At 49.2% G+C, this 115,343-nt stretch carries 101 protein-coding genes, 1 tRNA gene and 2 riboswitches (2 of these 104 running past the window's edge); of the genes, 33 read left to right on the forward strand and 69 right to left on the reverse strand.

What is annotated here, in order from left to right:
• The 4 genes from hutU to MKQ68_RS15565 form a co-directional block, all read right to left on the reverse strand.
• Nucleotides 1–294: the 5' portion of a urocanate hydratase gene (gene hutU, locus MKQ68_RS15550; protein ID WP_264279916.1), read on the reverse strand. The gene continues 1,377 nt to the left of window position 1, outside the view; 294 of the gene's 1,671 nt are visible here — the first part of the coding sequence; the start codon lies at nucleotides 292–294; its stop codon lies beyond the left edge, outside the window.
• Nucleotides 272–1,840 (reverse strand): histidine ammonia-lyase, encoded by a 1,569-nt coding sequence (gene hutH, locus MKQ68_RS15555; protein ID WP_264279917.1) that lies wholly within the window; start codon nucleotides 1,838–1,840, stop codon nucleotides 272–274. The genes hutU and hutH overlap by 23 nt, the downstream gene beginning before the upstream one ends.
• A 6-nt stretch (nucleotides 1,841–1,846) precedes the next feature.
• Nucleotides 1,847–2,332: a MarR family winged helix-turn-helix transcriptional regulator gene (locus MKQ68_RS15560; protein WP_264279918.1), complete on the reverse strand. Its 486-nt coding sequence runs from the start codon at nucleotides 2,330–2,332 to the stop codon at nucleotides 1,847–1,849.
• Between the two features lie 348 nt (nucleotides 2,333–2,680).
• The gene (locus MKQ68_RS15565) at nucleotides 2,681–3,073 is read right to left on the reverse strand and encodes an SET domain-containing protein (RefSeq protein ID WP_264279919.1); all 393 of its coding nucleotides are present in this window, start codon (nucleotides 3,071–3,073) and stop codon (nucleotides 2,681–2,683) included.
• A gap of 125 nt (nucleotides 3,074–3,198) precedes the next feature.
• Between MKQ68_RS15565 and MKQ68_RS15570 the strand changes: the two genes are divergently transcribed.
• Entirely contained in the window at nucleotides 3,199–4,065 is an 867-nt protein-coding gene (locus MKQ68_RS15570; protein ID WP_264279920.1) for a bestrophin family protein, read from the forward strand.
• Nucleotides 4,066–4,103: 38 nt separating this feature from the next.
• Nucleotides 4,104–5,480: a magnesium transporter gene (gene mgtE / locus MKQ68_RS15575; RefSeq protein ID WP_264279921.1), complete on the forward strand. Its 1,377-nt coding sequence runs from the start codon at nucleotides 4,104–4,106 to the stop codon at nucleotides 5,478–5,480.
• Here the strand turns inward: mgtE and MKQ68_RS15580 are convergent.
• Entirely contained in the window at nucleotides 5,472–6,014 is a 543-nt protein-coding gene (locus MKQ68_RS15580; protein WP_264279922.1) for a histidine phosphatase family protein, read from the reverse strand. The two genes, mgtE and MKQ68_RS15580, sit on opposite strands and share 9 nt — an antisense overlap.
• Before the next feature lie 65 nt (nucleotides 6,015–6,079).
• On the opposite strand from MKQ68_RS15580, the gene MKQ68_RS15585 reads away from it, so the two are divergent.
• The 5 genes from MKQ68_RS15585 to MKQ68_RS15605 all read left to right on the forward strand — a co-directional run bounded on the left by MKQ68_RS15585 (nucleotide 6,080) and on the right by MKQ68_RS15605 (nucleotide 16,889).
• On the forward strand, nucleotides 6,080–8,425 hold the full coding sequence (locus MKQ68_RS15585; RefSeq protein ID WP_264279923.1) for a S9 family peptidase: 2,346 nt from the start codon (nucleotides 6,080–6,082) through the stop codon (nucleotides 8,423–8,425).
• Between the two features lie 89 nt (nucleotides 8,426–8,514).
• A complete protein-coding gene (locus tag MKQ68_RS15590) occupies nucleotides 8,515–12,168 on the forward strand; it encodes a TraB/GumN family protein (protein ID WP_264279924.1) in 3,654 nt (1,217 codons plus the stop codon).
• A 107-nt stretch (nucleotides 12,169–12,275) separates the two neighbouring features.
• Nucleotides 12,276–14,117, forward strand: a complete 1,842-nt coding sequence (gene glmS / locus MKQ68_RS15595) for a glutamine--fructose-6-phosphate transaminase (isomerizing) (RefSeq protein WP_264279925.1) — start codon at nucleotides 12,276–12,278, stop codon at nucleotides 14,115–14,117.
• A 16-nt stretch (nucleotides 14,118–14,133) separates the two neighbouring features.
• Entirely contained in the window at nucleotides 14,134–16,332 is a 2,199-nt protein-coding gene (locus MKQ68_RS15600; RefSeq protein ID WP_264279926.1) for a DUF4954 family protein, read from the forward strand.
• Entirely contained in the window at nucleotides 16,320–16,889 is a 570-nt protein-coding gene (locus MKQ68_RS15605) for a DNA-3-methyladenine glycosylase I (RefSeq protein ID WP_264279927.1), read from the forward strand. Before MKQ68_RS15600 ends, MKQ68_RS15605 begins: the two co-directional genes overlap by 13 nt.
• Nucleotides 16,890–16,970: 81 nt before the next feature.
• Here MKQ68_RS15605 and MKQ68_RS15610 read toward each other — a convergent pair whose 3' ends face one another.
• The 10 genes from MKQ68_RS15610 to MKQ68_RS15655 all read right to left on the reverse strand — a co-directional run bounded on the left by MKQ68_RS15610 (nucleotide 16,971) and on the right by MKQ68_RS15655 (nucleotide 25,163).
• Nucleotides 16,971–17,378 carry a septal ring lytic transglycosylase RlpA family protein gene (locus MKQ68_RS15610; RefSeq protein WP_244840348.1) on the reverse strand — a complete coding sequence of 136 codons (408 nt, stop codon included), beginning with the start codon at nucleotides 17,376–17,378 and terminating at the stop codon, nucleotides 16,971–16,973.
• A gap of 88 nt (nucleotides 17,379–17,466) precedes the next feature.
• Nucleotides 17,467–18,510 carry a cytochrome-c peroxidase gene (locus MKQ68_RS15615; RefSeq protein WP_264279928.1) on the reverse strand — a complete coding sequence of 348 codons (1,044 nt, stop codon included), beginning with the start codon at nucleotides 18,508–18,510 and terminating at the stop codon, nucleotides 17,467–17,469.
• Nucleotides 18,507–19,262 (reverse strand): MbnP family protein, encoded by a 756-nt coding sequence (locus MKQ68_RS15620; protein ID WP_264279929.1) that lies wholly within the window; start codon nucleotides 19,260–19,262, stop codon nucleotides 18,507–18,509. The genes MKQ68_RS15615 and MKQ68_RS15620 overlap by 4 nt, the downstream gene beginning before the upstream one ends.
• A 122-nt stretch (nucleotides 19,263–19,384) precedes the next feature.
• Nucleotides 19,385–20,683, reverse strand: coding sequence for an L-fucose:H+ symporter permease (fucP, locus tag MKQ68_RS15625; protein ID WP_264279930.1), 1,299 nt, complete (start codon nucleotides 20,681–20,683; stop codon nucleotides 19,385–19,387).
• 50 nt (nucleotides 20,684–20,733) lie between these two features.
• Nucleotides 20,734–21,516: an L-fucose dehydrogenase gene (locus tag MKQ68_RS15630; RefSeq protein ID WP_264279931.1), complete on the reverse strand. Its 783-nt coding sequence runs from the start codon at nucleotides 21,514–21,516 to the stop codon at nucleotides 20,734–20,736.
• Between the two features lie 9 nt (nucleotides 21,517–21,525).
• The gene (locus tag MKQ68_RS15635; protein WP_264279932.1) at nucleotides 21,526–22,344 is read right to left on the reverse strand and encodes an amidohydrolase family protein; all 819 of its coding nucleotides are present in this window, start codon (nucleotides 22,342–22,344) and stop codon (nucleotides 21,526–21,528) included.
• A gap of 63 nt (nucleotides 22,345–22,407) precedes the next feature.
• Nucleotides 22,408–22,743, reverse strand: coding sequence for an L-rhamnose mutarotase (locus MKQ68_RS15640; protein WP_264279933.1), 336 nt, complete (start codon nucleotides 22,741–22,743; stop codon nucleotides 22,408–22,410).
• A gap of 12 nt (nucleotides 22,744–22,755) precedes the next feature.
• Nucleotides 22,756–23,610, reverse strand: a complete 855-nt coding sequence (locus MKQ68_RS15645; protein ID WP_264279934.1) for a fumarylacetoacetate hydrolase family protein — start codon at nucleotides 23,608–23,610, stop codon at nucleotides 22,756–22,758.
• A gap of 5 nt (nucleotides 23,611–23,615) precedes the next feature.
• Nucleotides 23,616–24,362 (reverse strand): hypothetical protein, encoded by a 747-nt coding sequence (locus MKQ68_RS15650; RefSeq protein ID WP_264279935.1) that lies wholly within the window; start codon nucleotides 24,360–24,362, stop codon nucleotides 23,616–23,618.
• An 18-nt stretch (nucleotides 24,363–24,380) separates the two neighbouring features.
• A complete protein-coding gene (locus MKQ68_RS15655; RefSeq protein WP_264279936.1) occupies nucleotides 24,381–25,163 on the reverse strand; it encodes an SDR family NAD(P)-dependent oxidoreductase in 783 nt (260 codons plus the stop codon).
• Nucleotides 25,164–25,276: 113 nt separating this feature from the next.
• Between MKQ68_RS15655 and MKQ68_RS15660 the strand changes: the two genes are divergently transcribed.
• The gene (locus tag MKQ68_RS15660) at nucleotides 25,277–25,969 is read left to right on the forward strand and encodes a M15 family metallopeptidase (protein ID WP_264279937.1); all 693 of its coding nucleotides are present in this window, start codon (nucleotides 25,277–25,279) and stop codon (nucleotides 25,967–25,969) included.
• A 10-nt stretch (nucleotides 25,970–25,979) separates the two neighbouring features.
• Nucleotides 25,980–26,837 carry a prolyl oligopeptidase family serine peptidase gene (locus tag MKQ68_RS15665; RefSeq protein ID WP_264279938.1) on the forward strand — a complete coding sequence of 286 codons (858 nt, stop codon included), beginning with the start codon at nucleotides 25,980–25,982 and terminating at the stop codon, nucleotides 26,835–26,837.
• Between the two features lie 52 nt (nucleotides 26,838–26,889).
• On the opposite strand, the gene MKQ68_RS15670 is transcribed toward MKQ68_RS15665, so the two are convergent.
• From MKQ68_RS15670 to leuC, 5 genes are read right to left on the reverse strand one after another with little or no spacing between them, the layout of a single operon-like run.
• Complete coding sequence (locus MKQ68_RS15670) at nucleotides 26,890–28,395, reverse strand: 2-isopropylmalate synthase (RefSeq protein WP_264279939.1); 1,506 nt, start codon at nucleotides 28,393–28,395, stop codon at nucleotides 26,890–26,892.
• A gap of 32 nt (nucleotides 28,396–28,427) precedes the next feature.
• Nucleotides 28,428–29,507, reverse strand: a complete 1,080-nt coding sequence (gene leuB, locus MKQ68_RS15675) for a 3-isopropylmalate dehydrogenase (protein WP_264279940.1) — start codon at nucleotides 29,505–29,507, stop codon at nucleotides 28,428–28,430.
• Nucleotides 29,508–29,545: 38 nt separating this feature from the next.
• Complete coding sequence (leuD, locus tag MKQ68_RS15680; protein WP_264279941.1) at nucleotides 29,546–30,145, reverse strand: 3-isopropylmalate dehydratase small subunit; 600 nt, start codon at nucleotides 30,143–30,145, stop codon at nucleotides 29,546–29,548.
• A 16-nt stretch (nucleotides 30,146–30,161) separates the two neighbouring features.
• Entirely contained in the window at nucleotides 30,162–30,923 is a 762-nt protein-coding gene (locus tag MKQ68_RS15685) for a class I SAM-dependent methyltransferase (RefSeq protein WP_264279942.1), read from the reverse strand.
• 10 nt (nucleotides 30,924–30,933) lie between these two features.
• Entirely contained in the window at nucleotides 30,934–32,331 is a 1,398-nt protein-coding gene (gene leuC, locus MKQ68_RS15690) for a 3-isopropylmalate dehydratase large subunit (protein WP_264279943.1), read from the reverse strand.
• A 182-nt stretch (nucleotides 32,332–32,513) separates the two neighbouring features.
• Between leuC and MKQ68_RS15695 the strand changes: the two genes are divergently transcribed.
• The 6 genes from MKQ68_RS15695 to MKQ68_RS15720 all read left to right on the forward strand — a co-directional run bounded on the left by MKQ68_RS15695 (nucleotide 32,514) and on the right by MKQ68_RS15720 (nucleotide 42,755).
• Nucleotides 32,514–34,067 carry a hypothetical protein gene (locus tag MKQ68_RS15695; RefSeq protein ID WP_264279944.1) on the forward strand — a complete coding sequence of 518 codons (1,554 nt, stop codon included), beginning with the start codon at nucleotides 32,514–32,516 and terminating at the stop codon, nucleotides 34,065–34,067.
• Nucleotides 34,068–34,290: 223 nt separating this feature from the next.
• Nucleotides 34,291–34,503, forward strand: a riboswitch (cobalamin riboswitch).
• A 120-nt stretch (nucleotides 34,504–34,623) separates the two neighbouring features.
• Nucleotides 34,624–35,595, forward strand: a complete 972-nt coding sequence (locus MKQ68_RS15700) for a ribonucleoside-diphosphate reductase small subunit (RefSeq protein WP_264279945.1) — start codon at nucleotides 34,624–34,626, stop codon at nucleotides 35,593–35,595.
• Between the two features lie 61 nt (nucleotides 35,596–35,656).
• Nucleotides 35,657–38,035, forward strand: coding sequence for a ribonucleoside-diphosphate reductase subunit alpha (locus tag MKQ68_RS15705; RefSeq protein ID WP_264279946.1), 2,379 nt, complete (start codon nucleotides 35,657–35,659; stop codon nucleotides 38,033–38,035).
• A 136-nt stretch (nucleotides 38,036–38,171) separates the two neighbouring features.
• Nucleotides 38,172–39,860 (forward strand): arylsulfatase, encoded by a 1,689-nt coding sequence (locus MKQ68_RS15710; RefSeq protein WP_264279947.1) that lies wholly within the window; start codon nucleotides 38,172–38,174, stop codon nucleotides 39,858–39,860.
• A gap of 305 nt (nucleotides 39,861–40,165) precedes the next feature.
• On the forward strand, nucleotides 40,166–40,642 hold the full coding sequence (locus MKQ68_RS15715; protein WP_264279948.1) for a GNAT family N-acetyltransferase: 477 nt from the start codon (nucleotides 40,166–40,168) through the stop codon (nucleotides 40,640–40,642).
• A 73-nt stretch (nucleotides 40,643–40,715) separates the two neighbouring features.
• Nucleotides 40,716–42,755 carry an ATP-binding protein gene (locus MKQ68_RS15720; protein WP_264279949.1) on the forward strand — a complete coding sequence of 680 codons (2,040 nt, stop codon included), beginning with the start codon at nucleotides 40,716–40,718 and terminating at the stop codon, nucleotides 42,753–42,755.
• On the opposite strand, the gene MKQ68_RS15725 is transcribed toward MKQ68_RS15720, so the two are convergent.
• Nucleotides 42,695–43,084 carry a hypothetical protein gene (locus tag MKQ68_RS15725; RefSeq protein ID WP_244840380.1) on the reverse strand — a complete coding sequence of 130 codons (390 nt, stop codon included), beginning with the start codon at nucleotides 43,082–43,084 and terminating at the stop codon, nucleotides 42,695–42,697. The genes MKQ68_RS15720 and MKQ68_RS15725 overlap by 61 nt on opposite strands.
• 120 nt (nucleotides 43,085–43,204) lie before the next feature.
• Here MKQ68_RS15725 and MKQ68_RS15730 point away from each other — a divergent pair, with 120 nt between their 5' ends.
• Nucleotides 43,205–44,026, forward strand: a complete 822-nt coding sequence (locus MKQ68_RS15730; RefSeq protein ID WP_264279950.1) for a retropepsin-like aspartic protease — start codon at nucleotides 43,205–43,207, stop codon at nucleotides 44,024–44,026.
• Nucleotides 44,027–44,092: 66 nt separating this feature from the next.
• Here the strand turns inward: MKQ68_RS15730 and MKQ68_RS15735 are convergent, their stop codons facing one another.
• Both MKQ68_RS15735 and MKQ68_RS15740 read right to left on the reverse strand, forming a co-directional pair.
• Complete coding sequence (locus tag MKQ68_RS15735) at nucleotides 44,093–45,274, reverse strand: homoserine dehydrogenase (RefSeq protein ID WP_244840382.1); 1,182 nt, start codon at nucleotides 45,272–45,274, stop codon at nucleotides 44,093–44,095.
• Between the two features lie 2 nt (nucleotides 45,275–45,276).
• A complete protein-coding gene (locus MKQ68_RS15740) occupies nucleotides 45,277–46,455 on the reverse strand; it encodes a trans-sulfuration enzyme family protein (protein ID WP_264279951.1) in 1,179 nt (392 codons plus the stop codon).
• A 152-nt stretch (nucleotides 46,456–46,607) separates the two neighbouring features.
• Nucleotides 46,608–46,723, reverse strand: a riboswitch (SAM riboswitch).
• A gap of 116 nt (nucleotides 46,724–46,839) precedes the next feature.
• Between MKQ68_RS15740 and MKQ68_RS15745 the strand changes: the two genes are divergently transcribed.
• On the forward strand, nucleotides 46,840–48,120 hold the full coding sequence (locus MKQ68_RS15745; protein ID WP_264279952.1) for a DUF2851 family protein: 1,281 nt from the start codon (nucleotides 46,840–46,842) through the stop codon (nucleotides 48,118–48,120).
• A gap of 146 nt (nucleotides 48,121–48,266) precedes the next feature.
• Here the strand turns inward: MKQ68_RS15745 and MKQ68_RS15750 are convergent, their stop codons facing one another.
• Entirely contained in the window at nucleotides 48,267–48,674 is a 408-nt protein-coding gene (locus tag MKQ68_RS15750) for an OsmC family protein (protein WP_264279953.1), read from the reverse strand.
• A 137-nt stretch (nucleotides 48,675–48,811) separates the two neighbouring features.
• Here MKQ68_RS15750 and MKQ68_RS15755 point away from each other — a divergent pair, with 137 nt between their 5' ends.
• Both MKQ68_RS15755 and lipA read left to right on the forward strand, forming a co-directional pair.
• The gene (locus MKQ68_RS15755) at nucleotides 48,812–49,639 is read left to right on the forward strand and encodes a hypothetical protein (RefSeq protein ID WP_264279954.1); all 828 of its coding nucleotides are present in this window, start codon (nucleotides 48,812–48,814) and stop codon (nucleotides 49,637–49,639) included.
• Between the two features lie 30 nt (nucleotides 49,640–49,669).
• Nucleotides 49,670–50,563, forward strand: coding sequence for a lipoyl synthase (gene lipA / locus MKQ68_RS15760; RefSeq protein ID WP_264279955.1), 894 nt, complete (start codon nucleotides 49,670–49,672; stop codon nucleotides 50,561–50,563).
• A gap of 62 nt (nucleotides 50,564–50,625) precedes the next feature.
• Here lipA and MKQ68_RS15765 read toward each other — a convergent pair whose 3' ends face one another.
• A complete protein-coding gene (locus MKQ68_RS15765) occupies nucleotides 50,626–51,108 on the reverse strand; it encodes a CPCC family cysteine-rich protein (protein WP_244840388.1) in 483 nt (160 codons plus the stop codon).
• A 90-nt stretch (nucleotides 51,109–51,198) separates the two neighbouring features.
• Here MKQ68_RS15765 and MKQ68_RS15770 point away from each other — a divergent pair, with 90 nt between their 5' ends.
• Nucleotides 51,199–52,122 (forward strand): phosphodiester glycosidase family protein, encoded by a 924-nt coding sequence (locus MKQ68_RS15770; protein ID WP_264279956.1) that lies wholly within the window; start codon nucleotides 51,199–51,201, stop codon nucleotides 52,120–52,122.
• Between the two features lie 206 nt (nucleotides 52,123–52,328).
• Here MKQ68_RS15770 and MKQ68_RS15775 read toward each other — a convergent pair whose 3' ends face one another.
• Entirely contained in the window at nucleotides 52,329–52,709 is a 381-nt protein-coding gene (locus MKQ68_RS15775; protein ID WP_264279957.1) for an SdpI family protein, read from the reverse strand.
• 78 nt (nucleotides 52,710–52,787) lie between these two features.
• Nucleotides 52,788–55,517 carry an AsmA family protein gene (locus tag MKQ68_RS15780; RefSeq protein WP_264279958.1) on the reverse strand — a complete coding sequence of 910 codons (2,730 nt, stop codon included), beginning with the start codon at nucleotides 55,515–55,517 and terminating at the stop codon, nucleotides 52,788–52,790.
• A 122-nt stretch (nucleotides 55,518–55,639) separates the two neighbouring features.
• Between MKQ68_RS15780 and MKQ68_RS15785 the strand changes: the two genes are divergently transcribed.
• Together MKQ68_RS15785 and MKQ68_RS15790 are read left to right on the forward strand one after the other, a co-directional pair.
• Nucleotides 55,640–56,227 (forward strand): TrmH family RNA methyltransferase, encoded by a 588-nt coding sequence (locus MKQ68_RS15785; protein WP_264279959.1) that lies wholly within the window; start codon nucleotides 55,640–55,642, stop codon nucleotides 56,225–56,227.
• 25 nt (nucleotides 56,228–56,252) lie between these two features.
• Nucleotides 56,253–56,735: a TlpA family protein disulfide reductase gene (locus tag MKQ68_RS15790; RefSeq protein WP_264279960.1), complete on the forward strand. Its 483-nt coding sequence runs from the start codon at nucleotides 56,253–56,255 to the stop codon at nucleotides 56,733–56,735.
• Here the strand turns inward: MKQ68_RS15790 and MKQ68_RS15795 are convergent.
• From MKQ68_RS15795 to MKQ68_RS15810, 4 genes are read right to left on the reverse strand one after another with little or no spacing between them, the layout of a single operon-like run.
• Complete coding sequence (locus MKQ68_RS15795; protein WP_264279961.1) at nucleotides 56,730–57,305, reverse strand: Maf family protein; 576 nt, start codon at nucleotides 57,303–57,305, stop codon at nucleotides 56,730–56,732. The two genes, MKQ68_RS15790 and MKQ68_RS15795, sit on opposite strands and share 6 nt — an antisense overlap.
• Nucleotides 57,305–58,246: a geranylgeranylglycerol-phosphate geranylgeranyltransferase gene (locus tag MKQ68_RS15800; protein ID WP_264279962.1), complete on the reverse strand. Its 942-nt coding sequence runs from the start codon at nucleotides 58,244–58,246 to the stop codon at nucleotides 57,305–57,307. Before MKQ68_RS15800 ends, MKQ68_RS15795 begins: the two co-directional genes overlap by 1 nt.
• Nucleotides 58,247–58,283: 37 nt before the next feature.
• The gene (locus MKQ68_RS15805) at nucleotides 58,284–58,805 is read right to left on the reverse strand and encodes a KdsC family phosphatase (protein ID WP_264279963.1); all 522 of its coding nucleotides are present in this window, start codon (nucleotides 58,803–58,805) and stop codon (nucleotides 58,284–58,286) included.
• Nucleotides 58,806–58,835: 30 nt separating this feature from the next.
• Entirely contained in the window at nucleotides 58,836–59,612 is a 777-nt protein-coding gene (locus MKQ68_RS15810; protein ID WP_264279964.1) for a Rossmann-like and DUF2520 domain-containing protein, read from the reverse strand.
• 211 nt (nucleotides 59,613–59,823) lie between these two features.
• On the opposite strand from MKQ68_RS15810, the gene topA reads away from it, so the two are divergent.
• Both topA and MKQ68_RS15820 read left to right on the forward strand, forming a co-directional pair.
• Nucleotides 59,824–62,178 carry a type I DNA topoisomerase gene (gene topA / locus MKQ68_RS15815; protein ID WP_264279965.1) on the forward strand — a complete coding sequence of 785 codons (2,355 nt, stop codon included), beginning with the start codon at nucleotides 59,824–59,826 and terminating at the stop codon, nucleotides 62,176–62,178.
• Nucleotides 62,179–62,213: 35 nt separating this feature from the next.
• On the forward strand, nucleotides 62,214–63,083 hold the full coding sequence (locus MKQ68_RS15820) for a transglutaminase-like domain-containing protein (RefSeq protein WP_264279966.1): 870 nt from the start codon (nucleotides 62,214–62,216) through the stop codon (nucleotides 63,081–63,083).
• A 123-nt stretch (nucleotides 63,084–63,206) separates the two neighbouring features.
• Here the strand turns inward: MKQ68_RS15820 and MKQ68_RS15825 are convergent, their stop codons facing one another.
• The 3 genes from MKQ68_RS15825 to prmA form a co-directional block, all read right to left on the reverse strand.
• Nucleotides 63,207–64,010, reverse strand: a complete 804-nt coding sequence (locus MKQ68_RS15825) for a M48 family metallopeptidase (protein WP_264279967.1) — start codon at nucleotides 64,008–64,010, stop codon at nucleotides 63,207–63,209.
• A 132-nt stretch (nucleotides 64,011–64,142) separates the two neighbouring features.
• Nucleotides 64,143–64,802 carry a glycerol-3-phosphate 1-O-acyltransferase PlsY gene (gene plsY, locus MKQ68_RS15830; RefSeq protein WP_264279968.1) on the reverse strand — a complete coding sequence of 220 codons (660 nt, stop codon included), beginning with the start codon at nucleotides 64,800–64,802 and terminating at the stop codon, nucleotides 64,143–64,145.
• A 118-nt stretch (nucleotides 64,803–64,920) separates the two neighbouring features.
• The gene (gene prmA / locus MKQ68_RS15835) at nucleotides 64,921–65,745 is read right to left on the reverse strand and encodes a 50S ribosomal protein L11 methyltransferase (RefSeq protein ID WP_264279969.1); all 825 of its coding nucleotides are present in this window, start codon (nucleotides 65,743–65,745) and stop codon (nucleotides 64,921–64,923) included.
• 182 nt (nucleotides 65,746–65,927) lie between these two features.
• Between prmA and MKQ68_RS15840 the strand changes: the two genes are divergently transcribed.
• Complete coding sequence (locus MKQ68_RS15840) at nucleotides 65,928–66,497, forward strand: hypothetical protein (protein ID WP_264279970.1); 570 nt, start codon at nucleotides 65,928–65,930, stop codon at nucleotides 66,495–66,497.
• A 283-nt stretch (nucleotides 66,498–66,780) separates the two neighbouring features.
• Here MKQ68_RS15840 and MKQ68_RS15845 read toward each other — a convergent pair whose 3' ends face one another.
• The 3 genes from MKQ68_RS15845 to MKQ68_RS15855 form a co-directional block, all read right to left on the reverse strand.
• Nucleotides 66,781–69,117: a polyribonucleotide nucleotidyltransferase gene (locus tag MKQ68_RS15845; protein ID WP_264279971.1), complete on the reverse strand. Its 2,337-nt coding sequence runs from the start codon at nucleotides 69,115–69,117 to the stop codon at nucleotides 66,781–66,783.
• 86 nt (nucleotides 69,118–69,203) lie between these two features.
• Entirely contained in the window at nucleotides 69,204–69,476 is a 273-nt protein-coding gene (gene rpsO / locus MKQ68_RS15850) for a 30S ribosomal protein S15 (protein ID WP_264279972.1), read from the reverse strand.
• A 156-nt stretch (nucleotides 69,477–69,632) separates the two neighbouring features.
• Complete coding sequence (locus MKQ68_RS15855; RefSeq protein ID WP_244840416.1) at nucleotides 69,633–70,328, reverse strand: cell division ATP-binding protein FtsE; 696 nt, start codon at nucleotides 70,326–70,328, stop codon at nucleotides 69,633–69,635.
• A 153-nt stretch (nucleotides 70,329–70,481) separates the two neighbouring features.
• Here MKQ68_RS15855 and MKQ68_RS15860 point away from each other — a divergent pair, with 153 nt between their 5' ends.
• Nucleotides 70,482–70,844 (forward strand): BlaI/MecI/CopY family transcriptional regulator, encoded by a 363-nt coding sequence (locus tag MKQ68_RS15860; protein ID WP_244840417.1) that lies wholly within the window; start codon nucleotides 70,482–70,484, stop codon nucleotides 70,842–70,844.
• A gap of 6 nt (nucleotides 70,845–70,850) precedes the next feature.
• Complete coding sequence (locus MKQ68_RS15865) at nucleotides 70,851–72,908, forward strand: M56 family metallopeptidase (RefSeq protein ID WP_244840418.1); 2,058 nt, start codon at nucleotides 70,851–70,853, stop codon at nucleotides 72,906–72,908.
• A gap of 432 nt (nucleotides 72,909–73,340) precedes the next feature.
• Here MKQ68_RS15865 and MKQ68_RS15870 read toward each other — a convergent pair whose 3' ends face one another.
• Nucleotides 73,341–74,519: an AIR synthase related protein gene (locus MKQ68_RS15870; RefSeq protein WP_264279973.1), complete on the reverse strand. Its 1,179-nt coding sequence runs from the start codon at nucleotides 74,517–74,519 to the stop codon at nucleotides 73,341–73,343.
• Between the two features lie 121 nt (nucleotides 74,520–74,640).
• On the opposite strand from MKQ68_RS15870, the gene MKQ68_RS15875 reads away from it, so the two are divergent.
• Complete coding sequence (locus tag MKQ68_RS15875) at nucleotides 74,641–75,567, forward strand: bifunctional riboflavin kinase/FAD synthetase (protein WP_264279974.1); 927 nt, start codon at nucleotides 74,641–74,643, stop codon at nucleotides 75,565–75,567.
• Here MKQ68_RS15875 and holA read toward each other — a convergent pair.
• Entirely contained in the window at nucleotides 75,564–76,562 is a 999-nt protein-coding gene (gene holA / locus MKQ68_RS15880) for a DNA polymerase III subunit delta (RefSeq protein ID WP_264279975.1), read from the reverse strand. The genes MKQ68_RS15875 and holA overlap by 4 nt on opposite strands.
• A gap of 2 nt (nucleotides 76,563–76,564) precedes the next feature.
• Complete coding sequence (locus MKQ68_RS15885) at nucleotides 76,565–77,332, reverse strand: ribonuclease H-like domain-containing protein (protein WP_264279976.1); 768 nt, start codon at nucleotides 77,330–77,332, stop codon at nucleotides 76,565–76,567.
• 56 nt (nucleotides 77,333–77,388) lie between these two features.
• Here MKQ68_RS15885 and MKQ68_RS15890 point away from each other — a divergent pair, with 56 nt between their 5' ends.
• Together MKQ68_RS15890 and MKQ68_RS15895 are read left to right on the forward strand one after the other, a co-directional pair.
• On the forward strand, nucleotides 77,389–78,357 hold the full coding sequence (locus tag MKQ68_RS15890) for a DUF8428 domain-containing protein (RefSeq protein WP_264279977.1): 969 nt from the start codon (nucleotides 77,389–77,391) through the stop codon (nucleotides 78,355–78,357).
• Between the two features lie 343 nt (nucleotides 78,358–78,700).
• Nucleotides 78,701–79,093, forward strand: coding sequence for a response regulator (locus tag MKQ68_RS15895; protein WP_244840426.1), 393 nt, complete (start codon nucleotides 78,701–78,703; stop codon nucleotides 79,091–79,093).
• 78 nt (nucleotides 79,094–79,171) lie between these two features.
• On the opposite strand, the gene MKQ68_RS15900 is transcribed toward MKQ68_RS15895, so the two are convergent.
• The 10 genes from MKQ68_RS15900 to MKQ68_RS15945 all read right to left on the reverse strand — a co-directional run bounded on the left by MKQ68_RS15900 (nucleotide 79,172) and on the right by MKQ68_RS15945 (nucleotide 91,242).
• Nucleotides 79,172–80,812 carry an ABC-F family ATP-binding cassette domain-containing protein gene (locus MKQ68_RS15900; protein WP_264279978.1) on the reverse strand — a complete coding sequence of 547 codons (1,641 nt, stop codon included), beginning with the start codon at nucleotides 80,810–80,812 and terminating at the stop codon, nucleotides 79,172–79,174.
• A 127-nt stretch (nucleotides 80,813–80,939) separates the two neighbouring features.
• A complete protein-coding gene (locus MKQ68_RS15905; protein WP_264279979.1) occupies nucleotides 80,940–81,761 on the reverse strand; it encodes a mechanosensitive ion channel family protein in 822 nt (273 codons plus the stop codon).
• A 201-nt stretch (nucleotides 81,762–81,962) separates the two neighbouring features.
• Entirely contained in the window at nucleotides 81,963–82,454 is a 492-nt protein-coding gene (locus MKQ68_RS15910; RefSeq protein ID WP_264279980.1) for a hypothetical protein, read from the reverse strand.
• A gap of 372 nt (nucleotides 82,455–82,826) precedes the next feature.
• Entirely contained in the window at nucleotides 82,827–84,974 is a 2,148-nt protein-coding gene (locus tag MKQ68_RS15915; RefSeq protein WP_264279981.1) for a S9 family peptidase, read from the reverse strand.
• A 111-nt stretch (nucleotides 84,975–85,085) separates the two neighbouring features.
• A complete protein-coding gene (locus MKQ68_RS15920) occupies nucleotides 85,086–85,835 on the reverse strand; it encodes a succinate dehydrogenase/fumarate reductase iron-sulfur subunit (protein ID WP_264279982.1) in 750 nt (249 codons plus the stop codon).
• A gap of 67 nt (nucleotides 85,836–85,902) precedes the next feature.
• Nucleotides 85,903–87,876, reverse strand: a complete 1,974-nt coding sequence (locus MKQ68_RS15925; RefSeq protein WP_264279983.1) for a fumarate reductase/succinate dehydrogenase flavoprotein subunit — start codon at nucleotides 87,874–87,876, stop codon at nucleotides 85,903–85,905.
• 18 nt (nucleotides 87,877–87,894) lie between these two features.
• The gene (locus tag MKQ68_RS15930) at nucleotides 87,895–88,587 is read right to left on the reverse strand and encodes a succinate dehydrogenase cytochrome b subunit (protein WP_264279984.1); all 693 of its coding nucleotides are present in this window, start codon (nucleotides 88,585–88,587) and stop codon (nucleotides 87,895–87,897) included.
• Between the two features lie 180 nt (nucleotides 88,588–88,767).
• The gene (locus MKQ68_RS15935; RefSeq protein ID WP_264279985.1) at nucleotides 88,768–89,331 is read right to left on the reverse strand and encodes a hypothetical protein; all 564 of its coding nucleotides are present in this window, start codon (nucleotides 89,329–89,331) and stop codon (nucleotides 88,768–88,770) included.
• Nucleotides 89,332–89,494: 163 nt separating this feature from the next.
• Nucleotides 89,495–90,307 carry an N-acetylmuramic acid 6-phosphate etherase gene (gene murQ, locus MKQ68_RS15940; RefSeq protein ID WP_264279986.1) on the reverse strand — a complete coding sequence of 271 codons (813 nt, stop codon included), beginning with the start codon at nucleotides 90,305–90,307 and terminating at the stop codon, nucleotides 89,495–89,497.
• An 80-nt stretch (nucleotides 90,308–90,387) separates the two neighbouring features.
• Nucleotides 90,388–91,242: an N-acetylglucosamine kinase gene (locus tag MKQ68_RS15945; RefSeq protein WP_264279987.1), complete on the reverse strand. Its 855-nt coding sequence runs from the start codon at nucleotides 91,240–91,242 to the stop codon at nucleotides 90,388–90,390.
• Between the two features lie 157 nt (nucleotides 91,243–91,399).
• Here MKQ68_RS15945 and MKQ68_RS15950 point away from each other — a divergent pair, with 157 nt between their 5' ends.
• Nucleotides 91,400–93,004, forward strand: a complete 1,605-nt coding sequence (locus MKQ68_RS15950; RefSeq protein WP_264279988.1) for a S41 family peptidase — start codon at nucleotides 91,400–91,402, stop codon at nucleotides 93,002–93,004.
• Between the two features lie 51 nt (nucleotides 93,005–93,055).
• On the opposite strand, the gene MKQ68_RS15955 is transcribed toward MKQ68_RS15950, so the two are convergent.
• The 7 genes from MKQ68_RS15955 to MKQ68_RS15985 form a co-directional block, all read right to left on the reverse strand.
• Nucleotides 93,056–93,487, reverse strand: coding sequence for a M48 family metalloprotease (locus MKQ68_RS15955; protein WP_264279989.1), 432 nt, complete (start codon nucleotides 93,485–93,487; stop codon nucleotides 93,056–93,058).
• 204 nt (nucleotides 93,488–93,691) lie between these two features.
• Nucleotides 93,692–94,096, reverse strand: coding sequence for a hypothetical protein (locus MKQ68_RS15960; protein WP_244840445.1), 405 nt, complete (start codon nucleotides 94,094–94,096; stop codon nucleotides 93,692–93,694).
• Nucleotides 94,097–94,217: 121 nt separating this feature from the next.
• Complete coding sequence (locus MKQ68_RS15965) at nucleotides 94,218–94,415, reverse strand: hypothetical protein (RefSeq protein ID WP_264279990.1); 198 nt, start codon at nucleotides 94,413–94,415, stop codon at nucleotides 94,218–94,220.
• Between the two features lie 90 nt (nucleotides 94,416–94,505).
• Entirely contained in the window at nucleotides 94,506–95,825 is a 1,320-nt protein-coding gene (gene der / locus MKQ68_RS15970; protein WP_244840446.1) for a ribosome biogenesis GTPase Der, read from the reverse strand.
• Nucleotides 95,826–95,857: 32 nt separating this feature from the next.
• On the reverse strand, nucleotides 95,858–96,730 hold the full coding sequence (gene era / locus MKQ68_RS15975; protein WP_264279991.1) for a GTPase Era: 873 nt from the start codon (nucleotides 96,728–96,730) through the stop codon (nucleotides 95,858–95,860).
• Nucleotides 96,731–96,851: 121 nt separating this feature from the next.
• A tRNA-Met gene (locus MKQ68_RS15980) sits at nucleotides 96,852–96,923 on the reverse strand.
• Between the two features lie 627 nt (nucleotides 96,924–97,550).
• A complete protein-coding gene (locus tag MKQ68_RS15985; RefSeq protein ID WP_244840449.1) occupies nucleotides 97,551–97,934 on the reverse strand; it encodes a single-stranded DNA-binding protein in 384 nt (127 codons plus the stop codon).
• 401 nt (nucleotides 97,935–98,335) lie between these two features.
• Here MKQ68_RS15985 and MKQ68_RS15990 point away from each other — a divergent pair, with 401 nt between their 5' ends.
• Entirely contained in the window at nucleotides 98,336–100,708 is a 2,373-nt protein-coding gene (locus MKQ68_RS15990) for a TonB-dependent receptor (protein ID WP_264279992.1), read from the forward strand.
• A gap of 72 nt (nucleotides 100,709–100,780) precedes the next feature.
• Here the strand turns inward: MKQ68_RS15990 and MKQ68_RS15995 are convergent, their stop codons facing one another.
• From MKQ68_RS15995 to MKQ68_RS16040, 10 genes are all read right to left on the reverse strand, one after another.
• A complete protein-coding gene (locus tag MKQ68_RS15995; protein ID WP_244840451.1) occupies nucleotides 100,781–101,191 on the reverse strand; it encodes a hypothetical protein in 411 nt (136 codons plus the stop codon).
• A gap of 47 nt (nucleotides 101,192–101,238) precedes the next feature.
• A complete protein-coding gene (locus MKQ68_RS16000) occupies nucleotides 101,239–102,111 on the reverse strand; it encodes an argininosuccinate lyase (protein WP_264279993.1) in 873 nt (290 codons plus the stop codon).
• Between the two features lie 24 nt (nucleotides 102,112–102,135).
• Nucleotides 102,136–103,203: a M20 family metallo-hydrolase gene (locus MKQ68_RS16005; protein WP_244840452.1), complete on the reverse strand. Its 1,068-nt coding sequence runs from the start codon at nucleotides 103,201–103,203 to the stop codon at nucleotides 102,136–102,138.
• Between the two features lie 2 nt (nucleotides 103,204–103,205).
• Nucleotides 103,206–103,997, reverse strand: coding sequence for an acetylglutamate kinase (argB, locus tag MKQ68_RS16010; protein WP_264279994.1), 792 nt, complete (start codon nucleotides 103,995–103,997; stop codon nucleotides 103,206–103,208).
• Nucleotides 103,998–104,002: 5 nt separating this feature from the next.
• Nucleotides 104,003–104,959 carry an N-acetylornithine carbamoyltransferase gene (locus MKQ68_RS16015; RefSeq protein ID WP_264279995.1) on the reverse strand — a complete coding sequence of 319 codons (957 nt, stop codon included), beginning with the start codon at nucleotides 104,957–104,959 and terminating at the stop codon, nucleotides 104,003–104,005.
• 42 nt (nucleotides 104,960–105,001) lie between these two features.
• Nucleotides 105,002–106,126: an aspartate aminotransferase family protein gene (locus MKQ68_RS16020; RefSeq protein ID WP_264279996.1), complete on the reverse strand. Its 1,125-nt coding sequence runs from the start codon at nucleotides 106,124–106,126 to the stop codon at nucleotides 105,002–105,004.
• 33 nt (nucleotides 106,127–106,159) lie between these two features.
• On the reverse strand, nucleotides 106,160–107,149 hold the full coding sequence (gene argC, locus MKQ68_RS16025; protein WP_264279997.1) for an N-acetyl-gamma-glutamyl-phosphate reductase: 990 nt from the start codon (nucleotides 107,147–107,149) through the stop codon (nucleotides 106,160–106,162).
• 27 nt (nucleotides 107,150–107,176) lie between these two features.
• Nucleotides 107,177–108,379 carry an argininosuccinate synthase gene (locus MKQ68_RS16030; RefSeq protein WP_264279998.1) on the reverse strand — a complete coding sequence of 401 codons (1,203 nt, stop codon included), beginning with the start codon at nucleotides 108,377–108,379 and terminating at the stop codon, nucleotides 107,177–107,179.
• Nucleotides 108,380–108,421: 42 nt separating this feature from the next.
• On the reverse strand, nucleotides 108,422–109,168 hold the full coding sequence (locus tag MKQ68_RS16035) for a GNAT family N-acetyltransferase (protein WP_244840458.1): 747 nt from the start codon (nucleotides 109,166–109,168) through the stop codon (nucleotides 108,422–108,424).
• A gap of 477 nt (nucleotides 109,169–109,645) precedes the next feature.
• The gene (locus MKQ68_RS16040) at nucleotides 109,646–111,664 is read right to left on the reverse strand and encodes an alpha-L-fucosidase (protein ID WP_264279999.1); all 2,019 of its coding nucleotides are present in this window, start codon (nucleotides 111,662–111,664) and stop codon (nucleotides 109,646–109,648) included.
• Nucleotides 111,665–111,884: 220 nt separating this feature from the next.
• Between MKQ68_RS16040 and MKQ68_RS16045 the strand changes: the two genes are divergently transcribed.
• The gene (locus tag MKQ68_RS16045; RefSeq protein WP_264280000.1) at nucleotides 111,885–113,282 is read left to right on the forward strand and encodes a Gfo/Idh/MocA family protein; all 1,398 of its coding nucleotides are present in this window, start codon (nucleotides 111,885–111,887) and stop codon (nucleotides 113,280–113,282) included.
• Nucleotides 113,283–113,394: 112 nt separating this feature from the next.
• On the opposite strand, the gene galK is transcribed toward MKQ68_RS16045, so the two are convergent.
• Nucleotides 113,395–114,558 (reverse strand): galactokinase, encoded by a 1,164-nt coding sequence (galK, locus tag MKQ68_RS16050; protein ID WP_264280001.1) that lies wholly within the window; start codon nucleotides 114,556–114,558, stop codon nucleotides 113,395–113,397.
• A 637-nt stretch (nucleotides 114,559–115,195) separates the two neighbouring features.
• On the reverse strand, nucleotides 115,196–115,343 hold the 3' portion of the coding sequence (locus MKQ68_RS16055; protein ID WP_264280002.1) for a sugar MFS transporter. The gene runs 1,154 nt beyond the window's last position; the window shows 148 of its 1,302 coding nt (coding positions 1,155–1,302); its start codon lies beyond the right edge, outside the window — the gene reads right to left on this strand; it ends in the stop codon at nucleotides 115,196–115,198.

Consider the following 115,343-nt stretch of genomic DNA (forward strand, 5'->3'; position numbering starts at 1 on the left):
CGTACGTACGATGCCTACCGGTTTGCCTGATTGCACGAGCAAGGAATGTTCATTATCCAGCTGTAGCAGGATCTCGATGATCTTTTGTAAGGCCTCGCGGTTGCGGGCAGCCTGGCCTATGCCGCCGTAAACCACCAGTTCATCGGGGTTTTCGGCTACTTCGTGATCGAGGTTGTTGAGCAGCATGCGCAGCGGAGCTTCTGTTTGCCAGGACTGTGCATGCAGTTGCGTGCCCCGGGGGGCTTTATAGTGCGGGTGTGCCGCGTATTGTTTAAGAAAGTCGGAATGATTCATGATAAGGTCCGTTGAGGTCTATGTTTTGTGCATGGGCCACGTGGTTGGCTACCCGCACGATGGAGTGGTCAGATACGATGGTGTGCAGGGCTGCAATATCTTTTGCGAAGATGCGATCTGCAGATGCGAAATCTACCTTCTCCCGCGTGAAGCGATGTACCGCTTCGATCACTGCCGCCGAGCGAAGTGGCCGCCTGAAATCCACGGCCTGCGCGGCGTACAGCAATTCTATTGCAAGTATATATTCCAGGTTGCCCAAGATCATATGCAGTTTACGTCCGCTGATGGAACCCATCGACACATGATCTTCCTGTCCCAGCGAGGTGGGCACACTATCTGCACTGGCAGGGAAACACAGCGTTTTATTTTCTGTAACCAGCGCTGCGGTCGTGTACTGCGGGATCATGAAGCCGGAATTGAGACCGGCATCCTGGATGAGCAGTTTAGGTAGTCCGTACCGGCCTTCGATCATCATATAACAACGGCGGTCGCTGATGTTGCCCAGTTCCGCAGCCGCTACAGCAGCATAGTCTAATGGCAGCGCGAGCGGCTGACCGTGAAAGTTGCCGCCGCTGATAGTATCGTCGGCAGAGAAGATGATCGGGTTATCCGTTACCGCATTCAGTTCGATGGTGGTGAGTTCTTCGAGGTGCTTCCAGGCCGTGCGGGAGGCGCCGTGTACCTGCGGCATACAGCGAAGTGAGTAAGGGTCCTGCACCCGGCCGCAGTCTACATGCGAAGCCATGATCTCCGACGTTTCGAGCATTGTTTTAAGACGATGCGCGACGAGCTGGTTGCCTTTAAACGGACGAATGTCGTGCAGGCGTGGGTCGAAAGGTTTGTGTGTACCCATTAAACCTTCGAGCGACATAGCACCGATAATGTCTGCCGCTTCGAGCAGGTTGTGGAAGCGCTGCACACCTTTTACCGCGTGGGCCAGGATGAACTGTGTACCGTTGATCAGTGCCAGGCCTTCCTTCGGGCCGAGGGCAATGGGTGGTAGCCCCTCTTTTTGCAGCACCGTGCCTGCGGGCAATACTTCACCCTTGTACCATACCTCGCCCAAACCAATGAGCGGCAGGAAGAGGTGCGAGAGTGGTGCGAGGTCGCCGGAAGCACCTACAGAGCCTTTTTCCGGGACGAGCGGTGTTACCTTATGATCGATATGCCACATAATACGTTCGATCGTGGCGAGGCTAGCACCCGAATAACCCTGCGCCAGCGCCTGCACTTTACAGATCAGCATAATGCGCGCGATCTCCTCGGCAATGGGCGCTCCCACCCCTACGCTATGACTTTGCAGGATGTTGTACTGCAGCTTACGCGTATCCTCCTCAGAAATTTTGGTATCGCACAAAGGCCCGAAGCCTGTATTGATACCATACACCGTCGTGTGTTGCTGTACAATTTCCTTTACGTGCGAATGGCTGGCGTTGATGCGGTCCACCGTAGCCGGGGACAATGCGCCCCTGATGTGGCCGGCTGCGATACCGAGTGTTTTGGCGACCGTAAGATGGTCCGAACCATACTGAAAGACCTGGTCCATATGTATCTATTTTTCTAGTTCGTTAAAGATGCGTGCGGAAAGTGATTGTTGATCGAGCGTGGCTTCCAGGCCAGTGAGGGCATCGAGCAGCTGTTTGCTACGGGCGTCTTGCTCAGCCACCTGCTGCATGATCACAGCGATCGCCTGCCATACCGGCTGCACCCTGGCGAGCAGCGCCTTGCCCTTCACCGTAAACGTTACGAGCTGCCGTCGGCCGTCTTCCTCACACTTCGTCGTCTTCACCAGGCCCTTCTTCTTCAATCCCGCAATTAACTGGCTGACCGCCGAATGCGATACTTCCAGCCGTGTGGCAATGTCCATCAAAGTAAGCGAAGGCTCTTGGGACAGCAGGTAGAACAAAGGGAACCAGCTGGCATCAAAAGGGATGCCTTCGTACTCGTACACCTTATTTACCTCGGCGAGAAAGTACTCACTGAGGCGACGGAGGCGTGTACCGAAAATGAGGTAGCCGAGTGATGGGTAGAAGCTCATAGCGTGAATTATATAAGTCCTTATATAATTTACAATATTAGGGGAAATCGGGGAAATAAAAAAAGCTTCGTTTGCAAACGCGAAGACTGGAGCGGAAGGGTGCTTCCTTGCGGTTATTATGACGAGAGAAGACCGCGAAGGGAGGCAATCGGCTTCTTTACACCGTCATTGCGAATGAAATGAAGCAAACTTCCGCTCTAGTCTTCGCGAAGCTACCACACGAAGGTTGCTTCCCTGCGGTTATAGTGACGAGAGGGGGCGGCGAAGGAAGCCGCCCATGACGGCCGGGACAGGCATAACAAAGCCGCCCGTGACTTACACGAGCGGCGTTAAGTATTTTGGAGACCTTTATTTTTTCCTTTTTACATCGAACCAAACGGGGGAAGTGTCTTCCACATCGCCGTTGTAGTTAATGAACAGCTCCTCGCCTTTTTTAATGGTGCGGAGGGTGATGATGCTCATGGTTTCCTCGCTGAAGTCCATTTCGTACTCGCAGTTCGGCTGGTAAGCATGGTTGTATACAGAGCAGAAACCGAGTGCGATGCAGGATTTGGTTTCGCGTTTACCCCAAAGGAAAATGTAATTATGCAGTTTTGTTTTGTCGACCGTTTCGGTATCGTCGTAAGAAAGTACCAAAACAGGAGATGTTTCTATACGCGTGCCCGCGGGGATGGATTCTTTTGTAAAAACACCCCTGCCCATTCCGGGTGATTTGTCGATGTACAAGTATGGCTTGATCATAATAAACAGTAAGTGCTTCGCGCCTTTACGGGCGTAAAGTAACATTAAACAAACAAGTTATCAAAATTTCGATCATTAATTACAAATATCAAAAGCCTTCCTATTTTTGCGCATATAACCCTTATATGATCAATTATAATCCTAAAGAGTGGTTCACATTTATCTTCCGGCTTCACAAGGCGGACACAGTGAGGAAATTGACCCCCATGTTTATCGCGCTTGCGGCATACGCGGCGCTGGTAGCTTACCTCGAGCTGCACGTATTTAAGCTGTCGGACAATAGTCACTTAAAGAACATATCGCTCATGCATGGTTTGCTGGGCTTCGTGATATCGTTGTTGCTGGTGTTTCGCACCAATACTGCCTACGACCGCTGGTGGGAAGGCCGCCGGCAGTGGGGCACGCTTGTGAACATCAGCAGGAGCTTAGCCATCAAACTACAGGCCATTTTACCGGAAGGGCATCCGGCCAGGCATTACTTCCGTACGATGATCCCCAACTTTGCTTTCAGTCTGAAGCAACACTTGCGCAACCAGTATCACCCCGGCGAACTGGAACTGGATACACCGCATGAGTTTACCCAGGAGAAGCATGTACCGAACCAGGTAGCGGCACAGATGATGAGAAAGGTACAGGAATTGTATAAGGAAGGACTGCTTAATGGCGATCACCTCATCATCATTAATGAAGAGATGCGCTCGTTTACGGATGTATGCGGCGCCTGTGAACGGATCAAGAACTCGCCTATCCCTTTTTCATATAGCGTGTTCCTGAAAAAGTTCATCTTCTTTTACGTGATGACGTTACCGTTGGGTTATGTTTTCAGTGTAGGCTACATTATCGTACCGATGATCGTGTTCATCTTTTACGTGCTGGCCAGCCTGGAACTGATCGCCGAAGAGATCGAAGATCCGTTTGGCACCGATGCGAACGACCTGCCTACGGATACGATCTGTAACAACATCCGCCTGCACGTGCAGCAGGTGCTGTAAGATGATTATTATGCTTATTTTCGCGAAGTGTCAGGTTTATGGAAAATGAAGCATTATTAGAGAAATATGAAGAGCTGACTGGACAGAAAGCCCATGCAGAACTAAAAGTGTACCTGGACGACCAGCTGATTACCGACATCGCCGACCTGATATATGAGTTGCCCGAAGAAGGCAGCAACATCATCGAACAGCTCACGATAAGCCGGGCAGCAGCGGCCTTCAGGATATTGGAGTTCCCCGTGCAGGAAGAAATTATCCGGGAAATGCGGCCTTCAAAGATCGCGGAGCTGATGAACGAGCTGCCGCCGGATGACCGTACATCCTTCCTCGGCGAGCTGCCCAGTGCGGCCGTAAAGGAACTCATTAAACTGCTCGACCCCGAAGAACGTAAGATCACCCTGGCCCTGCTGGGCTACCCCGAAACCAGCGTGGGGCGTATCATGACACCAGACTACCTGTCTGTTAAATCCACCTGGACCGTTCAACGCGTACTCGAACATATCCGCCGCCATGGCCGCGATTCAGAAACGATCGACGTGATCTATGTGCTGGACGAACAAGGCAAACTGCTCGACGACTTCCGTATCCGTGAATTCCTGCTGGTATCGCCGGACACGGAAGTGAGCACCCTGATGGACGATCGCTTCGTAGCGCTGAACGTGAACGATGAACAGGAAGAAGCCATCCAGGAGTTTCGTATGGAAAACCGTGTGGCGCTGCCCGTTACCGACGATAACGGTATTATGCTCGGCATCGTAACGATCGACGATATGCTTTGGATCGCAAATGAAGAACATACCGAAGACATACAAAAGATCGGTGGTACCGAGGCGCTGGACGAGCCTTACCTGGACATGCCACTGCTGAAGCTGTTGAAGAAACGTGTAGGCTGGCTGGTGATCCTGTTTATTGGCGAGATGCTTACCGCTACGGCGATGGGCTTTTTTGAAGATGAAATTGCAAAGGCCGTGGTACTGGCACTGTTTGTTCCGTTGATCATTTCGAGTGGCGGCAACAGTGGCTCACAGGCATCTACATTGATTATACAGGCTATGGCGCTGGGCGAGATCAGCATCAATGACTGGTGGCGGGTCATGAGAAGGGAACTGATATCCGGTATTTTACTGGGCAGCATTCTCGGGCTTATCGGCTTCTTACGCATCCTGTTATGGAACCAGTTGTTTCATACTTACGGGGAACACACGACACTCATCGGCTCCGTTGTAGGCATATCATTGGTGGGCGTTGTATTATGGGGAACGTTGTCGGGCTCTATGTTACCATTGATCCTGAAAAGGCTCGGGGCCGACCCGGCGACTTCGTCTGCCCCGTTCGTAGCCACCCTGGTAGATGTTACAGGGCTCATCATCTACTTCTCCGTCGCTTACACCTTTATGAGCGGCATCCTATTGTAACCCGTAGTGGCTTACTTTAACGGTGCCGCCGTCTCTTCTTTTTTCTATCCTGAAAAGATAACTAAACTGCCTGTCCCCGATGGAATCTACCGGCGGCTTTACACCTAAAGCTTCCATCATTGGGATGAGCGTATTGCTATGCCCGATCACCAGTATCCGTTTACCCCAATCGTTGCGGCGGGAAATTTCATAGATAAGCGACTCGCCTGTGGTGTCGGCCTGATAGATGACCGTGTCGATATGTGCCAGCAGGCGGAGTGAGTCGGCGGTTTGTCCGCTTCGGATATATGGCGTACAGTATATTTTAGCGATCGCTGAATCGTGCAGGCGGCGGTATAAATCTCCCGCGCGCTGGTGGCCTGCAGCAGTGAGTGTGGAGTCGACGCCCGGGTGTTTTTCCGCATGACGCACGAGAAAAACAGTAGCGGTCAGGAACGTGCTGTCCTCCGTTACGGGGATCAGCGTTTTAGGCGTTTGCTTCGGCTGGCACGCGGCGAGCAGGCCAACCATTGCTACTAATTTAGCTGCTTTCATACGGGCGGTTCGTTATATTGCGTCAATATTAAAACAATTAAACCAACTTTCAGGACAACCTTTATATGATACGACCAAAATCCATCCTGCCCTTGCTGTTACTGCCGGTTTGCGCGCAGTTAAAAGCGCAACAGCTGACCGTAGAAAAGATCATGCGCGATCCTAAGTGGATAGGCACTTCTCCCTCCGGACTGTTCTGGAGCAGTGATAGTAAAAACCTTTACTTCAGCTGGAACCCGGACAAGGCGCTCAGCGATTCGCTGTACTATATCAGCACTACCGACCGCACGCCGCGTAAAACCCTGGCAGACGCCCGCAGCAACATACAAACCCTGGCAGGCGGCAGCTGGAACAAGGCCCGTACATTGTTTCTTTATAACCAGTCGGGCGACCTGTACCTGCAGGATGTAAAGTCCGGCAAAACCACCCGCATTACCCACACCGCCGCTTACGAAAGTGGTGCGCAATTCGGCTTCAACGATACCCGCATTGTTTACCGCAATGGTAGCGACCTGTTTAGCTGGGATCTGAAATCCGGCGCCACCGAGCAGCTAACGCGTTTTATGCAAGGCAACAAACCGGAGAGCGGAAGTGAGAAAGGCAGCGCGGCCGACAAATGGCTGAAAGTCCAGCAGCTGGAGCTGATCGATGTACTGAAATCGCGTAAAGAAAAACGCGATGCGGCAGAAGCTTTTCAAAAGACCTTAACGAAAGAAGAGACCTTGCGCGCCCTGTACCTGGAAGGCAAATCGCTCGGGCAGGCAAGGATCAGTGAGGACGGGCAGCTGGTGGTGTACACGCTGTATAAATCCGGTTCAAACACCAGTACCAACGTACCTGATTACGTGACCGAAAGCGGCTACACGACAGACATCCCGGCGCGTTCGAAAGTAGGCACCGAAGGCCAGGGCGCTTCTGAATTGTACCTGTACGACCGCAAGCGCGATACCGTGTATACGGTTAAAACAGACGTGATCCCCGGCTTAACCGACAAACCCGATTACCGCCAGAACGATACGGCGAAGAAAGCGGTTAAACGCGACTTCCGCATTGGCGGGCTCCAATGGTCGCCGAACAATAAATACGCGTTGATCGATGTACGTTCCAACGACTCAAAAGACCGCTGGCTGCTGGTACTGGACGCCGCCAACGGACAACTGAAACCGCTGGACAGGCAACGAAACGAAGCCTGGATCAACTACTCCCTCACGGGCGACCAGGGCTGGCTGAACGACCATACCGTGTGGTACCAATCAGAAGCTACGGGCTATGCGCACCTGTACACCCAGGACATACTGACCGGTGCGAAGCGGCAGCTGACGACGGGCAACTATGAAGTACAGCAGATCAGTTTATCCTCCGATAAAAAATACTTTTACCTGCACACCAACGAAACCCATCCGGGTGTAGTTAAATTCTATCGCCTGCCGGTGAACGGCGGTAAAGCGGAAGTACTCACGAGCCTCGAAGGTGGTATAGAAGCGGAACTGTCGCCCGACGAAAAGTGGATCGCGTTCCGGCACTCTGCCTCCAACCAGCCATGGGAGCTGTATCTGCAGGAGAACAAACCAGGTGCGAAGGCCGTACAGATCACCGACCAGGCACAATCCGCTGAGTTTAAAACTTACGCCTGGCGCATGCCGGAGGTGATCACTTTTGCGGCAAGAGATGGCGCTAATGTATATGCACGCATCTACAAACCGGAAGCTGCGAAAAAGAACGGTGCGGCCGTCGTGTTTGTACACGGTGCAGGTTATCTACAGAACGCACATAAATGGTGGAGCTCTTACTTCCGCGAATACATGTTCCACAACCTGCTTACTGATATGGGCTTTACCGTACTGGACATGGATTACCGCGGCAGCGCAGGATACGGGGCGGATTGGCGCACAGGCATCTATCGCCACATGGGCGGTAAAGACCTTACCGATCACGTGGACGGGGCGCATTACCTGGCGAAAGAACATGGCATCGATCCCAAACGTATTGGTATTTACGGCGGCAGTTATGGCGGTTTTATTACCCTGATGGCAATGTTCACCACGCCCGACGAGTTTAAGGCTGGTGCGGCTCTGCGTTCGGTAACCGATTGGGCGCACTACAATCATGGGTATACGAGCAATATTCTCAATACGCCGGTGGAAGACAGTATTGCCTTTACCCGCTCCTCTCCCATCTACTTTGCAGAAGGGTTAAAAGGTCACCTGCTGATGTGCCATGGTGTAGTGGACACGAACGTACATTTCCAGGATATTATCCGCCTGTCGCAGCGACTGATCGAACTGGGTAAGGACAACTGGGAACTGGCCGTTTACCCCGTGGAAGACCACGGGTTTGTAGAACCCTCCAGCTGGACCGACGAGTACAAACGAATTTTGAAGCTGTTTACCAGCACTTTAACTGGCAAATAATGAACGAGGGGCTCCTGAAAAGGGGCCCTTCTTATGCCGTTTACATTCCGTATATTTACTATCCCTAGCCCATTTTTTATTCTTTATTTATGATGAATCTGAGAAGTAGCCTGACCGTCCTGTTCTGTTGCCTGCATTGTGTGGTATGTTCTGCGCAGTCCAAAGCAAAACCAACCTCCGCCCCCAGCCCCAAATACCAGGGATTGTTATGGGAGATCAGCGGTAATGGGCTAAAGAAGCCTTCGTACCTTTTTGGTACCATGCACGTGAGTTCCAAACTTGCTTTTAACCTCAGCGACTCCTTTTACTATTGCATCCGCAACGCCGATATCGTAGCCCTGGAAACCAATCCGGAAGAGCTGCAGGAAGACTTTTCCAAATCGACCCGTCTGAAAGCCGGTGTGGCTGGCATGTTCGGCCGCATGCAACCAGGTACGCCGGACAAATACGCGTTCACCATATCCGGTTATGGCGATGCGATACGGGCGGCTTTCGGGTACAAGCCTGAAATGATCAACCACCTGTTGTACCGTAGTTACGCATCCCGCGAGGATTATGAAGAAGACACCTTCCTGGACATGTACATTTACCAGGTAGGCAAACGATATGGTAAACGCGCCACTGGCGTGGAGAACTTCCAGGAGTCGGAAAAACTGATGATGGAAGCTTACCGCGACGCCGCTAAAGAGCGACGCACCAAAAAGAACGTGACCCGCAGCAACGAAGTAAACGATGGTATGGCCAGCTTAACCGATGCCTACCGCCGTGGTGACCTCGACATGCTGGACTCGCTCGCCAACAATACCAACGACTCCCCCGCCTTCCTGGAAAAATTCATGTACAGGCGTAACGAGATCATGGTGCACTCCATTGATTCCATCTCTCATAAGGAAAGCATTTTCGCCGGTGTGGGCGCAGCGCATCTGCCCGGAGACAGGGGCGTTATCAATCTTTTAAGAAAGAAAGGTTACAAAGTACGCCCGATCGCCGTTACCGGCCGCGATCATGAACAAAAGGACCAGGTGGAAAAAATGACCGCCCCCGTGGTGTTTCAGTCCTATACGTCTGACGACAAACTCATCCAGCTGGACATACCTGGTAAGCTGTATAACTTCACGGGCATTTCTTTACTGAACCAGCTGCAATATGCCGACCTGGCCAATGGCGCCTACTACCTGGTGAGCCGCGTAAAAACCAATGCGCTGGCGCTGGGGCATAAGGAAGAGGATGTGTTGAAGAAAGTAGACAGCCTCCTGTACGAAAACATCCCCGGTAAAATTATTTCTAAAGAAACGATACAGAACAATGGATATACCGGCTACAATATCGTAAACCGTACCCGTCGCGGCGACCTGCAACGTTACCAGTTGTTCGTAACGCCTTTTGAAGTGCTCGTGTTTAAGATCAGTGGTAACAAAGATTATGTGGATGGCGAAGAGGCAAAACGTTTCTTTTCCTCCATCAAGCTTACGCCCCTGCCGGCTACCAACTGGAGCGGCTACACCAATCCGGCCGCGCTGTTCAGCATCCAGTTCCCGCACACACCGCATGCTGGCGATAACACGCCCCGCCGAAGCATTGCCAAACGTAGCGAGTACGAGGCGTTCGACAAACAAACAGGCAACAGCTACATGGTTACCCTGCGCAATGCCCGTAACACCGCGAACCTGGAAGAAGACACCACCGACATCAGCTTTGCAGAAGAAAGCCTGCAATTGTCCGACTTCGTGAAGCAGCAGGTAAGCCGGAAGTTTATAACTTACAGGGGATATCCCTGCCTGGAAGTGATCAACCAAAATAATGACCAAACGTATACGCGCACACGTATTGTGCTGCAGGGGATTCATTACTATGTATTAAGCGCCCGGTATAAGAAAGACAAAAGCCAGACCGACCGCTTTTTCGATTCTTTTATTCCCGGCCAGCCGCAGTATACGACGTACCAGCAGCACCAGGACACGACGCTCTATTTCCATGTTAAAACCGCCGTTAAATCCGAAGACGATGACCTGTCGGAACTAATAGGCATGGAGATGGAAGACAATGGCAACAATGAGTTTACCGGGTACCGGAGAATGACCAAAGCGTTTACCTCCGACAGCACCGGTGAAGAAGTAATTGTAACGCTGAGACGTTTTGGTAAATATTATAGTGTGAAAGACAGTGCTGCTTACTGGAATACACTGGCCGACGAATTTAGCAATGACGGCGACATGGTGATTACCCAACGCAAACACGAACGCCTGCCTGGCTGGGAAAGCCTGTTACTGACCATGCGCGACACCAACAGCTCGCGCATGATCCTGAAAAAAGCGATATTGAAGAACAGTGCCATTTATACTATTACTGCTTTGACAGATACGCTGACTGGTGCATCGGGCTTCATTCGCACCTTCTTCGACACCTTTGCTCCGGCAGATACAACCTTCGGGCAATCCATCTATACGAGCAAAGCTTCGTTGCTGTTCAAAGACTTTTACAGTACGGACAGTACTACCCGCAAACATGCGCGAAACCTGTACGGCAGCGTCATCTACGAAAACAAACATGCCGATACACTGATGGCGATGATCAACCGCTGGAAATCTTCAGAAAAGAATTATCTGGATACGAAAACAGGGTTGATAGATGAACTGGGCATCCTGAAACAGGAGAACATTGTGCCCTACCTGCGCAACGCTTACGAACGGGCTAACGATACCGCCAGCCTGCAACAGGCCATCCTGCGCGGATTACTGCGCCAGCAAACGCCTGCCGCTTACGCCACCTTCAAAGAACTGATCCTGAAAGAGATCCCGATCTTCACTAATGAATCATCTATCTACAGCCTTACCCGCACCATGCTGGATACGATGGCACTCTCCTCTACCTTGTTCCCCGACCTGCTGCAGATGACGGCACTGGCGGATTACAAAGCGCCTGTGTATGGCCTGCTGGCTACGTTGGTGGACAGTGGACGCATCCAACCCAATGTATATGAATCTTACATCGGCCAGATTGCCTTTGAAGGCCGCATTGTACTGCAAAAGGCTATGATTGCCGAGCAGGCGAATAATGCCGACGGAGAAGATGAAGACGACCCGGTGTTACGCCGCAACATACGTACATACTATGTAAACGACGAATTAAACGATTATGCTGTATTGCTGTTGCCGTACCGCGAGCGTAATAAGAACGCCGCCCGTTTCTTTGAGAAATACGAAAGCTTCAAAAATCCGGCGGAACAGATCGCGCTTGCCCGCCTGTACCTGCGTAACAACCAGCCTGTAAAGGACAGTGTACTGAAAAGTATTGCCAAACAGGACAAATACCGCGCGAAGTTATGGAGCGCCTTATCCTCCATCAACCGGCTGGACAGGTTCCCTAAAGGGGAAGCAAAGCAGGAAGATATGGCCCGCAGCCTGTTACACGGCCTGCAGCAATACAACACCCGCTACGACACCATTGCCCTGGTATCGCGCCAGGTGACGACCTATAAGTTTCAGAAACAGGCCGTATACTTCTTCAAATACCGCCAGAAAGACGATACCAACTGGTACATCGCGATTGCCGGTCCGCAGCCGGAAAATGCGGCAACTAACTCCGTGGACACCAGGCTTGCTGTGCTGTCGGGCATCCCGATCAAGGACGATCAGCCTGTATTGGGACAATTCTACAAAGTATTAAAAAGCGTGAAATACCGTAAACGCGCGCAGTACAACGACGACTTCAGTGATATGGCCGCCATCGATTACGAGGATTAGCCGGGGCTGCTAGCCATATTGTCAGATTTTATTAAGATATTGCAGCCACAAAGCAAATTCAAGTAGAAGAAAAAAATCAACAACAACCTCAATCCGTTATTTAATTTATGTGTGGAATCGTTGCCTATGTCGGTCAACGGGAGGCCTATCCCGTTGTATTAAAAGGATTAAAAAGGCTGGAATACCGCGGTTATGACAGTGCCGGCGTGGCGCTTATCAACGACGGGTCGCTCAAAGTGTACAAGAAACAGGGCAAAGTAGCCGAACTGGAAGACTTTGTAACCGGTAAAAACCTGAGCAGCCAGATTGCCATCGGGCATACCCGCTGGGCCACCCACGGTGAACCCTGCGACCGCAATGCACACCCTCACTTGTCCGGCGACGGCAAGCTGGCCATGGTGCACAATGGTATCATTGAAAACTACGCCCAGCTGAAGCAGGAACTGCTGAAAAAAGGGCATACGTTCACCAGCGACACCGATACCGAAGTGCTGATGCACTTTATCGAGGAGATCAAACACTCCAACCAATGCGGCACTGAAGAAGCAATGCGTATTGCCCTGAAACGTGTAGTCGGCGCTTACGTGATCCTCATCGTGGACCAGGACAATCCGGGTACGCTGCTGGCCGCCCGTAAGGGCAGTCCCCTCGTTATTGGCGTGGGTAAAGGCGAACACTTCCTGGCTTCCGACGCCTCGCCGATCGTGGAGTATACGAAAGAAGTCGTGTATGTAAACGACTACGAGATCGCCATCCTGCGGGCCGACGAACTTATACTCAAAAACATTTCCAACGAAGTTCAGACACCTTATATCCAGAAACTGGATATTGAACTGGCGGCCATTGAAAAAGGCGGCTACGATCACTTCATGCTGAAGGAGATATTTGAACAACCGCAAACAATATTCGACAGCCTTCGCGGCCGCCTCGATGCGAAACAGGGTACCCTTACCCTGGGTGGCATCCGCGGTGAGTACGAAGACATGCTGAAAAACGCGAAACGCATCATTATGGTTGCCTGTGGCACCTCCTGGCATGCAGGGCTGATAGCGGAATACGTGATCGAAGAGCTTTGCCGCATCCCTGTAGAAGTGGAGTACGCGTCGGAGTTCCGTTACCGTAATCCTGTAATCGGTGAAGGCGACGTGATCATCGCTATTTCCCAGAGCGGCGAAACGGCCGATACACTGGTAGCGATAGAGGCGGCTAAAAAGAAAGGTGCGATCATCCTCGGCGTTTGTAACGTAGTGGGATCTTCCATCGCCCGTTTGTCGCACGCAGGTGCATACACCCACGCAGGCCCCGAAATCGGCGTAGCCAGCACCAAGGCATTTACCGCGCAACTGGCTGTGCTGAACATGATCGCATTGAAGATCGCGAAAGACAGGGGTACGATTACCGACCAACGTTATCAATACCTGCTGAACGAACTCGACGCCATCTCCGACAAAGTAGCTACCGCATTGAAGCTGAGCGACTCCATCGCAGCAATCGCGGCAAAATATAAAGACGCCCGCGACTTCCTGTACCTGGGCCGTGGCTATAACTTCCCGGTGGCACTCGAAGGCGCCCTGAAGCTGAAAGAGATCTCTTACATTCACGCAGAAGGTTACCCGGCCGCGGAAATGAAACATGGTCCGATCGCGCTGGTAGACGAGCATTTGCCAGTTGTTTTCGTAGCGACAAAAGACAGCTATTACGAGAAGATTGTATCCAACATACAGGAAATTAAAGCAAGGAAGGGTAAAGTGATCGCCGTTGTAACGGAAGGCGACGAAACCATCCGCGGCCTGGCCGACGATGTGATCGTGGTGCCGGAAGCAGACGAGCTCGTAGCACCTATCTTATCCGTGATACCAATGCAATTGCTGGCCTATCATGTAGGCGTGCAAAAAGGTTATGACGTGGACAAACCACGCAACCTGGCAAAATCGGTAACCGTGGAATAAACTTTAATACTGACGAATGAATCATATCCTTAAAAGGCCCCTCACCGATCTTGGCTACAATTTCGTGGATGAGGCCTATCTCCCCGATGGCAAAAACGAATATTTTCTGCGCGATCAGCAACGCTCTTCCGCGATCGTATATCGTAAATTGTCGGCGCAGGAGCTGGAGACCCTTGTGCGGAACGACAATACCTCCGATGACTGGAATAACATCCTGGTATCGGAATATTTTAATCCACAGCTGGTAAAACACTGCCACTTCTTCGGACTGGTGCGCATCGGTAAACTGGAGCCCTACTTCCTGGAGTTCCATAACCTGCGCCTGCCGGTAGGTTTGTATAACAGCACCATTGCTTCCTGCGATTTTGGTGATAACGTGGCCGTGCATAATGTAAACTTCCTCTCGCACTACATTATAGGTAACGATGTGCTGATCGCGAACGTAAGTGAAATGGCGACCACCAGTCATGCTAAATTCGGCAATGGTATTTTAAAAGAAGGCGAGTCCGAAAGCATTCGCATATGGCTGGAACTGTGTAACGAAAACGGCGGCCGCAGCGTACTGCCATTCGACGGCATGTTACCTGGTGATGCGTTCCTCTGGACGCGCAACCGCGACGATAAAGCCTTACAGCAACAGTTCACTGCTTTTACAGAACAAAAATTCAATAAACAGCGGGGTTACTACGGCATGGTAGGCGACCGTTCGGTGATTAAGAACGTAAAGATCATTAAAGATGTAATGATTGGCACCGATGCTTACCTGAAAGGCGCCAACAAACTGAAGAACCTAACCATTAACAGCAGCGCCGAAGCTCATTCGCAGATCGGTGAAGGTTGTGAAATGGTGAATGGCATAGTAGGTTACGGATGCCGTGTATTCTATGGCGTGAAGGCCGTACGTTTCGTGATGGCCTCTCACTCGCAATTGAAATATGGTGCCAGGCTGATCAACTCTTACTTGGGCAACAACGCTACGATTTCCTGCTGCGAAGTACTGAACTCACTGATTTTCCCGGCGCACGAGCAGCACCACAATAACTCGTTTTTGTGTGCGGCACTCATCATGGGCCAAAGTAATATGGCAGCCGGCGCCACCGTCGGATCTAACCACAATTCCCGCGGTGCCGATGGAGAGATCATTGCCGGCAGGGGCTTTTGGCCAGGCCTGTGTGTGAGCCTCAAACACAACTCCATGTTCGCCACGTTCACGCTGATTGCCAAAGGCACTTACATGAACGAACTGAACATCCGCTACCCTTTTAGCCTGGTAAGCAACGAAGAGCATACCAACACGCTGAAGATCATGCCGGGTTACTGGTTCATGTACAATATGTATGCGCTGGCCCGTAACAGCTGGAAGTATGTGGACAGGGACAAACGCACCGAACGTATTCAGCATATCGAATACGATTACCTCGCTCCCGACTCGGTAGAAGAAATGCTGCAGTCGATGGAGCTGATGGAACTGGCGACCGGACGGGCTTTGAAGAACGGTCAGCCTGCTGAAGACAGCGCACTGCGTAAGGCCGGCGGCAAACTGCTGCGCGATAATCCTGCCCAGGCAGAGCAGCTGGAAATACTAGCTACTGAAGCGGAGAACAGCCGTCGTAAAGCTTACCTGTTAAAAGTGCATAAAGCATATCCCCTGTTCCGAGAACTGATAGTGTTATATGCGGCGCGTAATATCGTAGCCCAGGCGGCTAACTTCAAGCTGGATACATTTGCAGGCTTTCAGCAATTCGCTAAAACAGCCAAACGCAGCAGCTGGCAAAACATCGGTGGACAATTGATGAAGGCCGACACGGTAGAAGATCTGAAACAACGCATCAGGAATGGAAAGATCGGCAGCTGGCAACAGGTGCACGATGTATACCAGCAAGCGGGGGAACAGTATGCAAAAGACAAACTGCTGCATGCCATCGCCAGCCTGGTCGACAACCAGCAGCTATCCGTAAAAACACTGGATGGCGCTACGCTTAAAAAACTGCTGGAACAATCGATCAATACGTTAGCCGTGATTACCGATAACATCTACCGCTCGCGCGAAAAGGATTACAATAATCCATACCGACAGATGGTATATGGCAGCAAGGAAGAAATGGACACCGTGATCGGCAAACTGGAGGATAATGGCTTCATCCAGCATACGATTGAGGACCTGAAGTTGTATAAGAAACAAGTGAAAGCGCTAATCAAAAAATGGGAACTGTAACCAAAACCAGGTGCGCCTGGTGCAACAAAGACGAGTTATACCAGGCCTATCACGATGAGGAATGGGGCACGCCCAGTCACGATGATGTGCATCTGTTCGAAATGCTGAACCTGGAAGGCGCACAGGCGGGTTTAAGTTGGTACACCGTGCTCACCAAACGCGAAAATTATCGTAAAGCATTCGATAAATGGGATGCAAAAAAGATCGTTAAGTACGATGATAAAAAGATAGCCACGCTGCTGGAGAACCCGGGCATCATCCGTAATAAACTAAAGGTAAATGCGGTCGTGACTAACGCTAAAGCATATCTGAAAGTGCAGGAAGAGTTTGGCAGCTTCGACAAATACATCTGGTCTTTCGTGGGCGGCAAACCTATCTTAAATAAGTTTACTGGTTTAGGCCAGGTGCCAGCGAAAACAGCTATTTCCGACGCCATGAGTAAAGACTTGTTGAAGCGCGGTTTCAAGTTTGTAGGATCAACGATCTGTTATGCTTTTATGCAGGCTACAGGTATGGTGAACGACCATGTGCAAGGCTGCTGGAAGTTTAAGAAATAAGGGTAATTGACATAACAATGATACGCTATATTCCATAAAAAAGGCGCCCTGGAGCGCCCTTTTTTCTGTGTATATACATGATTAACCCAGGAAGGATTGCATCAAGCTGTTGATAAACGAGTTTGTTACCACATCCACTTTTACACGTGTGAGACCACGCTGGTAGAAGTCCAGCTTTTTAGCGGCAGCCTGGGTAAGGTCAACAACGCGCGAGTTAGCGGCGTGCAGGCGGTCGGTCACTTTTACAATTACCCATTTGTGGTTGCGGAGGTTTGTTACCCTGATGTACGTGCCCATCGGCAGGGTGTTGTGGGCGGCAGTCATTTCACTATTATTAAACACTGCTCCACTGAAGGTTTTACGGCCGTTAAACTTTTGCGCATAAAAGCTGGCAATACCTTCCGTTTTCACGGGTTTGCTTTGCTGGGCCTGAATGGTTTGGGTTAAACCAAACAGGGTGATCAGTACGGTAATGGTCCATTTCTTCATGCCCGCTATTTGGCAAGAACCATTCCATAAACCAGCCTGCTTTCATAAGCTTTTGGTTAATAATTAATTACGAAAAGTCAATTAATTGTCAATCCTGAATTAAGACTTCGCTGGTAGCCGGATTATTAATGAAACGCATATCCGTCAGCGTTTGGAAAAAGAAATAGAGTTCGCGCTGTTCCCTGGCGTTCAGGGGGATGCCGCTCTTCAGTAACGGATCTGGGTTGGACTGTGCGTCTACGCCATGGTCATAATGCTCGAACACCTGGAAAATATCGTAAAAACGGCCGTCGTGCATATACGGCTGACTTCGCAGGATATTGCGGAGAGAGGGTACTTTGAATTTGAGATAATCAGCGGTGTTGTTTGTGATTTTCATTCGTCCAACGTCGTGCAGGGATACATTGTAGGGCAGGCCGTTGCTGCGGGCGCTGCCGTCTGTGAGCAAAGGCTCTTTATGGCAACTGGCACACTTCGCCTGGAAGGTTGCGTATCCTCCCGCCTCTTCTGCCGTGAAGGTTACGCCTGGTTCTTTCCGGAGGATACTATCGTATTTACTTTCGAATGAATTAAGTGTGGCCATGAACTGCGCCAGGGCGCGGAAAGTACGTTGGGTGGTAACCTCTTCGCTGCCGAAGGCGGCCTTGTACATGCTGCGGTACACCGCGTTAGACTGAATTTTGTTGATCACTGTTTGCAGGTCCTCCCCCATTTCGTTAGGGTCAGTGAGCGGTGTAAGTGGCTGGATCTCTAAATTATTCACACCACCGTCCCACATAAAATCGGGCTGGAAGATAAGGTTGAACAGCGTAGGCACAGTGCGCGTACCGGTATTATTAAACACGCCATGACTCAGCGGATGATCGTAGTGCGAAAACGCCGCGAACTGCTGGTGGCAAAAACCACAGGAAACCGTGCTATCTTTTGAGAGGCGCGGATCATAAAACAAACGGCGGCCGAGCGCAATACCTTGTTTGGTAAGCGGATTTTGCGACATATCGTACGTTACCGCCGGGAAGTAATCCGGCAGCTTCAGCACGTAGGGTTCGGGCGCAGGAGCGCCGCGGTCTGTATCGCGACAGGCCCACACGAGAAAAAACAGGATAACGATATAGATACTTCTTTTGATCATTCAGATACGGAAACACTGGTAAACATCTGGCTGTAGTTCTGCGAAAAACGGTACGCATCTACCCCGGGAACGTGTACGGCGCCTATTGTTTTAAAACTGATGGCATGCGGCGTATTGAACCAGGCGGCCACGTTCGCAGATAGTCGCAGCTGGCTGCTGGCGGGTACGTTAAAAGTGCCTGTGGCGAGCGATACGGTTTGCAGCGCATTGTATGTCCCCTTAAAACCACCTACATGATACACCAGCGCACCGTCTGGTGCAGGCGACGCTGTAGACGTGCCTTCGAACTTGGCCATGATATAACCGCTGTTCCAGCTCCAGAACATACCATTTAATACGTCGAGCGCGCCGGTTTGCGCACCGCTTACGTTACGGATGCTATCTACCCCCAAAAGGAAAGAAAAACTCTTGTAATCGCCCTCCGGCACACGTTCAACCTTCAGTATTTTAGATTCGGGCACCGCTTCATTTACCAGGTAGTATTTGCCAGGGAATTTCACAACCGAGCCATCCACTTTCGTGAAGGCCAGGTTACTCATATAATATTTGAAAGTAGTTACCGTAAATGGCTCGCCGAGGGCGTTGACGTAACTTTTGTTTGCCAGCACCAGTGCCTCCTGGTTTACTTTATGGTCGATGTGAATGGTGAGGGTACTACCGGCTGGTTCGTCATCCTTCTGGCAGCCTGCAGCCACACCCAGTGCCAGCAGCACGAGCAGGAACAGGGAGCGTTGGTGTAGAGGCTGTGTCATAAAGCTGGTTTGTGTAATGAAGGTACGATGAATTTGCGGTATTGGCTGCCTGTATCAGCCGATAAAAAAAGCGCGCCTGCCGGTTGAACGGTAGGCGCGCGGGTTATGTGATAGACAAAGCTTTATAAGGCCCTGTCGAGTTTATATCCTTTTAAGGCAAACCAAAGTACTACTCCAAAGCAGAGGAGCGGGATAATGTAAGCCATCTGGATGTTGGAGGCATCGGAAATAAGTCCCATCAATGGCGGACAAATAGCGCCGCCTACGATGGACATAATAATCAAAGAAGAACCGGATTTAGCATCTGCCCCAAGCCCCTCGATGCCGAGTGCGAAAATTGTCGGGAACATGATCGACATGAAGAAGGGAACTGCGAGGATGGTCCAGACGGCGACATCACCGCTGGTCATCATGGCAACAGCAACGAGTAAGATATTGATCGTGGCGTAAATAGCCAACAATTGAACGGGCTTAACTAACTTCATCAAACCTGTACCTACAAAACGGCCGATCATAAAAGCTACACCGGCCACAGAGCCCAACATCCAGGCTGCATCCTGCTCGTTAATGTTAGCCGAAAATTTCGCAAAACGAATAAAAAAGGCATTTACACCTACCTGCGCACCAATATAGAAAAACTGTGCTATTACCGCTGCGATCAGGTGTTTATGACGATATAGGCTACCGTTGTTTCCGATGGCATCGATCGAAGTGTCCTCTTTCTCCTTCACTTCCGGCATTTTGGTGATGATGAACAATACGGCGACCAGCAACACCACACAACCAATAATCAGATAAGGCATTTTCACGGTAGCCGCTTCACTACTGAGGTACTGCTGCAACTCAGTAGGCTGCATACGCGCAAGTTCCTCCTTCGTATGTTCCTTTCCGGAAAGAATAAATTGTGCCCCTATAATGGGCCCAATCACCGCACCAACACCGTTAAACGATTGCGCCAGGTTGAGCCTGAATGTAGCGGTTTCCGGTTTTCCCAACACGGTAACGTATGGGTTGGCAGCGGTTTCCAGGAAGGTGAGGCCAGATGCGATCACAAACAGTGCGACCAGGAAAAATGCGTATTGACCGGAGTTTGCCGCGGGAATGAATAGGAATGCACCTAAGGCATATAACATCAATCCGAAAACGATGCCCGACTTATAACCAAACCGCTTCATAACGTACCCCGCAGGCATTGCCATCACGAAGTAAGCGAAGAAAATCGACGAGTCGATGAATGAAGATTGTGTATCGGTAAGCTGACACGCCTTCTTCAGGTGAGGTATTAGTACGGGGCTTAAATTATGGATAAGCGCCCAGAGAAAAAACAGGCTCGCCACCAGGATAAAAGGAAACAAGTATTTGCCATTGTTATTGCCGCCAGAGGTGGTATATGTGGAATTGCTTACTGCGGTTCCGGCCATAGATCTCGTTTTTTGTGGTGATAGGTATTTTGTATCAGAATAAATAAAAGTTAGCTGATGGAGCGGTCGAGATGTGTATATCCCCCGTCTACATAAATGATCTGGCCGGTGGTGTGTGCAGAACGGTCGCTTAACAGGAACACGGTCATCGCCGCTATCTCGTCCGAGGTGGTCATTCTTTTTTCCAGCGGAATTTTAGATACGATCGATGCCAGTTTTTCTTCCGGGTTTGGTAATGAGTTGATCCAGGTCTCATATAACGGCGTCCATACTTCGGCGGGGATTACCGTGTTTACGCGCACGCTGTGCTGCAATAACTCCACCGCCCACTCGCGGGTAAGCGCGTTAATAGCGCCTTTGGAGGCGGCATAGCCGGATGTATTTCCCTGCCCGGTATCCGCTACTTTGGAACCGATGTTTACAATGTTGCCTTTAGCTGCCTTCAGATGCGGCAGTGCATAATGTGCAAGGTTGTAGTAATGCGAAAGGTTGTTTTGCAAGGACGCCATGAACTTCTCGGGGTTACCGCTCTCCAGCCCTACGCCATCGTTTGCGCCGGCGTTGTTTACCAGGGCATCGATGCGGCCATGAGCAGCCAATGTTTCATCGATCACTTTTTTGCAGTCGCCGGGTTTGCCCAGTTCTGCTACTACACCGGAAGCACGGCCGCCGGCATTGTTGATCGCTGTTACGATTTTGTCATTGTCGGCCTGGTTCCTGCCTGCGATTACCACCACGGCACCTTCTTCGGCTACCAGTCGGGAAATGGCCTCACCAATACCTTTTGCGCCCCCTGTTACAATCACCACTTTGTCCTTCAATCCTAAATTCATATCTGTTGTTTATAACTTATAAAAAGTACGGGCATTACCGCCCATGATCATCCCGACTTCGGAATGAGAAAAACCGGCTATATAACTTTCAAGAATACCTTTCACCTGCGCATACTCCGCCGCCAGTAAACACACGGGCCAGTCAGAACCAAACATCACACGGCTGGAGCCAAAGGCGGTCAGTACCACTTCGATCCCCGGATCAAAGTCCTCCTGTTTCCAGTGCTGCCAGTCTGCTTCCGTTACCATGCCGCTCAGTTTACAGTACACATTACGGTGATGGGCAATTGCGCGCATGTGTTCCGCCCATTCATGGCTAAGCTCTTTCTTAAAATCAGGTTTAGCCAGATGATCTACTACGAAACGTTGCCCGGGGAACATGCCTACAAACTCCACCACAGCTGGCAATTGATGTGGGTACACCAGTATGTCGTACGTGAAATTATATTTAGCCAGCAGGGAAACGCCTTTGCAAAAATCTTCCCTTAAAAGGAAACGATCATCCGCCTCGCCTTGCACGATATGACGGAAGCCTTTCAACTTTGGGTATTGCGCAAAATGCTGCAGGCGTTCCTCCAGGTTATCGGCGCGCAAATCTACCCAGCCTACTACGCCTTTAACGAAGTGATATTTATCTGCAAGGTCGAGCAGGAACTGCGTTTCCTCTTCGGATTGGTCAGCCTGTACGGCCACACATCCATCCATACCATTGGCAGCCAGTACGGGGGCCAGGTCATCTGGCAGGAAATCGCGTCGGATAGGCGCATCCATCCAGGTATCCCTTACAGGATTATAGCGCCAGAAGTGTTGATGTGCATCAATGATCATACGTGAAATACTGTTTGTTTAATGCCAGTCCTGTACCGGCTGCAATGATCGGACCACGTGGTGTTATAGTTCAAATACTTTGTCCATCATCAACCACTTCTCCCCTGGTTTAGCTACGGGCAGGGCCTGCTGGTATTTCCACATCAGCTGTTCCCATTCCTGCACCTTCGGATTAGTAGCGTCCATGGCACTTTTACGTTCGAAAGAAAAAGTTTCGTCCACTTCCATGATCATGAACAAACGGTTCATGATCCGGTATATCTCCATCTTCTCAATGCCTGCACCGGCAATACTGGCTTTAATTTCCGGCCATACTTCGCGGTGGTACTTTTCGTACTCCGCAATCATCGCCGCGTCATCCACCAGATCCAGCGCCATGCAATATCTGTTAACGATCATAACGTTGATGTTTTACTTTTTCCATGCAACCGCCTGCTGGCGCGAAGTACCCAGGCCATCAATCCCCAATTCGATCACATCGCCCGCTTTCAGGTATACCTGCGGATTCATACCTAAACCTACACCTGCAGGTGTGCCGGTAGAAATCACGTCGCCCGGGAGCAAGGTCATAAACTGGCTGAGGTACGATACGATGAAAGGGATTTTAAAGATCAGGTTGGCCGTGGTACCGTCCTGGTATTTGTTACCATTTACGGTGAGCCAGAGGCGCAGGTTATTGATATCGCTGATCTCGTCTTTGGTAGCGAGCCATGGACCGAGCGGTGCGAAGGTGTCGCAGCTTTTACCTTTCACCCATTGTCCGCCTCGTTCGATCTGGAACGCTCTTTCGCTGTAATCGTTATGCAGCGCGTAACCAGCAATGTAATCTTCGGCATCTTTCTCTTCCACATAAGAAGCTTTTTTACCGATCACTACGGCCAGCTCCACTTCCCAGTCAGTTTTCACACTGTCTTTTGGAATTACCAGTTCGTCGTTAGGGCCTACCAGCGCGGTAGTAGATTTAAAGAAAACGATAGGTTCCTTTGGAATGGCGGCGTTAGTTTCCTTTGCATGGTCGGCGTAGTTAAGGCCGATGCAAATGATTTTGGAAGGACGTTGAATGGGCGAACCAAGACGCGTACCTTCGGCCACTTTGGGCGCGGTAGCTCCATTGGCTTTCCACCATTGCTCCAGGCGGGTTAATCCATCTGTCTCAAAAAATTTCTCTCCAAAATCTTCACCGAAGGAAGACACATCAAACATGCCATCGTTGGTAACCACACCCGGTTTTTCTGCGCCGGCTAAACCGAACCTTATCAGTTTCATATCGTTTATTTAAATTTTATTTTTCTGAGTGTTTTTGTTTCGAGTCGGCCATTGCGTACACGCAGTTGTTTGGCTTCTTTAAACTCGCCGTTCATTTTAAGGCCAAAGTATACCAGGTCGTCCTGCGCTACTGTTAACCATGCTTCGGCAACACTGGCCGGAATGTAATACGTATCTACTTCTTCGATGCCGCCGTATTTATAATGCAGCTTTACCGAATCGGCACCCGCCTGTTCCACCTTCACAATAAAATCTTCTACCAGCTGACCGGATCTGAAGTTTTTGTTATGCTCCTTCACCAGCGGCTGGTTTTTCAGGAAGGCACCCAATCCAAGCGGACCTTCCACATACTGCCAGATATCTTTTGGCGGCGCGGCCGACCAACGGATACGAACAAACGGACTGTCGGTCAAAGCATGGTAGTAGCGGGTATCTTTATTACTTTTGATCACCCCTACGTATGCGCTGTTCGGCTTATCCCATACCACCCGGTAAATCGCCGTATCGGCACCTTGTTGTAACAGGTCCACGTCAAACACCTCTTCCACCCTGGCATTGCCGATCTGGAAGTTGATGCGCACCTGGCCCGTGTCCTGGTCGCGGTTTTCGAGTGCTACCGAAATAGTACCTTCTGGTTTGGCGGGTGTAAGCGTCGATACCGCGCTATCCTTCCCGTCCTTTTTGCCGCCCTGGTTACAGGCCGTGCTGATGGTGGCCAAAGCCAATCCTAATAGTATAACGTTGCGTTTCATAGGATGGAAAAGTACGAATTAATTATTCAGCCTGATGAATCCCCCGTCAATTGCATAGTCCGAGCCGGTGATAAAGCCCGCTTCGTCTGAACAAAGGTAGAGGCATTGCCAGGCCACCTCGTCCGGTTTGGCCATGCGACCGATCGGCTGTGTTTTAGACAGTTTCTCGAACATCTCCGCCTCGCGGCCGGGATAGTTCTTGGCGATGAAACCATCTACGAACGGCGTATGCACGCGGGCCGGCGATATGCAGTTGCAACGGATGTTATCGGCCAGGTAGTCTTTTGCTACGGAAAGCGTCATCGTTAACACGGCTCCCTTGCTCATCGAATAGGCAAACCTGTCTGGAATGCCTACACTCGAAGCAATTGACGCCACGTTGAGAATAACCCCGCCGCCTTGCTTTTTCATTTGTGAGACAGTGGTAAACATGCAGTTGTAAGTGCCCTTCACGTTTACATTATATATCCTGTCAAGATCCTGTTCCGTAGTAGATTCCAGCTTGCCTACGTGAGCAATGCCCGCGCAGTTAACAAGGATGTGCAGTCCGCCGGAGATGCTCACGATCTTGTCTATCACCGCCTGTACCGCCTGCTGCTCGCTCACATTCACGCCGTGTACGAAGCCCTCGCCACCGGCAGCTGTAATGCTGTCGAGCGTTTCCTGCCCCGCCGCTTCGTTCAGTTCCAGGATGTGTACCACAGCGCCCTGCCCCGCGAAACACTTCGCTACGGCCTGACCAATACCGCTGCCACCGCCTGTTACCACGGCAATTTTGCCATCTAATCGAAACAAGTTCATCTTTTCTTAATTTAAGGGTTCTAAAGTACCTATTTTACCAAGGCGATTACGATCCTTTTTTACCCGTATTAAATACAATCTTCGCCATTGGAACGTACTTCAAATCAAATCTTGTGAAAAATATATTTATTTTGATCCTGATCCTGGTCGCTTTAAGGGGCACTGCCCAGGATATTCCCGCTAACAAATACGGATTAAAGGTGGTGAGCGACCTGGCACTGTACCAACGAATGGTCGCTAAAGATGCTAACATGCGGATGGTGAACCTGGAAACGCTGATACCCGGTATAAAAAAGGACATCCGGTATGCCACCGCCAACAATTTTACGAAACAGCAGTTATATCGCCAAGCCCTTGTTTTTCTAAGGTTGCCCGTCGCCAAAGCCTTATTGGAAGCCCAGCGCGAGCTTAACCGTTTAGGCTACGGCTTTAAAATATTCGATGGGTATCGCCCTTATGAAGTTACCGAAAAGATGTGGGCTATCGTACCCGACGATCGCTATGCCGCTAATCCCGCCAACGGCTCGGGCCACAATCGAGGTGCCGCGGTAGACCTCACACTTATCTACCTGGAAACAGGAAAAGAAGTTGTTATGCCTACCGATTTCGATGACTTTACCGAAAAAGCCTATCATAATTATCCATTAAAAGACAGTGCTGTTGCGGCCAACAGGGGTTTATTAAAGACAATAATGGAAAAACATGGCTTCACTGCCCTCGAAACGGAATGGTGGCATTATTTTTTCAGGGATCATAAGAAATATCCGTTGATGGATATACGTTTTGAAGAACTGGATAAACGTTAAAACCTGCTATATGAGAAACTACCTGTTGCTGTTTACACTGCTATTCGCCGCCTGTTCGAAAAGCGACAATGATACACCTCCCCGCACTACGTACCCGCTCGAGAAGCTGACCAATGTAGCTTACGGCAGCGACAACCGGCAAAAGATGGACATATACCTGGCAGAAGCGCATGACACCAGCACCCCGTTCATATTATTTATTCACGGTGGCGGCTGGACGGCAGGCAACAAAGAGGATATGCGTAACTTCCAGGACTTCTTCCTGACTAAAGGCATCAGCAGTGCGAGCATGAGTTACCGCTACGTGAGCGGCAGCGTGCATTATGGAGAACTGATGGCCGATGTAAACAAAGCCATCGATCATATCGTCGGCATGAACAACTGGCAATCCCGCAAAACGAAGTTCGTCATCTGCGGTGGCAGTGCCGGTGCACATATGTCGCTGTTATACGGCTACAACTACGACCCGGCAAACCGCATCAGCGCTATTATTTCACTGGCTGGCCCTACAAAGGTCGACGAGCGCTCGTTCCTGGAATACGCGAAAACGATCGGCGTGATCGGCGCCTTAAATAACCTGGCCGGCGCAACGTATGCAACCGGTCAACCTATCAACGCAAAATTCTCCGCTGCCAGCCCGATTAACTATGTAGAAAACGTACCTACGTTATTGATTCACGGTACGACAGACAACATCGTACCTTACCAGCAGGCAACCTTACTGGAAGCGGAATTGAAAGCGAAGAGCGTGCCTCATAAATTGGTCACCCTGACCGGTGCCGGGCATGATTTAGGAGCGGCGAATCCATTGAATGTATTGTTGATTTCGAATGAGATGACGGCCTGGGTGAACAAGTATGGGAAATAAAAAAGGGCCAGGCACCTCGCCCGACCCTTACTATACGTTGGCTGATTATGTCTTAGTAGATTTTGTTCAGCGCATCCACATAAGCATGTACAGAGGCGTTTACAATATCGGTAGAGGTACCGAAACCGTAGTAAGATTTACCTGCGTGCTTTACGTGCATGTTTACTTTGCTTACATCTTCACTACCGCCGTGCATCGACTGGATACTGAACTCATCCAGTAGAATATCATCCTTAATAATTTCGTGAATAGCGTTGATAGTCGCGTTAACCGGACCGTTACCGGCCGCGCTGGCTTCGCGTTCTTCACCATTGATCTTCAACTTAACGGTGGCCATCGGGCGCAGCGGATCACCGCATACTACCTGTAACAAAGTTACTTTAATTGCCTTTTCGTCGTAGTTTTTATCCTGGCCGTCGCCCATCAGCATCTGAAGGTCGTGGTCGCTTATTTCTTTCTGTTTGTCCGCCATTTCCAGGAAACGTTGGTACACCTCATCCAGGTTGATCTTGTCGATCTTGTAACCCAGTCTTTCCAGGTGATGTTTCAACGCGTGGCGGCCGCTGCGGGCGGTAAGAATAATAGAGTTTGGATTGATGCCGAGGTCTTCCGGATCAAGGATCTCGTAGTTTTCGCGGTGCTTCAGAATACCATCCTGGTGAATGCCGGAGCTGTGTGCGAAGGCGTTACGCCCAACGATCGCTTTGTTTGGCTGCACGGGCATACGCATCATCGTAGATACCAGGTTGCTGATATCGTAAATACGTTTTGAATTGATGCCGGTAGTGTAACCTAACGCGTGGTGTGTTTTCATGATCATGGCCACCTCTTCGAGGGATGTGTTACCTGCTCTTTCGCCAATACCATTGATGGTACATTCCACCTGCCTTGCCCCGTTAATTACGCCGGAAATGGAGTTGGCTGTAGCCAGCCCCAGGTCGTTATGGCAATGCACCGAAATGATTGCTTTATCGATGTTAGATACGTTATCTACCAGGTATTTGATCTTGGCACCGTATTGCTCGGGCAAACAGTAACCGTTGGTATCCGGGATGTTCACCACCGTAGCACCGGCAGCGATCACCGCTTCGATCATGCGGGCGAGGAACTCGTTGTCTGCACGGCCGGCATCTTCTGCATAAAACTCTACATCGTCGGTGAATTTACGGGCGTACTTCACCGCTTCCACGCCACGGCGAAGTATCTCGTCGCGGGTGCTGTTGAATTTATATTTGATGTGCATATCGGAAGCGCCGATGCCGGTATGAATACGGCCTCTCTTAGCGAAACGCAGCGCTTCTGCCGCAGCATCTATATCTTTTGTATTCGCGCGGGTAAGGGCGCAAATAACAGGCTCTGAAACTGCTTTGGATATTTCTACCACGCTCTGGAAATCGCCAGGGCTGGAAATAGGAAAACCTGCTTCAATCACATCTACGCCAAGGGCTTCCAGCTCCTTTGCCACTTCGATCTTTTCAACGGTCGTGAGCTGGCAGCCAGGTACCTGTTCGCCATCGCGCAGGGTGGTATCGAAAATATAGACTCGGTTCTTATCCATTGTTAGTATGTTTTTCGAATTTAGATGGGTTGTTAGTTCAGATTGTCCAATACTTTGGCGCCCATAGCATCGGTACCGAGAATAAACTCGTTAGCGGTATGTTTGGTCGCAATATCCATAGTGCGGTAGCCCTGGCGCAGTGTAACGTCCACAGCTTTGATCACACGTTGTGCTTCATCTTTCAAACCGAAAGAGATATCCAGCAGCAGTGCGGCGCTCAGGATAGAGGCCAGCGGGTTAGCCAGGCCTTTACCGGCGATGTCGTGCGCAGAGCCGTGAATAGGTTCGTAGAAGCCGATAGCATCACCTACGGACGCAGAAGCCAGCATACCCATGGAGCCTGCAATCTGCGAAGCCTCATCGGTAAGAATGTCGCCGAACAGGTTGCCCGTCAGCACCACATCAAAACGTTTCGGGTCTTTGATCAGCTGCATCGCGGCGTTGTCGATGAACATGTGTTCTGTTTCCACGTCAGGGTACTCTTTCGCGATTTCCTGTACCACTTCTCTCCACAGGCGGGAAGCTTCCAGTACATTCGCTTTATCTACAGAGCAAAGTTTTTTACGGCGGGTGCGTGCAGCCTCGTAAGCTTTGCGTGCAATGCGTTCCACTTCATATTTGTGATAGATCATCAGGTCGGATGCTGATGTCCTGTCTTCGCTGCGTTTCTTCTCTCCGAAATACACATCGCCTGTTAATTCGCGGAAGAAAAGAATATCGGCGCCTTGCAATATTTCCGGCTTGATGCTGGATGCCTGCAGCAGATCGTCGAACAGTTTGATCGGGCGCAGGTTCGCGTACAATCCCAGTTCCTTGCGGATTTTCAGCAAACCTTGTTCGGGTCTTACTTTCAGGGTTGGATCATTATCGTATTTCGCGTGACCGATTGCGCCGAACAGGATGGCGTCGCTCTTTCGTGCCTTTTCCAGTGTTTCGTCCGGCAGCGGATCGCCCGTAGCTTCGATGGCTACGTGGCCCATGATGCCTTCGTCAAACGTAAACTTGTGTTTAAAGTTTTCAGCAATCGCTTCCAGTACTTTTTTGCCCCAGGAAGTTACTTCCTGTCCGATGCCGTCGCCGGGTATTACCAGTATCTTTTTTTCTACTCCCATTGTTTGTAACAGTGCTTGGTTGTATGTGTAATTTTTATTTAGAAATTGAAAGGTCGTGATGTTTCGTACTCACTGATCTCTGTGCGCAGGCTCAACAGGTAATCGATATCGTCGTAGCCGTTCAGCAAACAGGTTTTTTTGTACGCGTTAATGTCGAACGATTCTTTTTCGCCGGTGCTTTTGATCGCGATATACTGCTCCTGCAGGTTCACTTCCACTTCCGCTTTCGGATCTGCTTCCACTGCCTGGAAAATTTTATGCAGGAACGCTTCACTAACGGTGATCGGCAGTATAAAGTTGTTCAGTGCGTTATTTTTGAAGATATCCGCGAAGAAGCTGCTCACCACCACCTTCAGACCAAAGTCCGCGATGGCCCAGGCGGCGTGCTCGCGGGAAGAGCCGCAACCGAAGTTTTTACCGGCGACCAGTATCTTACCGGAATAGATCGGGTTGTTAAGTACAAAATCCTGTTTCGGCTGGTTGTTTTCGTCGAAACGCCAGTCGCGGAACAGGTTTTCGCCAAAACCATCACGCGTGGTCGCTTTCAGGAAGCGTGCGGGGATGATCTGGTCGGTATCGATGTTTTCTATCGGCAGCGGTATCACGGTTGACACCAGGTTTTTAAATATCTTATCCATAGTTTGATGCAATGTTTTAGTGCGCGGTGGCCGGCTTCACCGCCAGTACCCGCAATCTTTTGTAATCGGCCGTCCACTTGCCGTTGTTGAAATGCGTCGGTTCCATCAGCCGCTGCGTTTCTTCCAGGATGGCGTTGCGCTCAGTCGCTTCAATGCCTTCGAAGAAGTGTGACCCGAACATGTCGAGCCAGCGGATAATGCCATTCTCATTGTCTTTGAGCGTGGTTTCGCGATCGAAATAATGCACCCGGTTCACCCGGAAGCCCGCATTTTCAAGAACAGTGGTGTATTCGGCTACAGAAGGAAAATACCAGAATGGTTTATACACCTTTCCGTATTTGGCCATGGCTTGTTCCAGTGCTTTGAGAATGCCTGACACATTGTCCTTCCCTCCCATTTCCAGCACCAGCCTGCCGCCGGGCTTTAAGTGTTTATATAACTGCCCCGCCGCCTTCTCTTTCTCGCGCACCCAATGCAGGGTGGCGTTAGAAAAAATGGCGTCGAAACGTTCTTCCAGTTCGAAAGTCGCGATATCAGCCGTTTCAAAATCCATCGCAGGATAATGCGCCTTCGCACTTTTGATCATGCTGGCCGACAGGTCGATTCCTTTTACAGAAGCGCCGGAAGCGGCGATTTCGGCCGTCAGTTCGCCCGTGCCGCAGCCGGCATCCAGTATACGTTCGGCTTCGAGGGGCTGCAACCACGAAAGCAGGTCGCTGCCGTATTGGAATACGAAGCTGTGTTGTTCCTTATATAAACCAGCGTCCCAGGTGCTCATGGTAATTGTTTTAGATCATTTCCCTTACATCGGATACAATGCCTGTAATGGCTGCCGCCGCCGCAGTGAGCGGGCTGGCGAGAAAGGTGCGGGCATTCGGGCCCTGCCTGCCTTCAAAGTTCCTGTTGGAAGTGGAGATGCAGTATTTACCGGCAGGTATTTTGTCTTCGTTCATACCCAGACAGGCAGAACAGCCCGGCTGACGAAGATGGAAACCCGCTTCTTCAAATATTTTATCGATCCCCTCTTCGATCGCCTGCGCTTCTACTTGTTTAGAACCCGGTACGATCCATACGGTTACATCGTCGGCTTTCTTTTTTCCTTTTACGAAGTCGGCCACGAGGCGCAGGTCTTCGATGCGGGAGTTGGTGCAGCTGCCGATGAATACGTAGTCCACTTTTTTGCCGAGCAGCCTGCCGCCTGGCTCCAGGCCCATATAGGCCAGTGATTTGGAGAAAGAAGGTTTTTCGCTGTCTTCGATTTCGTTCAGTGCAGGAATGTGCTGGGTAACGCCCATGCCCATACCGGGATTGGTACCGTAGGTCACCTGCGGCTCAATATCTTCTGCTTTAAACGTCAGCACCTCATCGAACTCCGCGTCTACATCGGTAAACAGCGTTTTCCAGTAATCGAGGGCAGCATCCCAGGCAGCGCCTTGCGGAGCGAATTCGCGGCCTTTGATGTAATCGAAAGTAACATGGTCCGGGGCGATCAGACCACCGCGGGCACCCATTTCGATGCTCATGTTACAGATCGTCATACGGCCTTCCATGCTCAGGCTACGGATCGCCTCACCGGCGTATTCCACGAAGTAGCCGGTAGCGCCGGAAGCAGATATCCTGGAAATGATATAAAGGATGATGTCTTTGGAGAGTACGCCGTTCTTCAGCTGACCGGTCACCTCGATCTTCATACGCTTCGGCTTGTACTGCAAAATGCACTGGGTAGCCAATACCTGCTCTACTTCCGAGGTACCAATGCCGAAGGCGATGGCGCCAAAAGCTCCGTGGGTAGACGTGTGGCTGTCGCCGCAAACGATGGTCATGCCTGGGAGGGTAATACCCAGTTCGGGACCAATCACGTGTACGATGCCCTGGTAGCGGTGGCCCAAACCATACAGTTCTACGCCAAACTCCGCTGTATTTTTAGTCAGCATTTCCACCTGGTGGCGGCTCAATGCTTCTTTAATCGGCAAATGCTGATCGATGGTAGGTACGTTGTGGTCGGCGGTAGCCCTGGTTTTGTTCGGACGAAACACCGGGATGTTGCGTTTCCTTAGTCCGTCAAATGCCTGGGGGCTGGTAACTTCATGTATAAAATGGGTGTTGATGTAAACGGCGTCGGGATGCCCTTCCTTGCTCTTCACAACGTGGCTGTCCCAAATCTTGTCAAATAGTGTTTTTCCCATCCGTAATAAACTTTTGTTTTGTTGCGTTCCTTATTTTTGTGTTCGCCTCTGATTTTATACCTTCAAATCTAACGGCTGAACACTAAAAGGCTATGGCTAAATTTGCGTCTTTTACGATCCGCAAAGCAGGTTAAATTCACCTAAATTATTGAAAAACAGTACGATATAACCATAAATCAACGATGCCCAACAGTATTAACGATGCGCTTTTCATATTAATAAAAACCTTAACAAAAGCTGAAAAGCGGAATTTTCAGCTGGCTTTTAATAAAAACAACGATAAAGAGGACGTGCTTTTTATCCAGCTGTTCAACGTAATGGACAGGATGAAGGAGTACGATGAGGAGGTGATCCTGAAAAAAGTACCCGACATCAAGAAACAGCAGCTGTCCAACGTTAAAGCCCATCTGTATAAACACCTGCTCACCACCCTGCGGCTGCTTTACAAGCAAAAGGACCCGCTGATAGAGCTGCGGGAACAGCTGGACTATGCCCGTGTACTGTACAACAAAGGCCTTTACACCCAGAGCCTGAAACTGTTGGCTAAGGCCAAGACTAGTGCCCGGGAGCAGGAGGAAGTGATGCTTTGCTATGAAATTATCGAATTTGAGAAGCTGATCGAATCGCGGCACATCACCCGCAGCCTGGAGAACCGGGCGGAAGAGTTAAGTGTGGAATCGCAGGACATCAATGCCCACCTGAATCATGTGAGTAAGTTATCCACCCTCAGCCTGCGGATGTATGGCCTGTACCTGAAACTGGGTCATGCGCGGGACGAGAAGGATGTGCTGATGATGAAAAGTTTCTTCGAGACGAACCTGCCCGGCAGGCAGTTGCCGAATATGAGTTTTTATGAGAAGATCTACATGTACCAGGCACATTGCTGGTACTACTACATATTACAGGACTTTGCCATGTACTACCGGTATACCCAGAAGTGGGTTGATCTTTTCACCGAGTACCCATCCCTGTTAAAAACCGACCAGGACATGTACGTGAAGGCGATGCACAACCTGCTGACCGCCCACTTTTACACCATGAACCATGGGAAATTTGCAGAGGCGCTGGCAGCATTTGAGTCGTACATCGACGAACACCAGGACAGCTTTAACGAAAACACCCGCACCTCCTCCTTCGTGTACCGCTATACCTCACGGTTGAACCGCCACTTCCTGGAGGGTACCTTCACCGAGGGATTGGCGATGGTGCCCGAGCTGGAAACGCAGATCGCCGAGCATCAGCTGACCGTTGACCAGCACCGCGTGCTCGTTTTTTATTATAAGATCGCCTGTTTGTATTTCGGCAGTGGGGATAACAACAACGCCATTGTTTACCTGAATAAGATCATTCATTTAAGGATAGGCAATTTGCGGGCTGACATCCAGTGTTTCGCGCGTATCCTTCACCTGATCGCCCACTACGAGCTGGAAAATTACAGCCTGGTGGAATACCTCATCAAGTCTGTTTATCACTTCATTGCGAAAAACAAAGACTTAAGCAGTGTGATGGAAGAAATATTAAAGTTTTTGCGCAAGAATATGTATGCGCACCCCAAAGCGTTGAGCGAAGCGTTTAAAGATCTGAAGCAAAAGCTGGTAACCATCTCCCAGAACCCATATGAAAAACGTTCGTTCCTTTACCTGGATATTATTTCCTGGCTGGAGAGTAAAATCGAGGGAATCCCGGTACAGGACATCATCCGCAGGAAATTCATCAACAAGGAAAAAAGAATATAAAAGTGTAAAACGCTGATGATCAGCCACAGATTTGATCACTAATTTTCGTGTATACAACTCCACACTTTTTGATAAAAAAACATGTGTATTGCATGTTAAAAAAAGTGCCAGAAAACGTCTTTCGTTCACCACAGGGAGTCTTATAAAAAGTACGATTGTTTTTCCACACCTGTTAGCAACTTTTGGGATTAACCCATGTAGCACTTCTTACATTTGCAACAGTTCTTGACATTGTTGTTTTGGTTTATGCCGACCACTTCGGCATGATTAATAGGGAATCGTGTGAGATTCACGAGCAGACGCGCTACTGTGATTCCCCGGCCCGTGCAGTAAACGGTTCAGATTTACTTCCACTCCCCCTTGCCACTGTGTAGAACACGGGAAGGCCGGAAGTAAATGGGAAAGCCAGGAAACCTGCCAAACCAACAGATTTGTCAAAGCCTTCGCGTAATAAGGTATTGGCGAAAGTAACCTCCACCGGTGACTGCCGGAAAAGTTATCTGCCGTCGTATCGACTTAGTTATCGCACATTACAGACCATATAAAACACTGATTGATGAACAATGAGAATGAAATCCTTTTAAAGGAGAACAAGGACAGGTTTGTGCTGCTACCAATTAATTATCCCAAAGTGTGGGAAATGTATAAAAGGCATGAAGCCAGCTTTTGGACGGCCGAGGAAATTGACCTCAGCGGCGACCTGAAAGACTGGGCGGCTCTTAACGATGGTGAGCGCCACTTCATCAGCCACGTACTGGCTTTCTTTGCTGCGAGCGACGGGATTGTGAACGAGAACCTGGCAGTAAACTTCATGAGCGAAGTACAAATTCCGGAAGCACGTTGCTTCTACGGTTTCCAGATCATGATGGAAAACATCCACTCTGAAACCTATGCCCTGCTGATCGATACTTATGTAAAGGATCCGGTAGAAAAAGATCGCCTGTTCCACGCTATTGAAACCGTTCCTGCCGTTAAAAAGAAAGCAGAATGGGCATTGCGCTGGATCGAGAATGGCACTTTTGCAGAAAGACTGGTAGCCTTTGCTGCCGTAGAAGGTATCTTCTTCAGCGGTTCCTTCTGCTCTATTTTCTGGTTGAAAAAACGCGGCCTCATGCCAGGCCTGACCTTCTCCAACGAGTTGATCAGCCGCGACGAAGGTCTGCATTGCGAATTTGCCTGCCTGCTCTTTAGCATGCTGGAAGGTAAGATCAGCGAAAAACAGATCCAGGAAATCATTGGCGACGCTGTTGCAATCGAAAAAGAATTTATCACAGAAGCACTGCCGGTTGCACTGATCGGTATGAACGCAGAACTGATGAAACAATATATCGAGTTCGTAGCCGACAGGTGGCTGAGCGAACTGGGCGCCGCTAAAATGTTTAACACCGCGAATCCGTTCGACTTCATGGAAATGATTTCCCTGCAGGGTAAAACGAATTTCTTCGAAAAACGTGTAGGCGATTATCAGAAAGCGGGTGTAATGGGCGGCAAAGATTCCCAGACATTCAGCCTTGACGAAGACTTCTAGGACATATATCACCGGATACATCAAACAAGACTACTATTAACCACCCAATAAATTCGAGCAAATGTTTGTTATAAAAAGAGACGGTAAAAAAGAGACCGTAAAATTTGACAAAATCACTGCACGCGTAGAGAAGCTTTGCTACGGCCTGGCGCCGGAGTACGTTGATTCTATCGACGTGGCAAAGAAAGTGATCCAGGGTTTATACGATGGCGTAACCACCAGTGAACTCGACAACCTTGCTGCTGAAACAGCTGCATCGCTCACCACCAAACACCCAGACTATGCACTGCTGGCTTCCCGCATCGCGGTGAGCAACCTGCATAAAAATACCATCAAGTCATTCTCGAAGACGGTAAAAAATCTTTACGAATACCTTGATCCTAAAACCGGTAAATCTGCCGCACTCATCGCGGACGACGTATACGAAATCATCAGGAAGAATGCGGAGATCCTCGACTCCACGATCATTTATGACCGTGACTTCGGTTTCGATTACTTCGGTTTTAAAACACTGGAGCGCTCTTACCTGTTGAAAATTGATGGCAAGATCGCAGAACGCCCGCAGCACATGTTTATGCGTGTAGCCGTTGGTATTCACAAAGAGGATATCGAATCTGCCATCAAAACTTATCACCTGATGAGCGAGCGCTGGTTCACACACGCCACGCCTACTCTCTTCAACGCAGGTACACCTAAACCACAAATGTCATCCTGCTTCCTGCTCACCATGCAGGGCGACAGCATCGATGGTATTTACGATACGCTGAAACAAACTGCTAAGATCTCCCAGAGCGCTGGCGGTATTGGTCTCAGCATCCACAACATCCGCGCTACCGGTTCCTACATCAGCGGCACTAACGGTACCTCTAACGGAATCATCCCAATGCTGCGTGTATTTAACGATACCGCGCGTTATGTAGACCAGGGCGGTGGCAAACGTAAAGGCGCTTTCGCCATCTACCTCGAGCCATGGCATGCAGACGTATTCGAGTTCCTCGACCTGCGTAAAAACCATGGTAAAGAAGAGATGCGCGCCCGCGACTTGTTCTACGCCCTGTGGGTATCTGACCTGTTCATGAAACGTGTTGAGCAAAATGGCGACTGGAGCCTGTTCTGCCCACACGAAGCACCAGGACTGGCAGAATGCTGGGGTGAAGAGTTTGAAGCACTGTACGAGCAGTACGAAAAAGAAGGCCGTGCCCGCAAAACTGTGAAAGCACAAGACCTCTGGTTCGCTATCCTCGATGCACAGATCGAAACCGGTACACCTTACCTGTTGTATAAAGATTCTGCCAACCGCAAATCAAACCAGCAGAACCTCGGTACCATCAAGAGTTCCAACCTGTGTACAGAGATCATCGAGTACACTGCGCCGGATGAAGTAGCCGTATGCAACCTGGCATCCCTCGCGCTGCCACGCTTCGTGATCGACGGTAAATTCGATCACCAGAAGTTGTACGACGTTACTTACCAGGCTACCCTGAACCTGAACAAGATCATCGACAATAACTACTACCCGGTTGAAGAAGCACGCCGCTCTAACCTCCGCCACCGTCCGATCGGTTTGGGCGTTCAAGGTCTGGCAGATGCGTTCATCCTCATGCGTTATCCGTTTGAAAGCGAAGAAGCGCGTAAGCTGAACAGCGAGATCTTCGAAACCATCTATTTTGCCGCGATGACCGCTTCTAAGGATCTGGCAGCACAGGATGGTCACTACGAAAGCTACCCTGGCTCTCCTATTTCGAAAGGCATTATGCAGTTCGATATGTGGGGTGTAACACCAAGCCCACGTTGGGATTGGAAAGAACTGAAAGCGGAAGTAGCAAAAGTAGGTGTTCGTAACTCGTTGCTGGTAGCGCCGATGCCAACCGCATCTACCTCCCAGATCCTCGGTAACAACGAGTGCTTCGAGCCGTATACTTCTAACATCTACACCCGTCGTGTATTGAGCGGCGAGTTCGTGATCGTGAACAAACACCTGCTGAAAGACCTGGTAGACCTCGGCCTGTGGGATAATGATATGAAAAACCAGATCATTGCACACAACGGTTCTATCCAGAAGATCGAGCAGATCCCTTCACAACTGAAAGAGCTGTACAAAACTGTTTGGGAAATCAAACAACGTACGATCATCGATATGGCGGCCGACCGCGGCGCGTACATCTGCCAGAGCCAGTCACTGAACCTGTTCGTAGATACGCCTTCTGCAGCTAAACTGACCTCCATGCACTTCTACGCCTGGAAACAAGGTCTGAAAACAGGTATGTACTACCTGCGTACACAGGCAGCTACACAAGCGGTACAGTTCACCGTGGAAAAACAAGGCGGCCAGCAAATGCAGCCTGTTATTCAGCAAGGCGGCACCGAAACCGAAGAACTGGAAGTTCCGGTTGGCGCAGTTTGCACTATGGAAGAAGGTTGCGTAACTTGCAGCGCTTAATTTGCGATAACTATTCCCACTATAAAGAAGGCTGCCCGCAAAGGCGGCCTTCTTCTTTTTGTCCGATCATGTAAATAAATCGCATTAATACCCGAAAGCTTTTATATTAGCCAGCGACTACTCTAAACTCATTTACATGAAGTATATTAAACTGGCTATGGCCGCTATCATGGCGGGCGCCGGCGTTACTGCCGTGCTATCCTGGAAAACAGAAAAACCTGCCCCTCGCCCCAATATCATTCTCATTATGGCCGACGACCTCGGCTACTCCGACCTGGGCTGCTATGGTGGCGAAATACAAACACCCAACCTCGATTACCTCGCAAATAACGGCATCCGGTACACGCAGTTTTATAATACCTCGCGCTGCTGCCCTACCCGCGCTTCGTTGCTGACGGGTTTATACAACCACCAGGCAGGCATCGGCAAGATGTCTGAAAACGACAATACGCCTGGTTATAACGGCTACATCACTCCCAACACGGTTACTCTAGCGGAAGTACTTAAAACCGCCGGATACCGCACTGCAATGACCGGCAAATGGCATGTATCCAATACCGTTGTACAACCAACCCCGAAAGCGCAACTCGATTGGCTGAACCACCATACTTCCCACGAGTTGTTTTCTCCCATCGAACAATATCCGACGAGCCGCGGGTTCGACAAATACTTTGGCACCATCTGGGGCGTGATCGACTTCTTTGATCCGTTCGCCATGGTGAGCGGCACAAAACCGATTACTACCGTACCGGCCAATTATTACCATACAGATGCGATCAATGACACAGCTGTGGCGTATATTAAGGAGTACACGACCGCCAAAGAACCTTTCTTCCTATACATTGCCCATAACGCGCCACACTGGCCGTTACAAGCGTTGCCGGAAGACATCGCGAAATATAAAAACACCTATAAAGGCGGATGGGATGCCATTCGCAAAGCACGCTATGAAAAGATGGCGAAACTAGGATTGATCGACACTAACACCACTAAACTCTCTCGCCGCTGGAAAGACGACCTTTCGTGGGAAAACAATCCTGACAAAACCTGGGATGCCGAAGCCATGGCCGTACACGCCGCTATGGTCGATCGTATGGACCAGGGCATTGGTCGAATTATAGAAACCCTGCGGCAATCCGGCCAGCTGGATAACACCGTCATACTATTCCTTTCAGACAATGGCGCCAGTGCCGAAAACTGCGCCGCCTATGGCCCAGGCTTCGACCGCCCCAGCGAAACGCGTGATGGCCGTAAAATCGTGTACGCTACGAAGAAAGAAGCCATGCCCGGTCCGCAAACTACCTACAGCTCACTGGGGCAGCGCTGGTCGAACGTGGTGAACACCCCGTACGAATACTGGAAAGCTGAATCGTATGAAGGTGGCGTGCGTACGCCACTTATCGCCTTCTGGCCCAAAGGCATGAAAGCAAAGAAAGGCAGTTACAGCAACCAGGTAGGACATGTGATGGATTTTATGGCGACGTTCACGGAACTGGCGGGTGCGAAGTACCCGGCGGCCTATGAAGGCAGGACAATTACTCCAACCGAGGGCATAAGCCTCACGCCATCGTTTTACGGGAAGCGCTCTGCAGGGCATAAAACATTGTTTAACGAGCATTTCGGTGCCCGCTTCGCCCGCCAGGGCGACTGGAAGCTGGTGAGCCTGAGCAACGACACCACCTGGCATTTGTACAACCTCTCTGCCGACAAAACCGAAATGCACGACCTCGCCGGGAAACACCCGGAGAAAGTGCAGGAACTAGCCGGGTTATGGCGTGAGTGGGCACTGACGCACCAGGTGCTGCCAAAGCCGGGGCGTAAATAATGTTAAAATAGTATCATTCACCCAATTTATCCATGATATAACACACTTACGGCAAACCGCATCCACCGTAGATCCTACCAGGATCCTTGCTACATCCTTGCTAAGTTGTTGCTAACACCCTGCTGAAACAGGGTGTTTTTAGCAAGGATACAGCAAGGATGTAGCAGGGATGTAGCAAGGATGCGGGCAGCCTCTGGAAGGAAAAATGATACTATTTGCTCAAAAGAGAGACTGGCGCTGAAGGGTGTGACACAACGGCGGCTGCATAGCGGGTTGAAGCTCGTTACAAAATGTATCTTTGTCGCGTGATTTACAGGACTATACGTAAGGAAGACAACGAGCACCTGGCCGTCATCATACGGGCCGGCATTGCGGAATTTGACGTACCCACAGAGGGTACTGCCTACACCGACCCCACCACCGATGATCTTTTTACATTGTTTCAGGCGCCGGGTTCCGCGTATACCGTGGCAGAAGAGCATGGCCTCATTCTGGGCGGATGCGGCGTTTACCCGACCGCTGGTTTGCCAGGTGGCTACGCGGAACTGGTACGTTTCTTTTTAGCGGCTGAAGCGCGCGGAAAAGGCATCGGGCGTTTGTTAATGGAGCGTACTTTTGACATGGCCCGTGAGCTCGGGTATACACACCTTTATATCGAATCGTTTCCTGAAATGAAGAAGGCAGTAGGGATGTACGAAAAAGCGGGCTTTAATTACCTGGATAAGGCGTTGGGTAACTCGGGGCATTATGCGTGTAATGTGTGGATGGTGAAGGCGTTATAGCCGCGAAAGCAAGTGGAGAAATAGATTTTCCCGTTACTAAATAAATTAGTAACTAGCGTTAAATGATTTCCCCATGAAAAAAAAGGTTTCGGTCAGCGATAGTGGAATACAATCGTCAGGATTGCCCAAAGATTATATGGAGGCTGTGGCTGAATATATATGGAATGGGTTCGACGCTGCTGCGACTGAAGTAGCGTTAATTTTTGACACTAATGAAATAGGATCTCTCAATAGCCTTTCTATTCGCGACAACGGTATAGGTATCGATGCCTCCTCACTTGAAGACACCTTCGGTAACTTCAACGATTCCATCAAAAGAAATACCTTTCAGAAATCATCATCAAATGTTAAAGGCAATAAAGGGAGGGGAAGATTTTCCTTCGTAGCTTTTGGCGGTAAAGCTATATGGGAAACCGTATTTTTCGATAAATTATCTGACAAATACCTCGAATACGATATCACGATCTCCCGGCACTCAAAAGACTTCTACGATCCACAGAATCAGAAAATCTCTGCTAGTAAACTAACTGGTACAACCGTTACAATTACCGATTTGTTTGAGGTCACCGGTTTTTCTTTCCAGTCTGAAGAATTTAAAAGTTTTTTGGCCAGGGAATTTGGATGGTTCCTTTTGCTAAATCAGGAAAAACAATACCAGCTTACAATTAATAGTATACCTGTAGATTATTCCGACCTAATCATAGAGAAGGACGTAACAGTTATGTCGATTAAAGGATCCGACGGTCAGGAAAACGTCTTCAAAGTAACATTCGTCAGATGGAAAGAAAAGATTGGTGATAAATTTTATTTTTACTTTCTTAACTCCGGACAGAGAGAAGTTTTCAAAGACCTGACCTCTTTTAATAATAACGCCATCGGTTTCAATCACAGTATATATGTAGAATCACGATACTTCGACAAGTTTAATGCGAATGACGAACAACATTCCCAAAACTTATTTGAAAACAACAGGCAAAATGGTGTTTTCAAAACATTGATGTCTGCATTGCACAATGTTGTTCGCCGCAAACAAAAAGAGTTTGTATATGGCGAAGCAGCGACGAAATTGATTGACACGTACGAGCGAAACGGAGCCCTTCCTACGTTCAAAAACAACAAATACGATCAAGCCAGGAGAATCGATCTGATTAATGTGGTAAAAAGCCTTTACTGTATTGAGCCGAAGATTTTCCAGGGATTGAACAAAGAACAACAAAAGGTCAGTATCGGCCTGATCAATATCCTTCTTGATACCGATGAAAGGGAACATATCATCGAGCTAATTGGCCAGATTATCACACTCAACTCCGACGAACGGCAGCAACTGCTGAGTGTACTCAGGAAAACAACAGTAAGCCGGATAGCGAACACAGTAAACCTTATAGAACAGCGGTTTAAAACAATCGAATTATTGAAAGCGCTGGTGTTCGATATGAAAAAATTTACGACGGAACGCGATCATCTTCAGAAAGCGATAGAAGAAAATTATTGGATACTTGGAGAACAGTATAACATGGTATCGGCGAATGAAGGTTTCAATAAATTACTTTCTGCATATAATACATTCCTCGAACAGGATCTGAAAGGAAGCAAAAACAAAGTATCGTCGCAGGAAGCCAACAGGCGACCCGACATCTTCCTGGCTAGAAAACGGGCTATTGATGACGTAGAAGACAGTCAACATTTAATGGAAGAGAACCTGCTCGTTGAATTAAAACGGCCGGATGTTGTGATCGGAAAGGAACAACTACGACAGATTGAGGACTATCTTGATATTATCCGCCATGACGTGTCCTTCAACTCTCAAAAAAGATGTTGGAAGTTTTTCATCATCGGTAATAAACTGGACAACTATGTTCATGATCAATATTTATCCCAGAAAGAAAAGGGAAAAAAATTCCTGGTGAAGTCCGTTCAAAATTTTGAGATATATGCATATAGTTGGGATGACATATTTATGATGTTCGATTTACGCCATAAATTCCTTGTCGACAACCTTGAATTTGATAAAAATGTTATTAGAAAGGAGTTGATTGAAAAGGGAATTAATATTTACGCTGCCACTACTGAATCAGCTAACATCATAGTACATGAATTGACTGCCGGAAAATAGACTGTTATTTTGCTATAACTTTCGCAGCTGCTCGTAAATAAACGCCGCCTTCCACAGGCAGTATCCCTGTTAAAATGTATCCAAAGCCGGTCTGGCACATGACTGCTCATTAGCGGGCGATTGAAGCCATTGTACTCGCGATTGGTGACTACATGCCAGTTCGTGATGAAGTATGCCTTTTGATTGACTTCCACCACAAAGCCTGTTGCGCTGCCGAGGTAAACGGTATCGGCGAAAATGCGCACCAGCAGGCTGGAGCGGCTTGCGTAACTTACCTGCTGTGCCACTGCGATATGTGCAAACAACATCAGGGCGAAAAATAGCTTCATGGTTTAAAGATACATAACAGCCCTGTACCTGCACACAATGATCTGCCATTTCAGCCGGCGAAAGCGATAGTTCAGGTTTCACACCCGATGTATGGGCTTGTTTTTTGTGCACTGGCAGGAATGAATCTCAAACGTAACATCTCGGGTATACTTTTTTTGCTGCTTATAAGCTTCAACCACGCCCAGGCGCAGGATACGATCCGTTTGTTTAAGTATGCCGGCAACCTGAAGCAGGTGAGAGTGACAATTGCCGGCCGCACCTGCCACCTGCTGTTCGATTCGGGTGGCGGCTTCACCTTACTTTCTCCGGAACTTGCAGCGCAGGCAGGCAAAACGCCGTACGGACAGATGAGTGGCTTTCGCATGTCTGGTGAGAAAATAAATTATCAGCGGATTGACAGTATCACGATAGCGATTGGCAAACTCGATCTGTTTCATCCGGAGATGGGTGTGTGGGACCTTATGAGCATCCTTCCTGACGGCTTACCAAAGATTGATGGCGTACTGTCATTGAAATCGTTTGAAGGGCGCGTAGTGGAATTGGATCTGGGGAAAGACATGTTGATCTTACATGATGAGGCGCCCAGGCCTGGCAACCAATCAGCCTGGCAATCCATCTCCGCACGCTTCGCTACCGGCAATGAGGGTAACGAACTGACAATATTTCTAAACATCCTGCGCAATAATCGTAACTACTGGTTCCTGTTCGATTCGGGCAACATCGGCGCGCCGCTTCTTTCTTCCGCGACGGTGAACGAATGGCGGCTGCCTGCTGATAGTACGGGGTTATACGTTACGGATCTTGCGCCTTTGGCAAAGCAGGTAAGTTGTGAAAAACGGGATATCCTTTACGATGGCGCGCTTAACTTTGGCATTATCAGCCAGCGTCGTTTTTTGCTGGACTTGCGAAAAAGAAAAATATGGATGCACATACGTCATTGATAAAAAAAGCCTGCGTACTAACTCGCAGGCTTTTCTCTATTTATTCATGGCTGAATTGCATATAGCCTACTCCAACACCAGCAGGTTCACCTCTTTATTCTTCAACCAATTGGCTTCTTTCAGTTTCTGCAGGTTGATCACGCCTACTACATAACGGTAAGTAGGTGACTCGTACTTTTCAGAAATGTTATAGAAAGCAGAAAGATCTACCTGGTCCGGCGATTTGTAGCGGAGATACACTTTCAGTTGCACATCATTGGTAAAGATGGGCGAATTGTTCTGGATGATTTTTTTGTATTCGTAACGATAGTTGTACAACAGTGCGGAAATGTCGGACAGCACGGCGCTACCGGTTGCAGTACCACCTGCACCTTTACCTACGAAGAACTGTTTATCGGTAAAAGCGCTTTCCAGCAAAATACCATTGTACTCATTGTACACATCATACAGCAGGTTGTGTTCTTTGATGAGGTGTGGCAATACGTAAGCGTTTACATGGCCGTTAGACCTGCGGCAGGAGCCGATCAGTTTGATCGTACAACCGCGTTGTTTCGCGAACTGGATATCGAAATCGTTCAGGTGGCTGATGCCGAAGTTGTATACTTCTTCCGGCTTCACGAACGTACCAAAAGCGTGCAGTAACAGGATCACGATCTTAAACTTCGGATCATGACCTTCGATATCGAGGGTGGGATCTGTTTCTGCGAAGCCCAGGTCCTGCGCCTGTTGCAGGGCAGTATCGAAGCTCAGGTTATCCTCAAATATTTTTGTGAGGATGTAATTCGTAGAGCCATTACAAATGCCTTCTACTGCATTCAGCAGGTCGTTATCGTAGTATTCTTCCAGGTTACGGATGATGGGAATACTCGCGCAGCTGGATGCTTCGTACAGGAACGGCACCCTATTCTCAACCTGAAGCTGGTAGAGGGCTGGCAGGTTTTCTGCGATCATGCGTTTGCTGGCGCTTACTACTGCTTTGCCGTTGCGTAATGCAGTGCTTACGATCTGGTAAGCATCTTCTGTATTGTTGATCAGCTCAACTACCACATCGATAGTGGGGTCGTTAAGGATGTCGTTAGGATCAGTGGTGAAATAGCTGGCGTCGATAGGACGAGCTTTGTTCGGATCCTTGATACAGATTTTTTTGATGCGGGCATTGATGCCTTTCGTTCTGTTCAATACTTCGTATAATCCCTGGCCTACTACGCCAAATCCGAAAATACCGAGGTTAATGATCTTCTTTTCCATACTTATTGTAATACAGTAATTTGTTTTCCTAATGGTTGATTCAGTTTATCGAGGGCCTGTTTCAGGTCGTTGATGAGGTCTTCCACATCTTCGATACCTACGCTCAGGCGAATGCAGCTATCCTGTAATCCCGCCTTGCGGCGAAAGTCTTCGGGAATGATGCGATGCGTCATCGTTACCGGGTGTGCCAGCATACTTTTTACGCCGCCGAAACTTTCGGCCAGCTTAAACAGTTTGGTGCTGTTCACGATACGGATCGCGTTTTTAATATGATCTTCCTTGAGCGAAAAACTAACGATACCGCCGTAGCCCTTTTGTTGCTTGCGGGCGATATGATGGTTCTTGTGCGTGGCGAGTCCAGGGTAAAACACTTTATCTACCGCGGGATGCTCGTTCAACCATGATGCGATGGCCAGTGCATTGGCACTTTGTTTCTCCAACCGCAACGCCAGCGTTTCTATCCCGCGAATCGTAAGCCAGGCCTCGAACGGACTGAGAATACTTCCGGAAATATTCTGGTTAAAACGCAGCTGATCAGCTAATACTTTTGAGTTTACCACTACGAGGCCGGCAATAACATCTGTATGCCCCGCGAGATACTTGGAGGCGCTGTGCACCACGATATCCGCACCCAGCGGGATGGGCTTTTGCACCAGGGGCGTCGACATCGTATTATCTACCACCAGCAGGATATTATGCTGTTTGGCGATCTTACCGATCGATTTGATATCGGATATCTTCAACGTAGGATTGGTGGGCGATTCGAGCCAGATGATCTTCGTTTTGGGTGTGATCTTTTCCAGCACTTTATCCGTATCCGACATATCAACGAAATTCACCTTGATACCGAAACGTTCGAACATCGAATGGAAGATCTGGAAGATACCGCCGTAAGTATCTTCTACTGCCATGATCTCATCACCGGTTTTTAAAAGCTTCAAAACCGCGTCTATCGCGGCCATACCGCTGGCGAATGCGAAGCCTGCGTAGCCTTCTTCGAGGCTGCAGATCAGCTCTTCAAGCACTTTGCGGGTGGGGTTATTGGCGCGCGAAAACTCGAACCCCTTGTTAATGCCGGGCGACTCCTGCACGAAGGTAGACGTCTGGTAGATCGGCACCGATATAGCGCCGGTCAGCTCGTCTACCGGAATGCTGTGAATCAACTGTGTGGATGGTTTCATAAACGGCTTAAATGATTGGTATGATTTACGAAATCGGGATTCCTGAATATAGATTATCCAAAGTAGGCGGGAACGTAGGGGCACAAAAAAAGCCCTTCCGTGGTTGGAAGAGCTTTATGCTGATATATAGCGATAAATTTAAAATCTCTGCCAACTTATCTTTCCCCGGTATAAAACCAGGGCCGGAATTAGCACCTTTTCCCGAATAAATCCGGAATGGTTGCTAAGGCTTCGCAGGGCCAGTACCCTCTGCCTTTCTGGATAAGTAAATATTTAAGAACTGCGGTGCAAAGTTAACGGACTAGTAAGCATATTTCCAAATATGGGCGGTAGGAATTTTTTAGACCAGGGGAAAAATACTACTTTGATGTAAAGAGATTGAACATGATGAATGCAATTGTTAACCCCGTCCTCACCGAGGCGCTGCTGCAATATATATGGCAGGCAGGCCTTTTCCACCAGGACAACCTCACGACCATTACCGGCGAGCCGGTACGTATTATTCGCACCGGCACGTTGAACCGGGACAGTGGCCCCGATTTCTCGGGAGCGCTGATAAAAGTCGGCAATATCATGTGGGGCGGCAATATTGAGCTGCACCTCCAAGCATCCGGGTGGTATAAACACCGGCATCAGCACGACCTCAACTACCGCAACGTGGTATTACACGTGGTTTTTGAATTGGATGCGCCTCCTGATAAGCTGCCGCCTATCCCCTGTATTGAGCTGCAAAACCGTATCCCTAAAATCCTGCTTGAACGTTATCAGAAGCTGATGCGCGAACAGCGGTTCGTACCCTGCGAGCATCAGGCGGCGCAGGTATCTTCACTGGTATGGAGCAACTGGAAAGAACGGATGCTCGCGGAACGGTGGGAGTCGAGGGCGGCGGTGTTTGGCGGCTGGCTGGAGCAAACCCGCGGCAATTGGGAAGAAGTTTGTTTCCGCGCCGTAGCCCAGGCCCTCGGTATGCCTGTAAACGCCACGCCCTTCCTGCAGCTAGCCAGCATCACGCCCCACCTGATGCTCGTTCGGCATAAGCCCCACTTATTTCAACTGGAGGCCCTGCTATTCGGCCAGGCCGGCTTATTAGAGGGCGACATGCCCGATGCTTATTCGCGAAAACTGGCGCAGGAGTATGCCCATTTGCGACGTAAATACCGGCTACAATCCATGCCAGGTCACCTTTGGAAGTTTCTGCGGATGCGGCCGTCCTCCTTCCCGACGCTACGTATAGCCACGCTGGCAGCACTTATACATCAAACCAGTCATCTGTTTTCAAGGTTACTGGAGACTGACCACCCCGAGGAGCTTTTTCATGTTGAGTTGTCGCCGTACTGGCAGCAACATTACCGGTTCGGCAAAACCATGGACAAGCCGGCGGGAATCGGCACTGTAGCCATCCGGAATTTACTGGTGAACACCGTTTGTCCGTTACTATACCTGTATGCAAAACATAACAAAGTACCGCATCTGCACTTAAAAGCATTAAGGTTGATAGAAGGCCTGGAGCCGGAGGACAATGCCATTACCCGCAACTGGGAGACAATCGGCATCAAAAGCGAAAACGCGGTGGATTCACAGGCGTTGCTGCAGCTAAAGCAGCATTATTGTGAGCAGAAGCGGTGTTTGGAGTGCGCCGTGGGGACGAAGTTGTTAAGGGGGTAGGGTTGCTTCAGGTTGCAGAGGTTTGCGAAGCGCTTACACTGCTTTGCTGTCAGGTTACAAGGGTTTGCCAGCCGCTTACAGCAGTTAGCCTCCCCAAAAGCAAAAGCCGCCCCAATCGGCGGCTTTTGTTAATGCATTGCGTAAAACTACCAGTTAAACTTCACATCCTGCACGATATCCGGGTGGAGGCTTTTGGCCACGGGGCAGGTGAGTGCGGTGCGCTCCAGGATAGCGCGTTCCTTCTCACCCAGGCCATGGCCTGCGGGGAAAGTGATCTCCACGTTCACTCCTGTGATCCTGCGCGGGTCAGTACCCATAATTTTCAGGATGCTGATCTTCGTGCCATCAATATTCCAGTTATGTTGTTTGGCGCTGATGCCCATAAGCGTCATCATACAGGACCCCAATGCGCTCGACACCAGGTCGGTGGGAGAAAAACGTTCGCCCTTACCGTTATTGTCTACCGGTGCGTCCGTTTCTACTACGGTGCCGGAACGTACGTGTGTGGAGGTGGTCCTCAGTTCGCCATTGTATACTATCTCTGCGGTTTGCATTTACTTACGTTTTAAAACGTAAAATAAAGGGAAAAAACGGAGATACGGGCAACGTTTTGGCCCTAATTTATGTATGTTTGTATAGGAATAAAACATAAAACGTAAAGGCGCGTTTATAAAATATAATCCACCCGACTGTGAAAAAAACATACTTAATCTTACTGTTACTGCTCGCAGGTGGTACCTTGCAGGCACAAAGCAGCAAACAGACCAAAAAAGAAGAAAAGGAGCAGAGGAAACTAAAGCGCATTTCACTGTTTAAGGAAATTGAGGAGGGTGAAAATACCTACAACCGCGAATTTTCCATGGGCGGGCGCCTAAATACGGACGGGTGGAGCGGTTTCCTGGAACTGGGTTATAAAAAGACCCGTACCACCACCAACTACTTCCAGTTCGAATTTGCCGAAAAAAAGCACCCTAAACAGGACCGTGCTACCAATACCATCACTACCAACTTCGGCTGGTTCAACACCAACCCATACGTATACGGCAAACAAAACAACTTTTTTCAGGCTAAATTCGGTGCCGGCCAGCGTAAACTGATCGGTGGCAAAGGCAATAAAAACGGCGTGGAAGTGACCGGCGTGTATTACGGCGGCATCTCCTTCGGCCTTATGAAGCCTTATTACCTCGACCTCATGGAAACGCCCAACGACGTTAACAACCGCGAACAAACCAAATACACTTTCGAAGATCGCGACCGGTTCCTTAACCGTGAGCTGATCTACGGCGGCGGTGGCTTCTTCAAAGGTTGGGGTGAACTTAAGTTTGCACCAGGGCTGCACGCTAAATCCGGCCTCCGGTTCGACTGGGCCAGGTTCAATGACGTGATCAGCGCCTTGGAAGTAGGTTTAAATGCCGAAATTTACTCGAAAGAGGTGCCAATCATGGTGGAATATGATCCTAAACGCTTCTTTTTCAATGCTTACTTATCTTTACAGTTCGGAAAGCGCTGGAATAAGTAACTTTGCGTTTTAACAAAGCTAGGAATTGAGATGCAAGAACTACCCGTTATAGCAGCCGAACCAGCTGCACCAAGAGTGAAAAAGCCCGACTGGCTGCGCGTAAAGCTTCCCATCGGAGAAAGTTACAGGCAGGTAAGGAACCTGGTAGATACCCATAAATTACATACCATCTGCGAAAGCGGAAACTGTCCCAATATGGGCGAATGCTGGGGAGCCGGCACCGCCACCTTTATGATATTGGGTAATATCTGTACCCGCAGCTGCGGCTTCTGCGCAGTAGCCACCGGCCGCCCCGAAGCGGTTGATTGGGACGAACCACAGCGTGTTGCCGAAGCGATCATGCTGATGAAGGTGAAACATGCGGTAATTACCTCGGTAGACAGGGACGAATTGAAGGACGGCGGCTCCATCATCTGGGCCAACACCATCAAAGCCGTACGCGCCCTGAACCCGACCACTACCATGGAAACGCTGATCCCCGACTTCCGCGGACAGTGGGAAAACCTTCAGCGCATTATCGAAGTAGCCCCGGATGTGGTAAGCCACAACCTGGAAACGGTAGAGCGCCTGACCAAACAAGTAAGGATCCAGGCTAAATACCACCGCAGCCTGGAAGTGATCCGTCGCCTGAAAGAAGGCGGTATGCGCACGAAGAGCGGCATTATGCTGGGCCTCGGTGAAACCAAAGAAGAAACGCTCCAGAGCATGCAGGACCTCCGCGACAACGGTTGTGATGTAGTAACCCTCGGCCAATACCTGCAACCCACTCCCAAACACCTGCCGGTAGTACGCTTCGTACACCCCGACGAGTTTGCGGAACTGCGCGAAGCCGGTTACGCCATGGGCCTCGACTATGTAGAAGCGGGCCCGCTGGTACGCTCGTCTTACCATGCAGAAAAACACATCTTCAGCGGAAGAAAATAGGTTTAAATGATATAGAGAACGGCCGGTACTGGAGTACCGGCCGTTTTTGTTTTATTAGATCTTTACTTCCTTAAATACTGCTCCGGCTCCTCCGTCACGTTCACCTTATACTTCAAGTCAAACACACCCCATTCCTTGAAATTTCGCATGCCTTCATCAAGGGTCATCGCGTTTTCTTCGGAGAAGCGTTCGGGTTCGCAGCTGCCATCGTCTTCCCAGAAGCATACAGGGCAGATTTCCAGCTGCTCGCGGCGGGATATGGTGCGGTAACCACAGCAGCAGCAAGGTTCGTATAACAGCGGGGCGCCATCGATCTCGATCGGCTGCTGTTGATGTTGTGAGAGTTTTTGTTCGATGTATTCATTCGTTACCGCCAATAACTGCGACCGCAGGTAATGCACGGCATCCAGTTCTTCCGTAATGTTGCTTTCATCTGCCAGTCCGATCGTAGTGGCGATCGCTTTTCGTTCGGCGGCGGACAATTGCGCCAATCTTTGCCTGGCAAGCAGTTCCTCGGCATCTTCTCTTGGTATACGCGTCTTCATGTGCCCTTGGTCTATATATTTCATGGAAAATTAGCTATTAAATTTTACAAGCGGAAAAAATTGCTCCGGCCCCTATCCTATTTTCGCAGCATGAAAACGTCTCGCATCCTCATCATCGCGCTTACCTTTTTCTGCTGTTCCGCTCAGGCGCAATTACGCTGGCAGCCGTCCGAAAAACATAATGCCGGCCTCCCGTCAACCGTACGTGTTTATGAGACGACCGATTCGCTCGATGGCAAGGCTTTTCGGGCGTTTTACCTGGAGGCTGATCTGCACGATGAGCGGCTTCAGTTTTATACGAAAGTAGGTAACGGTAAACGTTACACGCCCACGCAGTACGCCACCCAGGAAGGCAGCGATGTACTGGCAGTAGTCAACACTACTTTCTTTTCCTTTGCTGATAACAGTAACCTGAACCTGGTAATACACGATGGCAAAGTGTTGGCCAACAACCCCAAAGCCCATTACAAAAAACGCTCCGCGACTGACAGTGTGATGGTATACCCCACCCGCGGGGCTTTCGGCATCGATAAACGCCGTAACGCAGATGTAGCCTGGGTTTACAACGTAGGCCGCAAACAACGGGCATATGCATATGACATGCCCAACACGGCCGCAAAGGAACCTGGTAAAAAAGGCGGCCATCGCTGGAAGATGAAAGAGGCCGTAGGCGGAGGACCGGTATTACTGAAAGACGGGCAACCTTTTATCACGTCAAAAGAAGAAGACCGCGCCGGCGGCCTGGAAGCCATGCACCCACGTACCGCCATCGGCTACACGAATACAGGTAAACTCTTCATCCTGGTAGTAGAAGGCAGAAACAAAGGCATTGCAGAAGGCGCCAACTTCCCACAGATGGCAAAGATATTCGCCGACCTGGGCTGCGTGGAAGCCTTGAACCTCGACGGCGGCGGATCCTCCTGCCTGTGGGTCAACAATCAAAACACGATTAAAACAGCCGACAAAGAAGGCCAGCGCCCGGTACCGGCGGTGTTGATCATTAAAAAGAAGTAGTCATTTACCGGACCTCAACGCCAGCACCCCATACCGGCGGTGCTGATCATCAAAAGAAATGGCTATCAGACATCAATACTGATCATTAAAAAAGAACTAATCATTTCCCTGGCCATTCTCATTAAAAGCCAGCGCACCCAACCGGCGCGTTGATCATCGAAAGAAATGGCTATCAGACATCAATACTGATCATTAAAAAGAAATAATCATTTCCCCGGCCTCCTATGCCCTTCCTCATCAAACGTTTCATGCAGGTGCCATTCGGTGTAACCTGCCATCAGCAAGGCGCAGATAATGACCGGACCGATAGTAAGGTACAGGAAGATGTCTGTCTGCGTTTCGAAGATCAACCCCATGGCTAATCCTACGGCCAATAAAATCAATCCGCCGCGTCGTGAGAACCAGGCGGCGTATTGATTGGCACTGTCCCACATCTCTTTGTTTTGGGTAGATAAAAAGGTGCGGTAACCGTACCATGTTTTGGTGGTTTTAGGCGGGAACCTGCGAATCAGGAAACCCATCATGAGGAACAACAAACCGGCCAGTATGCTTGCATTGAACCAGGGGCTGGATACCAACTTTTCCATAGTGGATAGCGTTTAAACAAAAATGTCCCTCGTGCCATAAGCAGCAAGGGACACTTCCATTATCTTAATTTACGGAATTTATTGGTTTTTGGTGCTATCTGTGTTGTTTGATTTCTTTTTTACCAGGCCATTCAACGCCCCTTTCAGCGAATTGGTCGCAGCCTTACCGGCGTTTTGCAGATTGCCACCACTTGTCGTGGAATCTTTTTTGCCGAGCAACTGGTTTTTCACTTCATCCTTCAACGCGTTTACCGCCTGGTTTTTCACGGAATTGAGCGTATCTCTTGCTACTGCTTTAGCGGAATCTACTTTCGCTTTCACGATAGCGGTCGCCTGGTTTTTCAGGTTGGTCGCCACGCCGGAAACGGATTCCTGCAAATCGGTTTTCATAGAAGGCCTGGTGATGCTGCCGCCCATGGCGACCTGCAAGTGAACGCTATCACTCAGTTTCACCGGGATGCCTTTATTGTTCGCCTGCGACACCATGTTATCGATCAGCGAAGTGCCTTTAGCACCGATCACGCTGCGCGGCAGGGCTATCTGCAAGGTATAATCGAGGGTCTGATCGAAGCCATGGGAACCACCTACCAGCATATTCATGTTGCCGAGTTTTACGCGGAACGGATTTACGGTCACACGCCCATTCTGGAAAGCAATATAGTTTTTGATATCTCTCACAGAAATGTCCTGTAAGGCCGCTATGTTCAGCTGATTGGCGAGTTGGTCAAGCGGGGCGAACTTCTTCAGCACACCCTGGATCAGTAACAGGTTGCCTTCACCGTTGAGGCTATTGAGCACCGGCGACATATCTTCTCCCAGTTTACCGTTAACGGTTAACTTCGAACTGATTTTACCCCCCAGGAACTGCGCGATCGGCATCAGTTTTTGTACGGTATTAAAAGCCAGGAAGGTTTGCTGGATGTCTAACTCCTTCACGTCATAAGTAAGCGCGATCTCCGGATTCTTTTTGCTGTTTTTGGTGGAATAGCTACCGCTGATGTCCATCGCACCCTGCAGCGCATTACCTTTTACATGGTCGAGCTGTACGGCCTGGTCGGCAATTCTAAGGTTGCCGCTCAGGTTTGTGAGGTCCAGTTTATCGTAATGTACTTTACCTGCTTTGGCAGTAATGTTAAAGTCGAGGTTACCCGGTACCACGAACGGCTCCGAAGCTGTTTTCACGGTGTCCGCCGCCGCTGGTTTAGCCGCAGTGGGTTCGCCGGTAGCCATCCATTTATCCAGGTTGATGTAATCCGCCGCCAGGTCGAGGTGACCGTTCAACGGATCGTTTTTAAGTACATAGGCCAGCGCGTTATTCACTTCGCCGGTGGCGTTAAAGTTCGTGCCCAGGTACTGACCGGCAAATTGTTTTACGCTGAGGTTCTTCGGCGTAAATTGCATCAGCAGGTCGCTCACTTTCACACCATCGGGATAATCTTTACTGCTATACAACATGTTTTTGAGAATGATGGCTCCCTGTGCGTCGAACTTCTCGTACTGCGATTTCTCAATGGCAGAAAGGTTGCCTTTCGCCGCTATGTCCGCATCGAGCAATCCTGCCAGCTTTGTACCGGGTTCCAGTTTATAGAACTGGTTAACGGTGGAGAGGTCCAGTTTCGCTTTGGCAGCCGCATCCACATACAGATCGGAAACGGGTGTTTTCAGCAGCAGTCGCATATCTACAGGAGCATTATCCATTTCCAGATGCGCCTGCGGCATGTTTACGACGGTATGATCGGGCACGCCATCCGGGTTGGTAACGTCCACGACGAGCTGAATGTTTTTGATCGGTTTAGGTAAGTCGGGGTATTGTACAAAACCATTTTTGATAGACAGGTTGATGCCGAATCCGGGCATCATGGCAGGTGTATATTCCCCTTTCACATAACCGGAAAAGGCGGTGCTGCCGCTGGTTTTTATCTTGGCAAGATCTGCTGCAAATACGCTCGGCACCAGGGAAAGGATGTCTTTGAAATCAGTAGACGGCGCTTTGAATTGGATGTCCATCCCGTAGGTAGAATCGGTCAGCAACCGGAAGAAGCCTTCTGTAGCGAGCTGCAGGTTGTTGATCGCGATCTTATCGGTCTTAAAACTATACGTACTCGTTTTGTTATCGATGTTCACATCCGCATCCATACCCGCTTTTACATTATGCAGGTACGGTATCAGTCCAGACAAAAAGCTGATGCCGCCAATGTTTGTTTTTGTTTTCAGCGTAAACACATCCTGGGTAAAATCACCTTTGCCGGAGTGGTCGAGGTCATCGATCTGCAAGGTCATATTGCCCTGGCGGTCGGCGTAGGTGATGTAGGCATCCTCGATCGCATATTGCTGAAGGCTCAACGCAAATTCTCCCGAGGCAGTATCGGTCTTTTCAGGCTCGGTGGCGGTTGTTGTATCAGGTTTCATGATATCCCAGTTCACGCGGCCGTCTGGATTCACAATAGCGTGAATGCGCGGGTTTTTCACCAGCACACTGTATACTTTAATATTATCCCCTTTGATGGCACTCATCAGGTCCATAGCCGCTTCTACACGGTGTACGGCAATAAGGGTATCTCCTTCGAAAGGCGCCAGGCCCGTTACGTGAAAGTCGACCAACGCCACCGCCAGGCGGGGGAAACGACGGATCAGGCTTATATCCACGTCTTCAAAATCCACCTTGGCGTTCAGTTGTTTATTCAATTCCTCTTTCACCTTAGCCATAATTTTACCCTTAAACAAGTAAGGAATGGCGATGAGTAAGGCTATTAAAACGACGAACGTAATCCCTGTCCACTTAAATATCTTTTTAAGTTTCAGCTTCATAGGTATGCTTGATTTTTGAGATAATGCATGAAGATATAAATTTTCCCTGTAAACGGTAATCGGGCTGCCGTATTGCGAAAGGCCTGCAATTCGTACTTTTGCAAAGGAACAGCTAAATTATCATGACACCAGAACGTACCGAAAGATTAACGACAGCTTTAAATAACAGACAAACAAACCTGACGGTAGTGCTGGAAAACGTGGAGGACCCGCACAACATTTCCGCCGTAATGCGTACGGCCGATTCAGTGGGCATACAGGACATTTACGTGCTTACCACGTTGATACCCAGGCATAAAAACTATGGTCATCGCAGCTCGTCCAGCGCTAAAAGGTGGCTCACGATACATGAATTTGACAATACGGAAGAGTGTATAGCCGCCCTGCGCAAACGGTACGACCGCATCCTCACCACGCACCTAAGTTCAGACGCCATCAGCCTGTATGATATTGATTTTAAGGAATCGATAGCGCTGGTGTTCGGCAGTGAACGTTTTGGCGTGAGTGAAGCCATGCAAAAGGCGGCCGATGGCAACTTCCTGATCCCACAGCTGGGCATCATCCGTTCCCTGAACATTTCGGTGGCCTGTGCGGTAAGCATCTACGAAGCCATGCGCCAGAAAAAACTGGCCGGCCACTACGACCAAAGCTACATGCCGAAAGAACAATACGACTTGCTGGCAACGGATTGGGGACTGAATGAAGCGTAACCTGGTCACCATTAAACGAGCGCACATGAGCAAAATTTGCCTGATCACTACTACTTTACTGCTATGCACCTGCATGGCTTTTAGCCAAAGGCCGATTCCCAGCCTTAAAATAGACGAACTGGAAAAGCTGGTGCAATCCGGCGATACATCGTATGTGCTCAACCTCTGGGCCACCTGGTGTGCACCCTGCATACAGGAAATACCGGACTTTGAACGGCAGGCAAGGGAGCTGAAAGACAAACCCGTAAAGTTCATTTTCGTCAGCCTGGATATGAGCGACGCCTATCCCCGCGATATTGCCGCCTTTGCCAAACGCCGCAGGATACGCTCCTCCATCGTATGGCTGAACGAACCTAACGCCAACTCCTTCGCCGCCCGCATCGACCCGCGGTGGAAAGGCAGTATTCCCTGCACGATTTTCATCAACCCTAAGAAAGGTTATCGCAAATTTGTAGAGGGACAAATCACTAAAGAAGAATTGAAGAAAGAAGTTGATGCGCTGTTATAAAGGCAGCCTGTTCAGCTCCTCCACCACATTGCTGATCGGTAACCCCATCACATTATAAAAACAGCCGTTGATCTTATCGATCCCCACCGCACCGATCCACTCCTGGATGGCGTAGGCGCCTGCTTTATCGTAGGGTTTATAATTATCTACATAGTATTCGATCTGCGAACGCAATAAAGGCTTGAAGTGTACTTCCGTAATTTTGAAAAACTCACGGCTGCCATGTTTGTGTTTGATCACCACGCCGGTAATCACTTCATGCGTTTGCCCTTCCAGCGACATGAGGATGTCGACTGCATCGTCGCGATCTTTGGGCTTGCCAATGACCGTACGGTTTAAGATCACCACGGTATCGGCCGCAATGATGATATCATCTTCGTGGCAGAGCGGTTGTACTGCTTCGGCCTTTTTACGGGCGATATGCACGGGAATAGAAGATATGGGCAGATTGGGAGGATACGTTTCAGCGGTTTCCACAACTTTCACCTCGAACGGTATGCCGGCCTGCTCCAGTAACTGCTTACGACGCGGGGACTGGGAAGCCAGGATAACAGGCTTTCCTGAATACATTACAATAACAATTTAAAGAAGATCATGGATAAGATGCCCGTAAGCATCAATACCTTCACCAGCGAGCTTACGCGGTGATAATGCTCCGGCAGATGCGCCTTACGCAGTAATTGCAGGATGTAAAACGCCGGCGCCTGTACGAATAACAACAGGTAACCGATCGCCCAATACCAGCCTATCACACCAATACGAATTTCCACCAGTATAATTAACCCTTGCAGGGCCAGTAACATTGCATAACACAGACGTTTGGCCGGCTCCACACCCCAAACGATAGGAATGGTGCGGCAACCGTCTTTGCTGTCGCCAATCATATCTTCCAGGTCTTTCACCACTTCGCGCACCATGGATATGATGAAAGCAAAGAAGGCGTACACACTGATGATCTGTATCAGCTTACGACCTGCCGGCGACAGGATGGCCTCGAAGCTCTCATAGATCTGACGTTCGTAAAAGCCTACCACCACCACAGATAACGCCGTGAGGAAGGAGATAACGATGTTGCCGATCAGCACCTGGCGCTTGAACGAGGTGGAATAAAACCAAAGTAACAACGACGAAAGTACCTGCACAAAGCCCAGGTAAATCTGCCCGATGTTCCAGGCAAGGATGAAGCCCATGGATACGCCGGTCATATTTAATATGGTATGCCAGGCCATGGCCCAGCGGCGGCTGATGATCTTATCGACCACCATTTTGTCGGGCTTGTTTACAATATCTATGTTGATATCGAAGTAATCGTTGATGATGTAACCTGCAGCGGCCACGATCACGGTACTTAATACGAGTACGATGAAGTGCGGCAGGGGCAGTGAAGGCTCGCTGCCATTGTAACGCAACACGGGGGCTACTACACAGTATTGCAGCAGGAATTGCGTGAGCGCTATGTAAATGAGGTTCGGATACCTGATCAGTCTTAAAAATGCTGCCAGTAGCTTCATATTGTTTTCGACGGTTGCAGGCAAATGTAAGGGAAAATTATTTGGAGGCGATGGAGTCGTCGATGATCCAGTGGCCGTTGAGTTTCAGCACCTTTTCAATCACGTCACGAACGCAGCCATGGCCGCCGTTGAGCGGGGAAATATAGCGGGATATGCTCTTGATTTCCGGGCAGGCGTCGGCGGGACAGGCGGCCAGTCCGACCAGCTTCATCGGCTTATAGTCCGGAATATCGTCCCCCATGAACATCATTTCCTCCCAGCGAAGGTCGTGCAGCAGGGCATACTCTTCCAGCTGCTCTTTTTTATCGTACACGCCGGTGTAGATATCTTTGATACCCAGCCCCTGTAGCCTGCTGATCACACTTTCTGACTTGCCGCCGGAGATGATCACTACACGGTAGCCCATCTTCACAGCCAGTTGCAGGGCGTAACCATCTTTAATGTTCATTTTACGGGACAGTTCACCGCCGGGCAGCAGTTGCACGGTGCCATCGGTCAGCACGCCATCCACATCAAATACAAAAGTTCTAACAGGCTTGAAAAGTTCCAGTACGTTCATTGCGCTACAGTTCTGAGTGCGCAAAAATAGTTATTTGGCAGAGATTAGCCGGTGAAAGTTATAGATGCTCTCCGACAGCACCGGGTAAATGCGCTGCATTTCCGGGTATCTCGACAGCTGGGCCAGGTGTAAGTCCATCGTAGATTGATCGTTCCGCAGGGCCGGGCCGGTTTGTACCTGCTCTGGCGCAAACTTCTCGAGCCGGGCGAAGGTTTCGGCAATGAGGGGCTGCAGTAACTGGAAATCGAGTTGTTCCTTTTCACAGAAGGACTTCGCCAGGGCCACCAGGTGGTTGGTGAAGTTGTTGGCGAACACGGCGGCCAGGTGCATTTGCAGCCGCTGTTCAGAGTCCATCACGGTGATGTTGCCCGAAATGCTCTGGGCCAGGGATTGCAGGCGGCGCAGTACATCGTCGGCCGCGGCCTCTATTAATAATGGTATAACCGGGTAACTTTTATTTTCCTTGCGGATGGATTGCAGGGGGTAAATCACCCCGGTGGCGGTAGATATCTTATTGATCGCTGCGAGTGGAACAGCGCCGGCAGTATGCGCCACGATGCGCCGGCCGAGGCGTAGCTGATCGTTCAGTTCGGGTAATACGGCATCGCTCACCGCCAGCAGGTACACGTCTGCCTCCATATTTATATCTAGCAGGTCGGCAGCGTGACTGGCACCGAGCACACCGGCCAGTTCGGCGGCATGTTCCTTTTTGCGGCTGATCACCTGTTTTACGGAATGGCCGTGCAGCTTTAGCTGGGTGCCAAAACAGTGCGCTACATTCCCGGAACCGATAATAACTATATCCATCTGGCTTGTATTTTAAAATATTATGCTTGGCTACCCATCCGCCCGGGCGGAGCCATGGAGCGGGCTTAACCACAGATACGCGTCCAATTTACAACCCTTTGGGATTTCGCCCCTATTTTTTATATCAGCCTACTTTTATATACTTGCAAAATCCGGATGTGTATCTTTTTACGATATTTTCCGTATTATATTATAATAAAGCTGGCGTTTCATGGCAAAAAATCTGGTTATAGTAGAGTCCCCGGCGAAGGCTAAGACTATCGAAAAGATACTGGGTAAGGACTTCGAAGTTACCTCCTGCTTCGGTCACATTCGCGACCTGGAGAAGGATGATATGGGTATTGATATCAAAAATAATTTCAAACCCAAATACATCATCCCGGAGGAGAAGGAGAAAGTGGTAAAGGACCTGAAAAAGATGGCCAAAGACGCCGACGAGGTGTGGTTAGCAACGGATGAGGACCGTGAAGGGGAAGCTATTTCCTGGCACCTGGCCGAGGTGTTGGGCCTGGACCCGGACACGACCAAACGTATTGTGTTCCATGAAATTACCAAACCGGCCATCGAGAAAGCGGTGAACCAGCCCCGCCTGCTCGATATGAACCTTGTAAACGCCCAGCAGGCCCGCCGTATCCTCGACAGGATCGTAGGTTTTGAACTGTCGCCGGTGCTTTGGAGAAAGATGAGCATGCGTAATTCGCTCTCCGCAGGCCGTGTACAATCCGTAGCCGTTCGACTGATCGTGGAGCGCGAAAGAGAGATCAACGCCTTCTCCACCACCAGCAGCTTTAAACTAGAAGCCTTCTTTAGTGCAAAAGATATTTCCGGCAAAAGCGTAACGTTTAAGGCCGAGGGTGCCCGTTATAAAACGGTGGAAGATGCGGAAAAGTTCCTGGAATCATGCGTTGGCGCAGGTTACTCCGTGAAAGACATCCAGGTAAAACCAGGTAAAAAATCGCCGGCCGCACCATTCACTACTTCTACCCTTCAACAGGAAGCCAGCCGTAAACTGGGCTACAGCGTATCTAAAACAATGCTGCTCGCCCAAAAGCTGTACGAAAGCGGTAAGATCTCCTATATGAGGACCGACTCCGTAAACCTGTCTGAAACCGCGATGGCCGACATCAGCAAAGAGATCAACGGCCAGTACGGCGAAAAATACTACCAGGCACGTAAGTATAAGAATAAAAACGAAAGCGCACAGGAAGCGCACGAAGCCATCCGTCCCACCTACATGGAAAACCATACAGTGGATGACAGCGATACGCGCCGCCTGTATGAGCTGATCTGGAAGCGTACCATCGCCAGCCAGATGAGCGACGCCGAACTGGAAAAAACAATCGCCAAGATCGATATCAGCACCAATCATGAAGAGCTGACTGCCAGCGGTGAGGTGTTGAAGTTCGATGGCTTCCTCAAAGTGTACCGCGAAGACCGCGATGACGAGGACCTGCACGAAGAAGAGGAACAGGAAGGCGTGCTGCCTCCACTGGCCGTAAAACAGGTGCTGGACCTGCGCGAAATGAAGGCGACCGAAAGGTTTACACGCCCTTCACCACGCTACACGGAGGCCAGTCTCGTAAAGAAACTCGAGGAGCTCGGCATCGGCCGCCCATCCACCTACGCGCCCACTATCACTACGATCCAGAAGCGTTCGTACGTAGAGAAGCGCGACAAGGAAGGTGTTAAAAGAGAGTTTCGTATCTTAATATTGAAGTCGGACAAGATCGAAAAGACGAGCGACGCCGAAAACACCGGCGCCGAAAAAGCAAAACTCTTCCCGACCGATCTTGGCATGATAGTTACTGACTTCTTAAACCAGTATTTCGATTCCGTAATGGACTATGGCTTTACCGCCAAAATCGAAGGCGAGTTTGACGACATCGCAAATGGTAAGAAGGTCTGGAACAAAATGCTGAACGAGTTCTATAATCCTTTCCATAAAGACGTGGAAAACACGCTCGAAAAAGCGGAAAGGGTGAAAGGAGAACGTCAGTTAGGTACCGATGCGGAATCCGGTAAACCGATCGTGGCACGCATGGGCCGCTTTGGACCAATGATCCAGATCGGTAGCGTGGAAGATGAAGAGAAGCCACGCTTTGCGAAGCTGAAAAACACCCAGAGCATCGAAACCATTACCATGGAAGAAGCCATGGAGCTGTTTAAACTGCCACGCAACCTGGGCGTTTTCGAAGGCGAAGATGTAGTCGTAAATATCGGACGCTTCGGCCCCTACGCCTCTCACGCCAAACAGTTCTACTCCCTTAAAAAGGAAATGGACCCTTACACCGTGGAGCTGGAAGAAGTAGCCCCGCTGATCGTAGAGAAACGCACCGCTAAGTCTGAACGTACCATCAAAGTATTCGAAAAAGAAAAGATACAAATCCTGAAAGGCCCTTACGGACCGTATATTAAACAGGGATTGAGGAACTTCAAGATACCGAAAGAAAGGATCGACGCCGCTGCAGACATCACCCTGGAAGAAGCCAAAGCCATTATCGAAGATGTAAAGGCCAATCCACCCAAAAAGAAAGCTGCGGCAGGCAGGAAGAAGAAATCGGAATAATTGATAGCTGCCAAACCCATATCAACGACGAACGCATGCGTGAAACGAAAGAAATAAACGCCTTGTTCCACCTGCTGGACGATCCCGACCAGGAGGTGTATGATACAGTGGCCAGCAAGATACTGCTGTTCGGAAAGGAGATCATCCCTAACCTGGAACACCTTTGGGAAACTACCCTCGACGAAGGCATCCAGGAAAGGATAGAAATGCTGATCCACCGCGTTCATTATATGGACCTGCAGGAAGCACTCACCGACTGGTCTAACAGCGAAACGCCCGACCTGATGAAAGGTGCGATATTAGCCGCCCGTTACCAGTTCCCGGACCTGAGCCCTGCACCTATCGTGGCAGAAATCGAACGTATCAAAAGGAACATCTGGCTCGAACTTAATAACTACCTCACCCCGCTGGAGCAGATCAATGTGTTGAACAGCATGATCTATAACTACTTCGGGCTTAAAGGCGAGGAAATATCTTACCAGCGTAAGAACCAGTTCTTTATTAACCAGGTGATCGAAGGCAAAAAGGGTAATCCCGTTACGAACGGTATTATCTATCAAAGCCTTTGCGCCATGCTGGACCTGCCGGTATATGCGGTTAATATTCCCAGGCAGTTTATCCTGGCGTATTACGACAGCTTCTACGACTTCTCCGGCCCTGAGAACGACGACTTCCGCATCTTGTTCTTCATCGATCCCATACAGGGGCAGATCTATACACAACAAGACGTGGAAACGTACTTCCGCCGCGTAGCTGTTCAACCACTGCCCTCCTATTACAGGCCGCAGTCGAACAAACGTATCATCCAGTTTTTGCTGGAGGAGCTTGGCAAGTGTTTTCAGAACGATAAAGACCAGTATCGCCACGACGAACTCCTGAACCTGGCGCAAATCGTACAGCCTTAAAAACAGCCTTATCTGCATAAAAAAGAGGGAACATGTTCGCTACATGTTCCCTCTTTTAATTTTGTGACCAGCTTCGGGTATTTTCCCCAGCCGCCGTTGTGTCACTCACTTCAACCGCATCACTTAACTCTGCGGCTTATAATATTTCATCGCCTCTGGTAACAGGCGTTTAATTTCCGAAATACGTCTGTCATCGCTCGGGTGCGTGCTCAGGATCTCTGGTGGCTTGTTACCGCCTGATGCTGCGGCCATACGCTGCCAGAAGCCTACGGCTTCATTAGGGTTGTAACCTGCCAGCGCCATGAAAATCAGGCCTAAACCATCCGCTTCCAGCTCGTTCTGGCGGGAATAAGCATTAAGCCCTAACGGACCACCAATGTTGAATGCCTGTAAAAAGATGTTCTGCGCCTGTACGTTTTTGCTCAGCGCAACGGAACCAGCTACCTGGATGCCTTGTGCTACCATGCCCTGGCTCATACGTTCGTTACCGTGGCGGGCAATCGCATGCGCGATCTCATGGCCCATAACACATGCCAGTGCCGTTTCATTTTTGGTAACAGGCAACAGGCCTGTATACACTACTACTTTACCACCCGGCATACACCATGCATTCACCTGGTCGTCCTGCACGAGGTTGAACTCCCATTTGTAACCTGCTACTTCGTTACCCTGACCATTCTGGGTGAGGTACGTAGTAACTGCGGCGGCTATACGTTTGCCTACGCGTTGTACCATTTCAGCGTCTTTGCTAACAGACGTTGCAACGGTTTTGTTCTGGGAAAGAAAGGTTTGGTATTCAGTAAGTGCCATGCTTTGCATGGTGGCCTCCGGGATGAGGTTTAACTGCCTTCTGCCGGTGATGGGTACCCGGTTACATGCTGATAAAAGTCCTGCTCCCGCTATCAGTAACAGTGCTGCTTTTTTCATTGATAATAGTTTATAGATCATAAGGTTCGTGCAAAAATAAATTAATCCAACACAGGTATGTTGGATTAATTCAATTCTTTTCAAAAGAGATGCACAATTTATGCCAAACCTTTTGCCCGTATGTAAGTGAGATTATTCTTCGTCGCGGCGGCGGCGTAAGCCCCTGCGGTTTTTGAACAGCGGTACTTTACTTTCCGTACCGGTGATCAGCCTGGCAATGTTCTTCTGGTGAGTAAGCACCACCATCAATGCCACAGCAATCGCAAATATGCGGTAGTATAATTCCTCTTCTTTAAAGATGAAAAGGATCAAAACAGGAAACGCAATGCTCGCAATGATGGAGCTAAGGGATACGTACCTGGTAAGAAACAGGATCAAAAGAAACACCGCTACACACAGCAACGCCACCCAGGGCTGGATAGCCAGCACCATGCCAAACAGCGTTGCAATACCTTTACCACCACGGAAGCCTGCCCATATCGGGAAAACGTGACCTAATACCGCAGCCAGACCTAAACCGATCTGCAGGTTTACCAGTTGTGTAAGATTATCCGGGTTTTGATAGTAAGGAATCAGCAGGGAAAGTTTAATGGCGAGGATGCCTTTCAACATGTCAACGACCATTACAAAAGTACCGGCTTTAGGGCCAAGTACACGGAAAGTGTTGGTGGCGCCGGCATTACCGCTTCCGTGTTCACGGATGTCGATACCGAAAACTCCCTTACTTACCCAAACGGCAGTAGCGATGGAGCCTATGAGGTAGGCACATATTAAAAGCAATAATTCTGTCATCAACAATAAGTTAGAGTGCTAAGATAGTAAATTACTTGTTAAAAAGAAGTGAAAAGTAAAGAATTTTTTAATATAATCAATAATCAATCAAGACATTAAACATATCAAATAATCAATATCAATTATTTTTCACTTTAAATTGCATAGCTAACCAGTTCTCTATCTGTGCTTTACGCTCAAATTCAAACCCATTATCCAGTGCTGATTTTGTAATAACCGCCTCGTCTTCCGTTAAAAATCCGCTCAATAATAAAATGCCATCCTGTGGTAATAACCGCCGCATATCCTGCATAAAGCGCAGTAATATGTTACGATTGATATTCGCCAGTACAATGTCGTAGGGGCCATTAATCGCCTCCAGGCTGTCGGCCTGCCAAACGGCTACTTTAGTACTTTCATTAGCTGCTACGTTCTCGATAGAGTTGTTCACCGCCCATTCATCTATGTCTATTGCATCTGCTTTTACAGCTCCCAATTTCTCTGCCAGTATCGCCAGTATGCCCGTGCCCGTTCCAAAGTCGAAGACAATTTTACCTTGAAAATCAATATCTTGCATCAACTTGATCATCGAATAGGTGGTGGCGTGGTGGCCCGTACCAAACGACATCTTAGGTGTAATAACGATCTCATGCTGAACGCTTTGCCCCATCGGTGCGTGAAAATCCGCACGGATGCCGCAAAAACCTTCCACCTGTACGGGTTCGAAATTACTCTCCCATACGGCGTTCCAGTTGGTGTTGGCGATCGATTCTTTCGTGTATTTCAGTAAGTGTGGTGCCAGTACGGCATTTAATGCCTGCTCATCGAACAGTCCTTCCGGTATATAAGCTACCAGTTGCTCGTGCGTTTCCTCGAACCCTTCATATTCTGCATCTGCCAATTGTGCGATCAAAATGTCCTTCAGCTCGTCCGGCAAGGATATGGTTATTGCAATGTGCGACATAATTCATGCAAATATAACACTTTATATAAAGCTATCAAGTATGTGAAGTTTATTCATATGTTTAACGAGTTGTAAAGAGCTCTTTATCAATACTAAATTAACCTCGAAATTTTACTTACCGGAAAACTCACACATATAAATACATATGATTATATTTGAATCTGTAAAAATAACCTTATCCTATGAAAAAGCTCATGACGCTCTGCCTGGGCATTTTATGCTATTCCGGCTTATCCGCGCAACGCGTGATCAAGATCGAGCCGCAGGAATCGGCCGATACCCTTACGTACGTTACCCGCAACGCGGTACTTACCATTCTCAAAGAAGATGTGGACTTCTACCTGAAAACGCTGGACTCCGTACTAAAGGAGCGCAAGTTTCAGCATACCGCATACCGCAATATTCAGTTCAATCCCCTGAAGCCGGAGGAGGTGCGTACGCATTACAACCTTGTCAGCAAGTTCTGGAACACCTCCCGTGGCAACCAGCTTAATTATAATGTGGATCGTTTCTCGTTATTCTGGAGTGAAGACGATGGCATCCTTCTCCCCTACCTGGATGAAATGCTGCCCGACCTGCTCGAGTACGGCCGGGTGAAGGTAACGGAGAAAGGCAAGCTGCCTGTCGCCAACTACCAGGTGTTTTATGAAGATATTGAGGGGCAAACCTTCCGGGTGTTCAAACTGGCGAATGGTAAGATCATCTGGCGGGAGAGCGAATACTTCCTGGAGCATTTCGCGGGCAAACGATGATGAAATTCAACTAACTTACAGCAGATCAAAACATGAACTTATGAGCATGATCATCATTGCTTTGGCGACCGTTCTTGGGCCCGTAATACCTGGTGCGAGTGTTTTTGTGATACCGGTGGGCTACCTGCTGTTTGGGATCAATCCAGGGTACTAGTTGCCATAGTATAATTTAGATTAAGGGAGGGGCTGGCTTTTGCCGGTCCTTCTTTTTTGGCACCTCCTCCAAATACAAAAGGGCCAGCTTTGCAGCCGGCCCTTTTGCTATTTTTGGATAACGTTATGACTATTCCTGGTCGTCGAATTTCATCGGCTGACCTTCCTGGCCATTGCGAGGTCCGCGATCGCCACCACGATCACCGCCGCGGTCGTCTCTTCTCGGGCCACGATCATCTCTTCTCGGGCCGCGATCACCACGGTCGTCTCTCCTTGGGCCACGGTCGCCGCGGTCGCCACGATCACCGCGTTCGCCACGGTCTTCGCGCTCTTCGCGTTCAACATAACCTTCTGGTTTCGGCATCAGCACTCTGCGGCTCAGTTTGAACTTGCCTGTTTTAGGATCGGTGCCGGTGAGTTTCACCTTCACTTTTTCACCTTCAGACAGTACACCTTCCATTGTTTCGAGGCGTTTCCAGGAAACTTCGGAGATGTGCAGCAAGCCTTGTTTGCCAGGCAGGAACTCTACGAACGCACCGTAAGGCATGATAGACTTAACAGTAGATTCGTATACTTCACCCACTTCAGGAACGGCAACGATGCCTTTGATCCAGGTGAGGGCTTTATCGAGATTTTCTTTCTGCGTAGAGAAGATGCTTACTTCACCTTTTTCACCCACTTCTTCGATGTTGATAGTGGTACCGGTTTCGCGCTGGATCTCCTGGATCACTTTACCACCGGGTCCGATAACGGCGCCGATGTACTCGCGATCGATGATCAGTTTCTCCATGCGTGGAGCCTGTGGTTTAGGTTCAGGACGGAAAGCAGGTTGTGCTTCGTACATGGCATCGAGGATGTGCAGACGACCTTTACGGGCCTGCTCCAGCGCCGAGCGCATCACGTCCATGCTAAGGCCATCTACTTTAATATCCATCTGGATACCGCAGATACCGTCGCGTGTACCGGTCACTTTAAAGTCCATGTCACCCAGGTGATCTTCATCACCAAGGATGTCGGTCAGTACTGCCCATGCACCGTCGGTAGAACGGGAGATGAGGCCCATTGCCACACCGGATACGTGTTTTGGTAAAGGAACACCTGCGTCCATCAGTGCCAGTGAACCGGCACATACGGTAGCCATAGAAGACGAACCGTTAGACTCGAGGATGTCGGATACCACCCTTACAGTATAAGCATAGTCAGCGCCTGGCATCATGATCCGGAGGGAACGCATCGCCAGGTTACCGTGACCTACCTCGCGACGGCCAGGGCCACGCATTGGTTTCACTTCACCGGTAGAGAATGGAGGGAAGTTATAGTGCAGGATGAACTTCACATAGTTAGATGTAGCGGCGCTTTCGATCAGCAGCTCGTCTTCAGGCGTACCCAAAGTAACGGTGGTGAGGGATTGCGTTTCGCCACGGGTAAACAGCGCGGAACCGTGCGGGCTGGGAAGGTAATCAGTTTCCATGGCCAGTGGGCGCACCTGGTCAAGGGCACGGCCATCGAGGCGTACTTTCTGGTCCAGGATCATGTTACGGATTACTTCCTTCTCGAGGTCGTGCAGGTATTTACCTACCAGTGGTTTGTCTTCGTCAGGCAGTTCTTCGCCCAGGAATTCCACCAGTTCTTTGCCGATAGCGGAGAATGCATCGCTGCGTTCGTGTTTGCTGAGGGCGGATTTGGCAACGGTGAGGATTTTATCTTTCGCAAAACCAGTGATCTTAGCGTTCAGTTCCTCGTTGCTATATGGTTTGGTGTATTCGCGTTTAGGGCCGGCGTTGATAAGAGCGCGCAGCTCTTCCTGTGCTTTCACCTGTACACGGATAGCGGCGTGAGCAGCTTCAATAGCGCCGATCATATCTTCTTCGCTACATTCCTTGCTTTCGCCTTCCACCATCATGATATTCTTTTCGGTGGCGCCAATGATGAAGTCCATATCGGCACGAGCGAGATCAGTACGGTTAGGGTTGATTACATATTGACCGTCGATGCGTGCTACCCTTACTTCGGAAATGATTTCCTGGATGGGCACGTCAGAAACGGCAAGTGCAGCAGATGCAGCCAGACAGGCCAGTGCATCAGGCATTACTTCATTATCAGAAGATACGAGGGTTACCAGTACCTGCACTTCGCAGAGATAATCGTCGGGGAACAGGGGGCGCAGTGCGCGGTCGATCAAACGGGAGATCAGTACTTCATAATCGGAAAGGCGGCCTTCGCGTTTAAAGAATGAGCCAGGAATACGGCCCGCGGAGGCAAACTTCTCATTATAGTCCACTGTCAGGGGAAAGAATGATTGGCCGGGCTTAGGCTCTTTGGAAGCCACCACCGTCGCCAGCAGAATTGCATTCCCGAGGCGAACCGTTACCGCACCATCGGCTTGACGGGCCAGTTTGCCCGTTTCAATGGTCACAATACGACCATCACCTATGTCAAATTTAACCGAAGTAGGTGTGAGATTCATAAAAGAAGAGAGTTAAAAGGTACACATACAAAAAAACTATTCCCAACTGTTAATTAGTTGGGAATAGCGCTATAATAAGATCCAGATTACTTTCTGATACCTAACTTCTCGATCAGGGCACGATAGCCAGTGAGGTTGGTTTTAGACAGGTAAGAGAGCAAACGCTTTCTTTGACCTACCATTTTCATCAGTCCGCGGTGCGTGGAGAAATCTTTTTTGTTTGATTTCAGGTGAAGTGAAATGCTATTGATACGCTCTGTCAGCAACGCGATTTGCGCTTCTACAGAACCGGTATTTTTCTCGCTACCACCAAATTCTTTAAAAATGTTAGCTTTCTTTTCTACAGTTAAGTAAGACATCTTAAATAAATAATAATTTTTTTAGTCGCTATTTTTCCGGTGCAAAGGTAAGAAGATAAATTCCAAGTTCCAAATTTCCAAAAGAAACGGGAACTTTCTTCCTGATACCCACCACAAAAAACAGCCGACCAGCGTTTTAATAATATAAGTAATTGATTATGCGAAATTAACGGCCGCATTATCGATCACCTGCCCGTTTTCGGTGCGCAGCACACGGGAAGGGAACTTCTGGAGCACGATATAGTCATGCGTAGCCATTACCAGGGCAGTGCCATCCTCGCGACAAATACGGAACAACAGCTGCATAATACCGTCGGAAGTCTCCGGGTCGAGGTTACCCGTAGGCTCATCCGCCAATATCAGTTTTGGAGAGTTTAACAGCGCCCGTGCTATGTCCACACGCTGCTGCTCGCCGCCCGACAACTCATAAGGCATTTTGAAACCCTTGGTTTTAAGGCCTACTTTATCCAATACGTCGTTAATCTTATCTTCCATCTGTTTCTGGTCCTGCCAGCCGGTAGCCTTTAACGCAAATTTCAGGTTGTCATGCACGTTACGGTCGGTCAGCAGCTGAAAGTCCTGGAATACCACGCCCAGGTTACGGCGCAGGTAAGGCACCTTCTTCCAGTCCATCTTTTTCAGATCGAAACCCACTACCTGGCCAGCGCCTTCGCGGAGTGACAGGTCGCCATACAACGTTTTCAACAAACTGCTCTTACCCGTACCGGTTTTGCCGATCAGGTATACAAATTCGCCCCTGTTGATCGTAATGTTCACGTCGGAAAGGATCAGGGAGTTACCCTGATATATGTTCACGTTCGTCAGTTGTACTATGGGTTGATCTGCCATCATCGCCTTTAATATTGGGTTTAGTGCAACAAAAATAACCAATTAAAAAATAAGTATTTGTATCACCCCAGGATTTTTACAACTAAAAATTAAGTTTGTAAACTAATTTTATAGTTCTATATTTGTTTTAACAGGAACAAACAAAACGTGAGCAACATGAAAACACTGACAAAAGCCGAGGAACAGATCATGCAGGCGCTATGGAAGCTGGGCCCCTCGTTCGTGAAAGACATCATCGACGAACTGCCCGAACCCAAGCCGCATTACAACACCGTATCCACATTGATCAAGATTTTGGTGGAAAAGGGCTTTGCCGACTACAAGGCATATGGAAAGTCGCACCAATACTTTTCGCTGGTTTCGAAAGATGAGTACAGCAGCAAAACCATGAAAACCTTTGTGAAGGGATACTTCGAGGGCTCTTTCGCCAACATGGTATCGTTCTTCGTAAAGGAAAAAGATTTGAGCGTAAGTGAGCTCGAACACCTGCTGGAACAGATCAAGGACACTAAAAAATAAAACGTTATGACGCCCTTTATAGCTTATCTCTTAAAGGTGATCGTGTGTTCCGGTGTGCTGTACGGTTATTATTACGTGGCGCTGCGGAACAATAAATTCCACCAATGGAACCGCTACTACCTGTTGTTTTCTACCCTCCTTTCCCTGGTTATTCCTTTGCTGAAGATCCCCTTGCCGATGCTGGCGGCGGAGTCGGACTCGACGGTGTATACTTATACTTCGCAGCTGGTCACATTCCGCGAGACCGTACTGCCGGCCACTAAAGAGGTCGATTACTTCCAATGGAGCAGTTTTGCCTACCTGCTAGTGATCATGGTGCTGCTGGCACGTATTGCCTACAGTTGTATGAAGATTTTTTCGATCGTACGTAACAACCCGGTGCAGTATGTAAAGCCTTACTGGTTCGTGGTGTCGGAAAAGGTGATGTCGCCGTTTTCGTTTTTCCGGTACATTTTCTGGAACCGGGAAACCAGCCTCGAAAGTCCGGAAGGGCAGCAGATACTGCAACACGAGCTGGCACACCTGACCGAAAGGCATAGCGTTGACAAGCTGCTACTGGAAATCATAACAGCCCTGTGCTGGGTGAATCCTTTCTTTCACCTGGCTAAACGGGAGCTGGCGCTGATACACGAATTTATTGCAGATAAGAAAGCTGCCGCCAATGGTGAAGTGGCAGCCTATGCACGCACCATTCTTCAAATGGCGCTGGGTAATACCCAGTTCACCCTCACGAATAACTTTTTCCATCCACCCATCAAAAGACGTATTATTATGCTTACCCAATCCAAACAACCCAAGTTCAGCTACTTGCGGAGGGTGATGATCCTGCCGCTGGGCGCCGTGATCTTTGCATCACTGTCATTTGTAATTGACCCGACCGACATTGCAGACCTGAAAGCGGCCCTTACGCCGACTACAACACCGGCAGCAACGCCCGCTCCGGCTCCTGCAGAAATGCCTGTTGAACCCGCGTTTTCCTCTACGGCTGTTGTGATTGCACCAGTAGAAGCTGTTGCAGCGCCCACCTTCCGCCTGGAAGGCGTAGTGACCTCCAAATCCGGCACGCCCGTAAAAAATGCCACCATCCTCATCAAAGGCACGCAGAACGGCACCATCAGCGATGCGGACGGCAGCTTTGCGCTGGACGAGCTGCCTGAGCAGGCTACGATCGTGGTATCGTCGGTAGGGTTTGTAACCCGCGAAGTAGCCATTAATCAAGGTGGCAGGAACCTGTTGATACAGCTGGAGCGTGATAACAAGGAAATGAAAGAAGTGGTGGTGGTCGCCTACGGCGATCCTGCTGATGAAGCGACGCCCGCACCTCAGGAACCGGTACGCAAGAATAAGGAAGTGTTTACCTATGTAGAGCAGGCCCCGGCGTTCGTTGGCGGCGATGCGGAACTGATGAAATATCTTTCCCGCAACATCCGCTACCCGCAGGCAGCATTAAAAGCTAACATCGAAGGCACGGTATATATCAGTTTCGTGGTAGATGACGAAGGTAACATTACCGATGCTAACACCGTAGGCAAAGCCCGCGGTGGCGGACTGGAAGAAGAGGCACTGCGTGTTACGAAGGCCATGCCCAAATGGAAGCCCGGTAAACAGAATGGACAAAATGTATCGGTACGGTTTGCACTGCCTATCCGTTTCACGATCGACAAAGGCAGCAAAAAACAGGCGCCTCCCCCTCCTCCTTCCGCCAAGAAAGAGACCAGCCGTATGAAATCACCTGATATGGAGGGCGTTTTCACTTTTGTTGAAACACCTCCAAACTTCCCGGGCGGCATCAAAGAACTGGAAAAATACCTGTCAAAGAACGTCCGTTACCCGCACAAAGCGACTGAAAACGGCCAGCAGGGTACTGTTTTTGTTACGTTTGTTGTAAACAAAGACGGCAGCCTGTCCGATGTCGCGATCGTTGGGGCCAGAAAAGGTTATGGTCTGGATGAAGAAGCGATCCGTGTAGTAAAAACGATGCCCAACTGGACACCCGGCGAAGAAGACGGCAAAAAAGTAAAAGTGCAATACAACTTACCGATCAGGTTTACACTTCAATCGTAATGCTTGTTATATAATTATTGGAAAGCCCCGGCTCGCTGCCGGGGCTTTTTTAATGGCAATATCCTATCAACATCGTTGCTGGAAAGTAGCTACATCCTAGCTTCAACCTAGGTTCATCTTAGGTTCAACCTACGTTCAACCTAGGTTCAACCTAGCTTCGCGAACCTAGGACGAACAAAAGATCAACGAAGGATAAACCTAGGATGAACCTAGGAGCCAGCAAGGATACGGCTTCTCACCTGGGAGGATGTTTAGGGAAGAAAGAAAGTGACGCCAAAGCGATGGCGGAGAGGTGATAGTATTTTAACTGGCTTGAGTAGCGGAAATGCCGTTGAAGGGAGTGACACAACGGGGGCCGGATAGTAGTGCTAAAGATGGTTACATAAAAAAAGCCCCGGTCATGCCGGGGCTTCGAAGTATATGGGCAATCAGCTATTCGTATACGAACTCGCCGAACTCACTTTTTACGGTTACTTTTTTGGCGGGACTGTCGGTTACGCGACCCACCACTTGTGCGTCGATGTTAAAGCTTTTGGAGATGGCGATAATGTCGGCGGCAATGTTTTCGGGAACGTACAGTTCCATGCGGTGGCCCATGTTGAATACCTGGTACATTTCTTTCCAGGAGGTGCCGGATTGTTCCTGGATGAGGCGGAACAACGGTGGTGCTGTGAACAGGTTGTCTTTGATGACATGCAGCTGATCGATAAAGTGCAGCACTTTTGTTTGGGCGCCGCCGCTGCAATGCACCATGCCGTGTACCTGCGAGCGGTAAGCCTCCAGTATTTTCTTGATCACCGGCGCATATGTACGCGTGGGCGACAGCACCAGTTTACCGGCATGCATCGCGCCAAAACCAGGGATGTCGATATTGTCCGTCAGGTTTTTGCTGCCGCTGAACACCACTTCTGAAGGGATGCCCGGGTCGAAGCTTTCGGGGTATTTGCCGGCGATGGTTTTGTTAAACACATCGTGACGGGCACTGGTAAGTCCGTTGCTGCCCATACCGCCATTGTATTCCTTTTCGTAGCTGGCCTGGCCGCTGGACGATAATCCAACTACCACGTCCCCAGCCTGGATGGTGTGATTGGAGATTACATCGGAACGTTTCATGCGGCAGGTAACCGTCGAATCGACGATGATGGTGCGAACGAGGTCGCCTACATCCGCCGTTTCGCCGCCGGTGGAATGAATGCCGATGCCGTGTGAACGAAGTTCTTCGAGAATTTCTTCCGTACTGTTGATGATCGCAGCGATCACGTCGCCGGGGATGAGATTTTTATTACGACCGATGGTAGACGAAAGCAGGATGTTATCTGTAGCGCCCACACAAAGGAGATCGTCGGTGTTCATGATAATCGCGTCTTGCGCAATGCCTTTCCATACGCTGATGTCGCCGGTTTCTTTCCAGTAGATGTAAGCGAGGGAAGACTTGGTGCCGGCTCCGTCGGCGTGCATGATGTTGCACCACTCAGGATCGCCGCCGAGAATATCGGGCACTATTTTACAGAAAGCTTTAGGGAATAATCCCTTATCGATGTTTTTGATGGCGTTGTGCACATCTTCCTTTCCGGCTGAAACACCGCGTTTGGCGTAAAGGTTCTGGTCCACTTTTATCTTGATTGCGTTTGACTGCCCTGGCTCCTTGCCCTGGCAGGAACTGCAAAAGTAAACGATTTTAACCGCAAAACGTTTAGATTTGCACGGCATTTGACGTTACGATTAACTATTTATGCAGGTTCACAGAGACTTAGAGCAACTTCCGCAATTTCGCCATGCAGTAATTACCATTGGTACTTTCGACGGCGTACACCAGGGGCACCGCCACATCCTGCAACAGCTGGAACAGGCGGCCACGGCCTGCCATGGAGAAAAGGTGATCGTTACCTTCGACCCACATCCCCGCGAAGTACTGGCACCCGATAAAGCACCGGTACACCTGCTTACGACGCTGGAAGAAAAGATCCAACTGCTCGACCTGCAAGGCATCGATCACCTCGTCGTGGTGCCCTTCACAAAAGCCTTTTCCCAATTATCGGCGACCGAATACCTGGAAGAATTTCTGATCAAAAGATTTAATCCGCATACGATCATTATCGGGTACGATCATCGTTTCGGGCATAACCGCGAGGGTGGACTGGCGTTGCTAGAGGCCGAGCAGCATAAATTCGGGTTCGAGCTGCTGGAAATTCCGCAGCAGGTGGTGCATGACCTGACCGTGAGCAGCACGAAGATCCGTAACAGTTTAAAAGATGGCAATGTATTGCTGGCGAACGAGCTGCTGGGTTATCCCTACTTCGTGAACGGAACAGTGGTGCATGGCGATAAGATGGGGCGTAAACTGGGTTTCCCTACGGCCAATATTGCATTGAACGACAGCCGTAAACTGGTACCTGCACAAGGCGTATATGCCGTAAAAGTGACACTGGCTTCCGGCTCCTTTAACGGGGCGCTCAACATCGGTACGCGCCCTACGTTCAACGGCCGCGAGTTACGCATCGAAGTATATATTTTTGATTTTGACCAGGAGATTTACGGGCAGCCGATCAACGTACAGTTTATCGAATACCTGCGGGCCGATATGAAGTTTGATAAGATCGAAGATCTTGTTGAACAGATGCATCGCGATACCGCGAAGGCGCGCGAGATACTGGCCTAGCGCGTCATGATGCGGAACAGCATTTCCTTCATTAATTCACCATCTTCTACCCCACTGTCATTGATGCCAATGCTGCGCAGGTTGTACTGCTGCAGTAGCAGGATGGCTCTTTCTGCATCGGCGGCGCCGTACTTTTGCGCAGCTGCTATATAGTCTTTTACGAAGAAAGGATGCACGCCCAGTGCGGAAGCGATTTCTTTCTCCCCTCCCTTCACACCAAATACCAGGTTGATTTTTGCGAAGTAATTATATAAAGCGGGAATTGTCATCTGTATAGGCGAGGCCTTCGGATTGGCAGCGAAGTAACGTACGATACGCATCACCTTACCCATATCCTTTTGCCCTACGGCGTTTTGCAGTTCGAATACATTGTACTCTTTGCTGATGCCCACATACTTTTCAATATCGCCTTCATCGATTTTTTTGCCGGCGGGCAGGTTCACCAACAGTTTATCTATTTCGTTGGCAATGCGTGAAAGGTCGTTGCCGATATGATCTACCAGCAGGATGCAGGCCTTTTGTGTGATGGCCAGGCCTTTGCTGTGAACGAAAGCCTCTACCCAGGCGGGCAGCTGGTTATCGTACATCTTTTTGGTAGACAATAAAACTCCTTTCTCCTTGATCAGTTTGGCCATTTTGGAGCGGCCGTCTATTTTACCCTGTTTATGCGCTACGACGAAGATGGTGGATGCGAGCGGCTGGTCAATATAAGGTTCCAGTTTCAGCAGGTCGCGCATGGCTTGTGCTTCTTTCAGGATCACTACCTGCCTTTCGGCAAACATGGGATAACGACGACAGTTATTGATCACGCTGGCCCAATCGGTATCCTTACCGTATAACACGGTGAGGTTAAAACCTTTTTCGGCCTCGTCGAGCAGCTGGTGTTCGGCATAGTTTACCACCTGGTCTATAAAAAACTCTTCTTCCCCTTCCAGCCAGTACAGCGGCCGGAACTTCTTCTGTTTCCAATCTTTTATAATTTCCTGGTATTCCATGCTTAGTATTTTACGAATTGCACTTCTGGTTCTTTTAATATGGGCAGCCCTTTAAACTTCAGTACCAGCTGGGCTACGGTGAGTACGTCCTTCTGGCAGTAGGCTGCTATGCGGGGCAGGTCGCGTTCCTGCCAGTAAACATGCCCTACCATGCTGCCGTCTATATCATCCTTGGGCGTTGGAATGCCCATGACGGCGGCCAGCAGTTTAAGCGAGGTATAGTTACGGAAGTCGCCGAACCGCCAAAGCTGCATGGTATCTAACACCGGTAGTTCCCAGGGCTTAAAGTTATTGATCTGCAAGGCTGCAGGTAAGCCCATACCGTTAATGAGCGCGCGGCGGCAAATATAGGGAATATCAAATTCCTTTATATTATGCCCACATAACAGAAATCTTTGATATTTTGCAGCGAATTTAGTGATGAGGTCGAGAAACTCGGTGAGCACAACTGTTTCATCATCATTGAAAAACGATTTAATCCGCAGGTGATGCACGCCGTTTTCAATATAGAAAAAGCCAACAGAAATACAGACGATTTTCCCAAATTCTGCATAGATAGCGGCCCTGTCAGCATAGCTTTCAGGTCCAATTCCGGAATCTGGCAAAGTTTTTGTAATCTTCTCACTCCAGAGCGCTTTCATCTCTTCCGGGAGGTGATCAAAACCAGCCACCGAAGGTGCGGTTTCTATGTCCAGCAGTAGCAATTGATCAAGAGCGACGTTTTGAAGCACGATGTAAAGCGTTTTAAATGACTTGATGTATCGAGTCACAAAAGTCTGAAAAAATTTTACCCATATAACAATCAAAAATAAAAAACGACAACACTATGGCGGAAAACACTTTTAATACCGGCACGCCCAGTACTTCCGGACCTGAAAAACCTAAAAGCAACAGTAAAAATGGTATCATTTATGGCGTATTGATCGCTGCATTGGTAGGCACATGGGGCTACATGTGGTACGCCAATAATAAAAATAACGATGTACTGGCACAGAAAGACGTGGCATACGATTCTGTATCTACTGCCCGTAACGAACTGCAACAGGAGTATGAGGCTACCAACGCACGCCTCGACGATCTGATCTCAGAAAATAGCCGCATGGACAGCCTGGTAAAAACGAAAGACAAAGAACTGTCTGACATCAAAGCCAGGATCTCCACCATCCTTTCCAACAAAAACGCTACCCAGGCCGAACTGGCGGAAGCCCGCAGGCTGATCGAACAGCTGAAATCCAGCGTAGAGAACTATAAGGCTACCATCGAAAGACTGGAAGGCGAAAAGATCGTGATCACCGGCGAAAGAGATTACGCACGTAAAGAGCGCGACTCCGTAGGTACGATCAAAGATAGCCTCGGCCGCAAAGTGGAACTGGGTTCTGTATTGCATGCATCTAACATTAAACTGCTTCCTATCAACCTGAAAAAGAATGGTAAAGAAGTAGAAACGTCTAAAGCCAAACGTGCAGATATGATGCGTGTTTCATTTGACCTGGACGATAACCGCATTGCACCAAGCGGCAACAAAGAAATTTACGTAGCCATCACTTCTCCCGACGGTTCACCGCTGGCAGTAGAAGCCCTCGGCTCTGGCAGGTTTACGCTGGAAGATGGTACAGAGAAACTCTACACCGTTAAGAAAAGCGTATCCTACACCACCGGCGAAAAACAATTGGTGTCTATGGACTGGAAACAAAACTCCGACTTCAAAATCGGTGATTACGCGGTAGAGATTTACCACGACGGTTATAAGATCGGAGCTGGTAAAGTGACGCTGAAGAAGAGCGGCTTATTCTAATACGAAATTCAATTAGGCAAGCATAATCAGGCTATGGCAGTTTGCCGTAGCCTTTTTTTTGCCTTCAACTTATCCACATAGATACTGGTTGCGGGTGCCTTGCAACTCCTTGTCCAGCATATATTACAGCGAACCAACTTACCAAGTTCCTGTGTTAATAATTAGTTATCGGAATAAATTCATATATTAAATAAATAAAAAATATACATCTTTGCGGCGGATTCAGGAAGACCCATTGCAGCTTTGCAACTTCACCTAACCCGGTCCAATGGAAAGCGTTTACCGGCCATTAATCAACTGCTTAACTCTGTTGCAGGAGTTTTCCCGTAAATTATTGAACCATATGAATAACGCACCTAAGCTTGTGTATGTGATCGATGATGATGAGGTGTTCCACTTCATCGTAAAGAAGATGTTCGGTCTGCAGGGCTGGGATGTGGCGATCACCTCGTTTTTATGCGCGGAAGAAGCGATAGAGGAACTGAATGCTGCGCCAGCCGACTTGCCGAAACTGATATTGCTGGACATGAACATGCAGCGAATGAACGGCTGGGATTTTATAGAAGCCTACCGTGAACTGAGCGCGGACCTGCGGGAGCAGGTACCCATCATTATGTGTTCCTCTTCTATGAATATTTCTGACATGGAAAAAGTGCGCAAGACACCGGAGCTGAACGCTTACATTACTAAGCCGCTCGACAACTCCAAATTGAAACTGATCGAATCTTATCTATAGTATACAAGGAAGTTTGTTACATAAAAAAAGGAGCCTTGCAGAAGACTCCTTTTTCTTTTTATGCTTGCCTTGTTGTTTTTAAGCAGTTACACCTTCGCCATACATTTCGGCACGCAGGGCTTTTACGCGTTCGTCGGCCAGGTATTCGTCAAACGTCATCAGCCTGTCGATAATACCTTTAGGCGTGATTTCGATAATACGGGTTGCTACTGACTGCATAAACGTGTGGTCATGCGTGGTGAAGAGCACGATACCTTTAAAGTTGGTCATACTTTCGTTGAAAGACTGGATGCTTTCCAGGTCGAGGTGGTTCGTAGGCTCGTCGAGGATCACAACGTTCGGGTCCTGCAGCATCATGCGGGAGGTCATGCAACGCACTTTCTCACCACCGCTGAGTACCGACGTTTTCTTCACGATATCGTCGCCGCTGAACAGCATTTTACCGAGGAATCCACGCAGGAACGGCTCGTCTGCATCGGTTACGTGCGGCGGCACGTACTGGCGGAGCCAGTCCATGAGGTTCAGGTTGTTTTTGAAGAACTCGGAGTTATCGTTGGGCAGGTAGGCTTTGGTAACGGTGGTACCCCACTCATACTTACCGCCATCTGCTTCGGCTTCGCCGTTGATGATGTCGAAGAAGGTAGACAGTGCTACGTGGTTCTTAGACAGGAAAGCGATCTTATCACCTTTGTTCACTGAGAATGTAACATCTTTAAACAGCTGGCGGCCTTCGATAGACTTTTCGAGTTTCTCTACGTTCAGGATTTGGTTACCTACTTCGCGCAGTTGCTTGAAGATGATACCGGGGTATTTGCGGTTAGAAGGTTCGATTTCGTCGATAACCAGTTTTTCCAGTGCTTTCTTACGGGAAGTAGCCTGTTTACTTTTGGAAGCGTTGGCGCTGAATCGGGCGATGAAGTCCATGAGGTCCTTACGCTTATCTTCCATCTTCTTGTTCTTGTCACTGATCTGGCGGGCAATCAACTGGCTGGATTCGTACCAGAAAGTATAGTTACCGGAGAAGATCTTGATCTTAGCACGGTCAACGTCCGCTACGTGCGTACAAACCGCATCGAGGAAGTGACGGTCGTGGGAAACTACGATCACGATGTTTTCATAATCGGCCAGGAAGTTTTCGAGCCAGCCGATCGTTTCAACGTCCAGGTCGTTCGTAGGCTCATCGAGCAGCAGGATGTCCGGGTTACCGAACAGCGCCTGAGCGAGGAGTACACGTACTTTAACACTACCGGGAACGTCTTTCATCAGTACGCTATGCATTTCTTCTTTAACGCCCAGGTCGCCGAGTAATACACCGGCGTCGCTTTCGGCAGTATAACCGCCCATTTCGCCGTATTCTGCTTCCAGTTCGCCGGCGCGCATACCGTCTTCTTCGGTAAAGTCTGCCTTAGCATATATTTCATCGCGCTCTTTGGCGATTTCCCAGAGTTTTTTATTACCCATGAGCACCGAGTTGAGTACGGTGATCTCATCAAATTCAAAGTGGTTCTGTTTCAGCACACTCATGCGCTCACCGGGGGTAATTTCCACCGTGCCTTTGTTCGGCTCTATTTCTCCTGACAGGATTTTCAGGAAGGTAGATTTACCGGCCCCGTTGGCGCCAATTACGCCATAACAGTTACCCTTGGTAAAGTTGAGGTTTACTTCGTCGAACAGAACCCTTTTTCCGTATGACAATGAGACATTTCTTACGCTGATCATGCTGAAACTGCAAATTTTGAAGCCGCAAAGTTACGGATAGTATGGTAGCTTTCCAATTAGTTTGATGCGGCAAATGCATCTTATAAAATACTAATACTTAATGCGCATGCAGGGGTATCGTTAGCCGTTACCATGCCTGCTGCGGTGCCAGTTTTGTGCTCACCGGGGCCTTCATGCCGTTGGCGATAAGCGCCTGCTGGATCTTTTGGTGCAGGTCGTAGTACACCGGCCAGTAGTCCTCCATGTCCACAAACGGCCTTACGAACACATTCATGAAGTCGCCATCGAAATCGATGATAGACACGGCAGGTTCCGGGTCCTTTTTGATGCGGCGGTCCTGCTCCAGCACATTTTTGATCACATCCCTTACGCGGTTGAAGTTTTCCGATGCTGCCAGCTTCACCACCAGGTCTACCCGCAGGTGGCCGCTTTTGCTGGAGTTGATGATCGTACCGTTAGACACCGCGCCATTGGGCAGGATGGCCATCTTTCCGTCGCCGGTTGTAAGAATAGTGCTGAATATCTGGATTTCATTCACAATGCCTGTAATTCCCTGTATCGTGACCAAATCGCCCACCTTAAATGGTTTGAACAATAGGATCAGCACACCGCCTGCGAGGTTAGCCAGACTGCCCTGCAAGGCCAGACCAACGGCCAGACCGGCAGCTGCGATTACGGCAGCGAGTGAAGTGGTCTGTAATCCCAGGATACCGGCAGCGAATATCACCAGCAATATCTTAAGGCCGATGCTTACGACGCTCTTCAGGAACGTTTGCAACGAGTTGTGCGTTTCGCGGCGTGCCATTGCCCGGGCGAGCATGCGATCGAGCCAGCGGATCAACAAAAAGCCGACTACCAATACGATAATGGCACCAATGAGTTTAGGGGCGAACTGACTTGCCCAAACAATGAGGTTATTCCAGAAAACTTGTACTTTATCAAAATTCATATGCCTGATGGTTAGATGCGCATAGAAGGGAACAAAGCGCGTGCCGGTGGGTTTCAGGCATTTAACGGGGGCTATTGCGGACGGGGGTACTCAGGCGGGGGTGTTTTTTCGCTAGGTTGAGGGCAAAGCCACTGTTGGTGGGACAGTGGCTTTGCGTAAGGATGATTACTGTTCTTTGTATTCGATGATCACATTTTTCACCTAAATGTAGTAAGCGGGAACCGCAGCAGGTTCGTCCCCTAATGCTCTCCAGCCAAGGGTCATGAAATAAGACGAATCACCGTCGGATTTAATACCTCCGTAAATCGTTTGCTGCTGAACAGCAGTGCCGGAAATCATTGTGCTCAGGGCATCGCCACCGTCGTCGCTGTAGTTGTAATTAGGCCGCACGGGTAGCATTACTTCAAAAGTAAAAGGCTGGCCTTCCACGCTGTTTAAGACACCGAGCGCTATTTCACGCGGCTGCGCAAAGTTTGAAAACATACCATAAAGGTTCAACGTCAATCGCACGTTCTGCATAGGTGCTGCGTAACCTTCTCCTCTTACAACTACATAACCTGGCCGGTTGGAAAATGTAGCTGGTTTAAAACCTGCGATAAGTCTGCCGGTGTACTCACCGTAAGTCAAAATGCCTGTAGTGGCAGTTTCAAAATTGAACAATCTGTTCTCTGTGGTCGAAAGGATCTGATACATATATATGGGGGTTTAAAAATGACTGAGGATAGGGGCACAACAACGCTACCGATGAAATGCATCCGGTTAAATAAGCGCAGGTTACGGGTATAACAACGCTACCGATGGCATCCATCAGTGTATATGACTATAGCGGAAATACCAGGGAAACTAAAGTGGCGGGCTCGCCTTGGGTTTCACAAACATCTGCAGCAATTGATTACACCTTTGCATCAGGCTTAGCAAACAAATATTGATACTATAAATTCCTGGAACAACTGCCATCGGCAGACTGAAAATCGGGATAACAAAACTTCGCATATCGGGGGTCTTAACTCGTTAACAAATATACGAAATTCTGTTATCCCTTGTTTCATTATTTCAAAATAAACATCACTTTTTTATCCCCTCCAAAAACAACAAAAATCCATAATGCAACGCCACGTCCTTCAACGCCTTAAACCTTCCGGAAGCGCCACCATGGCCAGCCTCCATATTCGTATGCATGAGCAGTACATTTTTGTCGGTTTTCATTTCACGCAACTTCGCTACCCACTTGGCAGGCTCGAAATACTGCACCTGTGAATCGTGCAGGCCTGTGGTGACGAGCATGTTGGGGTAAGCCTTTTTCTCGATGTTATCGTAAGGGGAATAGGACTTCATGTATTCATAACTATCCTTGTTTTTCGGATTGCCCCATTCGTCAAATTCACCGGTGGTGAGTGGGATGCTTTCGTCCAGCATAGTTGTCACTACATCAACGAACGGCACCGCCGCAATTACCCCATTCCAGAGATCGGGTCGCATGTTAATTACAGCGCCCATCAACAGTCCGCCGGCGCTGCCGCCCATGGCGTAGAGGTGTTCTTTACTGGTGTAATTATTCCTCAGCAGGTATTCTGCGCAGTCAATAAAATCATTGAAGGTGTTCTTCTTCTTGAACATCTTTCCATCTTCATACCAGTGACGGCCCATCTCCTCCCCTCCGCGAATGTGTGCGATGGCAAAGGCGAAGCCCCGGTTCAGCAAACTCAAACGGGTGCTGCTGAAGCTGGGATCCATGGAAGCGCCGTAAGAACCGTATCCATACAGCAACAGCGGTGCCTGGCCATTCTTCTCGAATCCTTTCTTGTATACGATGGAGATGGGCACTTTTACGCTGTCTCTCACCGTAGCATATACCCGTTCTGTTACATAATCGTCTTGCTTATAACCGCCCAGTACTTCCTGGCGTTTCTTCAGCTCCTTCTCCTTCGTATCCATGTTATAATCGAACGTAGAGTTCGGGGTGGTCATGGAAGAGTAGCTGTAGCGAAGGTTATGGGTATTGAATTCCGGATTCACGGAAGGATAAGCGACGTAAGCCGCTTCGCCGAAGTCGAGGTAGTGTTCCTGGTTGGTTTTACTGTTCATAACGCGCACCTGCGTCAACCCGTTCTTACGTTCGCTCAGCACCATGTAATCCTGGAACAGTTCAATGCCTTCCAGCAATACGTCCTGGCGATGCGGTAATACTTCTTTCCAGTTGTCGCGGGAGGTTTGATCGACCGGGCATTCCATCAACCTGAAGTTTTGCGCGTTCCAGTTAGTGCGAATGTAGAACTTATCATCTTTGTGATCGATGTCGAACAGCATGTCCTTTTCACGTTTCTGAAATACTTTAAACTCGCCATCGGGCAAGCCGGCATCGAGAATGCGATATTCGTCGGACAACGTGCTGCCGCTCACGATCACGATATATTTGCGTGACTTGGTTTTATATACACCGGCATCGAAGGTCTCATCTTTCTCAAAGTAAATTTCTTTTGCTTTAGCAGGATCTTCGCCCAGTTTATATCTGAATATCTTTTCCGAACGCAGGGTAGTTGGGTTCTTGCGGGTAAAGAATATCGTTTTATTATCTGCAGCCCATACGCCATCGGTATCCGTATCCTGTATCGCCTGCGGATAGATTTCGCCTGTTTCCAGGTTTTTAACATACAGCGTGTAACGGCGGCGACTCACCGTATCTACCATAAAAAGCGCCAGCTTATTATCAGGGCTCACTTCGAAGGTGGCCAGTTGATAATAGGCATGTCCTGCGGCCATTTCGTTTACATTAAACATTACTTCCTCACTGGCCTTCTCATCGCCTTTCTTACGGCAATAAATAGGGTATTCCTTGCCTTTTTCAAAGCGCGTATAGTAGTAATACCCGTTCTCGAAGTAAGGTACACTTTCATCATCTTCCTTGATGCGACCTTTCATTTCTTCAAACAGCTTTTCGCGGAAGTCGCGGGTGGAAGAAAGTACGGTATCCAGGTATTTGTTTTCAGACTCGAGGTAGGCGATCACCTTGGGATTTTCGCGTTCGTTGAGCCAGTAATAATTATCGGTGCGGGTATCGCCGTGGATAGACATTTCCTTCGGGATTTTTTCCACTGTTGGCGTTTGAATATTGATCCAGGCTTCGTTTATGTTCATACGTTCGTCTTTTTTATCATTTTTAGGCTGGCAGGCAACAAAGGCGAGGGCCAGCAACCCCACGTGGTAATGTCTCATAGAAAGGCTTTTTGGGACGTTTAAATATAACGATTTCCCTCCATGGACCGTTACCACGCATAAAAAAAGCCGCCTTGTACGGGCGGCTTTTTTTTGCTATCAGGGATGATATTAGTCTTCTTTACCGAAACCTGCGCCGATAAACTCACGGTTAAGGCGGGCGATGTTAGTGAGGGAGATGCCTTTAGGACATTCCGCTTCACAAGCGCCGGTGTTGGTACAGCTACCAAAACCTTCCTTATCCATTTGTGCTACCATGTTCAGCGCACGTTCCTGGCGTTCTGGCTGGCCCTGTGGCAACAATGCCAGCTGGGAAACCTTGGCAGATACGAACAGCATTGCCGAAGAGTTTTTACAAGCCGCTACACAGGCACCGCAACCGATACAGGCTGCTGCTGCAAACGCCGCATCTGCATCCGTCTTGTTGATGGGAATAGCGTTCGCGTCTACCGCGTTACCTGTATTTACAGAGATGTAACCACCTGCTTCGATGATGCGGTCGAATGAACGACGATCTACCGTCAGGTCTTTAATTACCGGGAAAGCGTTTGCTCTCCAGGGCTCTACCGTAATGGTATCGCCATCGTTGTAAGCACGCATGTGCAGCTGGCAGGTTGTGGTTTCGTCCCACGGACCGTGTGCACGGCCGTTGATATACATAGAGCACATACCACAGATGCCTTCGCGGCAATCATGGTCGAATGCGATAGGTTCTTTCCCTTCATTGATCAAACGCTCGTTCAACACGTCGAACATCTCCAGGAAAGACATGTCCTTCGACACATCAGACACCGGAAAGGTTTCGAAATGCCCCGCGTCTTTCGCATTTTTCTGGCGCCAAACTTTAAGAGTAAGATTCATAACTTTAATCGTTATTCTGTGATGGCCGGCGTTACCCGGCCTAATTTTATTTCCTTATCAGACCTTATTATTTGTAGTTACGCTGTGTCGGGTGTACGATCTCGAAGTTCAGCGTTTCTTTATGCAGCTCGAAGTTGCTTTCACCTTTGTACTCCCAGGCCGCTACATACGAGAAGTTTTCATCGTCACGTTGTGCTTCCCCTTCCGGAGTTTGTGATTCCTCGCGGAAGTGACCGCCGCAGGATTCTTTACGGTTAAGCGCATCGCGGCACATCAATTCGCCCAGCTCCAGGAAGTCTGCAACGCGGCAGGCTTTCTCCAGCTCAGGGTTAAACTCGTCTGTTGTACCCGGTACACGTACATCTTTCCAGAACTCAGCACGCAGTGCCTGAATTTCCTGGATGGCTTCTTTCAGGCCTTGTTCGTTACGCGCCATACCGCATTTATCCCACATGATCTTACCCAGCGCTTTGTGGAAGTGGTCAACCGAGTGTTTACCCTTGATATTGATAAACTGGTCGAGCGTAGCTTTCACGTTCCTTTCCGCTTCTTCAAAAGCTTCGTGGGTGGTAGGGATAGCTTTGGTCTGGATATCGTCAGCCAGGTAGTTACCGATAGTGTAAGGAATTACGAAGTAACCGTCGGCCAGGCCTTGCATGAGTGCAGATGCACCCAGGCGGTTAGCACCGTGATCGGAGAAGTTGGCTTCGCCGAGGCAGTACAAACCAGGTACGGTGGTCATCAGTTCGTAGTCTACCCACAGGCCGCCCATTGTGTAGTGTACCGCAGGATAGATACGCATTGGTGTTTCGTAAGGGTTTTCGCCGGTAATCTTCGCATACATGTCGAAGAGGTTACCATACTTTTCCTTTACTACTTCTTTACCCATGCGGATAATTTCGTCTTTGGAAATGTTTTCCAGGCCGCGTTTACCTGCTTCGATTTTACCGTAACGTTCGATCGCTTCTGCATAATCGAGATAAACCGCCAGTTTGGAAGCACCTACACCATAACCGGCGTCGCACCTTTCTTTTGCAGCGCGGGAAGCCACGTCGCGGGGTACGAGGTTACCGAAGGCAGGGTATCTTCTTTCGAGGTAGTAATCCCTTTCTTCTTCTGGAATATCGGACGCTTTACGGTTGTCGTTCTGTTTTTTAGGCACCCAGATGCGGCCGTCGTTACGCAGCGACTCAGACATCAGGGTCAGTTTTGACTGGTGATCGCCGGATACCGGGATACAAGTCGGGTGAATTTGCGTGAAGCAAGGGTTACCGAAGTAAGCGCCACGTTTGTGCGCTTTCCAGGCAGCGGTAACGTTAGAGCCCATGGCGTTGGTAGACAGGAAGAACACGTTACCGTAGCCGCCCGTGCAAAGCAATACGGCGTGGCCAAAGTGACGTTCCAGTTTACCGGTAACCAGGTCGCGGGCAATGATGCCGCGGGCTTTGCCGTCAACTTTTACTACGTCGAGCATTTCGTGGCGGCTGTAGGCTTTAATGTTGCCCAAAGCTACCTGACGCTGGAAGGCGGAATAAGCGCCCAGCAGCAGCTGCTGACCGGTTTGACCGGCTGCGTAGAAGGTACGTTGTACCTGTGTACCACCGAAAGAGCGGTTGCTCAGCAATCCACCATATTCACGTGCAAAGGGAACACCCTGTGCCACGCACTGGTCGATAATGCTGGCAGAAACTTCGGCCAGGCGGTAAACGTTACCCTCACGGGCGCGGTAGTCACCACCTTTTACGGTATCATAAAACAGGCGGAACACGGAGTCGCCATCGTTCTGGTAGTTTTTGGCAGCGTTAATACCACCTTGTGCAGCGATACTGTGCGCACGGCGGGGGCTATCCTGGAAGTAAAAGGCTTTTACCTTGTAACCCAGTTCAGCGAGAGAAGCTGCAGCAGAGGCGCCGGCAAGACCAGTACCTACTACGATGATTTCGATTTTGCGCTTGTTAGCCGGGTTAACCAGCTTAACGGTGCTTTTATATTTGCTCCATTTGGTTTCGAGCGGACCAGCAGGAATTTTTGCGTTCAACATATCTCCTTACTTTTCTTTCTATAATGATTTGAAGTAAATAACTAACGGGATCAGGGCAAAACCGGCAGGAATAACGATGCCGAACAGCCATACGCCCAGGAAGTTGATGATGCCGTTGTACTTTTTATGATTGAGGCCAAAAGTCTGGCAGGCGCTCTTAAAACCATGAATAAGGTGGAACGACAGGCCAATCATACCGATTACGTAAATGATCACGTTTAATGGTACCTGGAAGGCCTCTTGTACTACGAGGTACAGATCTTTGTACTCTTTGGAATCGCCCTCGTAAGTGACCATCGGAATAGCAGCATCGTAGTGCATTGCCCACCAGAACTGTGCAAGGTGCACGATCAGGAAGATGAGCAGTACGCTACCCATGATCGCCATTTGACGGCTGAACCAGGAAGAGGTTTTGTTGCCCGGGTTTACCGCGTATTTAACGGGACGGGCGGCGCGGTTCTTGAAAGTCAGCTGCAAAGCAATGACAGCGTGAATAAGAATTACCACTTTAAGGCCCCAGGCTATAAACTGGATAAGGCCATTGTGGCTCATAAACGTGGCGTAGGCATTAAACGATTCTCCCCGATCTTCGTAAAGTAGTGATATGTTACCTGCAAGGTGAACAATCACGAAGCTACAAAGGAAAAAACCTGTTGCGCCCACTAATAACTTCTTTCCTATAGAAGTATTAAAGAATTGTGACCATTTCATAAGATAAGTTCTAAGCTCCCTTTAGATTAATTTTGAATATTTGAAATGTTCGGGCAAATTTAAAGCATGAATACTTAATAGCAAATGATATTTATCACCAAATGACAGTATAATAACGGGGATAACTTCGGGATTGTTCACCGCAAGCGGACTGATTATCAATCTAAAAGGAAAAAGGCTCTACTCGAGCCTTCTCATCATCCAGTTATCTACCAGCGTAAACAGGTGTTGTGGCTGGAACGTCCGCCACTTCGCATTATCTAATAAATGAATATAATTAGTTAGCCGCGAACGCTCGAATTCTTCACGTGTTTGCAGCGGCATATTCAAACTTACGATCCATCCGCCCTCATCTTTAATATCATCCCACCACTCTTCGTAATAACAATCGTCAGAAGAAAAGAAGTTGAGCACGTTTTCTGTGACCAGGATAAACTTGTAAACACCCCGGGAAATCAGCAGATCGATAATCTCCCGTTTCAGCGTCTGGATGTTGTTTTCGATCGCGTCGTTCCATTCGCCGATCAGTTCCAATACGGCGTAGTTGTATTGATAATCAGCAAATAAGATCTTGAGGTAAAGATTAGGGGCGCCGAAGTCGTCCCACTGTGGATGGATATAGTAATTGTATACGGTATTCGAATATTCAAACTCGCTATACTCTCGTCCGTAAAAAGGCGACTGCTCATCCTCTTCCGCAGTGTACAAATGCCGCCAGTTATAAAAGGGTTCTATCTCGTGCATACCTAAATTAATAACGGGTTTATCAATGGGCAATTTAAAGAAAAGCACCATTAAAAGTTTTTGAAAGAATCCGGATTTTTCTGTAACATGAAGTACTGAAAAGCACTGTGGCATTGCAACAGCGGGTACTGTTACAATGCCACCAGTTATATTTTACAGCCGGTTATTTAACCGCTTCCACTGCTTTTTTTACGCTGCCATGCGCTAACAGCAATGCTTTTGCCGCTTCGTAGTCCTGCATGTCCAGGCGTTCCATCAACATTTTAATGCCACGGTCGACCAGCTTTTCATTGCTTAACTGCATGTTCACCATCTTATTATCCTCTACCCTGCCGAGTTGCACCATTACCGCAGTAGAGATCATGTTGAGTACCAGCTTTTGCGCTGTTCCGCTTTTCATGCGTGTGCTACCCGTAATGAACTCTGGCCCAACCACCACTTCGATGGGAAAATCGGCTTCGGCAGAGACCGGGGAGCCGGGGTTACAGGAAATGCTGCCCGTAATAATCCCCTGCCTGCGACATTCGCGCAGCGCATTGATTACGTAAGGCGTGGTACCGCTGGCTGCAATGCCTACGACCACATCTTTATCGGAAATATTATGTTTCGTGAGATCTTCCCAGCCTTGTTCGCGGCTATCTTCCGCAAATTCTACCGCTTTACGGATGGCACTGTCGCCACCGGCTATCAGCCCGATCACCAGGCCATGCGGTACGCCAAATGTGGGCGGGCATTCTGAAGCGTCCACGATGCCTAAACGGCCACTGGTACCGGCGCCGATGTAAAACAACCGTCCGCCCGAAAGCATTTTGTCGGAGATGGCGGTCACCAGCTGTGCGATTTGCGGCATAGCGGCTTCAACGGCCATGGGCACGGTTTTGTCTTCGTTATTGATGTTTTTCAATAAATCAGGCACGCTCATTTTTTCCAGGTGCCTGTAAGGAGACGGTTGCTCGGTAACTTTCTTAAATTCCATGTTGGACGATGCATGACCCGGGTTGCTCTACCGCGGGTGTCTTTTAATTTATAACTGATAACAAATAGTTTGTCGTTTGCTTAAGCTTCGCGGTGGTAACTCACCAATCCGGTCATAGGACTCTTCATGATCTGGCCGAGTTGCAGTTCGAACAACTGGCACAATTCCTCCAGCACATCCTTAAAGTGCCAGGCGATGCCTCCCGTGAAGTGCAAAGGTACGGTCCAGCTTTCACGGTATTTATACAGATGATTAAAAAAGAACTCGTTCAGCCCGTCTTCCAATATATTTTCGATCATAAAATGCCCGCGGTTCTCGGCCAGGAAGGGCACAAACGAGGCCAGGTAGCGATTAGCCAACGGTTTGCGGTACACATTATCGAGAATTTCGTCTTTGGTTACATTGAACCGCTGATCGAACCGGAAACGCATCTCGTCATCGAACGTATGATATAGATAATATTGCAATATCTTCTTACCCAGGAAAGTACCACTGCCCTCGTCGCCGAGCACGTAGCCCAAACCAGGATTGTTGCTGACGATCGTGCTGCCGTCGTAGTAACAGGAATTAGAACCAGTGCCCAGGATACTCGCTACGCCGGGAGTACGACCGCAAAGTCCGCGTGCAGCGGCCATAAGATCGTGCTGCACTTCACACGCAGATTGTGAAAAGCTCGCCTGCAGGCTGTTCAGCACCTTTTTGGCATTGATAGGACTGGCACAACCGGTACCATAGAAGTATACGGCTTCGATGGACGTGCCGGCGGGCATTTGCGACAGCAGCTCAGTCTTAAATATAGCAGTGATTTGTTCCTGGTCCTGAAAGTACGGGCTGATGCCCTGTGTATGGTAGGTTGTTGACTTATCTCCCTGTAACAGGCACCATTCCGTTTTGGTAGATCCACTGTCGGCTATCAGCATCGTGTTTGCAGGCATACCTTCTGGTTGTGTTTAGGAAATTAAATAAGATGAATGGATGATGTTTTGCTTTTGAATATGCTATTTTTGTCACAAGTTAAGGAAAACGCTTTCACTAAAGCAAATTATAAAACCAGTAACCGGGACCAAACTTAAGCGGTTAATTAAAGTTTTTATGCCGAACAACAGGAAGTTGAATGTATTCTTACCCTTGTTATTTGCGATTGTATTAGCACTGGGAATGTATTTGGGACATAAGATGCCGGCTGCGAGAAACAGCGACTCTGCGATATTTTTCAGGCAGAACAACCGGGCGACCCTCCAGGAAGTGCTGGACCTCTTGAAATTCAATTATGTAGATACATTGGATGTAAATGACATACAGCAGGAAGCCATCGAAGGCATGCTGAGTCACCTCGACCCACACTCCATATATATACCTCCTGCGCAGGTGCAGGCAGTGAATGAAGATCTGCAGGGGAATTTTGAAGGTATCGGGGTTGAGTTCAATATTACGAACGATACCGTGAATGTGGCAGGTGTGATCCCTGGCGGGCCTTCGGCCGATGCAGGTGTGATTACCGGGGATAAGATCATCAAAGTAAATGACTCTCTCATCGCTGGTAAAAAGATCACTTCCGAAAACATCCGTAAACTGTTACGTGGCCCGAACGGCAGCAAGGTAAAAACGACCATGTTGCGCGACGGGCAGCTGATAGATATGGTGATCAAACGTGGGTTTATTCCGTTGTTGAGCGTAGATGCCGCCTACATGCTGGAACCCGGCACCGGCTATATCAAGCTGAACAAGTTCTCCGAAACGAGCTACGATGAATTTGTGGCCGCAGTAAGGAAACTCACGAAAGAAGGTATGACCAGCCTGGTACTGGACCTGCGCCAGAACAACGGCGGTTTGCTGGATGCAGCGACCCGTATTGCGGACGAGCTGCTGGAAGACCGTAAGCTGATCGTGTACACACAAGGTAAAGCCTATCCACGACAGGATTATAAAACACAAAAACCCGGCTCCTTTGAAAAAGGCCCGCTGGCAATCCTGGTAGATGAAGGCTCCGCCTCTGCCAGTGAAATTCTTGCCGGTGCCGTACAAGACCATGACCGCGGACAAATTATCGGCCGTCGCACCTTTGGTAAAGGCCTGGTGCAGGAACCATTTGAACTGAGCAACGGTGGCACCCTTCGCCTCACCATTGCACGGTACTACCTGCCATCTAACCGCAGTATACAGAAGTCTTATAAAGACGGTCGCGCGGCTTACGACGAAGATCTTACCGAACGATACAACCACGGAGAATTCCTGAACGGCGACAGCATCCGCATTGCCGACACCGTAAAATATCATACCGACAACGGCCGCATCGTGTACGGTGGCGGTGGTATTACGCCAGATGTGTTTATTCCGTTCGATACGTCGCGTTATTCCGCGGCGCTGACCGAATTATATACACGCACTACCTTCTCCGACTTTGTGTACAATTATTATATCACCCATCGCGCGCAGTTCGCGCCTTACAAAACCCCGGAAGACTTTACGAAGCAATTCGTGATCACGCCTGAACTGTACCGCGAGTTCCTGGCCTATGCGGGTAAGGACAACATTAAAGTAAGCACCATTTCGGCGCATGACGAACCGGAGATCAAAACCAGGCTGAAGGCGATGTTCGCCAGGCAGCTCTGGAGAACGGAAGGCTTTTACCAGGTGAGTAACGGGGCCGACCAGGTGGTGAAACGGGCGATAGACGAATTAAAGAAAAGCAAGTAAGTACTATCAAATAAAAAAGGAGAAACGTTGATCGTCTCTCCTTTTTCTTTTTTAAGATAATGATTCCCTGACCACCACATCTGGCTTCAGGTCATAAAAGAAGATACAGCCTTCGATGGCCAGCACATAAGATCCGTAAATCCAGAAGTTGAAAGAATCCGGTGACATATTGCCGGAGCTTACAGAGACCAGGAAAAACGGCACATACGCGTACACAATGCCCAGTACCATCAGGATGGCTTTGATAGTGGAGGGATTGTCGTGCCGCGCGTTGAGCCAGCGGGTGGAGAAGTACAGCAGTACCCAGCCCGGGATGGAAAATAAAGTACCCCAAATAAAGGCGAGTGCAACGAACAGCAGCGACAATTCGCTTACTACGTTAAGACCTCTTACGAGCATAAAAGCCATGTAAATAAGGGGAGTAATGCCGAAGGCGGTGAGCCATACGTTCATAGCGTACTCAAAAGAATTAGTACGGTTCATAGGGATTCGGTTTTAATGATGACTGCCTCGGCAGCCAATAGGTGTATAGTTAGGAAATATTCGCCCGGTTTACGGTTTAAAATAAGTTTACGATGCAATAATATGCAGAAAATACCACATACAACATACAGTGCGGCCCATGGCGGGTTTAAGGCTGTTTAAAGGGGTAGCGTTCAAGGGGTTAAGGAGGGTGTTATTTTCGTGTTATATGGGATCTTTTAGCTTGAGAGGGAAACACCAGATGATGGTGGCGGCGGGTATAAAAAAGCAGCCGGCTAAAAGCAGCATTTCTGCATCGATAGCACCCAACACTAATATAATAGCGCCGAGTAACAGGGCTATTGAAGCGATGCAAATGAGCTTCAGGCTATCTGCATCAGGTAAAAAACGCTCAAGGATAGCGGCCCCGATACCTACGATCACTAATATCGGCAGTGAAAATACAAAAGAGATCCAGGCTGTCACCGCTAATGTGCCTGGTATATCGGTACCTGGTCTGCCCAACCAAAACATGATAATACATGAAAGTACGATACCTGTCAACAGGCTGAACAACCAGGAATAGAATACGAATTGGAAGAGATTGCGGTATTTATCGGGCGGAAGCATATTAGTGCGGTTTGAAGCAATATAGGGTAGGCGCGAGCATCCTCAAAATAAAAACCCCTCCGCCGTGGCGAAGGGGAATTACTTCTTGCAAGAAATTTATCGTAAAACGATCTTTCCTTGATTAGTGGTGAGCTGAAGTGTCAACAGCAGTTGAATCAGTTACGATAGCTGCAGAATCAGTTGCAACTGGAGCAACAGGCTCAGCAGGAGTTACTACAGCTGGAGAATCAACAGCAGTTGAATCGTTAGTAGTAGAAGATGCATTGTTGCAAGCTGCGAACATACCAGCAGCGATAGCGAGAACGAATAATTTTTTCATTTGATTTTTAGGTTTAAATCGACGCAAAGCTATTCAATTTTTCGAATATACAAAACATCAAAAAGTATAATAAGTATATTTTTACCCTGTTTACTTCTTTCTAAAGAAGATTTTTATCGGAACACCCTGGAAATCAAAGTGACTTCTCAGCTGGTTTTCCAGATAATTTTTATACGGCTGCTTAATATCGTCCGGTAAATTGGCAAAAAATGCAAAAGCAGGGGTATATGTAGGCAATTGCGTCACATATTTTATTTTGATAGGTGTGCCGCGAACTACCGGCGGCTTGAAGGATTCGATGGCTTTCAACATCACATCGTTCAATTTCGAGGTAGGTACCTTCTTTTTACGGTTCTCTGCCACCTGCAACGCCATTTCGATAGCTTTGAAGATACGCTGTTTCTCAGGTACGGAGGTGAAGATGATCGGCACATCTACGAATGGAGCCATCCTGTTTTTGAGTTCCTTTTCGTAATCGCGAACGCTGTTGGTTTCCTTATCTTCCACCAGGTCCCATTTATTAACCAGCACTACCACGCCCTTGCCTTTACGGGCGGCCAGGCTGAAAATGCTGAGGTCCTGAGCGGTGATGCCTTTTTCGGCATCCAGCAGCAACATACATACATCCGCCTCGTCCACGGCACGGATCGCCCGGATCACGGAATAGAACTCGAGGTCTTCGTGTACTTTGGATTTACGACGGATACCCGCAGTATCGATCAGTATAAAGTCTTTCTGGAAAAGTTTATAGCGGGTATGAATGGTATCACGGGTGGTGCCGGCAATATCGGAAACGATGTTACGCTCCTCTCCTACCAATGCGTTCAGCAGAGATGATTTACCAACGTTGGGCTGACCGATGATCGCGATCTTCGGAATACCTTCATCTTCTGGTGACACCTCGTCAACCTCATCGTTGTAATGAGTAACCACATCATCCAGCAATTCGCCGGTACCGCTGCCGGTAATAGACGACAGGAAGAAAGTGCGTTCGAAACCGAGGCTGTAAAATTCAGTCGCATCCAGCAGACGTTCGCTATTGTCTACTTTATTTACGACAACGTACACGGGCTTGTCCGTACGACGCAGCTGATCGGCCATGCTGGCGTCCAGGTCGGTAATGCCGGTGGTTACATCACACATGAAGAGGATCACATTTGCCTCATTCATGGCAACAATCACCTGTTTGCGGATTTCGCGTTCGAAGATATCGTCACTGCCTACGACGAAACCGCCGGTATCGATCACGTTGAAAGTTTTGCCATTCCAGTCGGCCACACCATATTGCCTGTCGCGGGTTACGCCGCTGAAGTCATCAACGATGGCTTTTCGTTGCTCGAGCAAACGGTTAAACAAAGTTGATTTTCCTACGTTCGGACGTCCCACAATAGCTACAGTAAAACCAGCCATGGTATAATTCGTTTTTAAAAATTTCTAAATGATCAGAATCCGTATTCTTTAAGATACGTATCGTTGTCGCGCCATTTGCCGCGCACTTTTACAAACAGTTCGAGGAACACTTTACGTCCCACAAATTGTTCGATATCTTTTCTGGCCTGCGTTCCGAGTTCGCGGATGGACCTGCCTTTTTCTCCGAGGATGATCGCTTTCTGCGTTTCGCGGGTAACGATGATCTCTGCGGTGATTTTAGTAAGCGTGTCTTTTTCCTGGAACTGCGTAACGATCACAGTCGTGTGATAAGGGATTTCCTCATCGTACAGGTGAAATATTTTTTCGCGTACCATCTCCGCTACGAAGAAGCGGGTGGAGCGGTCTGTTAATGTATCTTCCGGGTAAAAAGGTTCGCCCTCGGGCAAAAAAGAAACGATGGCTTCTTTCAGCTCTTTCAGCCCCTTCTTTTGCACTGCTGCGATAGGGATGATGGCTTTGGCCTTGCCCCAGTTCTTCCCTCTTTCGGTCATGGCTTCCAGTTCTTCTTTGGAAAGCGTATCAACTTTATTGATGACGAGAACAACTGTTGGCGTTTTCAGTTTCAATGCATCGAACATCTCGAAGCTTTCTTCCACGCGATCGCGCGGATCGAGCATGAGTAATGCCACGTCCGCGTCTTCAAGAGCGGATTTCACCGCGCCCATCATTTTCTCGTGCAATTTGTATTTAGGATCGATGATACCTGGTGTGTCCGAGAACACTATCTGGTAACCGGGTTCAGTAAGCACAGCTGTAATACGGTGGCGGGTGGTTTGCACCTTTGGCGATACAATGGCCAGCTTTTCACCGAGCAGCGCGTTTAACAGCGTGCTTTTGCCGGCGTTTGGCTTACCGAATATGTTTACAAATCCTGCGCGGTGCATGGTGGTCTTTAAATTTAATTGATGAACAATAGTAAGGATGAGGGTTAACGATGATGCAAATATCCTTCTATCGACCCAAATAAAAAAAGCCGAAACAAGTTCGGCTTTTTTCTAGTTCTTGTAGCGAGGAGGGGATTCGAACCTCTGACCTTCGGGTTATGAGCCCGACGAGCTACCTCTGCTCTACCTCGCAATGTGGATGCAAATATAGGCTAGTTTTCATTGCCGCCAAATCTTTATTTTAAAAATTCAGACAAACGCTTTCAACACATTCTCTCAAACACAGTACAGCAAAGCGTTTCAGGCGACAAATATTTTTTACAAAAAATTAATACAGCCTACTCAACAGTTCATTTCTATGCTGATGTTGCATACTAACATTGCGAAAAGATCGTGCCAGTGTGCATCTCCCATGATGAAAAAAGCATATCTGGAAACCTTGCCCAGGCGAGGTCTTCATCGGAGCGTTCGACTTGTTACGCGATTGCTGCGATGATTTATTTTCTGAGATGTCGGGATTCGAATGGCGAAAGGAAAGTTTGATAGTTGTTACAACCACAAAGCATGCTCAGGAAATCAACATTACGGGCGTGAACGAAACAGGCTTGTTGCAGACGACTAATGCGACCGCCGTGCACTCGCCGAGAACAGCTGGCCCAATCAAAACAAACCTCATGTGCAGTCATACACATAATGAGCACGAAACCTGCACATGAGTGTTGTTCCGCTGACATCAAACCTGGCAAGCGCCCATCAATAACATCCGAAGCAACGATGAAGACAACCTCTCATCTTATGCACACCGGCACAATCAACACGACTAAAACGGCAAATCATCCGCCGTCTGCGGCCCGTAAGCGACCGGCTGTTCGGTTCCTCCGGCAGCCTCTCGTTTGCCGCCTAACAACTTACACTTACTCACCAGTATGCGCAGTGCTGCACCTGGCTTGCCTTCTTTGTCGGCGTAAGCTTCTACACGCGGCGTGCCTTCGATAAACACCTGCATGCCTTGTGTAAGATAAGGACCAATGTTCGGCTGGCCCCACAACGCACAGTCGGCCCAAACCGTTCGCTCATGCTGCTGGCCCTGGGCATCTTTAAAACGTTCATTGTAAGCAACCGTAAAATTTAATACGTGCTTTCCATTCAATTCTTTGGAAACGGCATTTTGCCCCAAATGCCCAATCATCTGGAATTTGATCATTGATCAAGTTTTTAGGTTAACGAATAAAATATCGGGCTTTTGTTTTGCTTGTGGGGGAATATGAAGATACGCTTTTCTAAAAAGCAGCAAAATAATTTTTGCATTTATTTATCCTGCGCACACTACCTTTGTATCGGAAACCGGCCAGACACATGGCCGGCAAGGCAGCTGAATAACCGCTGCCAGTTTCACCTCGGGGTGCCTTACTATCAGGCTGAGATCAGACTCGTTGAACCTGGGCCAGGTAATGCTGGTTAGGAAAGGAAGGAAAAGCAATTTTCTTACCTGTTATGTTTTGATAGTTGTCGCGTATAAAATGTACGCGCTTCATGTAATGCCGTCTGCCACAAGCAAGGCCGCATGCATGCGATTTATTGAATTGTTTAAACAGGAAATACAAAATGAAAAATGTCATGCTCCTGGCCATGCTGTTCGTCGCAGCATTCGCACAGGCACAGGTAAACGTCACGGGCGTTGTTACCAACAAAACTACCGGCCGCCCTGTTACGGGCGCCACCGTCACCATCCAGAATTTTGGCACGCATACCGATAATAACGGCCGCTATTACCTGAGGCTTCGCGACGCGGGCACTTATCCGCTAATGGTGAGCTTCATCGGATACACCACTTACCTCTACCCAACTTCATTTACTACAGGCGACAATACGATCAATGTATCGCTGGAAGAGACAGGCTTGTTCGTAAAGCCGGTAGAGATCAGCAGCCTGCGCGCCGGTGCTACTGCGCCTTTTACTAAATCATCGCTCAGCGCGGAGGATATCAAAAAGCAAAACCTCGGACAAGATCTCCCCATGCTGCTGAACCAGCTGCCAGGTGTGGTAACGAATTCCGACGCAGGTGCAGGCATCGGGTATACTAATTTCCGGGTGCGTGGTTCGGATGTTACACGTGTTAATATCACGGTAAACGGTATCCCTATCAACGATGCAGAATCGCAAGGGGTATTTTTCGTAAACATGCCGGACTTCGCGTCTTCGGTAAACAGTATTCAACTGCAACGCGGTGTGGGTACTTCTACCAACGGTGCCGGCGCATTCGGCGCCTCGCTGAACTTAAGCACAAATACGTTTAACGACAAAGCATACGCTGAAGTAGATAACAGCTACGGTTCCTTCAATAGCTGGAAACATACGGTAAAGGCAGGCACAGGTTTACTGAACGACCACTTCACCGTGGATGCCCGTCTCTCCAAAATCACTTCCGATGGTTATATCGACCGTGCCACTTCGGACCTGCAATCGTTCTACACTTCCGCGGCTTACATTGCCAAAAAAACAGCGGTACGCCTGAACGTTTTCGGGGGCAAGGAAAAAACGTACCAGGCATGGAACGGTATCGACTCTGCCACGCTGGCCGACAACCGTCGCTACAACTCCAGCGGTACCGAAAAACCAGGTGAACCATATGATAACGAAACGGATAACTACCAGCAAACGCACTACCAGCTCTCGCTCAACCAGGGTATTACCGATAACCTGAACTTTAACGTAGCGCTGCATCTCACCAGGGGTAAGGGCTACTATGAGTCTTATTATGGCGACGATTCCTACACGGAGTTCGGACTGCCTAACCCGGTAGTAAATGGCACAGAGATCACTGAAACAGACATGGTACGCCAGCTGTGGCTCGACAACTATTTTTACGGTGGTGTTTTTTCCATCAACCACAGTATGAAAAAATTTAATTGGAGCCTCGGTGGTGGCTGGAATAAATACGACGGCGACCACTATGGTAAAATTATCTGGGCGCAGAACGGCGGTATCGACAAAGATCATAAATGGTACGACCTGGATGCAACTAAAACAGATGTAAACGTATACTGGAAAGGCGAATACTCCCCTATCGAAAAACTGAGTGTGTTTGCAGATATGCAATATCGCCATGTAGGGTATGACATCAACGGTTTCCGTAAGCGCCCGAACGTAGAACAACACAACAAATACAACTTCTTCAACCCGAAAGTAGGCGTGACTTATCACGTAAATAACTTCCAGTATGCTTACGCATCGTTCGCTATCGGTAATAAAGAACCTAACCGCGATGATTTCGAAGCCGGCACCACGCAAACGCCTGAACACGAAACCCTGCGCAACCTGGAAGCTGGTTATGTATACACCAGTCAACGGGTAGGATTACAGGCGAACGTGTACTACATGAACTACAAAAATCAACTGGTACTTACCGGCAAGATCAACGACGTAGGTGCTTATACCCGCAGCAACATACCCGAAAGCTACCGCCTGGGCCTGGAACTGCAGGGCAGCGTGAAACTCGGCAGCTATGTAGACGTAGCCGCTAACATCGCATTAAGCCGCAACAAGATCAAAGACTTCACCGAGTATATTGATGACTACGACAACGGCGGACAGAAAGAAGTGAACCATGGCGAAACGGACATTTCTTTCTCTCCTGATGTAACAGGTGGTTACACTTTCACCGTAAAGCCCGTTAAAGGCCTCAATATTGACCTGTTAGGCAAATATGTAAGCCGCCAGTACCTCGACAACACTTCGATCAAAAGAAGAAGCCTGGATGGCTATTACGTGCAGGATGTGCGCATCAACTACCTGGTGCCGCAGAAACTCGTAAAAGAGCTGGGGCTTCAACTCATGCTGAACAACGTGTTTAACAAGATGTATGTGCCGAACGGTTATACGTTCAGCTATATCGAGGGCGGACAACTCATCACCGGCAACGGTTACTTGCCTATGGCTGGTTTCAACGTAATGGGCGGTGTTCACATCGGTTTCTAACCTATCCTTCTTATAAAAACTAAAGAGGCCGTCTTGCATTAAGACGGCCTCTTCGTTTATCAGCAATAGTGATTACGCCAGTAACGTATCCACCGCTTTGTGTACTTTTTCAAAATTGAAATCCGCCAGCACTTTATCCATCATGCCTTTGATCTCTGCGTTGCAGAGGTTACCGATGCTACCTTCATGCGTATGATGCACATGGGTATCTGTCATGAACGAGCCATTCTCGATATCCATTCCCACTTTCTTATACGCTTCGCGGAAAGGAGTACCTTCCAGCACGAGGTTGTTCACCACTTCCACGCTGAAAAGATATTTATACTTTTCATCCTGCAGGATATTCTCTTTCACTTTGATGTTTTCGATCATCAGCTTCGCCATATGAATGCACGAAGTGAGTGTACCGAATGCAGGAAACAGATTTTCCTTCAGCAGCTGTAAGTCACGATGGTAGCCGGATGGCAAGTTCACCGTCATCATCGCGATCTCGTTCGGCAGGGCCTGGATCTTATTGCCATGTGAGCGGATCAGTTCCCAAACATCAGGATTTTTTTGTGTGGCATAATGCTCGAACCGGTCGTTAACTCGTCCGGGAAGCTGATGAAGCCGAAGTTCTGGTTCATGAACATACAGGCGTCCATCGCCATTTTCGACAGTGTGGCGGCAATACCGGCCAGTGCGAAAGCAACGATCTTTTCTGTTTTACCACGACCCATTTGTGCGTACACCACGTTGTAGTTGAGGTCTTCAAAACCGAGCAACTGCGTAGTCATGGTACGATTCAACGGGAAAGAAGAACCGTAACCGGCAGCGGAACCCAGCGGGTTTTTGTTCACGGTTTTGTAAGCACCTTGCAATACCACCAGGTCGTCTACCAGGCTCTCCGCATAAGCGCCAAACCACAAGCCAAACGAAGATGGCATAGCGATTTGCAGATGGGTATAACCGGGCAGCAGGTGATTTTTATATGCCTCGCTCTGTTGCTGCAACAGGTCGAACAACGCTTTTACTTCACCCACCAGCACTTCCAGTTCGTGACGCAGGAACAGCTTTAGGTCCACTAAAACCTGGTCGTTGCGGGAACGGCCACTGTGGATCTTTTTGCCTACTTCTCCAAGGCGGCGGGTGAGCAACAATTCCACCTGGGAATGAATGTCCTCCACTCCTTCTTCCAGTTTAAAATCGCCGCTTTGTATTTCTTTGTAGATGTTTTTCAGCTCCTGTTGCAGGATGGTCAACTCGTCTTTTTCCAACAGGTTGATGGACTGCAGCATGGCAATATGCGCCAGCGATCCCAGCACGTCGAAGGGTGCAAGGTAGGTATCCATTTCCTGGTCTTTACCTACCGTGAACTTTTCTACAGCGGCCAGGGCTGCCTTATCTTTTTGCCATAATTTCATATCGCTCGTGTTACGATGAATACATTACGCATTCACCATGGTCAATAATCTGATGTAAGTATCAATCCCCTGCTGAATTTCTTCCAGGTAGATAAACTCGTCCGCCGTGTGTGAACGTGCGCTGTCACCAGGGCCGATCTTGATCGACGTAGCCGGTATCAGCGCCTGGTCGGAAGTAGTGGGCGATCCGTAAGGTTTCTTACCGATGCTTAAACCCGCCTGTACAAACGGATGGTCCAGCGGTATGGAAGATGGGCGCATACGCATGGAGCGTGGCTTCACATCGCACTGCACGTTTTGTTTTACGGTGTCCAGTATCTCTTCCAGGGTATATTTGTCTGTAGCCCGCACGTCTACTACAAACGAGCAGTCGGCCGGCACTACGTTATGTGCTTTGTTGGAAGTTTGTATCACGGTCACACTCATCTTCACCGGCCCCAGTGTTGGCGACACTTCCGGGAAACGGTAATCGCGGAACCAGGCAATGTCGTTCATTGCTTTATATAAAGCGTTTTCGCCCTCTTCACGCGCTGCGTGACCTGCTTTGCCATGACTGGTACAATCGAGCACCATCAAACCTTTTTCGGCTACGGCCATGTCGGTCAACGTAGGCTCGCCTACGATCGCAAAATCGATGGGCGGCAAATCTTTCAATATACTCTCAATACCATTTACGCCGCTGATTTCCTCTTCGGCAGTCGCCGCCAGCACGATATTATAGCGCAGGTTTTCTGCTTCATAAAAGTGGCAGAAAGCCGCAATCAGGCTAACGAGGCAACCGCCGGCATCGTTACTGCCGAGGCCATACAGCTTACCGTCCACCACATCCGGCGAAAACGGATCGCGGGTGTATTGCGGATTGGGCTTTACGGTATCGTGGTGAGAGTTAAGAAGGATGGTGGGTTTGGCGGGATCGAAGTGTTTATTACGCGCCCAAACGTTATTCAGGTGTTGCTGCCAGCTTACGCCCCTGTCGGACAGGAATTGCGCGATAGCAGCGGCAGTCCCCTCCTCTTCCCGGCTAAGGGAAGGAATGGAGATCAGCTGTTGTAAAAGTTGTACTGCGTCGTCATAGCGTCGTTGGTCCCACATAATCAGCGTATTAATGTACCGGCTACGGCTCCCGTGGTATTCGGCAGCACATCGTTGGCATGTCCTATCAGCACTTCATTCACCCCGCTTTCGATGGCCGAAAAAGCATTTTCCAGCTTTGGCAGAATACCGTCGGACAGTACGCCGTCCGCCAGTAACTGTTGATATATTTCGCGGTCGATCAGGTTGATCACCGCATTGTCGTCATTCGCATCGCGCAGCACGCCGCGTTTCTCGAAGCAATAGATCAGCCGCACGGTGTAGTGTGCAGACAAAGCCGTCGCAAGGGAAGACGCGATCGTGTCGGCATTGGTATTCAATATCTGGCTGTTGCCATCGTGTGTAAGCGGCGCGAATACCGGCGTAAGACCAGCTTCCAGCATCGCTTTCAGCGGAGCAACATTTAATTTTGATGGTTCAACATCGCCTACAAATCCGTAGTCGATGGTTTTTACGGGGCGTTTTACAGCGGGAATAATATTCGCATCGGCGCCGGTTAAACCTATGGCATTACATTGCAGCGATTGCAATTTAGCGACCACCTGTTTGTTCACCAGTCCGCCGTACACCATGGTCACCACGTCGATGGTAGCTGCATCAGTAATCCTGCGGCCGTCAACGTACTTACTTTCAATACCCAGCTTATCCCCAATGCGGGTGGCTATTTTGCCGCCGCCGTGGATCAGCACCTTATGCCCTTTGACCTGCGCGAAATCAGCCAGGAACCTGTCCAGCAATGCCGGGTTATCGATAACGTTGCCGCCTACTTTAATTACATACAATGCTTCCGCCATAAATACTATTTTCCGTTCTTCAGGATTTCACTCAATACTGCCTGGGCCGCCCATACACGGTTACCCGCTTCCGGGATCACGATGGAGTTTGGCCCGTCGAGTACTTCGTCGGCGATCACCACATTACGACGCACCGGCAAACAGTGCATGATTTTCGCATCGTTGGTATTCTTCAAACGCTCGTTGGTTACCATCCAGGCCGGATCAGAATTGATGATCTTTCCATAGTCCTGGTAAGACGACCAGTTCTTCACATACACGAAATCTGCACCTTCCAGGGCCTTCTCCTGGTTGTACTCAATTTTCGCGCTGCCGCTGAATTTCGGGTCCAGTTCATATCCTTCGGGATGGGTGATGGTGAAATCTACTTCTCCCCAGGCGTTCATCCACTGTGCAAAAGAGTTGGGAACAGCCTGCGGCAACGCTTTTACGTGCGGTGCCCAGGTCATTACCACTTTCGGTTTGCGGGGCGCGGTCCAGCGTTCTTTGATGGTGATCACGTCGGTAAGGCTCTGCAACGGGTGCAGGGTAGCACTTTCCAGGCTCACCACCGGTACGCCGGCGTACTTAATGAACTGGTTGATGTATTTCTCTGAGTAATCTTCCTGCTTATCTTTCAAACCAGGAAAAGTACGGATGGCCATAATATCGAAGTACTGGCCCATTACCGCTGCTGCTTCTCTCACGTGCTCGGAGGTGTTGCCGTTCATGACAACGCCATCGTTCATTTCCAGCTGCCAGCCTTCTTTATCGATGTTAAAAACCACGACTTCCATACCCAGGTTTCGCGCGGCTACCTGTGTACTGAGGCGGGTACGTAAACTGGGATTCAAAAAGATCATTCCCAGTGTTTTGTTTTCTCCTAAACCTTTATCCTTGTGAGGATTCTTCTTGTAATCCAGGGCGATGTCCACTAACCGCGGCACACCCGGAACGTCTTCAGTTGAAATGAATTGTTTCATGCTGATTCCATGTTAAGACCTTTCGGCCTGCGCGTTTGATAATTATGCTAATTCCTCTTTTAATGCGGACAAAAACTGGTCTGCATGTTCCTGTGTAAGGGCCAGTGAAGGCAGCAGCCTGATCACGTTTGGCTTTGCTTCACCTGTAAATATTTTGTGCTTCGCTAAAAGGTTCTTTCTAACATGCGACAGCTCCTCCGGCAATTCGATACCGATCATTAAGCCCCTGCCCCTTACTTCTTTAATTTTCGGGAGAGATTTCAATTGCTCCATCAGGTAGTTGCCGATCTTTTCTGCGTTCGCGATCAAACCATCCTGCTCGATCACCTCCAGCACAGCGAGTGCCGCCGCGCAAGCCAGGTGATTACCGCCGAATGTAGTGCCCAGCAATCCGTAAGACGCCTGGAACTTTGGTGAAATACTGATCGCGCCGATCGGGAAACCATTGCCCATTCCTTTCGCCATCGTATAGATATCGGCGTTGATACCCGCCCAGTCGTGCGAGTAAAATTTACCGCTCCTGCCATAACCACACTGTACGGAGTCAGCGATGAAAGCGGCGTTATGCGTATCGCACAGTGTCCTGATTTTTCTCAGGAAACTATCACTCGCTACGTTAATACCACCTACACCTTGTATGCCTTCGATGATCACGGATGATACTTCATACTGCTGAAACGCCTGTTCCAGCGCAGCTTCATCTTCCCAGGGGAGAAATACTACGTTGTCGGTTTCATTCACCGGCGCTACGATTTTCGGGTTGTCTGTAACCGCTACTGCCAGGGATGTTCTGCCGTGAAACGCCTTTTTAAATGCGATCACTTTCTTCTTGCCATTGTGGAAAGATGCCAGTTTCAGCGCGTTCTCGTTCGCTTCAGCGCCGGAGTTACAAAGGAACAGCTGGTAGTCGGTTTTGCCGGATACTTGTCCCAGTTTTTCGGCCAGTTGCACCTGCAAAGGAATCTTTACAGAGTTGGAATAGAAGCCCACTTTGCCAAGTTGCTCCGTGAGCCTTTTTACGTAGTGAGGATGGGTGTGACCGATAGAAATAACGGCATGGCCGCCATACATATCGAGATATTGTGTGCCTTTATCGTCCCAAACATTGGAGCCGAGGGCCTTTTCAATTACTATATCGTTAATTGGATAAACGTCGAACAGTTTCATTGTGCTTGTAAGATTACCGGTTTACACCGTGATTTAAAATACGATTGACTTCAGTTTCAATCCTGCCGTTTCCTCCAGTCCAAACATCAGGTTCATGTTTTGCACCGCCTGTCCGGACGCGCCTTTCAGGAGATTGTCCTCAATCGAATGGATGACCAGTTTGTTACCGGTTTTTTCCAGTTGAATGAGCACTTTGTTGGTGTTCACTACCTGTTTCAGATCGATTTGCTTTTCGCTTACGTGGGTAAACGCAGCATCTGCATAAAAATCTTTGTACAGTTTGATGGCATCTTCCAGGGAAAGGTCGCAGGATAGATAAGAGGTGATCCAGATGCCGCGCGGATAATCACCGCGAACAGGCACAAAGTTGATCTCCCCGCCGAAAGCAGGCTGCATAGCCTGCAGGGTTCGTCGTATTTCTTTCAGGTGCTGGTGGGTAAGCACTTTGTACGTAGACACGTTGTTTGCTCTCCAGGTAAAGTGGCTGGTAGCCTGCAGGCTTTGACCTGCACCTGTGGAGCCGGTAATACCGGTGGTATGCACTTCGTTCAGCAAACCGGCCTTTGCCAGTGGCAGAAGACCTAGCTGGATAGCGGTCGCAAAACAACCGGGGTTGGCGATGTTATTCGCCTGTTGAATAGCTTCCCTGTTGGCTTCCGGCAAACCGTACACAAATTCCCTTCCCGCCACGCTTTCGCCTAAACGAAAGTCCTGGCTAAGGTCGATGATTCTTGTGTAGGCCGCAATCGGCGTAGCCTCCAGGAACTTTTTAGATTCTCCATGACCGAGGCAGAGGAACAGTACGTCCACTTCCTGCATCTCGCCCGTGAAAGTAAGTTCAGTTTCGCCCAGCAGGTCGGCATGCACCGCGTATAGCGGGTTGCCGGCATTGCTGCGACTGTGCACAAAGCTCAGTTCCGCATTCGGATGGTTCAGCAATAACCGGATGGTTTCGCCCCCGGTATATCCTGCGCCGCCAATAATGCCGGCCTTCACTTTGTTATGTTGAGTTTGTTCTTTCATCTTATAAGAAGGGAACTTTCGTTCCGCTTATTTGCCACCTTCCAGTGATTCCTTCACCTGGTGCCAGATCATTGTTTGGTTACCGAATATTTTGGTGAAGCCCCTTACGTCTTCCCCGGTCCAGCCCTGGTTCATTTCGCCATACTTGCCGAACTTGCTGCTCATCAGATCGTAATCGGATTTGATGCCGGTTACCTGGAAGCGGTAAGGCAGCAGGCTTACATATACTTCACCGGTTACGTTCTCCTGGCTGTGCGTGAGAAACGCTTCGATGTCGCGCATTACCGGGTCCATGATCTGACCTTCGTGCATCCAGTTACCATAGAACTGCGCCAGCTGGTCTTTCCAGCTCAGCTGCCATTTGGTAAGTACGTGTTTTTCCAGGGCGTGGTGCGCTTTGATGATCACCATCGGTGCGGCAGCTTCAAAACCTACGCGGCCTTTAATACCGATAATGGTATCACCTACGTGAATGTCACGGCCGATGGCGAACGGACCAACAATATCCTGCAGGTAAGTGATCGCATCGGTAGGGTGACTAAATGTTTTATCATTGATGCCGGTCAGCTCGCCTTTAGTAAAGACCAGTTTTACGTTTTCCGGATCATTTTTGGTGAGCTGTGTAGGCCATGCAGCTTCAGGCAGGAAGCCATCGGAAGTAAGCGTTTCTTTACCACCTACGGAAGTGCCCCAGATGCCTTTGTTGATGGAATACATCGCCTTGTCAAAGTTCATCTGCACACCTTTCGCTTTCAGGTAGCTGATCTCTTCTTCGCGGCTCAGTTTCATGTCACGGATCGGAGTAATGATTTCCACGCCGGGGATCATGATGTTGAAGATCATATCGAAACGCACCTGGTCGTTACCGGCACCGGTAGAACCATGCGCCACCGCATCTGCCTTCATTTCTTTCGCATACTCGCCAATGGCCAGCGCCTGGCTCATACGCTCTGCACTTACGCTTAACGGGTAAGTGTTATTTTTGAGAATGTTGCCGTATACCAGGTAACGGATCACCTTGTCGTAGTAGGATTTAACGGCATCTACAGCTTTATGGCTTTTAACGCCCAGGCTGTAAGCGCGTTTCTCGATTTCCTGCAACTCTTCTGCAGAAAAACCGCCGGTGTTAACAATAACAGAATGTACTTCATATCCTTTTTCTTCCGAAAGATATTTAACGCAGTATGAAGTGTCCAATCCACCGCTAAAACCCAGAACTACTTTTTTCATGGTGATCCTATGTATGTTGTTTAAAAATGATTGCAAAAATAACTACCAGCTGAACAGGAAAAAGCGTTTTTTCCCTAACACGGCACCACCGCCTTCTTTACGGGATTTCAACAGCACAAATCTTTTGTAACGCAGCCAACGCTCAAACAGTTTGAAGTTGGTCTTGAAACTGCGTTTCCTGCGCTGCCCGGCAGATTCGGCGCCGTTCAGTTTCACCATCGGGTTTACTTCCTCGCTGGCTACGTGCGGTTCCTGCGGCTGCTGGTCTTTTTCTTTGTCGGCCGGATCGTACAGCATGGCGGTACACAGGCAGTTCTTACGACCTTTGGCAGTAAGAATATCAAAGTTGATACAGCTGCGGCAGCCTTTCCAGAACTCCTCGTCATCGGTAAGCTCTGAATAAGTAACCGGCTCATAACCGAGTTCGGAGTTGATCTTCATCACAGCCAGGCCGGTGGTGAGACCAAATATCTTCGCATCGGGGTATTTTACCCGCGACAATTCGAATATTCTTTTCTTGATGGATTTTGCCACGCCGTGGCCTCTGAATGCAGGGTTAACGATCAGACCGGAGTTGGCGACAAACTTTTCGTGTCCCCAGGCTTCGATATAACAAAAACCTGCCCACTCTCCCGATTGAGAAAGCGCTATCACTGCCTTGCCCTCGTCCATCTTCAGCTTGATGTAGTCGGGGGAACGTTTAGCAATACCCGTACCCCTGGCCTTTGCGGAAGATTCCATTTCGTCCGTAATGGTTTTGGCATATTCGTGATCGTCAGATGTTGCCACCCTGACGATTATCTCCTGATTTTCCAATTTCTTCTAAATTGAAAACGTTAACGATAAATAAAATAAACTTGGATTGAATCCATTGCTGGAATGTTCCCCCTTGTATCAAAGGACAGACAAAGGGGTGATAGCCAAACACAAATCGCGCCAGCTATCAAATGCGAGGTCGTCGGGCAAGATATCTAAAGACATTGTTCCCAATAGTATACAAGCCTTCTGAGAGAGAAGGATGGAAAGGTGAGATCTTATGGGACTCAAAGTTTTTCAACTTCAGTTAAGCGTTAAATTGTGATAAATCTTGTTGCCTTTAGTTTTAAGATAACTGCAAAGTTATAACAATATTTATTATTGATGCTATTTTTTTGTGTTAAAAAGTCACCCATTCTCCTCGGGGCCACAACGGGGTTACATATTATAAAAAAAGAGAAAGGACGACACATCCCTTCTCTTTTCAAGCGTACATTTTTTAGTTCAGAATCATTTGGTTATGATACCCAGCTCGGCAACACTTGCCCAATGCTGCCTGGGATTGGCGCCACGCAGGGCCACAAAGCGTATGTACCTCGCCTTCACCGTGCGGTCAAAAAGCACCCGCTGTTGCACCGGGCTGTTAAGAATATTATCGAAAGCTCCTTTAAGTAGGTAGTCCCCCCAGGTTTTGCCGTCCAGGCTGGTTTCGAACATATATTCTGCGATCACACCGTTGGGCTGCTCCCCGCCTACGGGCAGATACGTAAAGCCTTTCAGGTGTAACACTTCGCCAAGATCAACTTTTATTTCATGCGGGTAGCCGTTATCGCCGCCAGGGGTCGACCAGGCAGTTTTCGGATCGCCATCGATCGCCAGTTCGGGCTGCCGCCTGGGTGCCGCGGTATCTGCGTAGGTTACGCGCCATTTGGTGGGTGCAATGTCGTATTCAGCCGTTACGGTCGCGGCAGAACGTTTACCATTGTCTACAAACGCCTTTGCTTTTACCGTACCGCCCGCCGCAAAAGGAATGGGGCCGGTGTAACGCGGCGATTTGATCGTAGGCTCGCTGCCGTTGAGGGTGTAATGCAATGCCGGATCGGCAGAAGCCGCCGTAATGATCACATCGCCCTGTTTGTTGCGACTGAATACCGGGCTGGCCAGCACTTCCGGCGCACGAAACAGTGCCACTTCGCTGATCAGCGCCGGCGCTTTGGCATCCAGGATGGTAATGCGCAGCTTCGTAGCGGTCGTCAGCGGTAAACGCAGGATACGTTTGTAACCGATCGTCGTTTGGCTGGCAATTTCTTTGTAAGCACCGTTCTGCCAGGCTTCCACCTTAAACGCCCGCACACGCTGCCCGTAAGCAATCGCCTCCTGCACCTGGAAACGGTTAAACGTTACGGCCTTCGGGAACGTCAGCTCGAAAGCGGCGTCTTGGGCCGTGGGGGCCGTCCAGAAGGTATTCGTATTGCCGTCGGTTAACACCCCCGTGCCTTTTGCGAGGTTGCGTTTGAACGTGGCATCCAGCTCCTTACGCAACTCCATCAACCGTAAAGAATCATTTTTATGAATAAGGCCGCGGCGATCAACCGGGATGTTCAGTAACAAGTTGGCGTTACGACCCACAGAGCCGTAGTAAATGTCGAGCAGCTCGTTGAGTGACTTCACTTTATCATCCGTAGCCGGACTGTAAAACCATCCCGGACGGATGGATACATCTGCTTCGCCGGGTACCCAGTCTGTACCGTTCTCCTGTCCTTCATTCAACACCTTCTCGATACCGCCGGAACCTGGCGCAAACTCGCTGCGATTCAGGGTGCTCCAGTTCGTTTCGCCTGCAAAGCCACGTTCATTGCCGATCCACCGGCAACCAGGACCCGCATCGCTGAAGATGATCGCATCGGGATGATGTTTGTACACCGTACCATTAAACAGCGGCCAGTCGTACACTTGCTTTTTACCGTTCGGACCTTCGCCGTTCGCCCCATCAAACCATTGTTCGAATACATCGCCATACTTGGTATGCACTTCGGTAAGCTGGTTCACGAACGTCTGGTTATATTTATCCGTACCGTAGTCAGGATGATTGCGGTCCCAGGGTGACAGGTATACGCCGAACTTCAGGCCGTATTCCTTACAGGCGGCGGAGAGTTCTGCCAGCACGTCGCCCTTGCCATTTTTCCATTTGCTTTCGCGCACGGTGTGCGTACTGTAGGCGCTCGGCCACAGGCAAAAGCCATCATGGTGTTTAGCGGTGATGATAATACCTTTCATACCGGCTGCCTTCGCGGTACGCGCCCATTGGCGGGCGTCCAGCTGCGAGGGATTAAACACGGCCGGGTCCTCATCTCCATGGCCCCACTCTTTGTCGGTAAAGGTGTTTACGCCAAAGTGGATAAACATGTAATACTCCATGTTATGCCAGGCCAGTTGCGCCTTTGAAGGCACGGGGCCCACAGGCGTCTGCGCGTTCGCGCCCGCCAGTATCGAACTGAAAAGAGAAAATAGTAAGATCGTTTTCTTCATAATGACTTGGTATCTTCTAAATGTAAGGCGTCTGAAGTGAATATACGGCGGTGGCTTAAAAAACAGGTATGGTAGGGTAAAATACTATGGACTGCAACCGTTTGCAGTTTCCGACTATCACATAAGTGTCAGAAAAAAATCCAGCTTATTGCATTTACCCTTTCTATTTAGCTATTTTTAAAGCGTCTATGTTTCAATAATTTTTCAATTACCCACTTTTATGAACAAACATCTGCACCGCAGGAGTTTCCTGAAGAACACGGCGGCGGCGGGCATTGGCCTGTCATTGCTGAACACCCCGGCCCGGCTGCTGGCCTCCCAAAAAAAGGATAAGGTGCGTGTTGCCATTATCGGCGTTGGCGCCAGGGGCATCGGCCATCTTGATCTATGCCTGAAGCGCAGCGACGTTGATGTAGTGGCCATCGCGGACCCCGACACAGAACGGGCCATTCCGCAAAGCCGTAAGATGATCGAAAAGGCTTACGGCACAAAGAAGAAAGTGGCCGAGTACACCAAAGGCCCCGAAGATTACCTGAACATGCTGAAACGCGGCGACATCGATGCGGTGATTATTGCCACCCCCTGGGAATGGCATACACCACAGGCTGTAGCAGCGATGAAAGCAGGCATCACACCCGCGGTGGAAGTTTGCGGCGCCAGTGATGTACAGGAGTGCTGGGACCTGGTGAACGCCAGCGAAGCGAACCGCGTACCGGTTTTTGCCATGGAAAACGTATGTTATCGCCGAGATGTAATGGCGGTGTTAAACATGGCGCGCCAGGGCCTGTTCGGTGAACTGCTGCATCTGCAAGGCGGCTACCAGCACGATTTACGTGCGGTGAAGTTCAACGACGGCAAACAAATTTACGGCGGTGGCGTGGAGTTTGGCGACAAAGCGATTTCGGAAGCCAAATGGAGAACGAACCACTCGGTGCACCGTAACGGCGACCTCTATCCCACGCACGGCCTCGGCCCTGTTGGTACGATGATCGACCTTAACCGCGGCAACCGCCTGGTATCGCTTACTTCTGTCGCCACGAAAGCGCGCGGCCTGCACAAGTACATCGTGGAAGGCCCTAACGGTGGCGCCAATCACCCGAACGCCAAGGTACAATTCAAACTGGGCGATATCGTAAGTTCCCTGATCCAGACGACGAACGGTGAAACGATCATGCTTAGCCACGACACGAACCTGCCACGCCCCTACTCGCTAAACTTCCGCGTACAGGGTACGAATGGTTTATGGATGGACGATATCCACTCCATTCACATCGAAGGCAAAAGCAAACCACACAGCTGGGACAAAACCGGCGATCCCAAAGATGCAGAAAGCTACTTCGGCAAGTACGAACACCCGTTGTGGGCGAAGTATGCGAACGACGCATCTGGTGCGGGTCACGGAGGTATGGACTGGTTTGTGATCAACTCGTTCATCGAGTCTATCAAACGCGGCACGCCTTACCAGCTCGACGTGTACGACCTGGCTACCTGGTATGCGATTACGCCATTAAGCGAGCAATCTATCGCGGAAGGCGGCTCCGTTCAGTACATCCCGGACTTTACCCGCGGACAGTGGATCAACCGCAAACCCATCTTTGCACTCAACGGCGACTATTAATCGTTGTTTGGAACATACAATACGAAGCCCCGGCAGCCTGGAAGCGCCGGGGCTTTTTATATGCAAAAGCCCCGGAATACAAAGTATCCCGGGGCTTTCAAAATTATCAATATTAGTGCACCGGCTCCTCTTCAAAAACCGTTACACCTGCTTCTATGCTGGTTACATACACTTCCATCACTTCATCAAACTTTTCGCTGTAAAGTTTTTTCATACCCGCAACAAACGCATCTGCCTTAGCTGATTTTACCAGGTTGATCGTACAACCGCCGAAGCCACCACCCATCATACGCGCACCGGCAACGTCCGGGTTATTGCGCACACAGTCTACCAGGAAGTCTAACTCCGGACAGCTTACTTCATACAGTTTGCTCAACCCATCGTGCGAGCCGTACATCAGTTTACCTAAGCCTTCCAGGTCGCCGTTTTTCAGCAACTCAGTAGCCTTCACCACGCGCTCGTTTTCCTGCGTAACGTACAGGCAGCGGTCGTAAATTTTACCGGGCAATTTGTCTTTATATTGTTCCACCTGCGCAGCAGTAACATCGCGCAGGCTATTGATGCCGGGAATAAATTCCTTAAGGATCTCAACGCCCTTTTCACACTGCTCGCGGCGCACATTGTACTCCGAGCTGGCCAGTGAATGATGCACCATGGAATTACATAACACGATCTTATACGTGTCTGAAAATTTGAACGGGAAGTATTGATACTCCAGGCTGCGACAGTCCAGCAGCATCACCTCGTCTTTACGACCATGCAGGTTCGCAAACTGGTCCATAATACCGCATTTCACACCTGGGAAAGTATGCTCCGCAATCTGCCCGATCTTCGCCATTTCCATACGTTCTATGCCGAAGCTCAGTAACGTATCGAGCGCAGCGATCAAACCACCTTCCACCGCAGCGGAAGAGGACAGTCCCGCTCCAACAGGAATGTCGCCATGCACGACACAATCGAAGCCTTTTACATCGTAGCCCCGTTGTTGGAGGTGGTACACAACACCCATCAGATAATTGATCCAGCCGGAAGTGGGTTTAATATTTTTCAGGGAAAAAGATTCTTTTTCGCCGGTGAAAGTCGCGTAGGCATTCACGGTATCCGTACCGTTCAACGCAACGGCATACACGATTTTTTTGTCTATCGCAGCGGGCAGTACATAACCTTCGTTATAGTCGGTATGCTCTCCAATCAGGTTGATCCTGCCGGGGGAAGTAACGATCAGTGGCGTATTTCCATATAATTCGTGGAATCGCAGTTTTGCTTCGTGGATCATAAAAACAGTAATAAACGTATTTCGTACACCTAAAAATAGGAAAAGACTTGGAACTTTCCTTCAACCCATCAAAAAAATTATGCCATAACATTTACATATTTGGTAATCAGCTATTTATCCCCTAATCCTCCCCAGTTGCGACGCTCCGTTCATCTTCACGCGCTCCTGGTGCCACCCAACCGGGGTACGGGCTACCCAGCTCCCTTAAGATACAGCATCTTGCTGCGGATGTATACGCATGGCGGCTACATCCTCCGAGGATCCTTTAAGCTTCTTAGGTTCATCTTAGGTTAATAGTTCGTTCATATTAGGTTCAACTTAGGTTGATGAGCCTAAGTTGAACGAAGGTTGAACCTAGGATGAACGAAGGATCAACCTAGGGTCCTTAAGGGATCCTCGAAGGATCCCCGAAGGATTTCCGAAGGTTACTGCAAGGTAGATCGAAGGACCATCGAACGGTGCTGCAAGGTTGAGCGAAGGATTATCGGCAGTTGCAGGAGATATATAGACGATCCGGGAAATAGCCGGCCGCTGGTTGCCATGATCCGCTATTGTTCCACGATGACAGCATCCACGCACACCAAAAAGCCGCCCCCGTAACGGAGCGGCTTTTCTCACTTATATGAAATCTTTCAGCTTAAGCAGTCGCCAGTTTCGGCAGTCCTTTTTTATGGCCAGCCACCGCGAAGTACAGGATGTACAGGTAGCAAGGGATCATGATCGCGAAAGGAAGCTGGCGGTTACCGGTGGCATCGGCCAGTGCGCCATACACCAATGGCAGCAGC

The sequence above is a fragment of the Chitinophaga horti genome (assembly GCF_022867795.2).
Lineage (GTDB): Bacteria > Bacteroidota > Bacteroidia > Chitinophagales > Chitinophagaceae > Chitinophaga > Chitinophaga horti.

Excerpts from the sequence above, each read along its gene's own strand:
- MKQ68_RS15700 (WP_264279945.1), top strand. The coding sequence starts at position 34,624 with ATGAACAATGAGAATGAAATCCTTTTAAAGGAGAACAAGGACAGGTTT.
- MKQ68_RS16045 (WP_264280000.1), top strand. The coding sequence starts at position 111,885 with ATGAACAAACATCTGCACCGCAGGAGTTTCCTGAAGAACACGGCGGCG.
- MKQ68_RS15890 (WP_264279977.1), top strand. The coding sequence starts at position 77,389 with ATGGCGGAAAACACTTTTAATACCGGCACGCCCAGTACTTCCGGACCT.
- MKQ68_RS15580 (WP_264279922.1), bottom strand. The coding sequence starts at position 6,014 with ATGAAAGCAGCTAAATTAGTAGCAATGGTTGGCCTGCTCGCCGCGTGC.
- MKQ68_RS15860 (WP_244840417.1), top strand. The coding sequence starts at position 70,482 with ATGAAAACACTGACAAAAGCCGAGGAACAGATCATGCAGGCGCTATGG.
- argC (WP_264279997.1), bottom strand. The coding sequence starts at position 107,149 with ATGAAAGAACAAACTCAACATAACAAAGTGAAGGCCGGCATTATTGGC.
- leuD (WP_264279941.1), bottom strand. The coding sequence starts at position 30,145 with ATGGATAAGATATTTAAAAACCTGGTGTCAACCGTGATACCGCTGCCG.
- MKQ68_RS15990 (WP_264279992.1), top strand. The coding sequence starts at position 98,336 with ATGAAAAATGTCATGCTCCTGGCCATGCTGTTCGTCGCAGCATTCGCA.
- MKQ68_RS15785 (WP_264279959.1), top strand. The coding sequence starts at position 55,640 with ATGACACCAGAACGTACCGAAAGATTAACGACAGCTTTAAATAACAGA.
- MKQ68_RS15560 (WP_264279918.1), bottom strand. The coding sequence starts at position 2,332 with ATGAGCTTCTACCCATCACTCGGCTACCTCATTTTCGGTACACGCCTC.
- MKQ68_RS15725 (WP_244840380.1), bottom strand. The coding sequence starts at position 43,084 with ATGAAGCTATTTTTCGCCCTGATGTTGTTTGCACATATCGCAGTGGCA.
- MKQ68_RS15905 (WP_264279979.1), bottom strand. The coding sequence starts at position 81,761 with ATGAATTTTGATAAAGTACAAGTTTTCTGGAATAACCTCATTGTTTGG.
- MKQ68_RS15665 (WP_264279938.1), top strand. The coding sequence starts at position 25,980 with ATGAGAAACTACCTGTTGCTGTTTACACTGCTATTCGCCGCCTGTTCG.
- MKQ68_RS15650 (WP_264279935.1), bottom strand. The coding sequence starts at position 24,362 with ATGAAACGCAACGTTATACTATTAGGATTGGCTTTGGCCACCATCAGC.
- MKQ68_RS15790 (WP_264279960.1), top strand. The coding sequence starts at position 56,253 with ATGAGCAAAATTTGCCTGATCACTACTACTTTACTGCTATGCACCTGC.
- prmA (WP_264279969.1), bottom strand. The coding sequence starts at position 65,745 with ATGTCGCACATTGCAATAACCATATCCTTGCCGGACGAGCTGAAGGAC.
- MKQ68_RS15630 (WP_264279931.1), bottom strand. The coding sequence starts at position 21,516 with ATGAATTTAGGATTGAAGGACAAAGTGGTGATTGTAACAGGGGGCGCA.
- MKQ68_RS16000 (WP_264279993.1), bottom strand. The coding sequence starts at position 102,111 with ATGAAATTATGGCAAAAAGATAAGGCAGCCCTGGCCGCTGTAGAAAAG.
- MKQ68_RS15635 (WP_264279932.1), bottom strand. The coding sequence starts at position 22,344 with ATGATCATTGATGCACATCAACACTTCTGGCGCTATAATCCTGTAAGG.
- MKQ68_RS15640 (WP_264279933.1), bottom strand. The coding sequence starts at position 22,743 with ATGATCGTTAACAGATATTGCATGGCGCTGGATCTGGTGGATGACGCG.
- MKQ68_RS15935 (WP_264279985.1), bottom strand. The coding sequence starts at position 89,331 with ATGCACGAGATAGAACCCTTTTATAACTGGCGGCATTTGTACACTGCG.
- fucP (WP_264279930.1), bottom strand. The coding sequence starts at position 20,683 with ATGGCCGGAACCGCAGTAAGCAATTCCACATATACCACCTCTGGCGGC.
- der (WP_244840446.1), bottom strand. The coding sequence starts at position 95,825 with ATGGCTGGTTTTACTGTAGCTATTGTGGGACGTCCGAACGTAGGAAAA.
- MKQ68_RS15840 (WP_264279970.1), top strand. The coding sequence starts at position 65,928 with ATGAAAAAGCTCATGACGCTCTGCCTGGGCATTTTATGCTATTCCGGC.
- MKQ68_RS16030 (WP_264279998.1), bottom strand. The coding sequence starts at position 108,379 with ATGAAAAAAGTAGTTCTGGGTTTTAGCGGTGGATTGGACACTTCATAC.
- hutH (WP_264279917.1), bottom strand. The coding sequence starts at position 1,840 with ATGGACCAGGTCTTTCAGTATGGTTCGGACCATCTTACGGTCGCCAAA.
- MKQ68_RS15620 (WP_264279929.1), bottom strand. The coding sequence starts at position 19,262 with ATGACACAGCCTCTACACCAACGCTCCCTGTTCCTGCTCGTGCTGCTG.
- MKQ68_RS15795 (WP_264279961.1), bottom strand. The coding sequence starts at position 57,305 with ATGTATTCAGGAAAGCCTGTTATCCTGGCTTCCCAGTCCCCGCGTCGT.
- mgtE (WP_264279921.1), top strand. The coding sequence starts at position 4,104 with ATGGAAAATGAAGCATTATTAGAGAAATATGAAGAGCTGACTGGACAG.
- MKQ68_RS15740 (WP_264279951.1), bottom strand. The coding sequence starts at position 46,455 with ATGAAACCATCCACACAGTTGATTCACAGCATTCCGGTAGACGAGCTG.
- MKQ68_RS15585 (WP_264279923.1), top strand. The coding sequence starts at position 6,080 with ATGATACGACCAAAATCCATCCTGCCCTTGCTGTTACTGCCGGTTTGC.
- MKQ68_RS15800 (WP_264279962.1), bottom strand. The coding sequence starts at position 58,246 with ATGAAGCTACTGGCAGCATTTTTAAGACTGATCAGGTATCCGAACCTC.
- MKQ68_RS15720 (WP_264279949.1), top strand. The coding sequence starts at position 40,716 with ATGAAAAAAAAGGTTTCGGTCAGCGATAGTGGAATACAATCGTCAGGA.
- MKQ68_RS15710 (WP_264279947.1), top strand. The coding sequence starts at position 38,172 with ATGAAGTATATTAAACTGGCTATGGCCGCTATCATGGCGGGCGCCGGC.
- MKQ68_RS15930 (WP_264279984.1), bottom strand. The coding sequence starts at position 88,587 with ATGAAATGGTCACAATTCTTTAATACTTCTATAGGAAAGAAGTTATTA.
- MKQ68_RS15805 (WP_264279963.1), bottom strand. The coding sequence starts at position 58,805 with ATGAACGTACTGGAACTTTTCAAGCCTGTTAGAACTTTTGTATTTGAT.
- holA (WP_264279975.1), bottom strand. The coding sequence starts at position 76,562 with ATGGAATACCAGGAAATTATAAAAGATTGGAAACAGAAGAAGTTCCGG.
- MKQ68_RS15570 (WP_264279920.1), top strand. The coding sequence starts at position 3,199 with ATGATCAATTATAATCCTAAAGAGTGGTTCACATTTATCTTCCGGCTT.
- galK (WP_264280001.1), bottom strand. The coding sequence starts at position 114,558 with ATGATCCACGAAGCAAAACTGCGATTCCACGAATTATATGGAAATACG.
- MKQ68_RS15985 (WP_244840449.1), bottom strand. The coding sequence starts at position 97,934 with ATGATCAAATTCCAGATGATTGGGCATTTGGGGCAAAATGCCGTTTCC.
- MKQ68_RS15730 (WP_264279950.1), top strand. The coding sequence starts at position 43,205 with ATGAATCTCAAACGTAACATCTCGGGTATACTTTTTTTGCTGCTTATA.
- MKQ68_RS15960 (WP_244840445.1), bottom strand. The coding sequence starts at position 94,096 with ATGCTTCCGCCCGATAAATACCGCAATCTCTTCCAATTCGTATTCTAT.
- MKQ68_RS15865 (WP_244840418.1), top strand. The coding sequence starts at position 70,851 with ATGACGCCCTTTATAGCTTATCTCTTAAAGGTGATCGTGTGTTCCGGT.
- MKQ68_RS15695 (WP_264279944.1), top strand. The coding sequence starts at position 32,514 with ATGCCCAACAGTATTAACGATGCGCTTTTCATATTAATAAAAACCTTA.
- MKQ68_RS15645 (WP_264279934.1), bottom strand. The coding sequence starts at position 23,610 with ATGAAACTGATAAGGTTCGGTTTAGCCGGCGCAGAAAAACCGGGTGTG.
- leuB (WP_264279940.1), bottom strand. The coding sequence starts at position 29,507 with ATGGGAGTAGAAAAAAAGATACTGGTAATACCCGGCGACGGCATCGGA.
- MKQ68_RS15750 (WP_264279953.1), bottom strand. The coding sequence starts at position 48,674 with ATGCAAACCGCAGAGATAGTATACAATGGCGAACTGAGGACCACCTCC.
- MKQ68_RS15765 (WP_244840388.1), bottom strand. The coding sequence starts at position 51,108 with ATGAAGACGCGTATACCAAGAGAAGATGCCGAGGAACTGCTTGCCAGG.
- MKQ68_RS15615 (WP_264279928.1), bottom strand. The coding sequence starts at position 18,510 with ATGATCAAAAGAAGTATCTATATCGTTATCCTGTTTTTTCTCGTGTGG.
- MKQ68_RS16040 (WP_264279999.1), bottom strand. The coding sequence starts at position 111,664 with ATGAAGAAAACGATCTTACTATTTTCTCTTTTCAGTTCGATACTGGCG.
- MKQ68_RS16005 (WP_244840452.1), bottom strand. The coding sequence starts at position 103,203 with ATGTGGGACCAACGACGCTATGACGACGCAGTACAACTTTTACAACAG.
- MKQ68_RS15895 (WP_244840426.1), top strand. The coding sequence starts at position 78,701 with ATGAATAACGCACCTAAGCTTGTGTATGTGATCGATGATGATGAGGTG.
- MKQ68_RS15745 (WP_264279952.1), top strand. The coding sequence starts at position 46,840 with ATGATGAATGCAATTGTTAACCCCGTCCTCACCGAGGCGCTGCTGCAA.
- MKQ68_RS16015 (WP_264279995.1), bottom strand. The coding sequence starts at position 104,959 with ATGAAACAATTCATTTCAACTGAAGACGTTCCGGGTGTGCCGCGGTTA.
- MKQ68_RS15995 (WP_244840451.1), bottom strand. The coding sequence starts at position 101,191 with ATGATGACGGTGAACTTGCCATCCGGCTACCATCGTGACTTACAGCTG.
- argB (WP_264279994.1), bottom strand. The coding sequence starts at position 103,997 with ATGGCGGAAGCATTGTATGTAATTAAAGTAGGCGGCAACGTTATCGAT.
- MKQ68_RS15820 (WP_264279966.1), top strand. The coding sequence starts at position 62,214 with ATGCGTGAAACGAAAGAAATAAACGCCTTGTTCCACCTGCTGGACGAT.
- leuC (WP_264279943.1), bottom strand. The coding sequence starts at position 32,331 with ATGGGAAAAACACTATTTGACAAGATTTGGGACAGCCACGTTGTGAAG.
- MKQ68_RS15590 (WP_264279924.1), top strand. The coding sequence starts at position 8,515 with ATGATGAATCTGAGAAGTAGCCTGACCGTCCTGTTCTGTTGCCTGCAT.
- MKQ68_RS15685 (WP_264279942.1), bottom strand. The coding sequence starts at position 30,923 with ATGAGCACCTGGGACGCTGGTTTATATAAGGAACAACACAGCTTCGTA.
- MKQ68_RS15810 (WP_264279964.1), bottom strand. The coding sequence starts at position 59,612 with ATGGATATAGTTATTATCGGTTCCGGGAATGTAGCGCACTGTTTTGGC.
- MKQ68_RS15955 (WP_264279989.1), bottom strand. The coding sequence starts at position 93,487 with ATGAACCGTACTAATTCTTTTGAGTACGCTATGAACGTATGGCTCACC.
- MKQ68_RS15655 (WP_264279936.1), bottom strand. The coding sequence starts at position 25,163 with ATGAACTTGTTTCGATTAGATGGCAAAATTGCCGTGGTAACAGGCGGT.
- MKQ68_RS16020 (WP_264279996.1), bottom strand. The coding sequence starts at position 106,126 with ATGAAACTGTTCGACGTTTATCCAATTAACGATATAGTAATTGAAAAG.
- topA (WP_264279965.1), top strand. The coding sequence starts at position 59,824 with ATGGCAAAAAATCTGGTTATAGTAGAGTCCCCGGCGAAGGCTAAGACT.
- MKQ68_RS15780 (WP_264279958.1), bottom strand. The coding sequence starts at position 55,517 with ATGAAGCTGAAACTTAAAAAGATATTTAAGTGGACAGGGATTACGTTC.
- MKQ68_RS15825 (WP_264279967.1), bottom strand. The coding sequence starts at position 64,010 with ATGAAAAAAGCAGCACTGTTACTGATAGCGGGAGCAGGACTTTTATCA.
- MKQ68_RS15925 (WP_264279983.1), bottom strand. The coding sequence starts at position 87,876 with ATGTTGAACGCAAAAATTCCTGCTGGTCCGCTCGAAACCAAATGGAGC.
- MKQ68_RS15945 (WP_264279987.1), bottom strand. The coding sequence starts at position 91,242 with ATGCCTGCAAACACGATGCTGATAGCCGACAGTGGATCTACCAAAACG.
- MKQ68_RS15875 (WP_264279974.1), top strand. The coding sequence starts at position 74,641 with ATGCAGGTTCACAGAGACTTAGAGCAACTTCCGCAATTTCGCCATGCA.
- MKQ68_RS15610 (WP_244840348.1), bottom strand. The coding sequence starts at position 17,378 with ATGAAGAAATGGACCATTACCGTACTGATCACCCTGTTTGGTTTAACC.
- rpsO (WP_264279972.1), bottom strand. The coding sequence starts at position 69,476 with ATGTCTTACTTAACTGTAGAAAAGAAAGCTAACATTTTTAAAGAATTT.
- MKQ68_RS15670 (WP_264279939.1), bottom strand. The coding sequence starts at position 28,395 with ATGGATAAGAACCGAGTCTATATTTTCGATACCACCCTGCGCGATGGC.
- MKQ68_RS15920 (WP_264279982.1), bottom strand. The coding sequence starts at position 85,835 with ATGAATCTTACTCTTAAAGTTTGGCGCCAGAAAAATGCGAAAGACGCG.
- MKQ68_RS15910 (WP_264279980.1), bottom strand. The coding sequence starts at position 82,454 with ATGTATCAGATCCTTTCGACCACAGAGAACAGATTGTTCAATTTTGAA.
- era (WP_264279991.1), bottom strand. The coding sequence starts at position 96,730 with ATGCACCGCGCAGGATTTGTAAACATATTCGGTAAGCCAAACGCCGGC.
- MKQ68_RS15855 (WP_244840416.1), bottom strand. The coding sequence starts at position 70,328 with ATGATGGCAGATCAACCCATAGTACAACTGACGAACGTGAACATATAT.
- MKQ68_RS15775 (WP_264279957.1), bottom strand. The coding sequence starts at position 52,709 with ATGGAAAAGTTGGTATCCAGCCCCTGGTTCAATGCAAGCATACTGGCC.
- MKQ68_RS15565 (WP_264279919.1), bottom strand. The coding sequence starts at position 3,073 with ATGATCAAGCCATACTTGTACATCGACAAATCACCCGGAATGGGCAGG.
- MKQ68_RS15705 (WP_264279946.1), top strand. The coding sequence starts at position 35,657 with ATGTTTGTTATAAAAAGAGACGGTAAAAAAGAGACCGTAAAATTTGAC.
- murQ (WP_264279986.1), bottom strand. The coding sequence starts at position 90,307 with ATGGAATTTAAGAAAGTTACCGAGCAACCGTCTCCTTACAGGCACCTG.
- MKQ68_RS15600 (WP_264279926.1), top strand. The coding sequence starts at position 14,134 with ATGAATCATATCCTTAAAAGGCCCCTCACCGATCTTGGCTACAATTTC.
- MKQ68_RS15900 (WP_264279978.1), bottom strand. The coding sequence starts at position 80,812 with ATGATCAGCGTAAGAAATGTCTCATTGTCATACGGAAAAAGGGTTCTG.
- glmS (WP_264279925.1), top strand. The coding sequence starts at position 12,276 with ATGTGTGGAATCGTTGCCTATGTCGGTCAACGGGAGGCCTATCCCGTT.
- MKQ68_RS15915 (WP_264279981.1), bottom strand. The coding sequence starts at position 84,974 with ATGAGACATTACCACGTGGGGTTGCTGGCCCTCGCCTTTGTTGCCTGC.
- MKQ68_RS15965 (WP_264279990.1), bottom strand. The coding sequence starts at position 94,415 with ATGAAAAAATTATTCGTTCTCGCTATCGCTGCTGGTATGTTCGCAGCT.
- MKQ68_RS15605 (WP_264279927.1), top strand. The coding sequence starts at position 16,320 with ATGGGAACTGTAACCAAAACCAGGTGCGCCTGGTGCAACAAAGACGAG.
- MKQ68_RS15950 (WP_264279988.1), top strand. The coding sequence starts at position 91,400 with ATGCCGAACAACAGGAAGTTGAATGTATTCTTACCCTTGTTATTTGCG.
- lipA (WP_264279955.1), top strand. The coding sequence starts at position 49,670 with ATGCAAGAACTACCCGTTATAGCAGCCGAACCAGCTGCACCAAGAGTG.
- MKQ68_RS15770 (WP_264279956.1), top strand. The coding sequence starts at position 51,199 with ATGAAAACGTCTCGCATCCTCATCATCGCGCTTACCTTTTTCTGCTGT.
- plsY (WP_264279968.1), bottom strand. The coding sequence starts at position 64,802 with ATGACAGAATTATTGCTTTTAATATGTGCCTACCTCATAGGCTCCATC.
- MKQ68_RS15735 (WP_244840382.1), bottom strand. The coding sequence starts at position 45,274 with ATGGAAAAGAAGATCATTAACCTCGGTATTTTCGGATTTGGCGTAGTA.
- MKQ68_RS15845 (WP_264279971.1), bottom strand. The coding sequence starts at position 69,117 with ATGAATCTCACACCTACTTCGGTTAAATTTGACATAGGTGATGGTCGT.